This is a genomic window from Paraflavitalea sp., from assembly GCF_059502485.1.
The window spans coordinates 57,672-173,014 of the sequence record NZ_JCACET010000011.1 but is presented as its reverse complement, the minus strand read 5'-3'; the positions used below and the strand labels follow the sequence as shown (position 1 = coordinate 173,014).

Genomic DNA, 115,343 nt, shown 5'->3' with positions numbered 1-115,343 from the left:
AGTAGTAACGGCAGGCGCCATTACAATCGACCTGAAAACATTGTTGTCGTTTTGTTTAACAAGCACAGTAGGAGTGAGGGAAGAAAAAGAACTGTTATAACCTGTGCTGTCGGTGATCGTGACAATTTCTCCGCTGGCGCCAGTGGCATTGTCATTCTTCCGGATGGCATACAATAATACGTGACCGCCTGTTGTCAATCGTCCGGTAACAGCCCGGTATTTGTCAGTAGCAACACCAATAGTGCCATTGCTCACCCAGGTGCCGCTCACCAAAGAATATTTCCGTAGCAGGTTATCATCAGCTATATACAGTACATCCGATCCGCTGCCGGCATTAACGATAAAGAATTGATAGGGGCTACCCGCAGTCGGTGTTCCGGGAAGGTTCACCATCGTTTGCCCGGTAGTCGTTGGCAGTCCTGTTCCCACGGCAGTTAATCGTAAAGAACCCGAAGTAGAAGTGGCATACAACTGCCCGTTGGACACCATTAAAGAGCGGGCCGTAGTGGTTGTAATCTGCGTATGAGTAGTACTACCCAGGGTGGTATACATAATGCCTCCCGATCCGCCACTGACCCAAATGACCGAATCTTCGATAACGGCAGCGCGGACAGTAGCAGCGTTAAACGCACTGATAGCAGTAGCGGCATGTACATTGCCATTGATATCGATAATGGCAACCACTCTTTTTACGGAAGAAGCGGTGGTAGTAGCTACCGAAGCAGTTCCCGGGTCAGCATCATAACCCGCCAACGCCAACTGACTGCCATCCTGCGAGAGGCTGATGTAGCCTTCCGTGTAGTCTGTAGTTGAAATAGGCAACGTCAATCTTTTGTTGCTGCCCGATACGGCTACCGGCATCGGAATACTTCTTACCAGGTCCCCGCAGGGATTGTATTCATCGAGGAAGACAGGCTGAGCAACGCCGGCGGTCAGGGAAAAAGCCCCTGAGCCAATTCTGACGACGACGAAATTGCCGGAAGTAAATGCCTGGGAAAAACAACAAGGCGCAAGTAATACCAGTAAGACAAGGTGTGTAATGCTTTTCATCGTGGCAAGGCTTTAGGCAACAAGTATCCTGAAAAGCATCATGTGTACGACAAAAAGGAAGAGGTATTTTCCGGTGGGAATGTTCCCGGCCATAGGGAATGTTCCCATTAAAATAAAAGCGGGCTTACCGATAACGCTAACACACAGGAAACATCGCCAAAGTTGCGCTTGCCGGATTAATTTGGTAGATTGCAACACCCCAAACCCCTTACATGAAACGGATCTCTTTATTGCTCGCACTCACTTGCCTGTTCCTCGCTGCAACCGCGCAAAGGCAGGTAAAAGGCAGGCAGTTCTTAAATGACAAATGCCAGTCTTTTTACCTGACTCCCTTCTATAGAACAAAAGATATAAACATAGCCCCAGCCATCAAACACCTCGAAGTGGTAGACTTCAGGCCCGATACCAGCCGGATGGGCTTCCTCACAGAAAACAGAAAATGGAAGGACATTCGTTTTCGTGCAGGCCTGCGCCATGAGGTCCAGGCTTACCTGAAAGACCAATACGCCTTTACCGGAGGCATCAGGTCACTGCTGATCATTATTAAAAAATGCTGGTTGTCTGATACGGCTGTAGCCAGACCAACCATGGAGTTGATGAAATATCCGGGCAAAGGCAGAATTGCCTTTCGGGCAGAAGCCTTCCTGAAAACCCCGGAAGGGTATGCGCCTTATACTTATCTGGACACGGTTATCAGTTCTAATGCCAGCGCCGTGAACATCGCCCGCAAGCGGCTCGAAGACTTATTGGAAATCCTAATGGATAAAGTAGCCGCTACAGACGAAGCAGCCGTCATCAAAAGGAACCGTTTCTTTTCATTCGATGCCCTTGACTCACTAAACAAAAGAAGATTTGCATATGCTATGGATACTGCGCTCACACTACGTAAAGGAGTATATGCCAGCCTCGAAGAATTCAGGAACAACAATCCCTCTATCCACAATTATGAAGTGCAGCAAAACAAGGAAGGCCACCTCGACCTCTTCTTAAAAGATGAAGAAGGTAAATTGTATTATTCCCGGAAGATGTGGGGCTATTGCGATGGAGAAAATTGCTACGCCATGATGGATGGCAACCTGTTCCCGGTCGTGCAGGCCGATAACGCCTACTATGTCTGCGGCTCCCGGCAATATAAAGTGGAACAAACAAGAATGCCCTTATTCGTAGTATTCCCGACAGCTTTTTTATTGACTTCGGAATCCATATCAGAAACTGTGCTCAGGAAGCTGTCCTTATTCCAGCTCGACATGCACACGGGGCAAATTGATTGATAGTATACCTAATCACGTAGATATATGAGACTATTGCTAATAGTACTGCTTTTTATTTCCTGCAATAATTTCTCCGGCGAAAAATATCTTTCGGCTGACGGGACTACAACGGAAAAGCTGATCTCATTGCAAAAGCTGGACACTGTTAAAATCATACCGTTCTCCGTCACCTCCAAACCGGCCATCTTTGAAACGGCTTATTTTGCAGGAACGCAAGCTAAAATGGATACTTTCCCCATTAGCTTTTACGCAGTTAACATCGGCAAAATAAACATCGAAAGCGGAAAAGTGATTGCAGGTGACCCGATAGTAATACATGATGCAAAACCATATGCCCACGAATTCCCGGTCGGACAATTTCCTGTTCAACTGGCCATTGCTAAGATCGATAAAGATGAAAGAGTAGCATTCAGCAGGATTTTATTTTCAGATAGCGCTGTAGCGAAATGGGAGTTTGCGTTGCACGAAGGGCAAAAACCCATTCTTATCGATACCGGAACAAAGTATGGCTATGGAGTTGATGCAGGCATTGGTATGTTTATAGACAAAAAAGCCAATGACGCATTTATGGAACTTTACAAAAAGGATGATAGTCTTTGGACAAAAGTGTTCATCAATGAAATGGGCAAACACAGCCGCCCGAGCTGGGACTACGTATTATACAACTTTGATGCGCACAACTTCGCAGCATTCCACACAGGTTATGGCGATGGTTTTTATGCAACATATGTCGGCTACGATAGCAAGGGAAATATTTGCAGACTACTGACAGATTTCGAATTAGTAGAGTGGTGGCCTGAACGGCAAGAGTAGCTCTTACATATGCTTGTTAAGTTCGCCTGTCTTCAGGTACTTGGCAAGACCATCAAACCCAACTTCCGCCGGATCAAAAACTTCACCAGTCTGAGGATCACTAACAAAATACCCGGCGGTTTGCCTGATAATATTGATGTAAGCCCTCATGTATTCAAACAGCTGCGCGGCTTTTTCTCCCTGATACCAGTAGGGAACCGTCAGGAATACGTGGTTATCGTATACAGTCAATGTCAGTGAGGGTTCATCTTCCGGATGGTTGATTTCAATATGATTAAACCTCTTCTGTTCTTTCTCAATGATATCGGGCGTCAGTTGCGCAACATCGCCATAGTGAAAGTCGGAAGCATCGAGGCGTTGGTTATACGCCTTTAAAGCTTTCACGATAGCCAGTTTACGGACCGGGTCTCTGTCTTTTTTAGCCCATTTGTCACTATCAGCTCCAATGATCTCGTCAGCCTCATCGTTGTCTGGCTTGCCCGATTTTGATCTATAGCAGTATAAATCGTAACTCATAATATGGGTGTTTGGTTGATTGTCGAAAGATAGTACTTTTCCATTAAGCCAAACACCCCATCGGTTAAGCGCCCCTTTCTGCAGCCATTTTCGTTTCACATCTTCGTGTTATCAAAAAACAAAGACATGAAACGCTTACTCGCTGTAGCCATTATTATTTTCAGCCTCGTCGCCTGCAAAAAAGAAAAGGCCGAGCCAACACTCACCAAAGTCGACAATACTACTGTCTACCTGTATTACAAAGAAGACCAGGGATTCAATACAGAGAATTGGTTCTCTGCCGATGAAATGAACAACCTGAGCATGCCACAGATCAGCATCAATACCGTCTTACAGCAAGGTTTGTTGTTTGGCTATTACCGCAAGGATAAAGATTATGGTTTCTATAGCCCGGATGCGTTCCCCATCGAATATGGACAGGAAAACTGGCAACACAAGCCTGCCATCACCTTCAGGAAAGCGAAGATCACCTGGGAAGAACTGAGCCAGCTACAGGATGAAAATCCCAATGGCATACCGGCGCAGGTTATCCAGGACACCTGGAACAATGCTGTCAACCCACGCAATATGATCACCCATCCCCATGAAGGTGAAGTATATGTCTTCCGGACCGCCGATGGAAAGACCAAAGGCATGTTGCAGATCAAGGGCATCGCCTCCAACCTTACCCATATCATTACAGAGATCTGGGTAGCAAAGTAGCAGACAACTTCGAACGGCTCAGGGTGGGTCGCCCTCAGGCGCGGCTCACCCTGAGCTAAAACTATTTCTCTCTTTTTTGCTGGTACTTGCATAAATTCGCTACAAACAGCAGCAGCAAGTATATGAAAAGGAACGTCTTATTGCTTTTTTTACTCGTTTCAGTGGTGGCACAAGCCCAGAACAGCATCAACAACTATAAATACGTGGTGGTGCCGGAGAAGTTTGATTTCCTGAAAGATGCCAACCAGTATGGATTAAACTTCCTGACGAAGGCCCTGCTGGAAAACAAAGGCTTTACCGTTTATTTCGACAACCAGGAATTACCCAAAGAAATTGCCACCGACAGATGCAGTGCGCTGAAAGCCGAAGTAGGACAGCGAAAAGCGATCTTTTCCACCAACCTCACCTTCACATTAAAGGACTGCCAGGGCAATGTGATCTTCAAAAGCAAGGAAGGCAAAAGCCGCGAGAAAGACTGGGCCACCTCATATAATGAGGCGCTGACAGATGCATTCAAATCATTGGCCGATGTGCCCTATACTTATGCCGGACCTGCAGCTACCACCAGCCCCCGTCCGGTAGAAGCGCCCGCCACCACGCAGCCAGTTACCCAACCTGCCACACCGGTTACAACACCACCAGTGACACCGGCTACACCAGAATCAAAAGAAGCAGCCGGAACCCTGTATGCACAGGCCACTGCCAACGGCTTCCAATTGATAGATACCTCACCTAAAATAGTCATGTCACTGCTCAAAACCTCAGCGGCCGACTACTACATTGCCACCAAAGGCACTACCAATGGCATCGTATTCAAAAAGAACGGAGAATGGGTCTTTGAATATTATGCTGACAATAAACTCATTGCCGAAAAGCTGCTGATCAAGTTTTAGTGCGGCACTTAAATTGCATGATGGCAGGGAAGTAAACCTCCTTTGCCATGACACTTACTGAATTCCTGATCTTATTGATTATTGCCGCTATATGTGGCGCTGTCGGACAATCCCTCGCAGGGTTTAGCCTCGGCGGTTGTTTCGTTTCCATCGTTGTCGGATTTATCGGCGCCTATATCGGTCCCTGGATCGCAGGCAAATTAGGCCTGCCCGAGATATTTGCGATCACAGTAGGCGGAAAGACCTTCCCCGTGATCTGGGCGGTGATCGGTTCCGCCGTACTCACGCTCGTAATAGGCCTCATTCGCCGCGCCGTTTGGGGACCGGACAGACTGTAAGCACCATCTCCTGGTCGACAGTAATTCTTCCTATCTTTAGAATATGGCCTCAGTTGACGTAACATGGAGTGCCGCCATGAAGAAAGCCCCAACTTATCCATACAGGGCTTACAAAACAAATATTGTTATGTCTATAATAAAGGTAGCATCGAAGACAGCGATAGCACTTTTACTTGGCTTACCTTCTTTGCCGGCAAAAGGACAGGACAATTATTCTTTTCGCATAATTAAATATTTCGAAGCGCAAGGGAAGGTCAATGAGTTTAGCGGGGCTGTGCTGATAACGAAAAAGGGAAACGTTCTGGTTAAGAAAGCGTTTGGATTAGCCAACAGAGAGTGGAATGTTCGAAATACACCTCAGACAAAGTTCAGAATAGGCTCGGTGACAAAGCAATTTACAGCCGCCGCCATCCTTCAGTTGCACCAGGCAGGTAAGTTAAGCATCGAAGACAGACTAAGTAAATATTTCACGGACTTTCCGAAAGGGGACAGCGTCACGCTTCATATGTTGATGAACCATACGTCCGGAATTAAGAGTTATACGAACATCCCGAAAGTCGGAAAGCTCGGAACGCTCCCTTACGAAAAGGACTCGGTGATAACCTTGTTCAAAAACGAACCGTATGAATTTACTCCAGGGACAAATTACAATTACAACAACTCTGGATATTTCCTATTGGGGCGTATCATTGAGAAAGTCAGCGGCGAAACTTACGACAGGTATATCCTGAATAATGTCATTAAGAAAGCAGGACCTGAAAATACAATTGTTAATCGGCTGGACACTATATTGATCAACAGAGCAGCCGGATACTCACGAACACAGACCGGGTGGCAAAACACTGAGTACTATTCTATGGCGTTCCCGTACAGCGCCGGCGCCATCATTTCCACAGTTGAAGACTTGTATATATGGAATAAGGCATTGTTCAGCGGCAAAATAGTTTCACCCGAAATGTTTACGAAAATGACGACACCTGGTTTAAGGAAATATGGCTACGGCCTGATAATAGACTCGGCTTTAAACCAAAGAATAATTGGGCACAGTGGCACGATTCCGGGATTCACGGCTTACAATTTTATTTTTCCTGTAGACGACATACACGTTATTATCCTTTCTAATAACAACTCTAACCTCGAAGCCATTTCCTTCGCTCTAAACGCTATCCTCTTTGGCAAAGAAGTGATTGATCCATATCAACATCGGGAAATACAGATAGATAGTAAATATCTGGAGAAGTTTGTTGGGAAATACCAGACAGACATCGGACAGTTTGAATTGCATATCAAAGATGGTAAACTATACAGGAAGACAGGCGGTGGCGACATGGCACTAAAAGCAGAATCCATTCATAAGTTTTTCTTCGCGGACGGGAGCGACAGGCAATTGAATTTTGTGCTGAACGCCCATGGTATCGTTACCAAAGCACAGATTATCAGGAATGGAGTAGTGCAGGAAATTAAGAAAACCGACTAACCTCAAAATATGAAAAGCCCCACGTAGAAACGTGGGGCGTTGATTGCTTAAATGCTTATGAAAACTACTCTTTAATTATTTTCTTACTCGTTACCTGCTTTCTATTATTGATCACTACCTGGTACACACCAGCTGCTAAGTGCTGCAATGGCAACACCTGTGTTGAACGGTTCAAACTGGCTACCGCCACCAGGGCGCCTGCCGTATTGAACACTTTCACATGCGCGCCGGCATTTACCTCGCCCAGTTGGATAACAAGGTTGTTGACAACAGGATTCGGATACAACCGGATAGTAGAAGCCACTACATCCTGCTGGTGGTCGACAGGAGAGGTTGTGCTGGCGCCACCGGTTAGTAATGCTTCAACAGGCTCTATACCGTATACCAGTTGACCTTTGTAATACACGGTGATTTGTTGATTCTCTGCAAGCGGCGCAGGCAAAGTATAGGAGTGATCATTTTGCTGATCAAAAGCCGACCAGTCCGACTTAGCCATGCGGAACTGAACCACGCCACTGTTAGCCAATGGATACAACTGACCTAAAGAAGGCTTGAAACCAAACTCCAGGTAAGCATCGGCTCCTGCGCGAGGCGTAGCAAGTCTGGTCACTGAACCAATCACATTGGTGCCGCCTACCTGTGCATAATCCACCCAATGATTCACGGGCAAGCTACCTTCAGCGGTAAACCAGTAGCGCACCTTCACATCCTCATAATTCACCGGCACATTCCCTTGATTCAAGAGGTTGATAACCGCACTGATAGAGTTGGCATTGGATTGCTTGCTTTGGGAAACAACCATCAACTGAAGCTGCTCAGCAACAGCAACAGGCTCAGTACCCCAAACCAGTTTACCATTGCGATAGAGCGTAACATGTGCATTAGCTGCATACATAGCACTAACAGCATGCGAATGATCATCCGCTTCATTGAAGTTGGCCCAGTTGCCATTGGCAACACGCGATTGGATAACACCGGAATTACCGCCCGCGGCTAACACACCCGCTGTTGAATCAAACCGGTATTCGATATATCCAAAGGCGCCGGCTGCAGGGTGGGGCAGCGCCACATAATCCGCTTTCACTTTGTTACCCAGCACAGCATAGTCGATCCAGGTATTTACGCCTGCATAGTTCTCTGCTGTGAACCAATAACGGGCAGTCAACTCCTTATAAGCGATGCCAACACTATCACTGTTCACTATTTTCAGGTATGGTCGTATGCTGTTGCCAGTCACATTACTGCCATTGGCATTCAGGTGCTCGGCACGCAGCGCCAAAGGAATCACGGTGAAGGATTGAGAAGCATGAACTTCATTATACAATTCATTGCCCGGCTGCGTAGCTGTTAGCAACACAGTACCCGCACCATTCACCTGCACCTTTCCTTGCGCATCGATCCGCGCAATAGCAGTATCCGAACTGCTGTAAGTAACAGGTAGACCAGAACTGGCTGTTGCAGCAACTGTAAAGTCTGCATCACCGATCCGCTTGTTGGTCAAAGGCCCAAAGCTGATCAATTGGTATTTCTTAAGCTCACTGCCTTGCGCCAACCGGCTCACTTCTTCCGCAGAGAGTCCATAATTGTATATCCTGAAGTCGTCGTATTGATGATCGCTATAAGGATCATTGGGCCACTGCGATCTGCCAATGTAATTGTTGAGCGAAAAGCCCATATCGGAAGGTTTGATCGTAGCATTACTGTCAGTATACTGCAACGCACCATTCACATACAGGCTAAACACATTGCCTTTTTGACTGATCGTGACATGTACCCACTGGTTGAGCGGAATGGCATAATTGATATAACGATCATACGTGCCGGCCGGGCAGGTGATCTTGTAACGGATCTGACTGGTATTGATCCGGGGCGCCAGCATCATAAACACCGCTTCGTTGTTGCCAAAATCAAACAGGCGGGTATTGTTGCCTTGGTTGGCAGGCATCTTGAACCATGAGGCAATGGTAAAGTCATTGAGATTGCTCACCACGCCTTGCGGCAACTGCACATAAGAGCGGGCAGCCACACCAAGCGCAACGCCGCCGGTAGTGCTGTCTTTTCCAGCCACCCAGGTAGCGCCATTGCTCAGCGTACCATGATACGCACCCCACACATCTTCTGCCAACAGGCCGGTGCCTTCATTGAAGGCAATGTACAGGTGTTGGCCAAATACAGGCGTACCAGCCAGTGGTCCTGCTTCGGGTCCGCGACCTGCTGCATTATAAGGCACCACTTTATAATAGTAAGTACGGTCGTTAATGGCAGTGGTATCAACATAATTGATGGCATTCACATTGGCAGCAATCACTGTATAAGCGCCATTGGCGGCATCGGCACGCTGCACCTCATAACGCGCATCATAGATAAAGTCCCAGCTGAGTGTGATGCGGTTGTCGCCGGAAGCTATACGCGGACGCTTCACACTATCAGGCGCCACCAGCGCTTTGGTCGTTAAAGACAACACATTGCTGTTCACACTTTCACCTGCACCATTGAGTGTGGTCACCACATAGTAATATGTGGTAGCAGGCGTCAGCGTGGTATCCAGCGAAGTAAGTTGTGTTGTTTTAGCCAGTATGGTTTCAAAAGGACCTTCAGCAGAAAGCCCTCGCTTCAGGTTGTACGAACGCACGTTGGTGCCCGCATTCCACGTAAGCCTGATCTGGCTCGAAGCCAGCACTTCACCCGTAAGGCTCGAAGGAGGCAGGGGAGTAGCATCTCGCAACACCCGGAATTGTCCGGAGTAAGCAGAGCGACTACCATCGCGGCTGAAAGCTTTGATGCGGTAAGTAGTATGTGCATAAATGCTGTCGATAAAAGTAATGGTGCTACCATACGTATACCCGGCATCAGTATGAATAGCCACAAAGCCGGTATCCACGCCATCCACCTTTCTTTCAATAATGTATTGGGAGCCCAGCTCGCCATTCACATCGAGGTAACGAAGTGTCAACTTCGAATAATTACCGGTGTCGATAGCGCCGGATATCGTTGGCACTGCCAGTTTCCAGTTATGTACAAAAGCAAGCTTGGGATTGTAGGAGAGTGCCGACCGGTTGGCAGCATAATACTTGCCAGCCTTGGTGAGCGTATCGGCCAGCACCATCGCCCGTTTATTTTCCACCCAGTTGTAAATGGAATAGCGCTCTATAAATGAAGTAGTATCGAGCACTTCAAGGATACCTTTGAGGTCATTGTATTGCTTTTCAAATTGCGCAGCAGGATCAGCAGGCCAGGCCTCACCGGTCCAGTTGGCGCCATTGTTCCATTCCGTGATCCACAACGGACGTTTTACCTGGTCGTAAATAGCTTTAAGACCACTGTACCATTGCTGCGGCGTACGGCTGTTCCAGTAACAATGCACCGCTACAAAGTCTACCCGGTAATTGAGCGAATCACATTTACTGAGGAAAGTAGACAGCCAGGTATTGGAAGAGTTGGCAGGAGCGGGAGAGCCAATGCGCAGGCCCGACTTCATCATCTCCGGCCACTGCCGGATCGCTTCCTCTACAGGCATATTGGCCTGATCGGCCTGATCAGGTTCATTGAACCCAAGCAGTGTATTCGAATTTGTTTTGGCATTGATCTCTGTAAACGAAGGCCACCCTGCATTGTGACGGATCAACGCATAATTATAATCAAGCGTAGGTATGCCACCGATATTCCAGTCGTAAAACCAGGTGCTGTTAGTCAGCTGCACCGGCAAGCCGCCACCGGCCCATCCTTTCTTCGAAGGCCAGTCCCACTTGAACACCCGGATAAAAGAAACAGAAGTATCTAACCCTTCAGGCATAGCATTCACTACCAGGTCGCTGTCGTTGGCCACAAACACACGGCTATAGCCCGTGCCATCCGGATTGTTGGCCAGTGTGGCCATAAACCCACGGCGCAGCCTGAACGATCGCACTTTGTTGTCGAATACACCAAGGCTGTCATGGTAAGTAGCCGTTTCAAAAGTCCGGCTATCACCAGACAGCACAGGTGCAGTAAACACTTCGAGCGCTTGCATGGCAGTAACATTGCCATTCGGAATAATGGCAGTACCATTCTTATACATAGCGATACGCACGTTGGGGTTCCCGGCTGCAGGTGCGCCATTAACAGTTATCTTATCCAGCCAGTTGGCCACCACCTGCGTAGGCTTCACGTTGTCGATAAATAACCAGGCATCATTGCTATTGAGCTCAACCGTTGAATTGACCATCGGTGTGTTACCACTGAGGTGCAGGTCAACCTTACCATTAGCAATAAAGTGTGTATTGAAAGAAGTGAGATAAGAAGCTGTAGGCCCCGTCACTATCTCATTTTGTACAGGCCCGGTGATGACAGCAGCAGGCGCATAAGCACCCTCTTCATAAGTCACGGACGCAACTTCCATATTCACAGCCCCGGCAGGATAGTTCTTCCCGAATATGAACCGCGGCTCACTAAAGAATTTACGCACGGCCAGTTCGCCCACCGTAAAGAGCCCCCAGTCGCCGGTAACAGTTAAATAATAAGTACCAGCCTCCTGGGAAGTAAAACCAAAGTTCTCCCGCTTCAATACACGCGTACCGGTGGTCACAAACGTGCGTGAAGCGAGGCGGTCGGTAATGGCCGTTGTTTTGCCGATGCCTACCGTCATGGAACGACCGCCCGTACTATTGGAGAAATAAGCATGCAGCATCGAGAAGTCATAATTCGTATTCGCCTCCAGCGTCACCGGATAATAGAAAACAGTATTCTGCGTAGCAGCATTATCCCAGCGCAGGAACAGCAGGCGACCATTGTAGGTAGCACCGTCGAGCGTATGCGTATTCACGGTGGCGTTTACATCGGTGTAGCGGACACCGCTGGTACCATTGGCCACGTTAAACAGGTTGGTAACCGTAGTACTGTGATACCCCCAGCCATAAGCGCTGGGCATGCCCGTATTGTTGGGCGCTGTGCCGGCCCAGTTGCCAATCAATGACGGGCTGCCGCTATAAGGCGGATCATTCACCTCCACGCCATTCACAATGTCTTTAATAGCCGCCAGCGGCTGCGTTTCCACCCACACACCATTCTGGTAGATATAGGCAGAATCACCCTTTACCGCCACACGGACGGTATGTTGTTCGCCGCTTCGTGAAAGCGTAATGGCCTTCGCCGCGCTAAGCGTTGAGCTGGTTTTAAGGTTTAACCCGTCCAGCGATAAGCGCCATCCCTTCATGGCTGCATTCCGGGACTCGATGTCGAGGCCCCGCCCGCTGACAGCATCCACCCGGCCCACCACTTCCAGCGTGTAGCTGGCAGGGATAGCAATATTGCTGGTAACGGTATCTATACCGGTTGCATTATTGAATGTCCTGTTGCTCAGTAAGGTCTGATTAAGCGTGGTTTTTACGGGCAGGTTGGGAGATTGAGCGAGGGCGTTCGTGGTAAATAATGATAGCACCGCCGCCGATAGGATAGATAGAAATTTGTTCATACAGCAATGTTTGGTTTAATGTATTGGAGAGTCAATCGTACCCGCAAAATAGCCCTTCAGCATGCCGGAGATGGGGGGCTGAATAAGAGAAAAGGGGGTTGATTTTTGCAATTACCCCTGCCTGGCACAGCTTTATTAATATAACAGGCTGATTACTTGTAAAATGATCATAAACAATAAGTAGAAACCCTAATTGCCTTCAAATCAACAAATTCGGTAATTTAACCCGATATTGCATTATTGCAGCTATTTATGCCCAACAGGAATAAAAAAAGAAAGATCCAGGAAAGTGAAGGTTTTATGGAGTTGTTGATCAACTCTGTGCCCGCCATGATCTTCTACCTTGATGCAGAACAACGGTACACGATCTACAACGAAACATTCATGCAGTGGTATAATGTGGATGCCGATGAAGCCATTGGCGTTACGGCAGCTGAGTTTATCGGCGAGGCTGCCTATGCCAGGATAGCGCCGAACCTTGCCAAAGCCTACGCCGGAGAACAGGTACGGTTCGAAATGCTTGCCCCCACCAGGATCAATCCCAACAAATGGTTGAGCATTGTCTATACACCCGACAAACGCAGTGATGGCAACGTCACAGGCATTATAGTACATGCTACGGACATCACAGAAAGCAAGCGTACAGAAATAGCCCTGCGGGAAAGTGAGGCACGCTTCCGCTCTGTATTCGAGCAGGCGCCCCTCGGCATTGCCCTGATGGAAGGCAGGGAGATGATCATTACCCTCGGCAACGACAGGATATTCGAGATCTGGGGCAAACCCTCCACCATCACTGGACTACCAGTAATGCAGGCACTCCCCGAACTGGAAGGACAACCCTTCCTCGCATTGATGGAAGGCGTTTACGACACCGGCATTCCGCACTTTGGCACCGGCACCATGGCAAAGCTCGTGCGCAATGGCGTGTTGGAAGATGCCTATTTCGACTTTGTATACACCCCCGTGCGCAATGCAGCGGGCAAGGTCACCGGCATCATGACGCTCGCTACTGAGGTCACAGAGCGCGAACTGGCCAACCAGGCCATTGCCCGAAGCCAGGCAGAACAGGCGCTTACCTTGCGCACACTGGAAGAAAAAGAAGCCGTACTCAGAAACGCGATAGAATTGGCAGAACTGGGCACCTGGAGCGTAGACATCATCAACCGCAAGATCAGTTATTCGGAACGCATGCAGCAATGGCTGGGCATAGAAGAGGCCACCATGCCATCAGGGGCTTCACCGCGTATTCACCCCGACGACGGCGAACGTATCTACAAAGCCTTTAGCAAAGCCATGGAAAAAGGCGGCACAGGCCGCTTCGATGAAGTATACAAGATCAACAACGTAATAACAGGAGCTACACGCATTATCCACGCCAGCGGCATCACCCAGTTTGATGAGCAGGGCAATCCCGTAAAGTTATCCGGTACTGCACAGGATGTCACGATCCAGCAGGACCTGCAAACGAAGCTGGAACAGGAAGTGCAATTGCGTACCGAAGAACTGGGATCGGCAATAGAAGAACTACAGGCTACCAATGAAGAGTTGGCCGATGCCAATGAACAACTGCTGCGTTCCAATGAAGAGCTGGCACAATATGCGTATGTGGCCAGCCATGACCTGCAGGAACCCTTGCGCAAGATACAGGTATACGCCAGCATGCTCACTGCCAAAAAAGAGATGCCGCAACGCAGCCTCGACCTCGCATCGAAAATAGCCGAATCATCAGAGCGCATGAGACAGTTGATACTCGGTCTGCTCGACTTCTCACGGCTGCTGAAATCAGACACCATTTACCAACCGGTCGATCTTAACAAAGTAGTGAAAGAGGTATTGCACGACTTCGAACTCGTCGCCAATGAAAAGAATGCCACCTTCAACGTAGATAAGTTACCATCCATTGAAGCAGTCGGCCTTCAAATGAACCAACTCTTCTATAACCTCATCAGCAACAGCCTCAAATTTACCAAGCCCGATGTGCCACCGGTCATTACCATTACAGCCCATGCCGCAACAGCTGAACAGTTGCGCGAACACATCAGAACGCCACTTCCCTTTGCATCCTATTATAAGATCTGCATAAGAGACAACGGTATCGGGTTCGAAAAACAATACTTCGACCAGATATTCGAAATATTCAAACGCCTGCATGGCCGCGAAACCTATCCCGGCTCAGGCATCGGATTAGCCCTCTGCAGAAGGATTATTTCCAACCACGGCGGAGCACTCTATACCGAATCGACACCGGGCGAAGGAGCCACCTTCTGTCTCATTTTACCGGATAAACAGTCGGGTTGACCCGGTAAGAATAGATTGGCCGTCCGGAGAAAAGGCCACTGAATATACTATTGAAAAAGCGTTAACCTTGCTTATTGTCCGATAGTTTCTAAAAACGGATTATAAATTTTTAGTCCGGGGATCTTCTCCATAGTCGCGCCATTGGCAGGCAGATCTATGCTGATATTGATCTTACAGACCACTTGTAAGAGCCAATCCAGCGCCATGTTAGTGGCTTCCGGATTTCCGGTTCCATCATGAAACAACAGCACTTTATTCCTTATTCCATTGGCAGCCAACGTTGCAATGATCTGCCGTCCTTCATTTTGATACCAATCTTTGGCACTTAAGTCCCAGCCAAGTACTGCTAAGTTCAGCCGTTTGCAGGCTGCTAAATACGAAGGAGTTAATTTGCCGTATGGAGGCCTTGCCAGGGAAGGTTGTACGCCGGTTATATTGCGTATAGCATTCATCGTTCTGTTCAACATTTCATAGACCTCTGTACTGGTCTGGTCTTCCGTTGAACTATGCACCCAGTGGTGAATGCCAATATTATGCCCTTCATCGGCAATCCTTTTGACGATAGATTCATTATTGACCAGGGAGGTGCCAATTAAAAAAAATACAGCCTTTGCATGGTACTTTTTTAAAGTATCCAAAATAAGTGGTGTAGAAAGATAATGCGGGCCATCATCGAATGTGAGCACACAATAATCCGGACCACTCTTCTTATTTTGAAAATCCGCAACCAACATTTCCCGTGCTTCAAATCCGTTCACATAAGTATTATAGACTTTTTTCAAAAAAGCATGAGCGGGTGGCATCAATCCATCTTTTTCACTCAATATTTCTTCTATCATTTGCGGATGTTTGGAAAGAAGGTACCTGATAGCAAACTGATCATTTTCCCTCCTGTTTTCATCCAACAGGTGCACCTGGTGGTAGGGCTCTGCTTCTGGCGCACAAATGATAGACAAATTTTGTTGTTGCGCCCGCATCCCCAGTTCCCAGTCTTCCATCGACTTCAGATTTGTATCGAACCCACCCAGCGAGATCATCACACTTTTCTTTGCAGAAACACTTCCCGTGCCCAACCGTGACCATTTGTATTTATAATTTGCAAGGTTCTCGCCATAGGTAAGAATAATTTTCCCCCAATCTGCCAGCCAAGCATCCGTAAAGCTTCTTTGCTGAGCAGCCCTCCAGATATGCAAACGGTCATCTTCACGCATCAGATCAAACTCCTCTTCGCCGACAATGTCAGCGGCAAGCCTTAAAAAGTCCGCCTCGTTGGATTGGTAAACCTCCAGTATCCGTAACTTTCGTTCTACCGGAATATTGCCGCTGATATGTGAAAATGTTCTCCGCCCGAAAATTCCTCCCACAACAAATCCTTCTGTTTTGGCGGCAAAATGCCGGTGCGTGTGCATAGACAAAACAGCCGGCGGTACAATGTGGTCGGCGTCGGAAAAAAATACCATCTCATAGGCCGCGTGTACCATACCCATATTACGTGCGTACGCGGCCCCTTTTTTAGACGGTATGGATAGTATTTTAATCCTTTGTTTGTTAAGATCCGCAACGCCGGTAAGGTCCTCTTCAGATCCATCATCTACGATGATCAGCTCCCCGGTTGTTTCCATGAAATCGCTCTGCAGCCAGGAAAGGACTGAATACAGTAATTGAGTTTTATTCTTGTGAAACGGAATGATAATGCTCCATCGCAAAAAAGTCAGTGGGGGCTTGGGGGCCTGCAATGTAAGATCCAGGCGGCCGGCTTTATACGAATAGCCCAGCATCATACCCGTTTTATTGGCCTCGTGCCACCCGATGGACAACTTTGCGGAAGCCGTTGTAAGAGGATTGCTCCTCGATAGTGAACTGCTCCGGTCTGTTACATGATAAAGCCGCTTGTCTATCCATTTCACAGGAAACCTTGAAGCAATCGAATATAACATCAGCCTGTCTTCATAAAACCTGCCCTGATATGCGTCGGAAATATTCCAGCCCCCCATTTCCAATAAAAACTTTCTCCTGTATGTACGTGCTACCTGGTAAGGCTTGTAGCTTAAATACGCTATCGGGCTCTCTGCCTGATAGCCTTTTTGCATTGTTGTTTGAGTTCCTGTATGGATGTAAGCATCGCTGTATACGGCAGCAACCTCCCCATCCGTATTAAAAGCATTTACCACCGTTTCAAGCGCACACTGCTCCAGCCAGTCATCCGAATCGAGATGCAGGAATAAGGGAGCATTACAACTGTACAATCCACGGTTGAGCGCCTTGGACAAACCTGTATTTTGAGGCAGCGATATAATGCGAAGGCGGCTATCATGCATATACTCTTTTATACCTGCTAATGAATCATCATCAGAGGCATCATCGATTACTAGCACCTCAAAGTGTTGTATGGATTGCGTAAACACACTTTCCAGCGTTTTCCTGATCTTCTTTCCGGCATTGAACAGGGGGATACAAACAGCTATTACGGGCGAAGATGCGTCGGAAAACAAAGGAAGAATGATCTTATAATCCCAGCAGTTCCTGTCGAGACCAAGCACAAATTGAATATTGTCAGGATTGTTGACAACCTCGTATGGAACATACGTTAACGCCTCCATTATGGTTTCTTTGGTAGATCCCGGCGGAGCAATCAGACAATAGCCCAGCCGGTAACCCATAATGCCGGCTGTCACAGCAATAAACCTGCTTTCACACTGTTCCGCTACCCTTAGCTGAGATCGTTGTTTTCTGACAACCATATCAAAAACGTAAGCATCCAGCTCTGCGTACTTATGCGCAATCTGTAAGAGCCCCTGTATTTGCTCATAGTAACTTTTAATAGAGCGGGAGTGCTCTATATGTACTACTTTGGCTTTATGGCAATACATGAAAACGCCTTCCTGCTTGAATAATTTAAAGGATAAGTCCATATCGTGGCAACGGAATCCCTTTTCATCGAATCCACCCACACTTTCGAACCTCGATTTAGGCGCCATAGCATTACAGCTATACCAAAAGTCCCACCTGTTTTCATTTGCCCTGCTGCTTTCAATCTCTTCAATACGATGATCGATCCTGCAAACTGCCTCAAGATCATTAAACTGTACATCGGCCGGATCTGGAAGCTGATCACGGTTAATAGCAGGAAGCTCATGCGTAGCACCATATAAGATAGCATCCGGAAAATTCATCAACGATTGATGATATTCCTCAAGGCAGTGTGGATCGAGAATACAGTCGGAATCAATAAACAGGAAATAATCGCCCGATGCAAAACGTGCTCCCAGATTACGGCAGATTCCGGCCGTATGACCAGAGAATTGTTCCGGCTTGTGGAAAGGGATTATATGAAGAGGAAGACCGCTATGGTCTTCATTCAAAGACAGACCGGTCGATTGGGATCGATCATCAACCAGTATTAGCTCGAACAAATCCGGATCGAGCGTTTGCCGTTGTACTGATTTTATAAAATGCTTAATGATTGCAGATCCGGCAAATGGCGAAATGATGCTGATTAGAGGTCTTGACATAATAAGAAAGATATTTATGGCAATAAAGGCTCTTCTTGCATAAGTTGATCATTCACATCAAGTGATTCAATAGAATATACCAATCCGGGTTTATCGGAAACAATATTAAACCGGCCGGCCGTTTCCTGTAACTTCGTTTGAATGCGTTCAGCAGAACCAGCAACCTGTATAAAAAAACAATAGATATTTGCTACAATAGCTGTGGCATCATATTTCTCAGCATTTCCCTTCGCCTTCCCGCTTAATTCATCCAGCAGCCCCTGATCTGAATATAGTATTCGTAAAGAACGGGCCCAAAGCTGAGGCAACCCATAAGGCAGGATCAAACCTCCTTGCCCTACCGTAAAAGGCAAGTTGCCCCTGTTACTGGCCAACACAGGAATTCCGTTTAACTGAGCTTCCAAAACAATTCTGCCAAAAGCTTCCATCCATCTTGAAGGCACAACTAGTATCCTGGTTTTTGCATACACTTCTTTCATGTCGGAAACCGGCCCTATGATCTTTACATTCGGCAGAGATGTAAGGAAATCAATAGCCCTGACTTCCTCCTGGCTCAACTTTGATTGGCTCCAGCCTAAAACAACCAGAAAAGGAATGGCGGGTAGCAATCTGCAAAACTCACAGAACAGATGCAACCCTTTTTCTGCCCGTGGATTTATATAAGTAACATAATGCGGAGACCTTGCACTGGTCCAATAGAGATCCGGCCTTACTACACTCGGCAAATAATAAACTTCTCTTTTGTATTCGGTTCTACATGCAGCGGATGTAACAGGAGAATTGGCAAAAACAGTTGCAGATGCAGGAAGCACAGGAAGGTTGTCGGCGCCTATGCTAAACACCCAATGAATGGACCTTATACCCAGTAAAGCAGCCTCACGTTGTATCGTTTCACTTCCCTTTAGAAAGCTGATAACAAGTTCAGGCATGAGCGTTTTCAGAAGCATCGAGCAATAACTGTAAAAGTTATTCCTTTCTACTGAAAGGATAAGAATACCATTCTTTCTTAATCCGACAAATAGATCCGGAACAGGAATGCTGATCTCCTTCACAAGAATATGCTGCTGATCCGTAAAGATTTCCAAACCAGATTCGTCGATTATTCTTTTTTGATAAGTAGTTACGAATGCAGCTGGCAAAACCGATACTTGAATACTATGGATCCCTTTTAAAGCAAGGCCTTCTATAACCGTATATACAGTAGTTTCTGCTCCTCCATCAAAAGACAGCGGATAGCACGGCCTTTCGCTTGCATAAAAAAACAACATATAGACCTGCTGCTATTCTTTTTCGTGGTAGGGAGAGTAGAAAGAATAGGGTGAATGGTAAGGTGAGTAGGAGTTTGAATAAGGATCGAATCCAGCTGATTGATCACCTCCTGAAGAAAACGCGTTGCCGGCAAAAGATTTTATACCAAGCAAACCAAATAATAACGTGGCTGCTGTAGCCATGATCATTTTTCTCCTCGAAAAATCTGCAGCTCCATGTTGGCCGGAGTAGGCCGCCTTATCTATCCTCATCTCTGATGACTGTTGCGTATCTTCAATTGCTTCAAGGCTTGTAACACCCAAATGAAGAATGGGGAAATCGGATTTGCAAAATTGCCATGCTGAATCATTGGAAGCAGCCCCCTTTAATTCACCCGAGGAGAACCTGCCCTGCGAACCCATGGCAAAATATTGAAAGTTAAATAAGATAGGATGATCTGACAGGATTAAATACCAAAAGCCATTAGCTTCCAACTTCGTTTTAATTGTAAACATGGAATTAAAGTTTAACTATAGACTTCTTTATAGCTTCAGAGAGTAGGACAGTTGCAGGAGAACAAATATTTATTTGCGATGTTGCGATAACTGCGTCCAATTTAATCCATTATTTTTATGATATCAAGAAAACTGCGACTGTACTCCCTAAAAACCGTGTTTACACCCTTTTTATATGTCAATCTATCAAATCCCGGCATCAAAAGTAAATTGGACAATTCCTTCAAGGCTTTCTCCGGAGAAAGCATTTTTGTTTGAAGACAAGGGTTCATTGAATATCCTGGAAATAGGTCATACGGATGTTGCCATAAGAAATTACTTCCTTGAACGGGGTCATCAATTTACAGGCCTGGACTTAATTTCAAACAAGGCTGATTTTCACTGTGATATGAATTTCTTACCGTTTGGGAAAAACGAATTTGATGCTGTACTGATTAACTCCACCCTGCAATACTCCTTCTCCCCGCTACAGACATTTTGTGAGATCAACAGGGTGTTGAAAAATGAAGGATTTGTAACAGGAACAATTGCATTTCTTGAACCTGGTGTTTGGAAAAGCCTCTATCACCCAACAGCACGCGGGCTATACGAAATGATGCGGATTGCAGGCTTTGAAGTACCACATATCTGGCCATGTTGGAATGTGATCGACGCATTGATCATGGCAATAGAAAATGACAATTCGCTGATAGAAAAAGAGACCATGCTGCAAAACCTCAAAAACATTCAGCGATCAGATGAATATTCAGCGTTGTCCATGAATGTAAACTATGCCGGCGGCCTTAATTTCCAGGGCATAAAAATGGGTTAATGCGGCAAAAACGGATAGCCGCAGGCCATGCAGGCCCGCTTTTTGATTATACAAATGTGTTCCACAACCACCCACAAAAAGTATTAAATCAAAAACGATGAGAAACCTACTTATTCCGTTCCTTGCCAGTTCATTACTGACAGTAACCGCTTGCACAAAAGATGACGATGACAATTTACCCGAACAAGGCCCGCCAGTAGAAAACAATCCCGCCAATACACAATATAAACCCGCTTTTTCCGGACAAACGCGCATTGGTAGCGTGAAGACACTCACTGAATACCAGGTGAAAACACTCACTACCGCATTGGCAAGCCCCTGGGGCATCACATCATTACCCGATGGCCGATTGTTGATCACAGAAAAAGGAGGTCGCCTGCGTATCGTCACAACAGAAGGCGCGGTGAGCGCTGCCATCACAGGTCTGCCAGCCGTAAATGCCAATGGTCAGGGCGGCTTGCTAGGACTTCGCATCGATCCACAATTTGAAAGTAACCGCATGGTGTATTGGGTATTTTCAGAACCGGTTGCAGGCGGCACTAATACCGCTGTAGGCAAAGGCAGATTGGCCAATGATGAAAAGACAATAGAAGGAGCCACGGTCATCTATCGGGCCTTACCAGCCTACAATGGCACACTGCATTACGGAGGCCGCATTGTATTCGATGCCAGCGGCAATCTATTCGTAAGCACCGGAGAGCGTTCCGACCTCGCTACCCGTCCACTGGCGCAGGATGTAACTTCCGGTTTGGGTAAGATCGTCCATATTACCAAAGACGGACAGGCCGTTGCCGGCAATCCTTTCGGCTCACAAAACGGCGCACGTCCCGAACTATACTCGATAGGGCATCGCAATCCACAGGGCATCGCCATACATCCGCAAACAGGAGAGCTTTGGAATAGTGAACATGGCCCGCGAGGAGGCGACGAGATCAACCGCGTACTGTCAGGCCGCAACTACGGCTGGCCAACGATCACCTATGGCATTGAATACAGCGGACAACCCATTGGACAGGCTATTCAGCAAAAAGAAGGCATGGAACAACCCGTTTATTATTGGGACCCTGTAGTTTCGCCCAGCGGCATGACCTTCTACAACAGTGATCGCATTGCCGAATGGAAGAATGATCTCTTCATCGGTGCGCTCAGCGGCTCACATATCGTACGCTTGGTGATAAGAGACAACAAAGTAGTAGGAGAGGAGAGACTGCTGGCCAGCGAAGGACAACGATTCAGAGACGTCACCCAGGGCAAAGAAGGCGCTTTATACGCCATCACCGATCAGGGGCGTTTATACCAGATCGATAAGAAACAGACAAATTGATTAACTTATAGGCGAAAGGCTGCCTCGTAAAAAGAGGCAGCCTTTCATCGCTAAAGATTTTCCCTGTAAACTTCTACAGGTATTTTATCCCTGTCAGTAACTACAACACCGAAAGTATTTTCAATATTGGAGGATATGACCTCGAACTTTCCAAGAGCTACCATTTTTTTATTGATGCGTACGCCATCTGCATAATCCTCATAGATGCCAACAGGCAAAGGTTGATACGCAGGAGTAGACTTGATAAACCTGGTAAAGAAATAGGGATCCAGTTCACCAAATTCAAGTCCGAATACCAATGAAGTTTCTATCTGTTGCCCGGTTGTCAAATGGGTGAAGCCGCAATGATATCCATGTAGATAATAACGCCAGCCATCTACTTCTCCCACTTGTCTTTCACTATTTTTAAGAAGGTTGAACGTTAGCAAGGGAAACGCAGTATTGATGGTGATGCCTAATTGATCAATCAATTTATTGATTAGTTCTGTCGACAACCTTCGGTAATCCTTGGCGCATTTTTCAAAAAAATCCTGGTGCATTGCAATCTCCTCGTCCGCAATTAGTTTAGCGATATAAATCTCATTGCTAAACGTAGGAATGCCTACGTGGAAGCCCTCAAGATCGCTCTTTAATTGTTCGCCAATACTTTCACGTTTTTTTTCTACTGATGGAGCAAAAATGAGGCGTAGCTTTTTTCCGCGTGGAATGCACCGTATAGTATCAGGAGTTGGCAGCTGATCAATTGACTTTATGGTAAGGCTTTCTATCCCGTTGTCCAACGGTGCTTTTTTCTTGCGCCAGACAAATTGAAATAGCTTCATGGTGATTATAGTAAGAAAGCGGGAATAAATTCACGAAGTAGCGCCAATGATCCGGTTGATATAACTCACCAGTTCCTGTTTCTTGGCAATAAAGGCTTGGTATTCCATATGCATTTCGGGCTGGAGATAATAATGGGCAATTTCTTCTGAGCTCATGTTATCGGTAAAGTGCAGGCTTCTGACCTCTTCAATAAAGTTCTCCAGTGACCGCTCATAACTCACCGCCCGCATAATAGCTTCCGGGGCCCGGTTGATCAGTCGCAACCTTTCCCGGTCCGACAAGTCAGTAGTAAGATACACTTCATCAACCGCCACATTGGCGATCATTTCCGCACCAACCCTGCCCACACCATTACAGTAGGCACAGGTGCCGGGCTCCCATTTCAACTCCATCTGGAGCCTTTTAATATCATACCGGTCCACATTGCCCTTGCCAAGGCACCGGGGACAGGAAATAGTATTTCCCTTCTTTTTCTTAAATAACCAATTGAAAAGACGCATGTTATGGATTGTTGCACATCCCGGGCAGGGTATCGCCGCCCGGATCAATGACAGCACAATATCCTAATGAAAACCAGCCTATCCAAATCAGGAGGCCAATTGAACACCCATTCAAAAAACAAATACCCAGTAACCTTGGTCCGGGACCTTATTGTAGAGGCGCCTGCACCATGCCCGCCCCAATAGCCCCAGGATCCTGTCCGTTCAACCCGTCCATGCTACAAAGCGCCACCAGGCTGGCAGCCAGGCTCGTAACATTCAACCGGCCGCTAGCTAACATCTTCTCGGCCCACAAGGCTGCAACGCCGGCCACATGAGGCGCCGCCATACTCGTGCCATTCTTGGACTCCAGCCCGCCATCGAGCGAAGCAGAAAGGATATCTACACCAGGCGCCGATAGGATAGGGTCCCTGTTAGAAAAATCAGCCACCTCAAAGCCATTATCATGCTGCCCCAATGCACCCACCGATATAAAACCGTCGGATACAGCCGGCGGCGCCACAGAGATCTCGAATGCCGGCCGCCTGCTTTCGTTACCCGAAGCCGCGATCAGCAAAGCAGGTTGAGATATGCCACCCAAAGAAGCCGACCGCACCAGCGCAGCCACTTTTTCAAACAGCAGCACGTTTTTCCGGTATGCTTCAAGCCCTTGCGAAGTAGCTGCCTCGATAGGCATACCCTGGCTCGTCAGATTGGCTACATAACCCGGGAAATCGATGCCCAGCGACATGGAAATGATATGTGCACCTTCTTTAAGCGCCCATTGAATAGCCTCTACGATCTTGCCACTATCACCACCATTCTCCCCAATCACTTTCCCGATCAATGCCCGCTCCACACCCGGCGCCACGCCAATACGTGTTCCTTTAAAGTCCCGGCCGAAAATGGTACCGGCACAATGCGTACCATGTCCATCCGTATCACCCAATCCATCACCGGTAAAATCCTCTTCTATCAATTGAACACCTGTAAAACAAGCATGATCTGCTTTAATGCCCGTATCAAGTACAGCAACCGTTACCCCCTTGCCCGTAAACCTTGAAGTATTCGCTTTTACAGCCTTCACACCCCAGGTAGGTCCGGCGCTGGCGGTAGTAGCCACTACACCAGCCACACTCAAAGGCTTTACCAGCCTGATGGGTATGGTAGGGGCAATCGTCACCACCTCTTTATTATTACGTACGATCTTTTCAGCCTGCGATGCTTCCAGCTTTTCCACCTTCACATCAAACTTCCTGTCTTCTACAGCAGCCGAACGAAAGCCTAATTTTTTGGGCGCCTTATTGGCGGTGAGGATAATGTACGACTCAGGCATAAAACTATATTTCAGGGTTAATGAGCTTATTCTACCTTGGTTTGCTTCATCTCATCGTCAGAGAACCTGGCCAGCTTGCCTTGTTGCAGTAAGGAAACCGGTGTACCAAATGTCCATAACTTGGTACGCCTGTCGAGCGAACTGGTAAGGATATCATTGGTTCCCGGCAGAAAGTTCCAGGAATGAAACAGCGTATTGTTTCCCAAAGAACCTAACTGTTTACCATTTGTGTCATAGATAACAATTTTCCCGATCGTGTATTGAAGTATGCGGCTGCCATCAGCGGAAAACCGGGGATTATTGACCGGCTCTGTAGCAAAGGGTCGGACCGTTCCACTTGTCAGGTCAAGCATCACCGTAATAGCCCCATATGATTCCTGCTTTATCGAAGATGAATTGCTACTGAGAACGATCAACGCCTTCTTGCCGTCAGGAGAAAAGTAAGCAGACTGTCCCGTATAATAGTCCTTTGAAAAGCCTGCAACGGAATACCCATTACCGATTTTCTGCAAGCTATTATTGTACCGGTTGATCATATTGTTCTTCATTACCAGAAAGCCATCTCCCGAGGGAAGAAGGAATGCGGTCTCATCTTTATTGATCAACAGTTCTGCCGGACGCCCGCTTTTTTTCCGGTCAAGTACATAAACACCTTTCTCGGTAAGCACCGTAATGAACCCGGCATTAGATACTACATCCACCACAGCCCCCTGTTTCTCTAACAACTTTTGTTCACTCCTGGTGCCAACAGTCACCAAACGTAATACATCATTGGAAGCAACCAATACCTGGTTGGAAGCGCCGGCGGCAAAGCCCGCAAAACTAACAGGTTTTTCAACCCTTACCGGAAGCAACGACCCGTCGGGCCTGCGCAGCGATACGGTGGTTTCACCAATAACTAAGATATCCCGGTCCGGAGAAAATTTAAGTGCATTGATACCCTCGGAGATCCTGAACCCGGGGGTAGCAGCCCGTGTGCCATTGGGATTCCAGAATTCCACTTTTTGCTGATCGATCGTCAGCACATAGTTGCCATCGGGCGTTACCTGCGAGCGAATGCCCGATATGATCCATGATTCATAATATTTCTCAGTGGCAGCAAGCTGATTGAGGTAGGCCTTCACCTTGGCATCGTCTGCATCCAGTTCCAAAGCCCGTTGGGCAGATTGGTAAGCCAATGCCGGATGAATCGCTTCAGTCGTTTGCGCATAAGCCAGCCATTTACTCGATCTCCTGACAGAATCATATTGTGCATACAAGGCAGCGATACTATCCCCCTTTCTATCTGCAGCCTCCTTGGCTTTTGAAAGCTCACGATTATACAGCGTCAATCGTTGTGTGGCAAACTCTGCCTCTCTGAGCAGTCTGCCGATTTGCGTATTTTGTGCTGCCAGCGTCTTGTTGTTTGTTTCTGACTTTCTCCGCAATGAATCGGCTTTTTTATAGGAGTTGTCAAGCGAAACGTTGTTCATAGCAAGCGAATCTTTCAGCGCATTAGCCTCTCGTTCTCTGTCCTTAGCCAGTTTGGTCTGTTCATTGGCTTTCTGTTCCTCCTGGCGAGCCCTGTTTGCTTCTATGTTAGCCCTGTCCGATTCAATACTATTCTGCCAGGCCAAAAAACCACTGACGAGCACCAGCACGCCGGCCACTACTATACCCCAGATCAGCGATTTCTTCGCCCTGTTCGAATAAGTTAATTTCTCCTTATTCAGTGTAGCCTCCCGTTCCTGCTGCGCAATCCGGTCTTTTGCCGATTGCAGCAATTGTCGTTGCTCTACCTGCTCCTTTTCGATCAGCTCGTCCCTTTTAGCAATACTTTGCTGCACGAATTCTGTCTCAGGCTTATTGAGCCAGTTATCCTCGGAGTTGATCACTTCTTCCAAAACATTCAGCCACGAATTCTCATGCCACAACACCTGGTCCACCTGGAAATTGCGCACCGCTTCCGAGAGCCGTTGTTGCATCAACAGCTTTTCTTTGCCATGCGTATTGATCCAGATCCATAATTTTTCCCAGGAACGTACCAGCGCATCATGCGCCGGTTCATAATAAACATGCTCACTATCATCCTTACCACTCACCACCAATCGCTTCTCGATAAATTTGGAAAGATTGCTCTTTACCCGCTCGTTCTCCGCTTCCTTGGTATATACCAGCTCAGCTTCATAGACCCTTTTGCCAGCCAATTCACCGGCGCCCAAAGAAACCATACGCAGGATCACATTGCGGATCGTACGCTGGTTGGCAACATCCGATTTGTCATAGATCTCATTGGCCCGGGTCCGCAAACCACCGATAACACCGCCAAGAATATTATAGTCCTGCTCCGTAATAAAACCATCTTTTACCACAGTCCGCTTGTCGTACTCGATATACATTTGACTGAGCGTGTAGGAGAGCAGCGGCAGTGAACCTGATGACCTCGATACTTCTTCCACGATGATATTGACCAGCGACTCTGGCTTAAACTCCAGACCGGCCTGGTAAGCAGGCTCCACGATGATCTCCCGGATCTCTTCCGGCGTAAAGCCAGGCACCGTTACCCTTCCTTTGCCCCAGTGATTGGGGAAAAAGAAATCGAACTGCGGCTCGAAGTCCGACCGGATACTCAGAATGATCCGGATATCCTTAGCCCCCGGTTCGTTGGCGGCCTGTGTATCTATCAATGACTTCAGATAGGTAATGAAATAATCACGGGCTTTTTGACTTTCACAACGGGTAATGAGCTCTTCATACTGATCGATGTACAACACAAATTTCTGCTGCTCCGGGGCGTTCGCTATTGCTGCTTTGATCTCATCGGCCCGTTGGTCGGGATGCTCGCCCGGGCGTTTGGCAATGACCAGGTAACCATCTTTCCGCAACTTGGGAAGCAATCCGGCTTTGATGATCGACGATTTGCCGGCGCCGGAAGGCCCCACCACGGCCACTATGCGTTCACTCGCAATCTTGCGCACCAGCTGATCGGTGATCGCCTTACGGCCAAAAAAGGTAGTATGGTCCTGCTCTTCATAAGCGGCCAGCCCTTTATAAGGATTGCCCTTGATCGGTGGATTAGGATGACGGGGCCTTACCGCATAGCGCCGGTGCTCGAGAATGATCGGCACCAGGCTTTCATGCGCCAGTTCAAATTGGCCCGTCTCGATGCGGCGCAATACCCGCCTTTGTTCGAAATAGCTAAGCCAGTTCCTCACCTTATCCCTGGGCACCACTGCTATCTCTTGTTCACGGATAGGGCGCTTGCCACGTTCCTCGGCAAGTCCACCGTCTACGACAAACTGCTGCAGAAAAAGCCAGATATCATCTTCCTTTTCTGTTTTCGCCAGTTCACGCACCCGGTCGATCAGGAAGGTACGCAGCACCTCCTCGATCTTGCCCACCGCATTGATCAATGCCTCATCGAAAGTGATCTGTTCTTCTTTTTTGGCCTCCGCCTTGCGCCACAAAGCATCCAGGAATACCTGCAGCCAGGGCAAATACACCGTTTGCTCCTTTTGCATACACGCTTCGAGGATTGCATCCGTGATCACCTTTTCCGAAGGTTTGAAAGCGATCCGGTTACCGGCTGCCGCCTTGGTGATGACAGCCTTTGCACCATGCCGGGTCATACGCTTGACGGTCAACCGGCGCGAAAAAAGCTCAGGCACCACCGATTCAAAATCACTCAGCTTATTCAGGAATTCCTCCCGTATGATCAGTATGATCTTACAGGACAGTCTTGACTCCAGTATAGTTTCGATTTGCTTATAGAATGCTTCCTGCTCGTCGACCGAACCCAGCGTAAATATCTCTTCCAGCTGGTCGAAGATGAGGTATACCGGCCTGAATGAATCCAGGTATAATTGTTGAATTAATTGTATAATGATTTCATCGCCTGTCAGACTCTTATTGCCACGTGCTGCCAGGGATTTGATCAATTGATCACGCAGGCAAACTACAAAATCATCTCCGCGCCTCACCCACACGTCGAGCCAGTCGGTTTTCAGGAACCTGTTGGCCAGACCACATTGCACCAGCGAAGTTTTACCCACGCCCGATTCACCCACCACCAATATCAGGTCGCCATTGTTGGCCATCTCATACAGCTGTTCCGTCTCCTCATTCCGGCCCGCAAAAAACTTCTTATCCTCCTTGGTGTAGGCATCCAGAAATTTAAAAGGGTTCCGGAGAGCCACCATTGTCTCACTCATGATCGGTAAATTGTAATGTTTGCACCTTCTTTTTGAAGGCTTCAAATTGTTCTTTGATTCCCAGGAAGCGACGCTGAATTTTCTTCAGCTCATAGCGCGTTCGCTTAAGACCATCGAGGTATTCAAACTGCTCATTATCGATACGGATGATACTACGGGGATCGTCGAGACATTCAAACACATGAGCGTTCTTGGTAGAATGACTGAAAAAATAGAGCTTGGAACTACCGTCGCCGGTCAGGGCATTCTTATCGATCACGAAAGGAGAGAGGCTAATGTAATCATTGAGGTCGTCCCGGCCGCGGATAAACAGCACGGAATAACTGTCCGTATGCGAAGTCGAGCTGAACTCCTCTTCACTCAACGGAGAATCATTGACCCGGTGCAGGAAGATGCGGCGATGCTGGTAAGAAGCGCCTGGCGGATACCGGCCCTTGACGAACTCGATATCTTTCACCACCACGAGCTTATAACGCAGGATAAAGAATACCGTTTTGAACACATTGATCAGCTCTTCTTCCATGCGCGAACACAAACCCGGGTACAACAGTTCGTGCACCTTATCATGCCGCAACTTGAGTTTCAGGCCCTGGATAAACAGGTGCGAATGATAGAAGCCTTCCCGGTTCTCGAAACCTTGCTTCACATTTTCATATTCCTGGATGAAAGGAGAAGGCGTATTGTTTTCTAGTATCTCGCGTATCACACGCGTAAAAGAAGCATAGTCGAACTCCTCGCGTGTTTTAGCGTCGAGCTGGAGAAAATTATCGAGGTAATTACGTTGACCTTTATTGATCCGCACACCCTTTTTGCTGTTGCTATTGCTCGATTCCAATACCTTTTCCGTAAGATCGGGCAGCGCCTCGATAGGCGGTACATCCTGCGGCACGGCAGGGCTCACACCTTGCTTCTCGATCATATCCCACAGCGAGGAAAGCATCGTGTAACTATACAGGCGCAGCAGCGTTTGGTACAGGTTGATCTGCGTTTGCAGCATGGAGAGATAATCCTCCGCTTCTGTCACCTGCTGCATATCGGCACGGATGGTCATCATCCGCCGCAGCAACACACCAAGCGGGTAGGGCAGCAGCCGGATGATGATATCGGCCAGCGGCACAAGATTTTCGGCATCACCAGCCTTCTGATCTTTGTATAAGTTTCTAAGCCTGATAAGATCATTCACATCCGGATATTTGTCGGGATCTTGCTGTGCAGCTGCAACTGTCGAGGCATCCAGCTTATCAGCAATCTGCACGGCATTCCCGGCGATCAGCTCTATCAGGTTATAGTTGGGATCATAATTGGCCGGCGCTTCCAGCTTAGCGGTCGAATCAGGCAACGTCCAGTCGGCCAGGCTGCTGATCAGGTCTTCGTCTCCATCCTTTTTCGGATCGAAAGCAGGATTGTAGTAAATGCCCCAGGGCAATGCATCGGAATCATCCGCCAGTTGGTGCGGAACAGGCGTAAACGGAGCCGTTTCTTCCAGGAAAGCATAGGCCAGCCCGGGCCGGGTGCAAAGAAAAGACCGGGCAAATTCATACGAACGGCCGATGGTCCAGAAGTTGGAAAGCGGAGAATAAAAGTGAATGGCAAAATCGAAAGCGGCATCATCTTCGATCGCAACCGAAGTGGCAATCACCGAACGCACGCCGGCCCGGTGCAGGTATTCCACCAGGCCTTTGGTAGCACAGGCATTCAGGAATACAAAGCGCAATTTCGGCGCCTGCCGCAGCAAGCCCGATAGCCCTTCGATAGCAGCTTCCTGCCCACCAGCCAGAAAAATAGCCGTGCCATTGCCATGACCGGCAAAATGAAAAGCAATGATCCTATCGTGATGATTTTCAAAGAATTTCCAGATCTTTTGGAGACTGGCATCCGCCATCAGGTGCACTTCTACCTCATCTCCGTTTCCGGTTGTTAATATCCGGACGATCTCATTGGCTTCCTCTTCCACTTTGCCCAGCGACTGATCTGCATCATTGGCATAGGCTACCAGGATAATGTCTTTAGCCATAGCAGTTAAATTTTATAATATGAGGGGTACGGTAGCTTCGTTTACAAGTTACAGGATTTGGAGAAGACCCGAACGGTGTTTTCACCCTATCATTAAAGAACACCCTGGTTCAGCGTCTAAAGAATAGCGGATCAAATAAGTGATTTGTCCAACAAAATAGGTGATAAGTATGACATTCGGCTTGGATACCGGGGTAATTTTGTGTGGTGGATTTAATCAACAAGTGAGCAATGAAAGGCAAAATACCCATCTGGCAATTGAAAGAGAATATATCGGGCGTCCGTATCGACAAGATCAGCGACACCTTCATTACAGAATTCCCGGATGACATAAGTCAATTGCACCGCAATGATCATTATGTATGCATATTGCTGGCGGCAGGCAATGCCGAGCTGATGGTTGATTTTAAGAAGATCTATGTGCCACAACACACATTGCTCTTACTGCCTCCGGGAGGTATCCACCAGGCCGTTAAGTTCAACAACAACAGCAACGGCTGGATATTATTCCTTGACAACAAACTGATCGATGAGCATGCAGGGTTGATGATCGAGGCTTCTATGTTTAAAGGGCCGTTGTTACCATTATCAGCACCAGACCTCCAGTGGTTTGCCCGTTACTTTGAACTGATGTTCCAAACCTACCATGATTTTTCATTGGGCAGCCTCCACCGGTCGGCAGTAAATGCATTCGCGACACCCGGCATATACAAAATAGCCGCCGCCTTTCAGGCCATAACAGCATCGGCATTGGAACAACACTCGCAAAGAAGCATCGAGCTCACGAAGAAGTTCAAACAACTGGTCAAAAAACATTACCGGGACTTTAAAAAACCGGGCGACTATGCAGAAGTGATGAGCTTCTCCATAAGTTACCTGAACGATACCATAAAATCAGTAACAGGGTTCACCACATCGTGGTTCATACAGCAGGAAATGCTGCGCGAAGCACAACGATTACTCTGCTACACCAACTTAAGCATAAAAGAAATAGCCGTATGGTTAGGATATGATGACGCCCAATATTTCAACAGGCTTTTTACCAAACTGGCCAACATATCACCCGGCCGGTTCAGGAGCAATTTCAAATCGGGTATAGAACCCAATTAATCAACGTACTCAGGCAAAGCAGCAAACATAATTAACATGGATCGGGATGAATGCCGGGTCATGATGGGAAACCTATTGCCGTGATGGAGCAATAGCAGCTACCGTTTGCCAGGCATTAAACACAACAGACAATAATACAATGAAAAAGTTCAGCATTGGAAAACACGTAAAGCCTGGCATTTATCTCGCCTGTTTGGGGCTATCGGCAGGTAGCCTCTGCGCACAAACAACAGCTACCACCACCATGAACCTGTCTCTTGAAGAAGCGATCCGCTATGCAAAAGGATCGAACAAATTGATTGAGGTGCTGAAGACCGAGGAAAGCGCAACAGAGTTGGACCTCAGAGATGCCAAAATGGGCGTTTTGCCTCGGGTTCACACCAACGCCACTTATCAGCGATACACCAAAGTAACCCTCTATGATGGCGTTTGGGGCGATCCCCGCTCCATCACCAAACCGCCCAATGCCAATGGTGGCGCCCTCGCGCTGGAATCCTCCTTCAACCTGTATGCCGGCGGCAGACAAAAAGCGATCGTAGCAGACAGCAAATACAAAAATGAACTCGCCGCCATCAACACCAAAGAACAGGAAGGCAATATTGGCTTGCAGGTAGCGCTACAATACCTGGAGATGGTCAGGTTCTACTTCCAGGCACACCTGATAAGGGATCAGATAACAAGAGCACGTACGCGCTCCAAAAACATCAACACCTTTTACGCCAACGGCAAAGTAACCAAAAGCGATGTGCTGAGAGCTGAAGTACAACTGTCTAATGTACTGCTAAGCGAAACAGCCAATAAAAACGATTATCAGATCAGCAACCAAAAGCTGAATACCCTGCTGAACCTCGACGACTGGACAACCATCATCCCGGCAGACACGGCATCACTGTACCTCGAAGACAGCCTCGAACTGGAAAAACTGCTGAACGACTATTCGGGCACCTATGCACTCCTGAAAGCACAGAAACAGATCGAGCTGCAGACAAACCGCACAAAGCTGGCGAAATCATTCAACCAACCTTCCATCACCCTGTTCGGAGGTTATGGTTTCAACTATCCCAACACCTTTATCTTTCCCCCGGTGGCGCAAACCATATCGATAGGCACCATCGGCGTCAAAGCCACTTACGATATCTCCTCCCTGTACCACAACAAAGACAGGGTTAGGTCATCCCGCCTGCGCGAAACGGAACTGCAACAACAGAAACAGTGGATAGCAGACAATGTGCAACAGGAAGCCCGGGCGCTGGCCATCAAATACCATGAAGCCATCAACCGCATGCTGGTCATTAAAAAATCCATCGAGCAGGCAGAAACAAACTACAATATCCAAAACACCAAGTACGCCAACCAGCTAACCTTGCTCACCGACCTGCTGGAAGCTGACAACCTGTACCAGGAATCGAGGTTCAATTACATACAAGCCAATATAGCCGCCTTAACCATCTACTACCGCTTACGTTTCGTAACCGGCAAACTGTAAAAACACAAACACAATGGAAACAAAGACCAATACAGCAAAGCGATTCGTAAACATACTCATCAAGCTCACCGCCGTATCGGTAGTCATCGTGGGGCTCATTTACTTTGTTCGCTATCTCGTATACAGCGAAGAATATGAAGACACCAATGATGCACAAGTCGATGCCTATGTAAATCCCGTTTCAGCAAGAGCCGGCGGCTTCATCAAGGAAGTGTTGTTTGAGGAACACCAGTCGATAAAACAGGGTGATACATTGGTGATCCTCGACGACCGTGAATACGTACAGCGGGTAAAAGAAGCCGAGGCCCTGCTGGAAGATACCAAAGCACAACAGGAAATTTTAAACGCAGCCATCCTATCGGCCCAAACAGCCACACTGGTCAATAGAGACCAGATCAACTCCGCACAGGCCAGGCTGTGGCAGCAGGAGCAGGATGTAAAGCGCTACAAGAACCTGTTGAGCGAAGAAGCCGTCACCCTGTCCGACTACGAGCAGGTACAAACAAGATATGACGTCTCCAAAAGCGACCACAGTGCCGCCATCAATAGCTTGAAAACCGGCGACAGTAAAGTAAGGGAGTTGCAATCACGGTACAACTCCCTCTTTGCCGCCCGCAAAAGAGCAGAAGCCCTGCTCGATCTGGCCCGCCTCAACCTGAGCTATACGGTTATCACATCTCCCTACAATGGCTACACAGGAAGAAAGACCATCCTTGAAGGACAACAGGTACAGGCAGGACAGCCACTGGTATCGGTGGTCAACACCAACAACAAATGGGTGATCGCCAACTTTAAAGAAACACAGGTCCACGGCATGTACCTGGATCAACCAGTAGAAATTGAAGCCGATGCCATCCCCGGCAAAACATTCAGGGGCAAAATAGAAGCCATCGCCGCTTCCACCGGATCGAAGTTTTCCTTGCTGCCGGCAGATAACTCAACCGGCAACTTTGTGAAGATCGTGCAACGCGTACCGGTCAAGATCATCTTTGATGAGCCCAACGTGGAAGCCCTCAAAGCAGGTATGAACGTAAAAGTGAAAGTGAAGAAAGAAAACAACTAAAACAGGATGGAGCCCACAATCTACTTTCATAACCGTCTCGGTGGCCACCTGCGCTTCGTCAGGATAGGACTGTTGCTGGTATTGTTTGCCGCCATAGCCCAGTTTGCCTCCTTCGGCATCATCCAAGCCCATGTCATTTCCTTTTATGGCGCCCAGCCCGAAGACATCACGTTTGTGTTCCAGATCGCTTACGTGGGCATTATCGCCACCTTGCCCATCATGTTTAGGCTGGTCAAATACTTCCATACCCGCAGCTACCTGCTGATAGCATTCATGACAGGCATCTTGCTCAATATCGGCATCCTGTTCGTGCAAGACCTGGTCATCTTTGCGATCTTACGTTTCCTGACCGGTGTCATTACCGCCCTCATTGCCGGTTGCATGCTCATCGTAATCTTTTCTACACTCCCCGCGTCAAAGAGCACATTGATAGGCGTATCCCTCTTCTTTTCACTGATCCTGACCGGCGGATTGCTCATTGGCATAGGAGCCTCGCGGATAGTGGGCACTACAGACTGGACAGCCCTGTACTACATTTTGATCGGCTTCCAGGTAACGGCCATTTTATTGGTCCTGCTGCTGTTTAAGGCGACACCAGCCCGGAAGCCTTACCCCTTGTACCAGATCGATTGGTTTGGCTACGCACTCTTTGTATTTGGCGCTGCTGCCGCAGGATTTGTGATGATCTACGGTCCCAAACGCTATTGGTTTGCAGACCCTCTCATCAGGAATACAGCATTGTTCGCTGTTTTCATGATCACGCTTTTTCTCTACCGGCAGTCAACCCTCAAGCGTCCGTTGATTGATCTGGGCGTGTTCAAATCTGGTAAGTTCATCTTTGGCCTGGTGTTGATGCTGTTGTTCTTTGGCATCAAGGATACCATCAACTTTATCTATGGCTATGCATCTTCGGTATTAGGCTGGAGCTCAAGAGATGTAGTCAATGCGGGCTTGTTCAATGTAGCCGGAGTGATCATGGCTACCTTCATCGTGGTAAAGGTGATCCTCGCCAACAAGCAAAACCTGCCCAAGCTCTTGCTGGCCGGCTTTGCGATTCTGTTTGGTTACCACGTGTGGGGCTACCTGTACCTCACGCCTGATCTGTCTTTTGCGGAAGTATGTATCCCTGTTTTCTTTCAGGGCTTTGCTTCGGGATTGTTGTTTGTACCCATCAGTGTGCTGTGCCTGGCTTCCATTCCGCAAACGGCCACACCAACGGGCATCACCGTACTTACCTATACCCGTTTTATTGCCACGCTCAATTCCATTGCCGGCTTCTACACCCTGCAGCTCAACTACAACCAGCACTTCAAAATAAGTTTCCTGGGCAAACTGATCCCCGGCAGCGATGCCCTTGCCCAGCGGCAGGAGTTATACAAAGGGTTGTTGACATCAAAAGGATATGGGGCAGGAGAGGCGACAGGGATTTCGAATGCATTGATCGCAAAGTCTACGGGCATTCAAAGCCAGTTACTAACCATCCGGGCTATCTTCTACATTGGCGCGGTGGTGACGGCGGTGGCGTTTACGTTGTTGATCATTTTTGCGGTGGTGAATAAAGTAAAAGCGGCGAGGGAAGCTAAGAGCATTGATAAGAAACAAATAGTTGCAGCTTAGCAGTAGCTCTGCGAGACTTGTAGTCTCGCAGCCCTATTCCCGGGCCTTCGGCCTGTAAAAAACGAAGCATATTCTGTGCTTTTGTACTTGTACCCATACTGTTAACCGCCTTATTTACTAATTATACGTCGGTTCCCACAACTGCACTTTATTTCCTTCAACATCGAGAATATGAACAAACTTACCGAAGTCGAAAGTTTCGATCTTGTCGACAATGGTCACACTGTCTTTCTTAAGTTGCTCAACCAGCTCCATCAGGTTCTCTACCCGGTAATTGATCATAAAATCCTTTGTTGAAGGAGCAAAGTATTTCGTGGTTTCGGCAAAGGGTGTCCATTGCGTTTGCCCTTTCTTAGTACTGTCGAAACCTTCATACCATTCAAAACTTGCTCCGTAAGGAGTGGTATTCAAACCAAGATGCTGTTGATACCACGCTTTCACTTTTTTAGGGTCTTTACATTTGAAAAAGATACCGCCAATACCGGTTACTTTTCCCTTTGCGGTTGTATTATTTTGCGTTGACAGCAAGGCCTTAAAAGCAAAGCCAGAACAAAAGGAGGCCACAGTGACCATGGTTATTAAAGCAGCTTTTTTCATTGTTGGTATTATAAGTTGTACTTTAAGTATTGCAAGACCGTCATCAATAGTTAAATGTAAGCAATATTGAAAATAATTTCCACCTAAACACACACCAACTCCATGGGATATTACATCAGAGTGTTGGGCACCAAAGACCCTTACATCGACCACGGATTGACAGAGGAATCGTTAAAATTGTTTAACCCAATCCTGCCTGCCTCCACTTTAACATTGCTGTTAGTATTCGTTTAGTAGTTTCAGGTATGATTAAATTTTTACTCACCACAATACTTGCCACCACGGCATACCTGGTAAACGGCCAAACAGTCATCGTAAATCCTGACGGCACACACTCCATCGCTATAGGTGGACAAGGAGGAGCACCAACGGTCATCGTAAATCCCAATGGCACACATCCGGTAGTACATAAGTCAGCCGGTCATTCCATTGCAGTGGGTCCCGACGGCAAGCATACGGTGGTAGTAGGAGATAACAAGCCGGGACCGAAGATCATTGTACATCCCAACGGACAACACTCGGTGATGCATAAGATGGACGGGCATTCTATCGTAGTTGGTCCCGATGGCCGGAACACGGTGATCGTCACTTCAGATATACCGGGAGCAGCTCAGGTCATTGTTCATCCTGATGGCACGAACACGGTCATTCATTCAACAGAAACACATACCACGGTAACAGGTTCAGGTGGACTGCACACCTCACTTTCACAAGACCAGCGTTCTCTGATTTGGATATTGGCGCTTACCTTGTGCCTGGGAAATTGATTTATAACCCACGCTTCCCACGCCTTACCGTCACCTGTCCACCTTCTTCTTTTACCTCATACCAGTTCACAACGGTTCGTCCTTGCTCAGTAGTCAGGTAAGGACTGATCGCATCCCTGATCGTGAAATTATCTTTAAACGTCAGGTAGATCTCATAAAAATAAGCCCAACTGTCACCCGCTTCATTGGCAAACAACATGGTGCCGCCGCCAGACACATTTTTAGAATGCTGCCGGCCATCGATATAAAACATACCGGCCGGTGACGCCTCTATAAAATGCAGACCCGACGCATCGAAAAACAAACGGCTCTTCTTGTCTACCGTATACGTTTTCCCATCGCTCACCCAAACCTGCTTCCGGGCCGAGGCATTACCCATTTGCTCATACAGCGCCACCTGCTGCTCCCGTGGCAGCTTGTTGATCATGTCCGCAGACATAGTGCCTGCATCAAACATTACCACAGCCGCCTTCGTAAGCTGGCTGTTGGTATAAAAATGCTGCGGCCGGCCATTAAGCAGCTCCTTGCTGCCTCGGTCATCTATACAATAAAAAGACTCGTCGTTCCCTTTCTTATTACTCACGATAGCCATAAAATGCTGCTCCGTTTCGCGCATGAACACGATCTTGTCATACGTGCCATAATTCCTGTTGCCCGACCGGATGCTCCATTGACCATTGGGCTGCAGAGCGCCAAATTGTACATGCGATTCGCGCGGCACCTTATACGGATCAAGCCGCTCACAGGCAGCTCTGATCAATATATCTTCCTGCTTCAGGTCATTCCGCCGCTTGCCATGCTCGATGGCTGATAACTTCCCATCGGGCTGACGGATCACCAGCGAAGCAATAGCTCCCTGCTCATCCAGCCACCAGCACGACAGGAACTTCTCTACACGCTCACCCGGATTTAATACCAGTACAGGTTCATAAACAACTTGTGCAGTGACACTTCCTGTTATCAGCAATACAAATACAATAAGACTAATGATCAGTTTCATCCTGCAAAGGAAGGTACATGGCAGTCTGAGCAGTAGTTGAACCTGCCTGAAGTGATATAAGCGGCGTATTAATTGAAAAACGCCCTTGCCCTGTCATGTTGCTGGCGAGTATGCAGCCAGGTGTACTTACGCCACCTGGGCACTTGTGCCGATGGAAAAAAATGGCCCGGCAACCACGCCGGGCCGACCCCTAAATCAAATTGACTAAAAAAATGAAAATATATAAGAGTACGGATTGACACTGAAGTTTGGGTACAACCTATTACCCGGTGGCCGACAGCCAACCAATCTGACTGTTGCTCGTACGGCTGTTTCTTAAACACAGCTTCCTGGCCAGGCGCTGTTGCTTCAAAGTCTTCCAGTCGGAAGTAAAAATACTCTTAAGCGATTCGCTGAGCACGGTTACATTGGCGGAGTTTTGCAGCACCATATCGGCGCCAGCCCGGAAGCCTTCATGTATGAGCGTAACTTCACCCGAATCGGCATACATCACAATGGGAATATCGTTGTAAAGAGCCCGCTGTCGGATCTGCTCGGTGATATGCCAGCTATAAGCGGTCGATAACCGCAGGTCCAGGAAAATAATAGAAGGCAGGGAGGTGCTTAAAATGTGTAGTACCTGCGTTACCGTTTCTGCGTGGATCATTTCAATGGCGATAGCTGCCTTTTCGAATCCACTTTTTAATAACTCTACTTCTTTATGATCGTCTGCTACCATTAAAATTCTGTACATAACATGGGGGATTACGTTAAACTAAATTTTAATTGGAACCGCTAAATAAAAAGGGAAAAAATTGCTATACTGTTGGAATAACGGCACTATTTGCACCTTATTGCATGAAAAATATTCAACTCATTTACAGTCACACAGGTAGGAATGCAGGGTATAATATTTGCATAGCGAAAACTTTCAATAAAATTTGCAGAATTTGCATCGGAAATATGACAGGCAACATATTTCCGATAAAAAGTGTGGATATATTCCCCAAATAGGCAAGCTCGAACAGGCCTTTTTCCAGGGTGATTAACTTACAGAGCCCAACCTTATCCTCATTAAAAAGGCATTAAAAGTCGACGAGGTTATGTAGCAGGTATCAATTAGATCCGGGATACGAATGGTTATTTAAAAAGCAGCGGAGCAAACGAATAAAGATTGTTGCGCCACACAGGCCAGGTATGGCCACCCGGGTATTCACTGTAGGTATATTTCAAGGACACTTCGTCAAACTTAGAAAGCATCACCTTACAATTGTTGTAAGCAATATCCTCTTTGCCACCCATAGCAACCCACAGCAACTTCAGGTTTTGCTGAATGGCAGGCTGGTTATCCTTGATAAACTTATATTGCGCCTCGGATAAAGCTTGTTGCGCCGGCAACCAGCCCGAGCTGAATACGCCGAGATAACCAAACAAGTTGGTGTTCTTAATACCGGCATACAGCGTTTGCAATCCGCCCATAGAAAGACCCGCCAGCGCCCTGTTGACAGGTTCCTTTGCAGCGCGGTAATTGCTCTCCACAAAAGGAATGACCACCTGCTTCAACTCATTCTCAAAAGCACGCAGCGCCTGTTCAGAAAAACCACCGGTTCCTATATTCCCGTCCATCATCACCACCAGCATAGGCTTGGCTTGCTTCGCGGCAATGAGATTATCCATAATGAGGTCAGTCTTGCCTTGTGTAGCCCAGCCGCGCTCATCTTCGCCGCCACCATGCAAAAGATACAAGACCGGGTAAGATTGCGTAGAACCTTCATACCCGGCTGGCATATAAATATAGAACCTCCGCCAGGAGTTGCTGACGGAAGAATAATAACGTTTGATACGTATATCCCCATGCGGCACATCCTTAACAGCATAATAGTCTCCGCCGCGGAAAGGGATCTCGATACCACTGGCCATACGGCCCATACCATAAAAAGTTTCACTCGCAGGGTCAGCCAGCGGCACACCGTCAATCAATAAAGAATAATAATGAAACCCTTCGCTGATCGAATCGGTAGTCACCTTCCAATAGCCACCCGTATCCTTGATCATATCATACTTACGCCCCAGGTCCACCTGCACTTTTTGTGCATCCGGCGCCTTGATGCGAAAAGACACCTTGCTATCTGGCATCACTTGAGGATAGCTGGCCGACCGTACATTGGTAACAGCAGCAGTACCCAACACAGTATAAGAGGCAAACTTGGTAGTATCGACAGGCTTGAACAGGAACTGGGAGAACATATACAAGCCATTCTTCCAAACCTTAAAGTCATGAGCACCCGGTTCAAGATAGTAGATATGAGGAACGCCCTGCTCATAAAGATAATCGTGCGTGCGTTTGCTAAAGGAGAGCAGACCATCCTTGTCACCACAGGAAATCCACAATAATTTCAGCTGGCGCCTGGCAGCAGCAGGGTCGGGCACCAGCGCCGCCGGCGGCTTCGTATTGGGAGCGGAAGAGAAACCGCCAACCCAGGCAAAACGGTCAAGGTTGCCCAATCCGAAGTTGAGCGACTGACCACCGCCCATCGACAAACCTGCAATGGCACGCTGTTCACGATCCTTTAAAACCGGGTATTTCTTTTCTACAAAAGGGATCAGGTCGTTCAGCAGGTCCTGCTCAAAAGTGGCAAACGCCTGCACCTTGTCCGGCGCCATGATATTACCCCCCGCCCGGTCATCCTTCATGGCCCTGCCATTGGGCAGCACCACGATCATAGGGACCAGCTTTCCATCTGCATACAAATTATCCAGCACTACCTGAGGTTTGCCTCCGTTTAGCCATTCCTTTTCATCGCCACCAATACCGTGCAGCAGGTAAAGTACAGGATACTTTTTCCTGGTAGAAAAGCCAGGCGGCGTGTAGATCAATGCCCTCCGCGTGGTGCCCACTGTTTTTGAAGCATAGGAAATGGTATCGATCTTTCCATGCCCGATGCCGGTACGTTCAACATCGAAGCCCGCAGGAGCTTCTTTGACAGTTGGCTGAGCAATAAGAGAAAGAAAAAACAAGTTCATCAAAACGATGAGAAAGATGGATTTATTCATAATGGCAGTAAGTTGAAACAAATTTACCCCTATTAGAAATGCCGATAAGTCACATTGCAAAATGATACAAATCGACCAACCTATTCCTGTCCTGCATACAAGTATTTTTCGATTTTTACAGCACGATGAAAGCCATACGTTTATTAGTTACCCCACACCGAAGCCAGCTATGCGTTACAGTGATGTTTGCCACTTTTTTATTAGCAGCCTTCACCACAGTAGGCCAAAGTAAAAAACGGCAGCCTGCTGGTCCCAATAAACCCGCCATTCAATCAGGCGTTTACCGCAACCTTTTCCGGGAGTTAGGATATGACCCAAAAGTGATCGACCAGAAAATAGCAAAAGCCTGGTATGATATATTTGAAGGGCCCCAACGCGTTTACTTTGAAGTAGGCGATTCGATGGCCTATGTATCCGATGTTAAAAATCACGACGCCAGGACCGAAGGCCTCTCGTATGGCATGATGATCGCCGTCCAGCTCAACAAAAAAGAAGTCTTCGACCGGATATGGAGATGGTCCAAAAAATATTTACAACACCAAAGCGGACCAAGAGAAGCGTATTTCGCCTGGAGCATCAATCCACAAACCCTGAAAAAGAACTCAGAAGGCTCGGCTTCAGATGGGGAACTCTATTACATTACCAGTCTCCTGTTTGCCGCCAATCGTTGGGGCAACAATACCGGCATCGACTATTATCAGGAAGCTCGAAGAATACTCGATGCCATGTGGAAAAAAGATGGAACAGGCAATATCTACCACCTCATCAATACCGAACACAAACAGATCACGTTTGTACCAGAAGGCGACAATTACAAATGGACCGATCCTTCTTATCATCTGCCAGCCTTCTATGAAGTCTGGGCCTTGTATGCCAAAGATGGACACGAACAATTTTACAGAGATTGCGCCGATACTTCCCGCGCATTCCTGCACCGAGCCTGCCATCCGGTAACAGGCCTCAATTCCGACTATACAGAATTTAGTGGACAGCCACACCCAACCCGTTGGATGCCCCCGGGCTTTCGCTACGATTCCTGGCGCGTGCCCATGAACATTGCAATGGATTATACCTGGTTTGGAAAAGACAGGCAGTGGCAGGAAGATTATGCCAGGAGGTTCCAGGGATTCCTGCGCTCAAAAGGAATCGATACGTACGATGACCAGTTCAATGTAGATGGTTCCAGGCCCGATTTCATTTTGCAGGCCGGCAGTGTAAAAAAGCTGCGCCATTCTATAGGTCTTGTATCTACAGCCGCAACGCTCTCACTCATCAACACGGAGAAAAACAGCAAAGACTTCGTGGAGGCTATCTGGAACGATAAACTGCAGCCATACGAAGACGGCTATTTCGATCCATACTACGATGGATTATTGTACCTGTTCAGCCTTATGCACCTCAGCGGAAGATACCAGCTCATTAAACCCGCACGCTGATAGCAGCAACACTTTTACCACACGGCCAAATATGCGAACAAAAACAACACTGACGACAATCCTGGTCCTTATAGCACATGCATTTACGGTCAATGCACAGCAAACAACAATAGCATCGCCCAACAGGAAGATCAAAGTGGCCTTACAGCATGATGAAGCCGCCAAAGGCGCCTGGTACCTGAACATAAAATACGAAGCAGAGGGCAAAGTAACCGAGGCGGTTCCGCGAATCGATCTCGGGCTGGTGCGCAATGACCAGGACTTTTCCGGCAACCTTGTTTTACTGAAGACCAGCAAACCGGTTTTGATCAATGAGCAGTATACCGCCCTGCATGGCAAGCGGCTAAGCCGCACAAATACGGCCAATGAATTGACAGCCTTTTTTGAAACGCCGGGCAAAGCCAAAATGAATATCATCATAAGAGCCTGGAACGATGGAATGACATTCCGCTATGAGTTTCCGGAGAAGCAGGGCAGCTTTATCATAAAAGATGAACACACCGCATTTTCTGTTCCGCAACAAACCATGCGGTGGATGGAGAAGTGGAATCCGGCCAATGAAGGACTCTACACAGCGATGAGCGACGACAAGATACAGCAACAGGACTGGTGTTATCCGGCATTATTCAACACGCCCGATAAAACTTGCTGGTTCCTGTTGCATGAAGCCGATGTAAACCGCGATTACTGCGGCACCAAATTGAGGAATACAGCCGACAAAAATGCTTATAAACTTACCTTCCCCAACCCCAGAGACGGCAACGGTCAGGGAGATTCTTTGCCATCCATCAGGCTGCCCTGGAAATCACCTTGGCGCGTCATCATTGCCGGCAGCCTGTCCGATATCGTCGTTTCGACATTGGTAGAAGATGTATCCGCGCCATCAGTTATCAAAAACACAGATTGGATAAAACCAGGAGCCGTATCATGGAACTATTGGTCCAGCAACCACGGCACCAAAGACTATAAGATCGTAACCGCTTTTGCCGACCTGGCAGCAAGGATGAACTGGCCTTACACATTACTCGATTGGGAATGGGATGCCATGGGCAATGGCGGCACACTGGAAGATGCTGCTAAATACATCCAGTCGAAAGGCGTCCGGCCACTCATCTGGTACAACTCCGGAGGAAAGCACACCGGTGTAACGGCCACACCCCGCGACCGTATGCTGACCCATGAAAACAGGGTAGCAGAATTTACCAAACTGAAGAACCTCGGCTTTGTGGGCGTGAAAGTAGACTTTTTTGAAAGCGAGAAACAGGACATGGTTAAATACTACCTGGACATACTGGAAGATGCCGCCAGCTTTGAAATGATGGTCTACTTCCATGGCTGCATGGTGCCGAGAGGGTGGGCGAGGACTTACCCCAACATGATGACCAATGAAGCGGTACGCGGAGCAGAGTGGTATAACAATGTACCGGATTTTACGGCCACTGCGCCTGAGCACAATTGCATCCTGCCCTTTACACGCAATGTGGTAGGAGCTATGGATTATACACCCGTCACATTTACCAACTCCCAGTTTCCACACCTTACATCTTATGGCCATGAACTGGCATTAAGCGTTATTTTTGAATCCGCCTTGCAACACTTTGCCGACCGCCCGGAAGGATATGACGCGTTACCGGATGCCGCTAAGAGCTTTCTTAAAACGGTGCCGGTAATTTGGGAACAAACCCAATTGATTGAGGGTTTTCCCGGCAAAGAGGTCCTCATGGCCCGTCGCAAAGGCAATGACTGGTATGTAGGCGGCATTAACGCCGAAATAAGGCCGAAGAGAAAAAAGATCACCTTTGGGTTTTTAAAACCGGGCGTTAAATACAAAATGACATTGATCGCCGATGGAGAACACGACAAGGCATTCAACATACAACAACAGGTAGTGGATCAGTCAACCACGATAGAAGTACAACTACTCCGCCGCGGCGGTTTTGCAGCATCACTGGTTCCGCTGCAATAGAAGAACAAAACAACTAATAATGAAACAGGGTCCATTCGTTTTATTACTGTTAACAGCACTCACAGGTCTTGCACAGCAACAACCTGGCTTAAAACTCTGGTACAAACAACCCTCAGGAAAGACCTGGGAAAATGCCCTGCCGATTGGCAATGGAAAGCTCGGGGCCATGATATATGGAAACGTGGAAACAGAAACCATACAGTTGAATGAACACACCCTGTGGAGTGGGGGACCGAACCGCAACGATAACCCGGAAGCATTGGCGTCGTTGGCCGAAATAAGAAAGCTCATCTTCGAAGGCCGTCAAAAAGACGCAGAGAAACTGGCAGGCAAGACAATCATTGCTAAAACATCCCATGGGCAAATGTTTGAACCTTTGGGCAACCTGCACCTTTCATTTGATGGCCACGCAACATACGATAATTATTCCCGTGAACTGGACATCGAACGTGCTATAGCCACCACCACCTATACCGTTGATGGAGTTACTTATACCCGGCAGGCATTGGCATCCTTGCCCGATCGTGTCGTAGTGATCCGCCTAACGGCCAGCAAGCCCGGCAGCATCAGTTTCAAAGCATTTTTCTCCACGCCGCAACCGAAGGCAGTTGTCAAAACCACCGCCGCCAAAGAACTGACGATCGAAGGCACTACTGTCACACATGAAACCGTGCCCGGCAGCGTGAAATACAAAGGTCTTGTGCGTATCAAGAACGAGGGCGGCACCCTCGCGGCTGGTGATACGTCCCTCTCCGTGCATGCAGCCAATGCAGTGACCATCTATATTTCCGCAGCTACCAACTTCAACAGCTACAAAGGTGTAAGCGGCAACGAACAGGAAAGAGCACAGAGCATAATGCAAAAGGCAGCCGTGAAACCATTTGCTGCTATCCTCCAGTCACATGTGGCCGCCTATCAGCGATACTTCAACCGGGTAAAGCTCGATATTGGTCAAACAGCAGCAGCAACACAACCAACAGATGAACGGTTGAAAAACTTCAATACAGCCAACGATCCACAACTGGTGACACTTTATTTTCAGTATGGCCGCTACCTGCTGATCTCCGCTTCACAACCGGGAAGCCAGCCTGCAAACCTGCAGGGCATCTGGAACAACAGGCTCTATCCACCATGGGACAGCAAGTACACCATCAATATAAATGCTGAAATGAACTACTGGCCGGCAGAAAGAACCAACCTCGCCGAATTGTTTGAACCCTTTTCAACGATGGTTAAAGAACTGTCGGTGACCGGACAGCAAACAGCTAAAGACATGTATGGCGCACGCGGATGGATGGCACACCACAACACCGACATATGGCGCGCTACCGGCGCAGTAGATGGCGCCTTTTGGGGAGCATGGAACAACGGGGGCGGATGGCTGAGCCAGCAGGCATGGGAGCATTACCTGTACACGGGCGACAAAAACTACCTCGCTTCCATTTACCCGGCCATGAAAGGAGCAGCTACCTATTACATCGATTATCTGGTAGAGCACCCGAAGTACCACTGGCTGGTCCTTTGCCCGGATATGTCACCCGAAAATGCACCTGCTGCCCACCAGGGTTCTTCCCTCGATGCAGGTACCACCATGAGCAACCAGATCGTTTTCGATATCTTCAGCTCCACCATGAAAGCAGCCGCTATCCTGGGCAAGGATGCACCTTTTGCCGATACACTCCAACAATTGCGTAGCCGGCTGGCCCCCATGCACATTGGCAAACACGGTCAGCTACAGGAGTGGCTGGATGACATCGACGACCCGAAAGACAATCACCGCCATATCTCGCATTTATATGGACTATTCCCCTCCAACCAGTTATCACCCTATCGCACACCACAGTTGTACAGCGCGGCCAAAAACACCCTCCTCCAACGTGGAGATATATCCACCGGCTGGAGCATGGGATGGAAAGTAAACTGGTGGGCCCGTATGCTCGATGGAAACCATGCCTACAAACTCATACAAAATCAGCTATCGCCGGTAGGCGCCAACCCCGGTGGAGGTGGAACCTATAACAACCTCTTCGATGCACATCCACCTTTCCAGATCGATGGCAATTACGGTTGCACATCCGGTATCGCGGAAATGCTGCTGCAAAGCGCTGATGGCGCCGTATCCCTGCTGCCTGCCTTGCCCGATGCCTGGCCCAACGGAAAAGTAAGTGGACTCTTGACCTGGGGAGGCTTTGAAATAGTAAGCATGGAATGGAAAAAAGCAAAACTGGTAAAACTGGTCGTTAGATCAACCCTTGGTGGCAATCTCCGGTTACGTACCCCCAATCCATTGACAGCAGCAGATGGAAAACCATTAACTGCCGCCACAGGAGAAAATCCCAATCCCTTTTATAAAACCGAAACAACACCAACCCCAATAGTTTCGCAGGACGCAACCATTACCTTACCGGAATTGAAGAAAACCTGGCTCTACGATATCCCCACTCAAAAAGGAAAACTATATACAATACAAAGCAGGTAAGTGCTGCAGATGCTTGTGCCCTGCTAAGAATTTTCCTTTCTATGACCGGCAACGTATTCCGATGGCAGCATCCCGAATTTCTGCTTGAATGACCGCGCAAAATAATTAGGCGTTGTAAATCCAACATGGTAAGCGATCTCCGCAATAGTCATATTGCTTTTCGCCATCAATACCGTTGCCTTCTCCAGCCGGAAAGAACGGATATATTCTACCGGTGTCTGGCCGGTGATCTGAAGCAATTTGGTATACAAAGTACTCCTGCTCATACCAAACTCCTTGCTCAATCCTTCTACAGAAAGCTGCGGATTGGTGATGTTCTGCTCGAGATAGAGGACGATTTTCTGCAATAGAATTTCATCCGACGAATCGATCCGCACCTCCGGGGCAGCAAGCGATATTTGTTTCACGTAAGTGCTTTTCATAGCGCTGTTCAATTCAAGGAGGCTCTTCAGCTTGGCATTCAACACTTCGAAATCGAACGGTTTCGTAATATAGTCATTGGCCCCGGTAGCAAGCCCTTTGATCTGCTGTTGCTGATCGTTAAGCGCCGTGAGTAAGATCACCGGGATATGACTCGTCCTTTTATCCGACTTTAATTTATTCACCATGTCGATACCGTTCACTTCAGGCATACTGATATCACTGATGATCAGCTGAGGATGATGCGCCAAAGCTTTTTGCCAGCCCTCTTTTCCATTGACTGCTTCCACCACCATATAATGATGCCGCAGGTTATCTTTTAAATAGAACCTGAAATCTTCATTATCCTCTACCAGCAGGATGATCGGCAATACTTTCTTATTAGCCGACCCGTTCACACTTTTAGAGAGTTCCGCTTTCTCCGCCACGGGCGCCACTGGTTGTAAGTCAACAACAGTTGCTGTGGCAACAACAAGAGGAAGATGAATAATAAAAGTGCTTCCATTATCCGGTTCACTCTCAACATCGATGGTTCCGCCGTGCATTTTCACGAACTCCTTGGTGATCGACAAGCCAATACCAGTACCATAATTAAGAATAGCCGCAGAACCATCATTCTGAAAAAAACGGTCATAGATCCTGTCGAGCGTTTCCTTCGGGATGCCGATGCCGGAATCCATCACCTTCAGCGTTACCCATTGATGCTTACCATCATTCCGCTCAGGTGCATTTTCCAGCACCACGCTGATATGGCCGCCTTCCAGGGTAAACTTAAAAGCATTCGACAATAAATTGAATAATATCCGCTCTATTTTATCAGCATCGAAAAGCGCTTCGAGGTGTTGTATAGTACTGCTGAAAGAAAAATTGATATGCTTTCTCTCAGAGAGGTCCCTGAATGAGTCCGATACATCCTTGACAAAAGAAACGAACTCACCCCTTGAAAGCTGCAATTTCAGTTCCTGCTCTTCAAGCTTGCGAAAGTCAAGCAGCTGATTCACCAGGTTGAGCAGCCTTTTAGCATTGCGCCGCACAATATAAAGCTTGTCGAGTTTGGCATTCGTTCTTTCTCCATCGATCAATTGATCGATAGGGCCCGAGATGAGGGAAATAGGCGTTCTGAAATCATGACTCAGGTTGGTGAGGAACTTCAGCTTCAGGCGGTCCAGCTCCTGCAGGCGTTTCACCTGTTGCTGCTCCTGTTCCCGCGCAAGCTTCTTGCGCAGCCTTGATAACACGCGGTAGCGGCTATACAATACCAGGCCAACGATGGCCAGGATATAAAATACATAAGCAGCAGTAGTACGCCACCAGGGAGGCCGCACGTATATTTTTATCTGCGATTCAGCAGCACTCCATACACCGTCATTATTACTGGCTTTTACATGAAATGTATAACTACCAGGATCGAGATTCGTATACGAAGCAGTATTATTAGTCCCTGTGTAATTCCAGTCCCTTTCCAATCCTTCCAGGCGATAAGCATACAGGTTTTGTTTTGCCAGCGTATAGTTCAGCGCCACAAAGCTCAGCGCAAAATTTTGCTTATAATCCAGCCTGATCTCTTTGGCGATCGAAATATCCGCTTGAATAGGCGCATCGTTTCCGGCAATCACCGACTTGTTCGATATTTTCAGGTCAGTCAGCAGCACCTTCGGAACATTGTGGTTGATCGTAAGACCGGCAGGATTGAAATAGTTGATACCCTCCAGCCCGCCAAACAGGATCTCTCCTCCCGACAACCGTATGCCCGATCCATGAAAGAAATTGCTGTTCTGAACACCATTATAACTGGTGAAATTCCTGAACTTATGAGCAGCAGGGTCCATGCTGCTGATGCCGGTATTCGTGCTGAGCCATAGTTGCCCACGCAGGTCTTCCACGATCTGGTAGATCGTCGTGTTCTGCAACCCATCCTTCTCCGTGAAGCGTGTAAACCGCTTTTGCTGCTTGTTGAACAGCGATAACCCGCCGCCATCCGTACCCACCCACATCATGCCACGGCTGTCGCACAGCAGCGACTGTATTTTATTACTGGGCAGCTGACTATTACTTTGAGTATAGATATCCCAGGTATCACCAACAGGATGGTACACCGCCAGCCCACCGCCATGCGTACCGATCCAGATATTTTTATCGGTATCTTCCACGATAGCCCTGATATAACCGTTGATCGGCAAAAGACGTTCATGAGGCCCCGAAGGATTGGGGCTATACGTAACAACCACTTTGTCATCATGGATAATATGAATGCCGGCGCCATTGGTGCCTGCCCAGATATTCCCTTTACTGTCTTCCCCGATACAATGAATGTCATTGCTGTATATGTTACCGGAGGTGTTCTCAGCCGTTATGGGCATTGTTTTGCCGGTGAGCGTATTCAACGCGATCACGCCCTTTCCATAAGTGCCGATATATAACCTGTTTGCGAGCGACATATGCAGCGCCATAATGGTGATAGGCTGTACGGATTGTCCATTCAACCCGATAGCCGTTGGCCATACCTCGCTGGTCCGGTGGTCGAATTCATACAACCCGCCATCAAAAGTGGACACATACACATTACCCCGCGGGTTTTCAGCAAAATTGGTGACGATAAGAGACGCCCGCCCGTTTTTATTGAAGGAGCTGGAAAGCTTCAGGCCAAACAAGTTGATATTCTTATCATACTTATTGATACCCCGCAGGAAAGTGCCAAACCAGTAGATCCCCGCCGCGTCAAACCAGGCACAACTGATCGATTTGCCCGTCAAACTAAAAATATTGCCGTCCTCGGTTTTATAAGTAGACACTTTTCCGGTGGCTATATGAATAGCAGTCACCCCGTTCCGGGTGCCCACCCATAAAAGCCCGTCATTATCAGCCGTTATACAATTCACCCCATTGTCACTAAGCGACTCCTCGTTGCCAGGTATATGCCGGTAAGTAATGAAATGCTGCTCATCCGGTTGCAGTTTACTCAGGCCGTTGATCGTACCTGCCCAGATACCCCCTGACTTATCTTCCGTGATGGTGCGTACATGATTATCGCCTATGCTGGAGGGATCACCTGCCTGATATAAAAAACGCCTGAACGAATTAGTTTCAGCAGAATACCGGAACAGTCCATGATAAGTGCCGATCCATATCCGGTGTTTGCTGTCTTCAAAAACACTTTCCACGACGGTTTTCACAGGATTGCCGTTCCCATCCGGAAGAGATACCGCTGAAATGCTCCGGGAGGCGATGTCCATTACATACAAACGCGCGTAAGACGCTATCCACAGCTTGCCGCGGTTATCACTGCAGATGCTCTTGATGACAGCGTCAGCCGTCAGCCCTATATTATTAAAAGTAAAGTGCTCGAAAGTATTCTTTTGACGGTTATAAAGGCTCAAACCACCGCCGCCCGTGCCTATCCACAAATTGCCCGCCTTGTCCTCATGCAAAGCCAGCACTTCATTCGCCCGCAGGCTGCTGCTGTCGTCCGGGATGTTTCGGTAAACAGTAAAATTGGTACCGTCATACTTATTCAATCCATCAGTAGTGGCAAACCACATCAGGCCATGCCGGTCCTTCAAGATGGCAAAAATGGAATTCGATAACAACCCGTCTTTGACAGTGATGGAGGTAAAATTGATATGCTTAGGCTGTGTATAGCCAGCTACGGCAAGCAAGCAAAGAATGAGTATGGATAGATACTTCATGACAGGCAATATATAGAATAGCACTTATGTGCAATTTGCGATTAATTGTCAGTTTGACCAGAAATCCGAACATTATTGACATTATATCCAACAATCGTCCCACACATCGATGGCCAATTTATCGAATTTTATACACGTGTCAGGCCGCCATATTCCTGGCCATTCATTTACTAACTGATTGCATTACACTGTTTCACGAAATTGAACTACTGTAATTACCAAACTGCTGCCAGTATGAACAAATTTATCAGCCCGGGAACATACCCCGCATCCCCTCCACATTTGTACTCCACTATTCATTCCAGTGCTCCTTAAAGCACATCTGCACAATCAGTTACAGGCACCGTACCTGATGAGAACGCCTCATTATTAACCAAAAATTGCTAATTGTATGAAACGAATTGATTGCCATGCCAAACTATGGTTTTTTCTTGCATTAATAACCTGCCAGATAACCTCGTTTGCAAATGATTTCGGTATTAAGAACCACCCGCCTTCACCGTTTGCTTTTACCGTAAGCGGAAAAGTGTTGGACGATAAAGGCAATGCGCTCGCAGGAGCCTCTGTTGCCCAAAAAGGCTCCTCCAATGCAACAACCACTGGCGCAGACGGAAGCTTTTCCCTTACCATCCAGGAAAGATCAGCCGTGCTGGTCATAACCTATGTCGGTTTCCAGTCAAAAGAAGTGTCCGTCAAGAACGCAACAGCTGATATGCAGATAGCCTTAAGCCCCGGGCTCAATTCACTGGAAGACGTGATCGTAATAGGATACGGTACGCAAAAAAAGCAACTCTCCACAGCATCCGTAGCCAGGGTAAAAGGTGAACAGCTCGCTGCAGTGCCTGCCGCCAACATTTCCAATTCACTCGCAGGCAGGGCTACAGGCGTTATCACGCGCGCCAACGGTGGCCGCCCCGGTGCCGACAATGCTACCATATACGTCAGGGGCATTGCCACCACCGGTACCACGGTCAACGGCGTTACCTATAATACAACCCCATTGATTGTGGTCGACGGTGTGATCCGCAACAACATCAATGAAGTAGACCCCAACAACATCGAAAGCGTATCCGTGTTGAAAGATGCCGCTGCCGTAGCCTCCTATGGATTAGGTGGAGCAAACGGTGTGGTGCTCATCACCACAAAAAGAGGCATTACCGGTGCGCCGGTGTTAACCCTGGGCGGGTATTTTGGCGATCAGCAGCCTACCTATTTACCCAAAATGCTCAGCGCCACAGATTATATGAAGCTGAAACTGGAGGCCTATTTAACAGAAAACCCATCGGGCACAAACCCCACCTATAGCCAGGCCTACATCGACGCCTATCTTGCCAACCATGCCAAAGATCCGGACCTGTACCCCGTATCAGATGCCCTGAACGATGTAGTAAAAAAACATTCACCCATTTACCAGGGCAATTTCTCCGTCCGTGGCGGCTCCTCCACCATAAAGTATTATGCCGGCCTCGGCTACTTCAAACAAAACGGTATGTTCGACAGGTCAGGATATGAGCGATACAACTATAGTGTCAACCTCGATATCAACATAACACCCACTACCGCAGCATCTGTTACATTAAATGGCGCTATACAGAAGACCACCGATGTGGATGGAGGCACCGGCCAGTTGTTCAGAGGCGTTTACAAGTTCATCCCGGTAGCGCCGCTCAGGTTTAGCAATGGCCTCTGGGGCGAAAGCTCAGGCAATGCCCCGCTCGGCGTAATCAACTCGGAAGGCTATTTCCGTCAAAACACCAACAACTTACTCAGTACCGTTACCCTCGAGCAAAAGCTGCCATTTATAAAAGGACTCAGCATAAAAGGAGCATTTAGTTACGATCCTTACTATTATACCCAAAAGCAATGGCACAGGCCATTCATTTACTGGACCCAGGCCGGTTCAGCGCCTCCTTATACCTATACCCCTGCATTCTCTACACAGGAAACCAGTGCCACCACCTTTGCATGGCTCAACCAGCAGTATTGGACAAACAATACCATCACCTGGCAGGGCTACCTGAACTACCACAACACATTTGGCAAACATGACATCACTGGCCTGGTAGTAGCAGAAAAGAGAAACAACAAACAGAATGATTTCAGGGCGAGAATAAACAACTACGCAGTCAATATCGATGAACTGTCCTTGGGTAGCTCCAACAAGAACGACTTCGATATTGCCGGTGGATCAGGTACTGGTAGCCAGGTTGGTTATGTTTACCGCGCAAGCTATGCTTACGACAGGCGCTACCTGCTCGAAGCTTCCGGTAGATATGACGGCCACTACTATTTTGCCCCCGGCAAAAGATGGGTATATCTGCCTGCATTCTCTGTAGGCTGGATATTGTCCAATGAGAGCTTTCTGCAATCAGCCACCTTTATCGACTTCCTCAAAATCAGGGGATCATGGGGCAAATCCGGAAACCTTACCAGTACCGGCTTCCAGTTCCTGAGCAGCTACCCGCTGAGAGGAAATGCATACGCCTTTGGCGATGGCGCCCTCGTACAAGGTTCATTCGTGTCCATAGAAAACAACCCCAACATTACCTGGGAAATAAGCAAAAAAACAGACCTCGCTGTGGAGGCAACACTGTGGAAAGGCCTCTTAAGATTGGAAGCCGACTATTTCTATGAAAGAAGAACAGGTATGCTGTTAGCGCCCAACATAGTGGTGCCACAGGAATACGGTCTCCAGCTGGCACAGGAAAATGCAGGTATCATGGACAACCGTGGCATTGAATTGTCCATCGGGACCTCCAAAAAATTCAACAATGGCCTGCAGGTAGCAATCGACGGTAACTTTACCTACGCACAAAACAAGGTAATACAGCTATACGAGTCGCCTGTAACCAAAAACGATCCAAGACGCAGCAGAACAGGCCGCCAGTTCAATACAGTGTTCGGCTATAAATCAATGGGCTTGTTCAGTACCGCCGACGACAAGAACGGTGATGGAATCATTAATGCCACAGATGGATATACGATCGCTCAATTCGGCACCCTGCGTCCCGGCGATATCAGGTACGCAGACCTCGGAGGCCCCAACGGAACACCCGACGGAAAGATCGACTCCTATGATGAAACAGTCATCGCACGGCCACAAACACCCGCTATCATTTACGGGATCAATGTAAGCGCCAGCTGGAAAGGATTTGATCTCTCTGCGCTATTCCAGGGTTCAGGCTTGTCAAGCTTTAATGTCTATGGCTTTATGACAGTAGCCCACTTCAACAACAACAGCAACTCCTCTTACGAGTACTACAACAACAGGTGGACGCCAGACAACCAGAACTCGAAATACCCAAGAGCCTATTCAGCGCCTACCAACAACAATGGACAAACCTCTGATTTCTGGTTTATTAACAGCTCGTATTTGAGATTGAAAACAGCGTCATTAGGTTATACGGTCCCCGCAAACATCAGTTCAAAAGTTAGAATGAAAAACTTGCGGATATACGTCACTGGTCAGAACGTAGTCACATTCGGGAAGCTGAAATTCACCGACCCCGAAACAACCGGCGAACAGGGATATCCTATCCAGAAAACATTCCTGGTTGGCTTTAGCACTACTTTCTAACCATTAAAAATTAAAAAGATGAGACCAGTAAAAACATATATACTATACAGTTGCATAATTACAGGATTGCTTAGTTTGTCGGCCTGTGACAAAGACCTTGACAACCAGCAGAAAGTAAGCCTCGATGACAACACACAATGGGCAACGGAAGCCAACGCCGATATATTCTTGAACGACGTATACGACCAGCTGCCCGACATGTATGGACAGCCCGAAAATCTCGACAATTTTACCGACGATAACGATGCCGGCTTTTACTACAACTCCTGGAAGTTTAAAGATGGTAACCTCGATCCCGCTTCTACCAATTATACACTCTTTGGTGGTGGAGCTACGGGCATTCAAACCGTCAGCAGGTACAACTGGCCTGCACTGTATACATCCATCCGCAAATGCAACACCTTCATTCAGCAGGTAAATGCCCATAAGGCCAATTACTCGTCCGCCTGGTACAATAAACGCATAGATGAAGCCCGCTTCCACAGGGCCTTTCACTACAGCATCCTGTTCCTCAACTGGGGAGGTGTACCCATTATCTTAGACCCGCAGGTCCGGGCAGACACAGCCAAATTGTTTGTAAAAAGAAGCACCTATGCAGAAACACTCGACTTCTTAACGAAAACCCTGGATACGGTAATTAACAACAAATACCTCGCTGTTAAATACAACAAAGGAAACGTAGATGCAGGAAGAGCTACGCTGGGAGCCGCTCAAATGTTGAAAGCCTATTTGCAGTTAGTAGCCGCCAGCCCCACCTACAATTCCGCCACCTATATTGGAGGATCCGATCCCAATAAGATAGCCGGATTTGGCAATGCAGACCTGTCCCGTTGGGCAACTGCAGCAGCTTCGTTCAAAAAGTTCATGGACGATTGGGGTGCGGGAAAACCATACGGACTTTTTGCCGAAGATTCTACACTTTGGTATGAAGACAATGAGTATGGCACAGAAGTGATCTGGGATAGACAGTACGTTGCCAATGTCAAAGGGTCCAACTATGAACAATATGGCGGCCCTGTGTATGTGCTCAGCTCATACTACACCTGGGGCAACTATAACCCCACACAGGAACTGGTAGATCAATTCTTCATGGCAAATGGTAAGCCGATAACCGACCCCACCTCCGGCTATAATCCTCAACAACCTTACGTGGGTCGTGAACGCAGGTTCTACAAATGGATCGTGTACGATGGAGCCCCATACAAAATGGACTGGATGTCTGCACAGGATACCATCTACACCCGCATCGATAAAGTAAGACCATCATTGAACCAGATAGACTTTGCGAGCACCGATGTGAGCAATACGGGATACTATTTCAAGAAGAAATTGAATCCAAAGAATCGTCCTGCACAAGGGTTGAGTGGGGCCAACTACATCTATTTCCGCTATGCAGAAGTACTGCTGGGATATGCCGAAGCCCAAAATGAGGCAGTAGGTCCCGATGTTTCGGTATACAATGCCATGAATGCGATCAGGACCCGTGTAAACCTGCCCGATTTGCCCGCAGGATTAAGCCAAAGCCAGATGCGCGATGCCATCCGTCAGGAAAGAAGAGTAGAGCTCTGCTTCGAGAACAAACGCTTCCAGGACATCATCCGTTGGAAAATTGCAGACCAGGTATTGACAGTTGATCTGCATGGAATGAAGATCGAAAACACAAACCCCAATAATAGCGGCACATGGGTATACACACCGGTAGGATTGAACCATCCACATGCGTTCAAACTGAGGCAGTACATGCATCCCATTCCGCAGTCGGCCCTCGCACAAAATCCGAAACTGGTGCAGACACCCGGGTATTAATGCTTTGATTGTTGATAATGTCTAACACGAAAGCCCATCACGCCGATAGCACGGTGGGCTTTCTTTCTAAAATCAAAAAAATCATGAAAAAGATCGCGCTAATGCTGATGGCTTTGATGACACATGGTATGCTGTCGGCCCAGTTTGCAGGAGTCCAGAACAACCAGGAACAACCGCTTCCCGCAGGCTTCAAGCCAGCATCCACCAACACATTTTTATCCCAGTATCCCGCCGTCAATTCGGAAACCCGCCAGGCTACATTCAGGGTGGTAGCGCCCTATGCACAAAACGTCACACTCCAGTTAGGTGGCAAACACGCCATGACAAAAGATGAAAAAGGAGTGTGGTGGTATACCACAACCCCACTGGTAGTAGGCTTCCATTACTATGCAGTCATGATCGACAGCGTTCCCGTAATGGATAGGGGAAGCGAAGCCTATTTTGGCAGCAACTGGGAATCTGCAGGCATCGAGATACCCGAAGGCCCGGAAGGAGACTATTACCGGTTCAACAAGAACATTCCACATGGAGAAGTCCGTTCACTGTTTCATTGGTCTGATGTAAATGGCCTCGAACGGCATGTCAATGTATATGTACCCGCTGAATACGAAAAAAATCCAAAGAAGAAATACCCGGTTCTGTACCTCGTCCATGGCTGGGGTGAAGATGAGAATGGATGGTCCGTCCAGGGACATATGGCCAATATCATGGATGGCTTGATCGCAGCAGGCAAGGCCGTGCCAATGATCATCGTAATGCCCAGCGGCGACATCAAAACGAATTCAGACGTGCGCAAAGCATCAGGAGATATCACCGACGTCCTGATCAAAGACCTGGTGCCATACATTGATAAAACCTTCCGTACCTACACCGATCGCGACCACAGAGCCATGGCAGGTCTGTCCAGAGGAGGTGCGCAAACGTGGAATGCCGTCCTCAACAACATGGACAAGTTTGCATGGATGGGTGGCTTTAGTGGATCAGGCCGCTTTGGTCCCAATCCTTTCAACCGCAACGCTCCACCCATCACCATCGAGACAGGCTACAATGGCGTATTCAAAGACGCAGAAGCATTCAATAAAAAGATGAAACTATTATTCATCAGCATTGGCACCGAAGAAGGACAGAACGCAAAACAAACCTACGAGACATTGAAAAACCACGGCATCAAAAACCTGGTCTATCACGAATCACAAGGCACAGCCCACGAATGGCTCACATGGCGCAGGGCACTCAATGATTTTGCGCCAAGGTTATTCAAATAACACTTCAACCCGTATGAAAAATATCCTTTATAAAAAAGTAGCGGTAATAAGCCTGATGTTAACATTAGTGCATGGCGCGATCGCACAAAACCCGCTCATCAGGAACATGTATTCGGCAGACCCTTCGGCCCGCGTATTCGGCGACAGCGTCTATATATTCCCATCACATGATATACTCGCCACGCCCGGCCATGGACGCGTCGGGTGGTTCTGCATGGAAGACTACCATGTTTACGCTTCAAAAGACCTCATCGAATGGAAAGACAATGGCGTCATCGTCACCCAAACGGCAGTGCCCTGGGCAAAGCCCGATGGATATGCCATGTGGGCGCCTGATTGCATTTACAGAAATGGAAAATATTATTTCTATTTTCCTGCCTCACCCGATTCTGCACGCTATGGAAGAGGATTTGCCATTGGCGTGGCCGTAGCCGATAAACCCGCAGGGCCCTACATACCACAGCCAACGCCGATCAAAAAAGTGCACGGCATCGACCCCAACGTATTCATCGACAAAGATGGGCAGGCCTACCTCTATTGGTCACAGGGAAATATTTATGGCGCAAAGCTCCAGGACAACATGCTCGAGCTGGCATCCGAACCCGTCATATTTCAGGGCCTTCCCGAAAAAGGGCTGAAAGAAGGGCCTTACCTCTTCGAACGTAATGGCCTCTATTACCTCACGTTCCCGCATGTAGAGAATAAAACAGAAAGACTGGAATATGCCATCGGCGATAATCCATTAGGCCCATTTAAAATGACGGGCGTTATCATGGATGAATCAGCTTCCGGCTGCTGGACAAACCACCACTCAGTCATTCAGCTCAAAAACCAGTGGTACCTCTTTTATCACGACAAAGACTATTCACCCCGCTTCGACAAAGCAAGGTCGATAAGAGCCGATAGCCTCACATTCAATCCTGATGGCACCATCCAAAAGGTGATCCCTACCTTAAGAGGTATCGGCGTCACCCGCGCAAACAGTGAAATACAGGTAGACAGGTATTCGGCCATTAGCGGCCACGGAGCTTCCATTGCTTTTCTTGACACAGCTGACAGGTTCAAAGGCTGGAAAACAGACTTCAGCGCAGTTGGCGCATGGGTGCAATACAACAGCGTTGATTTTGGAAAGAAGCCACTCAGATCAGCGCAGATAAAAGTCATGGCCGAAGGCGACAACACGCTCGAAATTCACAGCGGAAGCATCACGGGCGCTGTTATCGCCAACGTGAAAGTGACACGAAGCGGCGAATGGAAAACGATAAAGGCGCCAGTATCGAAGCCTGCGTCCGGCATACAGAACATTTTTGTGGTGTCGAAAACCAATACACCAGTATCTGTGGACTGGATAAAGTTTGAATAAGAACAACAACAAAGCAATTCAATAAGATTGTATGAGAAAAATACTCACCGGTTTATTGTACCTGCTTCCCTGCATGATACAGGCGCAAACAGCGAAAATTAAAATTGACATCGAAAGGCCCATTGGTGAAATTGACCCTAAGATATATGGCGTGTTCATGGAGCCCATCCATTTCAACGGAAGGAGATTGGGCTTGCCTGATTCCGTTGAGTTCAATACACTCTACGGAACACTCTACGATCCCGCATCACCATTGGCCGATGAGAACGGGTTTAGGAAAGACTACATCGACGCCATGAAAGAATTGAAAGTAACCAACATACGCTGGCCCGGTGGCAACTTTTTAATGGGGTACGATTGGCAGGATGGCATCGGTCCGAAAAACCAACGTCCTAAGCGCATCAACCTCGCATGGGGAGGATTGGAAAGTAACCAGGTGGGTACCGATGAATGGATGCAATTGAACAAATCCATCGGCAGTGAAAACATCGTATGCGTAAACCTCGGCCTGGCCAATATCATGGATGCCGTATACTGGTTGGAATATTGCAATTACAAAGGCGGCACCTACTATTCCGACCTGCGTGCAAAAAATGGTCACCCTGCTCCCTACAACGTAAAGATTTGGGACCTCGGCAATGAAGTAGATGGAGCCCCCTGGGAGCTGGGCCATAAAAATGCAGAAGAATACGGGAATATCGCAAGAGAAGCAGCCAAGGCAATGAAAGCAGTCGACAGCAGTATACAACTCGTGGCTTGCGGCTCATCGTGGTACAGCAACAAAGGAAGTTGGGTCGACTGGAACCGCAAGGTACTGGCAAAGTTAGGGGATATGGTTACCTACCTCTCCATCCACCGGTATTGGGAAAACGCTGCCAGCTATTACGACTTTATGGGACAAAGCGCAATCGACTTCGAAGAAAAGATCAGGGTGGCGGCAAATGACATAGAAGCCGAAAGAATAAAGAACGGATTTAAAAACCCTATTTATCTATCCGTAGACGAGTGGGGATCTTTTGGAAACAACTTCCGTTCCGTGTTGCCCATTGCACAATCATTGAATTCCTTTATCCGTCTGGCAAACGTAGTGAAGATGACCAACTTTACGTTGATGACGAGCCTGCTGGCATCAGACCCTAAAAAAGGTACCTATAAATCACCCCTGTTTTATACGTTCAAGCTATTCTCCAACAACTGCCTCGGCAAGGCCATCGACACCTGGGTAGCCTGCGACACGTTTGGCACGGAGAAATACAAAGGCATTCCCTACCTCGATGTGTCAACCGTTTATGCCAAAGGATCCAATACCGTATACATCAATGTGGTCAACAGGCACCAGGATAAAGCCATCATCACCGACATATTGAGCACCGCAGGCGACTTCAGCGGCAAAGCAGAAGCCACCGTAGTCAACAGCGCTTCTCTGACGGAGCCCTTTGCATTCGACAAAAAAGACCAGTACATACCGGCAACAAAAGAAGTGCCGGTCAGCAATAACAAGATCACCTATAGTTTTCCGGCACATTCCTTTACGCAGATCAAGGTCAGCGTAAAGCAGAAGTAGGGTAGTAGTTTTTCGTTTTGCATACAGTAGCGTTTATTCATGTTGCCGGGTGTAAAAACCCGGCAATGTTTTAAACTGACGCAGACAGGGTAAGTAGGTATATTGTGATTACGATGCCGCCCTACGAATGCCCTACCAGCAGACAATCATCCTCCCATGTATTGATAACAGGCCGCCTTAATAGGTGTTTTTTATCACTTTGTTCATCCCTTACAATATCTCCTTAATCTACTCTTCTTCCCAAACAACACCTTACCCGTCACCCCATTCGACGCTCTAACAGCAACCGCTCCTTGTAAAAGTGTCCCCTTTGCATCCGTAATACCTACCGTAAAGTAATCTGCTTCAGCCGACATATCAACTGTTGTCTCCTCAACAAGACGACCCACATCATGCATAACTACGGCATGTACAACTCCTTCTTTCACCATTCCAAGGTCAATACCTCTTGCCATCTCAGACAACACACAAGAATCACAAATCCTCTTTTTAGCCACCACCAACTGCACAATAGGCGTGTCTTCCTCAACACAAACAGGAGTACACACTTGCCGCTCTACCAGGGGCACAGATACCCGTATGCTATTCTTATCAATAACAGGTGTATCCTTTTTGTCAACAACACTTGCACAGACACCCGGCTGAGCCAAAAGCGCAGTTGTTCGAACCTTCAAAGCCTCCTGTACTGGCTTACGCATCTGCACCGCAACCCTCGCCACCTCCATAACCCTCAACACCCCGCCACGCAGCATCCGTTCCTTCCCATCAACTACTACTTCGTAAAATACCATTCCTGCAGTGTGCAGCATCACTTCTCCCGGCTTGCCAGCCAATTGATGTTCCAGTTGCAAAGCCGCCATCTTCTTGCCCAGTGGCAGCAATTCACTCTCAGCTATGTGAAACGAACAACGCTTCCTATCGAAGTTCACCGTCCCGGCACACGACACGATCCGGAAATGCGTCGCTTCCTTCGGAAACACCCGCTTGTGCCGCACCAGACAACCGGGCACAGACAATTGTACCTGCCCCGTGGCAGTATCCACCTTATGGGAAAGTCTTACCGGCAACGCAACATCCAAACCCACTTCTTGATTGTAATTGAACCCTTCCAGCAACTGCAGATCGCCTTTGTTCACACAACGGTCACCCCAGTCACTCCCGGTATCCGACATCACCACTTCGTGCAGCTTTTTGTTCATATAGCTTACCAGCTTCGAATGCTTCACAGCTTTGACCGTGTGGCCCAGCACCCGCCGCAGCAGGGTAGAGGCCGCCACTGCACCGCCAAATTCACGCGCATTACGTCGTGTATTGATAAATTTCTTGTGCTTAAGCACCTGCTTCCGGGTGGGACCGGTTTTGCGTTGCAGGATAGGGCCATCTTCAGTCAGGCGTCCGCAAACGTCATCCAGACCGCCGCGGAATTTGATAGGACCAAGTTGTTTTGCCATAGTATATGGATTTTACATAAACTTACGCCATTGCACAACCCAAAACAACAGCGCAGGCAGGGCAGGGTACGATCCGCTGTATAATGTCCCATATCAGCTCACATTTTCTTTAATTTCTTGATTTCAGTCATGCACGCAATGGTGCAAAATGGATCATCATAGCAACCACAGCAAGGACACAAGACGCCAGCGTCGATATGCCGGACATTCATATCCTGTGCACAACAATACCATCATGTTCTCATAGAACGCCTATGATATATCCATAGCTCAGGCATAGTACTCTCCCGGCACAAGCAGGGCAGAAGTATGGTAATCGTAGGCTGATAGTAGGGCAATAGTAGGCTAATAGTACGCTAAGAAGGCTCAAACGCAGGCTGGACGTGGAAAAATGCCCGAAAGGCCGGAGATGGCCGGTAGAGAAAGCAGGTATAACAAATTGAAAGACATACGTTGATAAGACTACACAGCAAAGTAAAATGCTGCATGGTGCCGCAACAATTTAGGCACAAGCCATCCATCTTAAGTAAATTGCCGGTAATTAGAAACGTCGTTACATGTCCAATTATGAAGTGTTTTTCGACTACATTCAGAAACTATCCGGGAAAGTACTTTCAGAGGATGAGAAGCTCGTTTTTAAAGAACAGTTGAAACCCAGAAAACTCCGGAAAAGACAATACTTTTTGCAGGAAGGAGATGTATGCAAATACACCGGATTTATTGTAAAAGGATCTGCCAGGACATTTGTGGTAGATGAAAAGGGCCATGAACATATCCTGAAATTGAGCGTCGAAAATTGGTGGCTGGCAGATTTCGAAAGCTATTATCAATTAACGCCAAGTCGCTTTAATATAGAAGCCCTTGAAGACCTTGAAGTGCTTCAGGTAACCAATGCGCAGGTAGAGAAGTTTTTTAAACCCATCCCTGCCTTTTTAGCGATGGAGGAGGTGATGAAACAAAATAACGCGATTGCCAACCAAAAAAGAGTACAGGCCGCTATCAGTTATACAGCCGAAGAACGTTATAACGACCTCATTAATGACTATCCGCACTTTCTTAACCGGTTTCCGCTAAACATGATTGCTTCTTATTTGGGATTATCTCCCGAAACCCTCAGCAGGCTGAGAAAAAATGCCATGAACAAACCCCGTTAAGCGCAGATTTACTAAGAACACCTTCCCAACTTGACCTATGTCAAGGGTGTTTAATGATGCAGGTCAACCCCTCATTCGTTGTGGGCAATGACCTTTGTGTAGTAAATCAATCAAAAAAAGAGAGATCATGAGTAAATTAAAGAACAAGGTTGCCGTTATTACCGGAGGTAACAGCGGTATAGGTTTGGGCATTGCTGAAGCATTTAAGAACGAAGGAGCTGTCGGAGCTATTGTCGGTAGAAATCAGCATACCCTGGATAGTGCTGTGGCCCGGCTTGGAAATGATTTTATAGCAATCAATGCCGATGTAACCAATCTGGCCAGCCTGGAAGAGGCATTTAAAAAGACAGCAGAAAAATTTGGTAAAGTAGACATCATCGTAGCAAATGCGGGAGGTGGAACGATAGGAACTGTGGCAGATATCAGCGAAGCCGACTATGATAAGACAATGGACTTGAACCTTAAAAGCGTTTACTTCACTGTTCAAAAGGCACTCCCTTACATGAATGATGGCGGCTCAATTATTCTGATCGGGTCAAATGCCGCACATCGTGCACATGCGTCATTTACGCTGTATGGTGCCGCAAAAGCAGCTGTAATCTATTTAGCGAAAGGATTCTCGAGCGACCTCTTAAATAGAAAGATCAGAGCAAACGTAATAACACCAGGCACAACAGATACACCCGCTTTTGACAAGTTTATTCCTGCAGAACAAATTGAGGCGGTAAAAAAACACTATGCAGGAGTAATGCCGATAGGCAGGATCGGACAACCCTCCGACATCGGTAAAACAGCAGTTTTCCTGGCATCTGACGACTCTTCATTTATGCTTGGTGCCGAACTACTTGTTGATGGAGGTATGACTTATTTGGCTAAATAATTCCAGTCTGATATTCAGGTGTAAAAGGGCCTCGCTATCGCGGGGCCCTTTTAAATTTACTGCTTGATGATCTTCCCATCCTTCATCACAAACACCGTCTTCAGCAGTTCATGAATATCCTTGTCGAGGTTGCCGCCAAAGGCAACAATGGTCGCAGGCTGCCCACGCTTGATAGATCCCGAGAAATTCCGGATACCGATATGCCGCGCAGCCTTCACAGTAGCCGTTTGCAGCGAGGCAGCGATCGTCATGCCCTTTTCTACAAAACCGATGAGCGTATGCTTAGGCCCTTCACCCAGCGGCTTGTCACCAACCACATAGTCATCGCTGCCGAAAATGACGTTGACACCGTTCTTGATACCCTTTTGCAATAAGGTCGAGTCCCGCACAAAAAGCCGGTAGAGCCGGCGCTTGCGCTCTTCAGGGTCCAGCCCCTTAAACATGCCCTGATAGCCAGAAGTATCCCCCAGCGTAGCCACCCAGTTTACTCCTTTGGTTGCCATCAGCTGCATGGTCGTATCATCCATACTATAACCATGCTCGATACTGTTCACGCCGCCGGCCACGGCATTCCACACCGACGCATTATCGGAGGCATGCGCCGTCACCTTGCGTCCGTAACGGCGTGCCTCTGTGGTAATAGCCGTGATCTCTTCCACACGCATCCGCGTCACATTGGGCGTATTGTTCGAATAGATCTTGATCACATCGATGCCCATGTTCACATGCTCCCGCACAGCCTGTACAGCATCTTCAGACCCTTTGATAATGCGGTATTCATCGTCCACCACATGTTGATACTTCAATAGCAGGCCCGGCAATTGTCCTCCTTCCACCGCAATGCCTGGCCCGGAGCAGCTCATATCAGGCCCGGGCAGCAGGCCATTCCGGATGGCCTTGCGCAACGCTATATCGGCAAAGCGGCCACTGTTGCCAAGGTCCTGCACCCAAATGATCCCACTCTCCAGATAAGCCTTCGCTTTGGCAGCGCCATACAGCGCACGGTACACATCACCATCCATCTCCAGTTCTCGCAGCAGGTCCAGACTGCGGGGAGTAGGCGTGCCATAACTATACTCTTTATACAGCAAGTGCGTATGACAATCGATCAGGCCGGGCATCACGGTAGCGCCACTCAGGTCGATCACCTGTGCATACTCCTTGCGGTCTTCGGAGGTGAGGCTGCTGATCGCCTTCACCGTATCCACCAAACGGCCATTCACAAGTATGGCCATTTGCGTCATGAACACGCCCTTTTCACTATCAAAGAATTTGCCCGCCTTGATCAGGTATTTGGTAGTCTGGGCAGATCCGTTATGGGCAGAACAGGCAATAAATAACAATACAATATATATCCGGTAAACGGCATGGCTATACGACTTCATAATGTGCAATGATTAAATAGAAGATTGTTGGATAATAGGCATTGTCCGGACAGGAACCACCCTGATAAGAACAGCAGCTACCCAAAAGGTTGGAAAGACAATAAAAATAAACTACAACAGCTCCACATATCCATCCGTGCCGTTTACCCGGATGCGCTGACCATCTTGGATGAGTGTGGTAGCATGCTCTACACCTACCACGGCCGGCAGGCCGTACTCCCGCGCAATAACAGCGCCATGCGTCATGAGCCCGCCCACTTCGGTGATCAGCCCCTTGATAGCAACAAACAACGGTGTCCAGCTGGGATCGGTAAAAGAAGTCACCAATATATCACCCGCCTCCAGGTTCGCATCTTCTATGTTCAGGATCACACGTGCCCGTCCCTCGATAACACCGGAGGAAACAGCCAGACCAGGAATAGCATCTGCCGGCAGGTTTTCACGCTTGTACGCGCCGGTCACGATCTCACCATCGGAAGTGATAACACGGGGAGGCGTTAGCTTTTCGTAAGTGGAGTAAGCTTCCTTGCGTTCATCAATGAGCGAATAGTTGATTGCCTGAGTGCGTACAGCCTCTTCAAATTCTTCAAACGTGAGATAGTACACATCTTCCTTTTCATGAATTACATGAGCTTGTACAAGCTGCTCAGCTTCCTGCAGCAAGGCCTGCTTATACACAAAGTAGCGGCTCACGAGCGAATACTTGGGATATTCACGATAACCAATTAAGCTCCGTATCAGGTCGATCATACGTTTCGTAGCAACCACCTTTTGCTCACCATCTGGAAGGAGCGCCAACCGGCTCAGCAAGTCCTGCTCTTTTTTCAATGCTTCCTGCCGCCCTTGCTCAAACTTCCGGACGCTGGCGCCGGGCTCCATGTTGTTGATATTACTGAGCAGCAGCGGGACAAGCGTAGTTGGCTTTTCGCTCCAGCGCGTCCGCGTAATATCGATCTCTCCGGCACACCGCATGCCGTATTTATCGAGGAAAGCATCGATAGCATCCCGCACCTGCTGCCCGCCCTCCAATTGAACCAGTTCGTCTAAAAAATGATTCTCCTTTACATGTTCCAGATACTTGATGATAGCCGGATAAGGCCGTATTACATCGGCCACATCCAGCAGCGCCAGCCCCATCTCCGAAGTAACATTGTTGGGCACCGATTGCGAAAGCGTATCGGAAACATTTCCTTCACCCAGCCACTCGTTCATCTTTTCATTGAGCCAGCCCGCAGCGTTAAAAGCAGTCATGATCACGCCAAGACTTTGTGGAGTATGAACACGCTGCAACTTCCATTGCTGCAAGTCTTCCAGGATAAAATCAAATAAGGCGGGTCCCGATTTAGTCTGTATAGCACGTTTTAATTCATCCAACGACGCTTCACTGCGCCGGATGAGATCGGTCACAATAGAAGGATCGTAGTCATGAAGCGCTTTATAATCGACAGGCGGTAAGCCCTTGCCGCCACCGTCAGCAGTAGCTGTTTCATCGGCAGGTAACAACGGAATAAAACCTTCCCGCTCTGTGATGTTGATCAACGCATCTTTGATCAGCGGATCAGATTTACCAAGTGTAGTCTCGATCACCGTTTTCCGGCCGGCAGGGGAGGAGAGCAGCTGTGTAATATCGACAAACAACCGGCCGGCCGCCACACGCATGGTAGCAGGCGTCATCAACAGCCAGCACGACAATCCCAATGGCTTCATAGGATCTGTCATCATTTGCTGGTGGCCAACAGACACATATACGCGATTGCCGGTCTCATTCGCTGCCGGGATCGGAAATAAAGTAGTGATCGGCCTGCTCTGCACAATATAGAATTGACCATCGGCCAGGCACCATTCAATATCCTGCGGACTGCCGTAATGCGCTTCAATCCTTCTGCCGATACGTGCAAGCTCCAACACCTGCTCATCCGTTAGCGCTGGCGTTTGCTGTTGTGCCGGTTCGATGGGCTGATGTTTGGTGCCGCCTCCAGGCAAAGCATAAATAGCAAGTTGCTTGTTGGCAATCTTTTTATCGATCAGCTGTCCATCACGCACTTTATATAGATCGGTATTCACCAGTCCGGCCACCAGCGCCTCACCAAGCCCAAAGCTGGCATCGACAGACACCACCTTCCTGTTACCATTCACCGGATCGGCCGTAAACAAAATGCCCGACACCTGTGGAAACACCATCTGTTGAACAACAACAGACAAATACACCTTACGATGATCAAAACCATGTTGCATACGATAGATCACTGCACGCTCGGTAAACAACGATGCCCAGCATTTACGTACATGCTGCAGAATAGCAGCTTCGTCAATCACGTTCAGGTACGTATCCTGCTGCCCGGCAAAAGAAGCCGTCGGCAGGTCTTCGGCCGTAGCACTGGAGCGAACAGCAAAAGCTTCGTTGGAAGCAAACAATGATAGGAGAGAAGCGATGGCTGCACGAATGTCGGAAGGGATCACCACTGCTTCAATAGTCTGGCGAAGCTCACCACAAAGCGTGCTGATCCTGTCCCGTTGATCGATCGTCAACAATGATAATTCATCGAGCAATGGACGCAGAGAAGGCGTTTCATCGATGATCCTTTTAAAAGCATCCGTCGTAACACAAAAACCATCAGGCACAGCAATGCCATGAATGCTTGACAATTCGCCCAGGTTGGCGCCTTTGCCACCAACCACCAATAGTTTTGATCGGTCGATCTCCCGGAAAGAAAGTACATAAGTGTTCATAGTTTTTTCTCCTTTGTCGCGCGAAGAAAACACAAATACTATTCCGCTAACAGGCTATCAAAATTTAATAATAATAAAGAAGGAACCGGTAAACCAAACAAACATTTACAATGTTATAAAGCAAAGGACCCGCCTACAACTCCACGATTTATTGGTAAAACACACCACTACAGGGCCAATCATGACTTCCCATCTTCACACTTGAATACCGCCACTAAGTTGTCACCCGGAGCTTGTCGAAGGGTTGCAATGAACGAAATGACTCCCTTCTAAAAGGCTTCGACTTAAGCTGTTTCAGAAAAAAATACACGGCATCATTACTGAAATACAAAAGGATTTACTTACTTTGTACTTCAAAGTACTTTTGTTTACTGATAATCAATCAATAAGAAAATGACACCCGCCACAAAAGCCATGAACAGCATATTGCTGACCGTTTCCTTGATAGGAACAACGTTTGTTGCAACCCTTGCACAAATGCCGGACAAACAAAAACTCGATCAGTTCTTTGACAAGCTCGCCGAAAAGAACAAAGCCATGGGGAGCTTAGTCATCACCAAAGACAATAAGGTGCAGTATGCCCGCACCATTGGCTACAGCCAGATCAGCGACATCGAAAAGAAACCATTGACGTCCGCCAGCAGGTTTCGCATCGGTTCCATTACCAAAACATTCACGGCCACGTTGATCATGAAACTGACCGAAGAAGGGAAACTAAAACTCACCGACACACTCAGCAAGTTCCTGCCACAAGTACCCAACGCCAATAAGATTACGATACGACAAATTCTTACGCACCGTAGCGGCATCCCCAACATAGGTCGCAAACAGAATAGTGAGGGCAACATCAATACGTTGCCGATGACGAAAGAAGAACACCTCGACCTGATCGTGAAGGCAACACCCGATTTCGAGCCGGATACAAAGACATTGTACAGTAACTCCGGTTATTTCATCCTGGGCCTTATCATTGAAAAAGTAACCGGCAAACCTTACGAGACTGTCCTCCGGGAAAAGATCACCAAAAAGATCGGACTGAAAGATACCTATACGGCAACTGGCAACATTGACGTGAACAACCATGAAAGCCTTACGTATTTTATACCACCGGGTGGCAACTGGAAGCAGGTGCCAGAAACCCATCCAAGCATTCTCTTCGGTGCAGGCGCCATCGTTTCCACACCAAATGATCTCGCTACATTCATCCAGGCCCTGTTCGATGGAAAAATCGTGTCGAAGCAAAGCCTCGAACAGATGAAAGCAATGAAAGAAGGAGAGGGCTTTGGCATGGTTACATTCGAGTTTGGCGGCAAGACTTTCTATGGACACACAGGCGGGGCCGATAACTACGGAGCTTGGGTAGCTTACCAGCCCGAAGAAAAACTGGCGATGGCCTACGCTACCAACGCCAAGGTTTACCCGGTAAAAGATATAGTTGGTGGCGCTATGGACATTTACTACAACAAGCCGTTTCAGATACCTACTTTCGAATCATTCGCCATCAGCGAGGAAGTACTGGACAAATATGTAGGCACTTATTCGGTACCCGATGCACCCGCAAAATTTACGATCACCCGCGAAGGCGCCACCCTGTATGCCCGGCCACCCGGAGCCCCCAATGCTTTCCCCCTGGAAGCAACAGCGCTGGATAAATTCAAGATCGATAACGGTACTGCAACAGGTATCGTGTTTGAGTTCGACACCACGAAAAACCAGTTGACCGTGAAAAGGGGAGAAGGTCAACGTGTTTTCACAAAAGATAAATAACCAAACGGTCGGTCTGGCCGCTCAAAGCGGCCAGACTGAACCGTGGAATCCGCATATTTGCCCTACTGCTTTATAGGGAATCAGGAACAGCAACATTCGATTTCCAAAAAAAATATTATTTTTCGGCAACACAACGGTACCCAGGAGGCTGTCCGGATAACCTAAAACATTGTTGCCCTTGGAAATAGATGAAATTTCTTTTGATGAGGAAGACCAGAATATCTTCCTCGTAGATGATATCCAGATCAAAGCGGAAGCACTGCGCCATGCTATTCTACCTAAGTTGGAAGCAGCCTGCAATCACCTCACAGAGCTGATCCGTGATTGTTATGGAACAGAAATACTGGAAGACTCGTCGTATACACTATCGCCACATTTCAGGACGCACAACCGGGTCGTAGACCTCAAAAAGAACTACGTCGAAGCCGCCATCGAGATCAGTGGTCGCCGCCAGGAAGGAAACTGGCCAGGGCTCCAAAAACCGGATGGCACAGTAGTTACCATCGTGCCATTCGGCATGAGCCTCATCCTCGACCGGTTTGGCATCAGCACCAGCCTCTACCTGTCGCGTCCTACCTACACAAAGGCAACCTTTAAAAAGTTCTTCGACTTTGCTATCAAATACAACCAGGAAATAATGGCGATCCTCCACCGCGCCGAATACGCGTACTGGAATCCCCATTATATGAATGAATTTCCGCCGATGACACCATTGGCCACGATCCTGCAATGGTCGTTCGATTCCGGTTACAATAAGATCGTATTTGAAGGCAAACCGGTTACCTTTCCACTCGATAACCGCAAGGTCATGCGCAAAGTATTCGACCTGATGTTCATGTTTCCCATCTACGACAGCTTTATCCGCATCGCGAAAGGACAACCGGAACGCTTTCAGGCATTACTTAAGAACATGAACGACCTGATATGGAATGCCGACGTAGACCAGCTGGTAGATAGCTACCAGGAGAAGTTGAAAGCAAAAGAAAACAACCTTGCCTTGCTCGACCAGGCCAAAGAATTGGCAGCAAAACGCATCAAAGTAATGCCCTCCATGCGCTGGCAGGTATTCCAGCGCGATGGCTGGCGCTGCGTAGCCTGCGGCAAAAATGCAGATGACCACATCTGGCTCGAAGTAGACCACATCATTCCCCGGTCGAAAGGTGGCAAAAATGAGATCACCAACTACCAAACCCTGTGCAACGTTTGCAACATCGGCAAAAGCAATAAAGACAATACTGATATACGGGGAAACAGGATAAACAACGATGCCAATTAAAAAGCCAATGAAGAAGCTAAAACAACTCCTGAAAGAAGTAGAAACATTGAAAGATGACGATGACTATAAGGCGGTGATAGAATTGTTGACACCCGAAATACTGGCATTCCACAACAATGCGGAGCTCTACAACCATGCAGCCTATGCACGCTTTCAGGAAGATCGAATCGACGATGTGCTGAACTACTATGATAAAGCCATACAACTCGACCCAACCAATAGTCATTTCATTTTTAATAGAGGCGAATGGGTACTCAGACAACAAGAACATGACAAGGCCCTCGAAGACTTCAACCGCTGTATCGAGCTGGATCCAACCAATTATAGGTTCTTTGGTGCACGCGGAGATGCCTGGCGTAAAAAAAATGAGTGGGACAAAGCAATGGCCGATTATAACAAGGCTGTTGAACTGGCGCCTACCAGCCCAATGGTATACCTGCACCGTGCGTGGGGATGGGCGCATCGGCAGGAAAATGCAAAGGCGGAAGAAGATTTTAATGAAATGATCAGGCTGTCTTCGGCTAAAGAATATGGATATGCGCAGCGCGGCAAATTCTGGTACGACCTCGATGAATACGATAAAGCCATCAAGGATTACAGTAAAAGTATAAAACTCGGCAACGAGGATGCTGATGTATATGAAGAACGGGGAAGATGTTGGGCTGGTAAACAAAACTACAAAAAAGCCCTCGCCGACTTCGACAGGGCAATAGAGTTGGACCCTAACCATGCATTTGCACATTGCAATAGGGGGTATAACCTGTTTTTAAACAGCAAATACAATGATTCGATCAAAAGCTTCAATAAAGCCATCGAGCTGCAACCTGACAATGCCAAGTTCTATTCACGGCGGGCACTGACTTACAATGCACTGGATCAGATGAAACAGGCATTGGCAGATTGCGACAAGTCTATAGCGCTCGACCCCAATGAAGAAATGGCCTATTATGCCAGAGGAATTGCCTGGAAATCCCTGAACGAATACCAGCGGGCAGTCAATAATTTTGATAAAGCCATCGAGCTCGACCCCGAAGATGGAGCGTCCTATATACATAGAGCATTTTCTTTCTTCAACTTGAAACAATATAAAAAGACCCTGGCCGATTGTGAAAAAGTATTACAGCTGTACCCAGGTAACAAAGTTGCGCTGGAATTGAAAGCAGAAGCAAAAAAGAAAAACATGTTAACAGGATTGTATTAAATGGAACCAGCAATAGACATATTCTTACGATCAGTCAGCACCATTTGCCCCGGCCTCACGCAGGTGGAGCTATCCCTGTTTTCTGATAACCTCACCACGAAAGAATTAAAGAAGAAAGACCTGTTTCTCCAGGCAGGTAAAGTACAAAAGTCGATAGGCTTCATAGCCACAGGACTGGTACGCTCCTTCTTCATCGACCAGGAAGGAATAGAAACAACCGTTGGTTTCTACCCCGAAGGCGACTACGCCACCCATTACCCGGCATTCATTGTCCAAAAGCCCAGCCGGTATTCCATTCAATGTTTGGAGCCAACCACCATGGTCTACCTGTCATTCGATGACATGCAGCGGCTATACCAGCAGGTGCCGGCCATTCAACAATATGGACGGCTGGTAGCAGAAGAAATATTGAAGCGACAGCAAGCCCGCATAGAAAGCTTCATCTTCCAGACAGCAGAAGAACGCTACCTCGATTTTGTAGAACAACACCCAACCCTGTTCAACAGAGTCTCCTTATCCCACCTTTGCAGCTACCTCGGCATCGAACGGCAAACACTCACCCGCATTCGGCAGAAATTGGCCCACCAATAGTTTTTGACACATTTGTGTCAGGTCCCCCCTTCCTTTATTTATCAGCTTTGCAGTATCAACTTAAAACGATCTGCAATGGCAAAGAAAATATTACTCATACTCGGGCATCCTTCCGAAAACTCATTTTGTAACGCATTGTTGGATGCATACCGGAAAGCGGCGGAAAGCGCAGGCGCTATCTGCCAAACCATTTACATCTCAAGATTGAAGTTTGATGTAAACCTCGCCGACGGTTACAAGACTGGCGAAGCGATGCAACTCGAAGACGACCTCGTGGCATCACAGGAATTGATCCAATGGGCCGACCACGTCGTAATGGCCTATCCCAACTGGTGGGGCTTCATGCCCGCCCTGGCCAAAGGCTTTATCGACAGGATATTGCTCCCTGGCTTTGCATTCAAACACCACTCAGGAAAAATATTCCCCGATAAATTGCTGAAAGGAAAAAGCCTGCGGCTATTGGTGACCATGGATACCCCAAAATGGTGGTTCTACCTCATCTACCGAGCCTCCCAATACCAGATCATGAAAGACATCGTATTCGGCTACGTTGGCTTCGATCCCATCCGGTTTTCCACTTTCGGGTTCATCCGGAAATCAACGGAGAAACTACGCGCTGCCTGGCTCAAAAAAGTAGAACAGTTAGGTAAGCAGTTTAAATAAAACAGTTAACGCTTTTCATGGTCTATCAGTGAATATCCATGGCCCCTCGTGTTGATGATCTCGATCGAGGGGTCATCTTTGAAAAGCTTGCGAAGGCGGGTGATATAAACGTCCATGCTACGCGCGGTAAAAGGATTGTCTTCTCCCCACAACCTGATCAACGCCAGCTTTCTGTCCAGCAGTTGATTCTTCTGCTGAACGAGCAACAACAGCAGGTCGGCTTCCCGTTGCGAGAGCGTAGACACTTCCGGTCCGTTGGCCAGTTCAAGATATTGATGGCGGAAGATAAACTTACCGACCTGCATGTTTTTTGGTGTAGCATCCACCGACTGGCTCACTTTCCGCCGTACCAGTGCTTTCAACCGGAGTATGAGCTCTTCCATACTGAAAGGCTTTTTCATGTAGTCGTCGGCTCCCAACTCAAACCCCTTCAATACATCTTCGGTTTGCGTTCTGGCCGTCAGCAGGATCAGTGGAATGTCTTCATCCACAACTCGGATCTCGGAAGTAAGCGAAAAGCCATCCTTGCGCGGCATCATGATATCGATCACGCACACATCCGGCCTGAACGTTTTGAATTGTACCCAGCCGTCAACCCCGTTTTTAGCAATATCTACTATGAAACCCCTCTTTTCAAGAGACTCTTTGATGATGGCAGCCAAGATGGCTTCATCCTCTACCAATAGAACCCTGATATTTTCCATTATGCATAAAATGTTAGCGTGAAGACAGTTCCCTTGCCCGGCTCGCTGGCCACTTCGATCTTTCCGTTCAGGTCGGTCACCAGTTGTTTAACGTAGGCCAGCCCAATACCATATCCTTTTATCTCATGTACATCACCGGTGGGAACACGGTAAAACTTATCGAAGATATAAGGAAGCGACAACGCCGGAATGCCCATACCCTGATCACGCACCTGCAATTGCCAGCTTCGTTCGCCACGGCTCACCTGAATGTCGATCCTGGCATCCTGCGGAGAATACTTGATCCCATTATCCAGCAGGTTCGATAAAATGATGCCCAGCAGAAACCGGTCCGTTACCACCTCGAAAGGTGTTGAATCAGTGAAGATAGTGATAGACGCATTATCCACCTGGCTGAACCGCAACTGCGCCTGCTGCAGCACAGGTACAAGGTCAATGGTTTCAAGTACCGGCAAGCGCTTGCCTTGCTCCGCCCGGCTGAAGTCCAGTATCCGTTCTATGTTCTTGTCGAGGTCATCGATCACCAGCGTATTGATACCCAGGTAGCGCATCAGCGAAGCCTCATCACCCGCTGCCCCAAAACTGGCCATCGCCTCATTGGACGATCGGAGTATGGTTAACGGCGTACGAAGTTCGTGAATGATATTATTCATAAAATCGGTTTTCATGGTATCCAGCTGCATCTGCCGTTTGATGATGCGGCCCATATAAAAAAGACTGCCGGCAGATAAAAGAATGAGCAGGGAAGATACCAGCGCGGGAACAAAGTTGGTCCTGAATAAAAAGGCAGTAGGGTGCTGAAGCTCCGCTTTTACGATGGCAGGCTCCTTATTGAAATGGATCGCAACGGCGATCTGCCCGGGCTGTACAACCCTTTTATTTTGCTCGATAGCAAGCGTAAACGACTCGCTGATCCCGTTGCGTAATAGCTCCTGCTGAAAAAAACGCATCAGCGTATCGAGGTTAAGTGGCTTATTGGCCTGCAGTGAAAATAGCCTGGCCACAAGCGCCTTTACGCCTGGTAGCTGATCTTCATCTACGCCCACCGTAAACAGTTGCATAGAAAAGGTTGGACTTGCCGGCCGGCGGGCACTGTCGCGGCTCCCGGACGTAGGATTAACCATTTGTTTCATCATAATCGTCAGCGATGGCTTTTCACCGGCCAAAGAAGGAGGCAGGGTATTTTGACCAAGCAGACAACTATCCACACTTTGCCGCAGCGACAACGTGGCCGTTTGTATAAAGTTGGCCCGCGCTGTTTTATAATTATAGTAAACCCAATAAAGCTGACAGAGAATGATACCACTGGCAGTAAACGCAGCAACGAAAAAGATATAACGCAGCCGCTTATTCATTCCCTTAAAACCTTTACTCATACTGTATCGTATTCTTTCAAATATACAAAAGTCGTTATCCGGATGCAGATTGATAATGTTAACTGCTGTTAACAGAAGCGTTCATGATTGAACCTCAGCCCGGTAGATCAAGTGTTAACAGGAGTTAGTACACGCAGGCGTTCCCTTAACACTCGGCGGAAAATAGCGGAATAGCTTTGTGGTATCAAAACATTGCTCAACTACTAAAAACCAAAAATCATGAAACAGACACTCAGCCTTAACGCTACAACACCCAAACAAGTCCTACTCTCGGTCCTGTTGTTGATCGCAAGCATCGGCAACAGCTTTGCCAACGAGCCTTACAATGTAAACGAACAAGTGATCAGCTCCTTCAAAAAAGATTTCTCCTCCGCACAGGAAGTGAGCTGGGAAAAAGCACAGGAAATCTCCAAAGCAACCTTCACACTAAATGGCCAGGTGATGTTTGCCTGGTATACTGAAAATGGTAAACAATTGGCAGTGATCCGCAACATACTTTCCAGCCAGCTGCCCATCAACCTGCTCACCAGCCTCAAAAACAATTATGCCGACTATTGGATCAGCGACCTCTTTGAAATGGTAGCCGATAACACCACCACCTATTACATAACGATAGAAAATAGTACACATAAGATCGTACTCAAGTCAGAGGACTATACTACCTGGGAAACGTTCAGAAAAGAAACTAAAGAATAAGTATCACCTCATAATACTACATTTATCAACCATTAAGAATAAAGATCATGAAAACATTCAACCAGATCATCATCGCCAATGTACTGAGCCTGTTAATGACATTTACTGCAGGAGCACAAGCCACCGGAAAAACAACCTATAAGCTGCCGCAAGCCACATTGATACTGCCTGATGGAAAAGTATTGGACCCCAGCAAACTGGACAGCCTCTACAAAGCCTGGGGAGACGGCAGGGTAACACTCATGCACAGCAGGGAAGATGACGAAAAAGGAATTGTTCGGGTCGTAAGGGTCACAGACGAAATGATTAAACAACAACAGGAGCGGGAGAACAAACAAAAACTGGCTTTTGCAGCCATGCTCGACAAACCGGCGCCAGACTTCGAATTGAAAGACCTGCAAGGCAATCGCTGGTCTTTACAGAAGCTGCGCGGTAAAGTGGTAGTATTGAATTTCTGGTTCACCAGTTGCGCCCCCTGTATCCAGGAAATGCCGGCACTGAATAAGTTAGTGGAGTCCTATAATAGCAAAGAGGTAGTCTTCCTCGCCCTGGCTTTCAACGATACAAAACAGGTAAATACATTCCTGCAAACACACACCTTTAGCTACACGATCCTGCCGGGTTCCGGTGAGGTGGATAAGAAATTCAACATCAGCTCATGGCCCACCAGCATCGTGATTGACAAAGAAGGTAACATCAAAAAGATCATGAATGCAAGTCCGAAGATCCGGGAAGACCTGGCAACAGCCATCGATGCGTTGAAGTAACTTTGAACCCAGGTTTCACAAAGGAATGCTATATTTATTTAGCTGGTAATATAAAAAGTAAAATATGAAAGCACTGATCATCGGCGCCACAGGAGCCACCGGAAAAGACCTTATCAAAGTATTGCTGCAGGATCCCTATTATACAGAAGTAGTAATATTTGTGCGCCGGCAAACAGGAATTATACATCCCAAACTGTCCGAAGTACTGACCGACTTCGACAACCTGGAACAGGTAGCCGCATCGATCAAAGGCGATGTCTGGTTCTCCTGTCTCGGAACTACCTTGAAGACGGCTGGCACCAAAGAAAAACAGTGGCATATCGACTACGAGATCCCGGTCCAATTCGCTGAGATTGCCAAAAGGAATGGCGTTCCCCACGCAGTACTTTTATCGGCCTATGGCGCCACTGCCACCAGCAGGGTATTTTACTCCAAAATGAAAGGCCAGTTGGAAGACAAGATCGACAGCCTTGCATTCAGTAGCTACATCATATTCAGACCCGGCCTGCTGCTGCGCAAGGATACAGACCGTGCGACTGAACGAATCATGGCGGGCCTGTTGAAGTTCCTGAACTTGATAGGCATCATCAGGAAGTTCAAACCAATGCCCACTTCCACATTGGCTGAAAAACTGGCCAAAGCACCCAAAACCTTCACAGCCGGTAAGCATGTCATCGAGTTGCAGAATATCTTCACATTTTAACCATTACACCCAATAACTTCCTACCAATAACGGTAAAAACTACGTCAATAACCATTTCTATATTTCTCTCACTACCCGGTATTTTTGATTGAGCCTTCGAAACGTTCCTGACATACTATGTCGGGAACGGGTGTTTTTGCTTTGTACAATGCTACCCCTGACGCCTTCCTGCTAATAGAGACATACATATACGTTATAGGAACAAAACCAAGCTCAATCATCAATTTATGAGAAACATTAAAGCTGCTCTCGTCCTCGTTGTTTTACTACTCCATCAGCAATTCAACATGGCCCAGTCAAAAGAAGCCGAATACCTGCTGCAAACCAGTGAAATGAACGACCTGATGATACGTTACCAGGCCGACCTGGCAAGTATCCAGCGTGTTTATTCTACCAACGCCAACCGTGGAGTATACGGTAGCCAGTTTCCGGAAGGAGGAGGGCGCAGAGGATTCGGAGATCCCAATTCCCCCGAAGGAAGACAACGCCAGTTGAAACTCATGGCCGATTATCAGCAAAAGATGGCCCAGATGGATTTTGACAAAATGGGCGTCAACGGTAAAGTAGACTACCTCTTGTTCAGCAGAAAGCTGGAAGATGCAAAGTATAAACTGGAAGGAGAAGAAAAAAGATACCAGGAGATCGCTAAGCTCCTGCCATTCTCCGACCGCCTATATACACTCATCAAGCCAAGAAGAAGAGGCGCAGTGGTAAACGGTCACCTGGTAGCCAAAGAATTGAACGAAACCAGCAAACAGATCAGCCAAACGATAACCGCCTTTAAGAAAGCCGACAGCCTTTGGTCAAAACAGGCAAGAGCTGCTACCGACGCGTTGACTGCGTTGCGCGGGTCTTTAACAGATTACTTTTCTTTTTACAACGGCTACGATCCCCTGTTCACCTGGTGGGTGCCCAAAACCTATTCAGAGGTCGACAGCCTGTTGGGATTATATGCCAATGCCATCAACAGAAAAAGCAAGACAGAATCAACACAAAAAGATGATGGAAGCGGCATTCCCGCCAATCCCGTGGGCGAAGAAGAAGTGACACGCCAGCTTAGGCTTGAATTCATTCCTTATTCCGTACAGGACCTGATAGACATTGCCACGAAAGAGTTTGCCTGGTGCGATGCTGAACTCCTGAAAGCCTCCCGCGAAATGGGCTTTGGCGACAATTGGAAAGCAGCACAGGAAAAAGTAAAGAACGCCTATGTGGAGCCAGGCAAGCAACCAGATGCCATGAATGACCTCTACAAACAATCCGTTGACTTTTTGAAGAAGCACGACCTCGTTACCATCGATCCCCTGGCTGAAGAAGATTGGACAATGGTCATGATGTCGCCCGAACGCCAGCGTACCAGCCCGTTCTTCCTCGGAGGTCAAAACCTCATCATCTCTTATCCTACTAATACCATGAGCTATGACGACAGGATGATGACCATGCGCGGCAACAACCCCCATTTCTCACGGTCCACCGTTCACCACGAGCTGAACGCAGGCCACCACCTGCAAGGTTATATGACAGACCGCTATAAAGCATACCGCAATTTCAGTACCCCCTTCTGGGGAGAAGGCCATGCCTTCTATTGGGAGCTGGTACTGTGGGATATGAACTTCCCCCGTTCACCCGAAGACAGAGTAGGCATGCTCTTCTGGCGCATGCACCGTTGCGCCCGTATCATTTTGTCGCTGAATTATCACCTCGGCAAATGGACACCACAACAATGCATCGACTTCCTGGTAGATAGAGTAGGGCATGAGCGTGCCAATGCGGAATCAGAAGTACGTGGTTACTTCCGCCGCGTGGATTACGCCCTGTACCAGATAGCTTACATGATTGGCGGATTGCAACTCTATTCATTGAAGAAAGAGTTGGTCGATTCGAAGAAGATGGGCGTAAAGGCATTCAACGATGCCATCCTCCAGGAAAACAGCATGCCCATTGAAATGCTGCGTGCCATCATCACCAAACAACCTTTGAAAAGAGACTTCAAAACCACTTGGCGTTTTTACGGAAAGTAAATCCCCTTTTGTCATTTTGAACGGGCCCATCCTTATCATTTTGAAGGAAACCCATCTTGTCATTTGAAGGAAGCTCACCCTTTTTTGTCATTTCGAACGAAGCGATAGCGGAGTGAGAAATCTGCTGTCGAAAAAATAGCTGATTATGAAAAAGCATACAAATCCCCGCAGCACAGCCATCGGATGGCTCTGCATCAGCATACTGCTGGCCACCTGCACCAGCACCGGCGACAACAAGCCACAGTCAGGAGGCAAGAAAAAGTACGATGACCTCGTCGCTTTATACAAAGACTTCAGGCGCCTGATAGAGCCGAAGCTCGTAGATAGCATCCCGGATTACACGGCACCCACCATGGCGAAAGCCTACGACACCCTGAAGACGCTGCTGGCAGATTGGAAGGGAATGGATACCACCGGCTGGACCATCGATCAACGCGTCGATTACAAACTGGTAGGCGCGCAGCTCAACGGAGAAGACTTCAACCACCGTATCATGAAGCGCTGGTCAAGTGATCCCGCTTTCTACAATACGCTTGGCTGGTTCAACCCCACGATGGAAGGCGCCATATCCCTGCCAAGGCAGTTGCCCATGGATTCGACACGGCTACAGCGGTTTAAGAAAAGCCTCGAGAAACTACCAAAGCAGCTGGCACAGGCAAAAACGAACCTCACCAACATGAAGCCCGACCTGGCCATACTCGGCATCAAGCTCAAAGAATATGAGCTGAAACGTTGGGAAAGATGGAAGCCCGATGCCATAGCCAGTCATCCGGAGCTACAACCGCAGATCGATCAGTTGATCGCCTCCCTGAAAGACTTCAAAGCCTTTCTCGAAGAGAAGAAGCCTTCACTCACCGGCTCATCAGGCATCGGCAAAGAGAACTACGACTGGATGTTGAAAAACGTGTACCTGCTTCCCCTTACTACGGATCAGTGTATCATGCTCACTCAACGTGAACTGGAACGCACGGTGGCCACGCTCAAACTGGAAGAGCACCGCAACCGCAACCTCCCTGAGCTGAAACTGATCGACAACGAACAGGAGTTCAAAGCCCTCCAGGTAGCCGGACAGGAAAAGCTGATCAAATTTGTACGCGATAATAAGATATTGCCCGAACCAGATCTGCTCACCACCAAACCCGTTGGCCGTTATGTGCGCACCAACGGAGAGCGTAACTTCTTCGAGCAGGTATTGGACCGTGATCCTACCGCCCTGCATCCCCACGATATGACGGGCCACGCGCCCGATGGCCTGCGTGTACCTGAATGGAACAAACGCCCCATCCCACGCGGTTACGATCCGGAATACGTTACCGGCATGCGCGCAGAAGGCATGGCTACAGGCATGGAAGACCTGCTGATGCAATTAGGCATGCACGATGAAAGCCCTCGCTCCCGTGAGCTGGCCTACATGCTGCGTGCCTTCAGAGCAGTACGCGCATTGGCAGATATGAAAATGCACGCCAACATGCTCGACCTGACAGGCGCCATGGATTATGCGAAAAAAACAGTGCCCTATGGCTGGTATGGCGAAGAAGGCAACTACCTCATCTGGGAAGAAATGGACCTCTACATGCGCCAGCCCGGCTACGGTATCGGCTACTTCTTTGGCGCTTACCAGATAGAACAACTCATTGCAGAAAAAGGAATGGAACAAGGCAAGAACTTCAACATACAGTCATTCATGAAAGACTTTATCAATGAAGGATTGGTGCCCATTTCGCTCATCCGTTTCAAGATGACTGGTAAAGAAGAATAGAAAGTCAACAAGATATCCCACAAAAGATAAAAGTAAGAGGCTGTCTCAAAAGTTGTTTGAGACAGCCTCTTACTTTTTTATCTGAGCAACTTATTATTAACAGCTTCTCTATAATCTTATTTCAACTTGATCACTTCAGACCCCGCCAGCAGAAAAGCACCCGCTCCATACACCTCGTAACTCTCCGCATTGAAGTTCCTCCGCGGGTCCGCACCGATAGGTTGCACCCAACCCACGCGACCTTCCGGCGACACCAGCGTATTGAGTCCCAGCCACGCCTTTCGCGCCGCTGGTTCGTATGTCGCTTTATCCAAAAGACCACGATTCACGCCCCAGGCCAACGCATAACAATAAAACCCGCTACCACTGCCTTCTCCACCCGGGTAAGAAGCCGGATCGAGCAAAGACGCCCGCCACAATCCATCCGACTGTTGCAGGGAAACGATCTTCTCCGCCATCTCTTTATACAATCCTTCATAGAATGCACGCTTGGGATAATCGGCCGGCAATTCTTCCAGGATGCGCACCAGACCACCCATTACCCAGCCATTGCCCCTTGACCAAAATACGGTGGTACCATTCGCTTCCCTTTTTCCTTCACCGGCAGCATTGATCAGGTAGCTGGCATCACGGGCAAACAGGTGTTGCTCTTTATTATACAGCAGGTCATAAGTTTGCTTGAACAGCGAATCATTCAACGCAAAATAAGAAGGGTCTTTCAACGAAATACCCAGCTTCACAAGGGTAGGAGGCCCCATGAACAATGCATCACACCACCACCACATTAACCCCTTTCTCGACTCAGGGCCGGGCACGGTACGTAGCTTTTGCACGGTATCGATCGTTGCGCGGATAAATTGTTGATCACCTTTAAGGCGATATACATCGATATAAGTTTGTGAGATTGCGATATCATCAGCATGATCATAACGGCGGCCCGGTTGCCAGGACGTACGCTGTCCCAGCGCCATTAGTGAATCAAGGATCTTGCGGGAGCCGGTAGTCTTATAGGCGGCCACCACGCCTGCATAAAACGCCCCATTGGTCCAATCGGTCGGCGCATGCTTCGGATGGTTCAACTGCCAGTCGGTCACCAGCTGCATGGTCTTTTTAATGTAGCGCGCTTTAAAGACCTCTCCGCCTATCACTGCGGTAGTATCCCTTTGTGCAGCGGAGGAGCTGATGGGTTTATGAGAACAATGAAGTGACGCTACTAAAACAGGAATGACCAATACAATACTAATACTGTTCTTTTTCATATGCTTTCGTTGTTTGCAGGAAACGGTTCGCGTTGTCAACATCAAATATAATCGTTTCCTGTTCACGATGTCGCTACTCCTTCACGATAGTACGGTTGATGACCTCGCCGGTGGCCACATTCAACACCCTGATGATGTACAAGCCTGCGTTGAGCGTACGCAGGTCGAATACACAACTGGTGCGGAAGGATTGCTGACTTTTAACTTGTCGTCCATGCAAGTCCATCACGGTAGCGGTAAAGCGGGCAGCGTTGCCGGTAAACCGGATGGAGAGGTCGTTTTGCACGGGGTTGGGCGCAACAATCAGGCTATTACCCCAGGCGGGTTCATTAATAACGGTAACGCCATGATAAAACGGTTTGGAAACGCCTTCTTTACAATCGTTAAAGGACACTTTTACTGTATATACGCCTGGCGATTGTGGCAAAAAGATATTGTTCACGGCCCCTGGTATGGCTACACCGTCGAGGTACCATTGGTTTCCCGAGAGGGCCGATGAGTAGAGTAAGCCTCCGTAGAGCGTAATTTGCGGAGTTGGTATGATCCATACTTGCACGGAAAGAGGGATCGACCTCGATTCGCAAAACCCGTTTACCTGGCGGGCAACATAGAAACCGCTTTCTTTTACCTTGAGGGATGCCGCAGTGGCGCCCGGTATGAGGACATCGTTAACGTACCAGGTGTTTCCGGTTGGTACAGAGGAGGTGAGTATCACCGAATCGCCACCACAAAAACCTGTGGGGCCTGAAGCCGTGACCACGGGTTTGGTTGGCGCCATGTTGACCTGTGTCTTTACCGTGTCATAAGCTTTACAACCACCGGGCGCTGTTACCACCAGGTAATAGCTGGTGTTGACGGTTGGGTATACATATGGCCTGGCCTGGTTGGAAGTAAAGCCGGCAGGATTGGAGGTCCAGCTATAAGTATTGCTGCCGGTAGCTTCGGTACCCAGCAAGGCAGAAGCAGGTGCACAAACATTTCTGTCGGCGCCGGCATTGGCCGGGGGCAGCGGCGTCATATAAACCTTCACCGTATCGCGGGCCACGCATTGCCCGTTATGCGCAGTGAGAATATAGCTGGTTTCATACCGGTTGGGAGATACGACAGGGTTGGCAATAGTTGACGTGAATCCTTCGGGCAGGGAAGTCCAGCTGTAGGTATGGCCTGCAACAGGATTCATACCGATCTGTCGGGTACTGTCTTTACAGATCCATCCGTCGGTGCCTGCATTGATAGGGAGCGCAGGTCCGGCAACAGTGATACGCACAGTGTCTTTGGTGGTACAGCCGAAAAGATCGGTAACGCCCACATAATAATCAGTGCTCACGGAGGTACTCACAATGGGCATGGCCTCGCTGGAGAGATAATTACCCGCAGAAGAAGTCCAGGCATAGGTATGATCGATGGCATCGATATATCCTAATTGAACATTTTGTGTTGCACAGATGCTGGTATCCTTACCGGCCAGTATACTTTGTCCCAGGATATTCCGGTAAATATATATCTGATTAAATTCGCCGAGGAGGTCGGGTTTGCCATCATTATCAAAATCTGCCACCGCTACACTGCTGTGCCCCCCAATGATCAGGTTGTATTCCGATACGTTTTGCAGAGAGATATTGCCGGGTGTACTGTAATTCTTCATGATGCGACCGCCTGAAGAAAAGAGGTCGATCTTGCCATCGCCATCGAGGTCGGCCAACTTGACCTGAGAGGTGCCGAAAGGAGAGATATAGTTGACGACGTCAAAGGATATATTGCCCGGAGCACTGGTATTTCTATATACGGCTATGTTAGGGATGCCGTCCTCAAAAAATTGCAGGTCATAGATCCACACGATGTCGAGCTTCCCGTCTCCATCCACATCACCCAGGTCCGCGTCAGTGTGCCTGCCGCCTTTGTGTGGCACAAAGGTGCGCTCAAAAGATATCTTCCCCAGGCTACTGGTATTGCGTAAGACGGAGAAATCCATTCCGGACATATTGGTATTTCCTCCATCGGTTACCAGCAGGTCGGGCTTGCCATCGCCATCCAGGTCGCCGGCATTCACGCGCGTATCGTTCCAGCCTACGGGCTGCATGATGGCCGGTTCAAAAGCAATCTGGCCCGGCAGGCTGATATTACGGTAGATGGAAATAAAACTTACGTTGGCCTGTATATTTATCACCACCATGTCAAGTTTGCCATCGCCATCGAGATCATGCAGCATAGTATTGTAGGGCGAATTGGGGGAAGGCAGGATGATAGCAGGGTCGAACAGGAAAGTACCCACGCTGCTTTTGTTCCTATACAGGAAAATCTCATTTTTCTGATGATTCACGGCAACGATATCCTGCTTACCATCGCCATCGAGGTCGGCAAAGTTGACACTGGTTCTGTTTCTATCGTCTGCATTGTGCGCAAAAACCTCTTCAAACGCTATGACGCCTTGTTGGCTCTTGTTGCGTAAAACGCTTATACCAAAAGATTTGGGTACACCTATGTCAAGCTTGCCATCACCATCGAGGTCACCAATACCGAAAGCAACCCCTGTGCCGTCCACTGGCAGTCGAACTCCTGCGGCGAAAGAGTAGTCGGTAACACCACATTGAGAGGCGAAGGTGACGCTGAAGAACTGCCCGGAATGGGCTATATGATTGTTGACGGTGACGGTGAGAGGCCCGAAAGTTGCGCCGGCCGGAACCTTTACAGTGAGTTGATTGGTGGAGGCAGTTAATACGACGGCCTTCACCCCGCCAAAAAATACGGTATTCTCTGCTACTGTGGCGCCGAAATAAGTACCGTTAATGGTAACAGTCGCGCCTATGGGAGCCTTGATCGGAGAGAGGCTGGTGATCACGGGGGGAGGAGAGGTGATAAAACCTATGAGCGATCCAATACCAGTGGCAGAAGTGACCTTTACTTCGCCATTTCCACCCGGGCCTACCACGGCCACTATTTTCGTGAGCGATTGTACAGTATAGGAGCTGGCAGGTATGCCACCAAAATAAACACCCGATACACCGGCAAAGAAATTACCGGTAATGGTGACGGAGGTTCCCGGCGCCGCCACAGTGGGGGTGAAAGCATGGACCTCAGGTGCAGGGTAGGGTACTACCTTGAAAGAGTGAACCCTTTCGGCAGTATCATTGCCAGCGCTGTTGCGAACGATCAGCTGCACGGTATCGGAAGCGCGGTAAATATCATGCACATAGGAGGCATGGTACGTGGTGCCCGCCGGTGTACCATTGACGATCCATTGGTATTGGTAATTGGGTTTGGAGTAATTGATCAGTTGCACGCTATTGGTATTGTACGAGCCGGTGGTATCGATCCGGAAAAACGCCTGTGGCAAAGTCGTGCCGCCGGGATTGGTATTCAGCTCCAGTAAACCATGTCCGCCGCCAGCCCAGAGGCGGTTATCATCCCATACCTGCAGGTCGTTGTAAGTATATCCCAAATACGTTACGTTGTTGTCGCGCGGCATGGGTTCCCATATCCTGCCCGAATCGGTTGTTTTGTAGATGGTAAATTGCTCTCCCAAGGCATAACCGGTATGGTCGTTCACAAACTTCATTACATGCGCGTTGAAGACGCCTGTTTGTGAAAGATTGGTCTTCTGTATCCAGCTGGCGCCGCCATTGGAGGTATAAAATATTTTGCCGTCTACATTTATCCATGCTTTGGCAGCGGTTAAGAAACTGGCAGCAGACAATTTGCCTGCGGGGGCATACTGCAATTGCCAGGAAGCACCTCCATCGGCGGTTTTATAAAAATAGCCGCTGGGTGTAGGTTTTTTACAAACGGCTATAATGTTATTGTTGTCGATCGCTTCGAGCTGCTCGTACGGTAAGTTGATATTGGCGCTGCTGACTGTCCAGGTGAGGCCTTTATCGGTAGTCTTCAGTATCCTGTCGCCATCTACGGCAAAACCGGTATTGCCATTGGTCGGAAAAACCATATCGGAGATCCAACGATTGGGCCAGAGGGGATTGAACTGATGGTGAAAGACGAGTAAAAAGGTTTGACCGCCATCGGTGGAGCGCAGGATGGCAGGCACAAGGCCATAATCGCCATAGGCGATGAGGTTGTTTTGATCGAATGCTTTTACACCGCTGATGGCAAATCCAAAGGTGAGGTTGACGCCATACCCGTTGTAATTGACATTTGACTCCGTGATGTACCTTTTTGTAAATGTGCGTCCGCTATCGGCGGTAAAACCGATCCAGTCCCTGAAGGCAACATAGCCCTGGGCAGGGGTATAAAAACTGATCTTACGAAGAGCATTGTCCGGCTCCTGTTCTTCAATAAATACCTTACGCATTTGGGCAGTTGCCGGGGAAGGGGCAAACAGACTTACGAAAAATAGTACGGCAGAAAATAAGGGGCACAGGGCTCTACAAAACATGACGGGTCAGGGATTTCGGTTAACCAAAACACCATAACGCCGAATTAACGTAAATATTTAGCCGCTTATCGAAAAAAGGAGGGACAACCTCTCTTTTGTTTTACCGGTTGGCAGAAGTTCCGGAAGGCATGGGTTGTGGCTTGGTTGTAGGCCCTTCCACCACCAACTGCCCGTTTTTCAGGATCTTCATACGATCGATAAACACCACCCGCTTATCGCCCGTAGCCGACGTGCGGCCATGATATACGGCAAACATTTCTTTTCCGTCTGGTGAATGCGCAATACTATTATGCCCCGTTCCGGTTACCACGCCACCTTTCTCCACATTCTTTTCCAACACAGGATTGTTAGCACCCTTGATATAAGGCCCCAGTGGACTTTTGGAAGTCGCATACCCTACAGCATAATTCTTCCCACCAAAGTAATTGGCAGAATACATCATAAAGTAAGTATTCCCTTTCTTGAAAGTAACAGAGCCTTCCGTCCAGCGGCGATTTACCTCCTGCGAAGTAACCGACCGGCTTTCCCACGCAGATTGTTGATCACTCATACTTACCGGCGGACGCAACAACAACACCGGCTCTCCGATCACACCGCTGAAATCAGGCTTCAGTTCAACACCATATACCCAGCTTTCCTCGATCTCTTTATACCACCCCTTATTGATAGCCCAGGTAGCTACCTCACTTTCTACAGGATGTTTGTAACAGCAACGCGAATAATAGAGATATACCCTGCCATCCTGATCGAAAAATACATTGCCGTCGATGATAGGATAACCCGGATCAAAAACAGGCTTATTAGCCACGTCGATGAACGGACCTGTAGGCTTATCGGCCACAGCCACACCGATACGAAAATTCTCCAGTTCCTTAGTGGGGTTCTCTTTCCACTGTGCACTATAAAACATATAGAACTTTCCTTTCACTTCATACACTTCAGGCGCCCAGTAAGCACCATCCCAGGCAGCCTTGGGATCGCTCCATCCATTCTTGTTATCGTGAAAATATACCTGCCCTTCATTTTTCCAGTTCACCAGGTCTGTGGAAGAGTATGCAGCAAAACCTTTATTGGCGCCCGCCCCGGTGCCATACATATAGTATTTATCCCCCTTGACATGCAATACATAAGGATCACCGAAGTCAACGGCCAGCGGATTGGTAAAAGTGAGTTGAGCATCAGTAACTGCCGGCTTCAATAGGGCTACTAACAAACAAAAAGCAATCAGTCTTTTCATACAGGTATCAAGTTTATTACGCGTCCTAAAATAATGAAATATAATTAGATCTGTCCCAAATGCAATTTTGTATCTTTCCACCTCACCCAATAACATCAATTAAAGAATATGGCCAAAGTAATGCTTCCTTTATTATTCCTGTTAGCTTTCCTCCATTCAAACGGGCAAATAAAAGACGCTCAATTATCCCAAATCAAAACGATAGACCAAGCTAAGGCTTTTGTAAAAAAGTCATCGAATGCCGATACCAAAGTTTTTACTATTCATGCCAAAGAAGACACTTCGGATATTTTTATGGTTGATACCCCCGAACAAAAATGGTATCATGTAGTCCTTAAAACCCACGACAATACCTGGTTGAAAGATGTAACTTTACTACAGGTCCGAAGCGGCAACTAAAGCAATTCCGAAACCCTACGCAACTTCTTACTAACTGATTACTTGCATGAATACGCTTACGAAGCTGCCTTTATCGTATGAGCAAAAAAATATTGATTGTAGAAGATGAGTTTATCGTAGCCGATAATCTCCAAATGACATTGGAGGAAGCTGGCTATACCATAACCGGCATTGCCCCCTCAGCCCGGGAAGCACAGGAACTCCTTCAGCAACAAAAACCAGACCTTGTCCTGCTTGACATCAGGCTCAAAGGCAAAATATCTGGTATTGAGATTGCCCGTAAATTAAGAGCCGACAACATTCCCTTTATCTATTTATCGGCCAATGCCGACCAGGCAACACTCGAAGAAGCAAAGACCACGGAGCCCTATGGATTCCTGGTAAAGCCGGTCAGAGAAAAAGACCTGCTGGTGGCACTGGAAATTGCCTGGTACCTCCACCAGCACAGCCTCGAATCGAAGCTAAGACGCGAAGAGCAGCTGCAAAAAAGCATCACGGAAATAAGCAATGAAGCATTGAGCGCCCGGGATTCGCTACTAAAGATGGCCGGGGTAATACAACCATACATTCCATTTGATTTTATTGCATGCGGCATCAGGCCGCTGGATGCAAAACAATTCATGGACACAGGCTACTTACGCACCGGGTTCGATGAATACCAGTTCATCGGAGAAAAAGAATTGATGACCATTGGCGGCCTGACTAAAAATACACTTTCACACATCATTGAAAACAGCAATAGCGACAACAATGCAGCCATTTATAACCACGCAGATAAAAACACAACCAACAATCTGCTGCAACAAAAACTGATGGACTGCTTACGCCTGGGTTCCTACCTCGTATTCCCGGTGCCACTCGGTTATGGATTAGCTGTACATTATTTCTTTTATAGCCGGCACGTTGATATCTACAACAAAGACCATATTGGCCTGTTGAACCGGTTGAAGACATACCTCGAAGACGTGGCCAATAAAACAGTGTATACGGAGACGGCAGCCATTACAGCAGCCCGTCAGCAGGCCACTGCTAAAAAGAAGCAGGACGAGACAGCAGACAATAAAGCCTTCAAAGAAATTATCGGCAGCCATCATTCATTGCTATCGGCATTGGACCTGGCAGCCCAGGTGGCACCCTACAACACATCCGTACTGATATTAGGTGAAAGTGGCACGGGCAAAGAAAGAGTAGCACAGTCCATTCACCTGCTTTCACCCCGCAAGAACGGCCCATTTGTAAAAGTGAATTGCGCAGCCATCCCCGCCACATTGATAGAATCGGAATTGTTTGGACATGAAAAAGGAGCCTTCACAGGCGCCGTTGAGAAAAGAAAAGGAAAATTCGAGCAGGCCGATGGAGGAACGATCTTCTTAGACGAGATCGGAGAATTACCCCTTAGCATGCAGGTAAAACTATTGCGCGTTTTGCAGGAACGGGAGATCGAATACGTAGGCGGCAACTCACCGGTAAAAGTAAATGTGCGCATAGTCGCCGCCACCAACCGGAACCTCGAAAAAGAAGTGGCAGACCGGAACTTCCGGCTCGACCTCTATTACCGCCTCAATGTATTTCCGCTCACACTGCCACCATTGCGCGAACGGAAAACCGATATAGAACCCCTCGCAGTATACTTTGCCAGCAAGTTTTGTAATTCATTGAATAAGCCATTCAATGGTATTGCAGATGCTATGATGGAGAAAATGTATACCTACCACTGGCCGGGCAATATCCGCGAACTTGAAAATATTATAGAGCAGTCCGTCGTCCTCAACGATGGCAGATCGAAATTACAGTCGATACGAAACTTCAGCATGTCCACACCGGAATCGATTACACCAACAGCCATCAACACCTTTGAAGAAGTAAAGCATATTCAGCAGCAAACAGAACGGGAATACATCACCTCCTTCCTGAAAAAAACAAAAGGACGTATACGCGGAGCCGGGGGAGCAGCAGAGCTACTGAATATCAAACCAAGCACCCTCGAATCAAAAATGGCAAAGCTGAATATCAAACGGCAGGATTTTATCGACTCGTCCGAAAACCAATAACAGGCAGCTATGCCCCGGAATCTTCGGGGCTTCCAACAACAGCCCCCGACATTATCGGGGCACACAGCATCAACGCCCTTCACACCTCCTTTGATCTATCCAACGCAAACAGATTGGCTTTCAGTCAATTGACCAACCTTCATTTCGCTCTTACTTACCGCTACAACTGAATGGCATACTAATAGACACAATGGTACAAAACCATTCGTATGACACATTCAACAAGATGGGACAATCCTAACCCCATCAACGCAGCAAAAGGATTCCGGATTCATTTAATTGTATTCCTGTTGGTCACACCAGCCATCTGGTTGGTATGGTACTTAACCGACACCACTTACCCCTGGCCATTATGGTCCACTCCAGCATGGGCAATCGGCGTACTGTTTCACTACCTCGGTGTATTTGTATTTAGTAAATCAAAGAAAAACTAAACCAATCCCCATGAAACAGTCGCAAAAAACATTCAGACGTGTTGTAACAGGCCATGATGCAGATGGCAAAGCCATCATTATTTCCGATGCACCACCTGTACACACACAGTTGGTCGGCGGCCCGGGCGGCCCCACCTTTTTCGAAATATGGCACACAGCAGAGACACCTGTCTTAATCCCCACACAGCCAGCCTTGCCCGACGAAACGGGCCTGGTGCTGCCCCCACCCAAAACAGGAACGAGGATGCGTGTAATCGAATTCCCGCCCGAAGGAGAAGAGATAAGAAAACTAACCGGAGCAGATGCAGCAGATAAGTTCAAATCCATGGGCGATGAAAAAGCATCCACCTCCGCAGCAGGAGCGCCCCATCCATTGATGCACCGCACACAGACAGTCGATTACGGCATCGTGCTCGAAGGCGAGATAACATTGGTGCTGGATCGGGCCGAGACCACTATCCAGACAGGTGATATAGTGATCCAATGCGGCACCAACCACGCATGGGCAAACCGCTCCGGTAAGATCTGCCGCATGGCATTCATCCTGATCGACGGACGGTTTACAGATGAACTCACTAACGCCTAAATACCAGTTATGCGCATCAAACCATTACCACCAGACACCCTAAGCCCGGAAGTACGTTACGTACACGACGAAATTGCCGGCCTTGTTGGCCGGAGCCAAAGCCAGGTAACCATGCTGAATGCCGAAGGCGCATTGCTTGGTCCCTTTGCCCCCATGCTGCAATACCCACAATTCGGCGTACCTGCATTAAGCTTTCTGCGAACGCTCGACACGCAAGCCACATTGGCAAAAACAGTGCGTGAAGTAGCCATCCTTACCGTAGGAGGCGCCTACGGTGCCCGCTTCGAATTATACGCACATGAGATCATGGCAGCAGCATTCGGGCTTTCCTCAGCTGCGATCGCCACACTGGCAGCCGGCGGGCATCCACATGGTTTAAATGCAGAAGAAGACATCGCCCATGTCATTGCCGCTACATTGGTCAGCGGCCATATACTTCCTGATTCTACATACAATTATGCAGTCCAGTTACTTGGACAAGATGGAGTAGCAGAACTCTTCTTCCTGATAAGCGGCTACAGCCTCATCGCAGTGATCTTAAATGGATTTGATATGCCCGCTCCATCGAACGATAAAGCAATTTGAATATTCCTAAACCATTAAACCTTGTTTATGAAAGCATGTCTTGAAAATCAAAAAACACCCGGCACAAGATATGGGGTTAGATATACCGAAAGTTTCCCCATCAACCTTCCGGCAAAACAGGTACATATGTACAAATGGATCACAGAAATGACAGAGCCGGACTATGTATCCTACTCACCGGCCCATCGTGCCATGAACAGCTATTTTAAAGAAGGCATACTCTTCATGAGCAACGTGGAGAACATTGGCACCGACATGATCGTACAACACTACCAGCTGGATTATTCTTCTGCAGAACACATTCAGCTTTATTCAGCAGCGTCTGAAGCATACATCATGAGATGGGTCCGGGTTTATGTTGGAGTACCCTGGGAAATGCAGATCAGGCCGGTATCCGGAAACACGTGCGAATTGGTATGCATGGTTGGCACCGATTATCCAAACCTGTTCATAAAGCTGGCCGCATGGTTAAACGGATTGGGAGGCCTGTTTATCAGAAAACATTTACGAAAGGAAGGAAAAGCCTTTGCAAAGGATATTGAATCAAAATTCAAATAACAAAACAGCCCACACAAAGCTTTTGACACATTTGCGTCAGGTGCCTCCTTCCTTTTCTTTTCAACTTTGTCATATCAAATCAGGCAAAACGTAAGAAGCTTTCCGGTGTGACATTCGTCACACATTTTTAGTGATTCACCTCCTTCTGCCTGGGGTATAGGTCATATTAATTTTGATGAACAAACAAAACCAACAGCAATGACAACAAAAACATTCTTCACCCGGCTACCCGCCCTCGTAACGATCAGCCTCCTGCTGAGTAGCACCGGTGCCATGACACAAAACACCACCACCACACCCAATACAGAAGAAGTGGCTGTACTGACACGATATGAGGTAAAAGAAGGGCAACAGCAAACATTCCTGAGCGTGCTCGGAAAATATATAAAGCAGGCCAATACCCAGGCAAGCAATATCATGGCCGAAGGATATTACGAGCAGGACAATCCCTCCATTTTGTGGACCATCGAAAGATGGAGTAACAAAGCAGCATTCGATAAAAACCGGAAACTGCTATCAGACAATAAACTGGTGCAACCAGCTAAAACGATCTATGTAAAAGACCTCGAACCACTCACAAAAGAACAATGGCAGAGAAAGCCGGGAAAAGACGACAAGCCCATCACGATCATGCTGTTCGTAGATAGCAAACCGGGCACAGAAACAACCTTCAAAACAGTCTACCACACGGCCATGCCACAGTTTCGCAGTGAACCCGGCGTCATCAATTACCAGCTTTCCCAGTTGGAAGAAGACAATACCCAATTCGTCACCTACGAAAAATTCAGGAACGATGAAGCATTTCAATACCACCTGAAGTTTCCACCAATACAACCGGTGATTGACTATCTGAATAGCAGCATCAAAAAGCAACCCTTTCAAACCGGATTACACAGGCTCATTGAATTTGCGCCTGTTAAACGGAAATAACGACCATACCAATCATAAACACTAACAATAAAAACAGACGAAATGAGAACAATTAATCAGATCATGCTGGCAGGCGTAACAAGCGTACTTGCCGCAGCAAGCGCAGAAGCCCAGACGAAATCCCACGAACTGGAAGTAGTAAATCAATTGACAACCTCCGCAGCCGTTGTCAACATGCCGGTAACACAACTGCTCAATGCTCCCGGCAATGAAGCTTTGAAAGCATTCTTCTTTACACCTGTGAAGGAAAAAACATTGCAGGGAAAAAGAATTGCAGTAATAGCAGCAGATGGTTTTGAAGAGATCGAGTTAACAGGACCCGTTTGGTACTTCAAACAACTGGGAGCTAAGGTCGACATCGTGGCCCCTAAATTCAATCCCGCCCCGGCAAGATATGGCCTGAGCTACCCGGAGATGTCAAAGACACATATCATGGCCATTCAATACCTGCAACCCGTTGGATGGATCAAATTCGACCGCACAGCCGACCAGGTAAAAGTAAGCGACTATGATGCTGTATTCATTCCCGGTGGTGCCTGGAATCCGGATAACCTGCGCTACGACAAAGACGTGATCAAATTCATCCAGGACTTCAACAAATCTGGAAAGCTGATCGCAGCCATCTGTCATGCCCCGGTTGTATTAGCCTCCGCAGATATCCTGAAAGGAAAGAAATTGACAGGCTATTGGAACATACAGGTCGACCTGAAAAATGCAGGAGGAACAGTGACCGATGAACCAGTAGTTGTTGATGGCAACATCATCACCAGCAGGCACCCGATCGATGTAGCAGATTTCTCAAGAGCAGTAGAAAGTTGGTTGAGCAAAAAATAAATGGAGAATTGGCCCTCGTACACTAATGTTTTCTGGTGTCTTTATAGGTTCTGGTGTTAACAAGAAGCCGGCAAATCACGTATTTGTCGGCTCTCTTTTATTATTACCTGATAGTGTCGCCAATGTAGAACTACGCTCGTGCCAATAGTTCGGTAGGAGCATAGCCAAAATGCTTTTTAAACGCAAAGGAAAAGTGAGAAAGATTTTCAAAGCCCACTTCGTAACAAACGTCGATGGGCTTTTTCTTTTTCTCTACAAACTGGTAATGAGCCAGCTCCAGCCGCTTTTGGGTCAGCCATCGCTGCGGTGTAGTATCATAGAGCTTCCTGAAATCCCGCTTGAAAGTCGTCAGGCTTCTGCCCGTCAGGTAACCAAACTTTTCCAAAGGCATATTGAACATGAAGTTCTTCTCCATATAGTCCGCCAGATCGATCTTACCAGGCTCCTCAAAATTGGCCAGCATATGATCGATATCAGGATCGATGGATCGTAAAATACTGACAGCCTCCATCATTTTAAGATGAGCAATATGCTCAGGCAACTCAGGCATGTCGAAATACGGTACCAGTGACGACAGGCAACTTTGCAACAGCGGATGGTTATTGTAATGCCGGATCTTTTGCACGCTCCCCGCGGTAGGCTTCACAGTAAGCTTTTCGTAGAAATTACGAAGCCAGTCAGTCTTCAGGTGCATCACCACTGTTTTATGCGGTAACCCATCCTTGGGATAATTGATGATGGTGGCCAGTTGGTTCCGCGGTATCAGAAAGATATCACCAGTTTTAAATATATAAGTCCCTTCAGCTTGAACAACCTTTGTCTCACCGGAAATGAACCAGATAAGCATGTGATCCTCAAACACAATATCCGATTTGAAAAACTTATCCTGGTAACAGGATAGCTTAATATCCTCAGTAATGTACTTAGCCTGATACTCCATACACTAAAATTTAAGGTCAGCGATTTAAAGAAAACCCGTAACAAAGGTAAGCCGGCATACCCTCATCGGCTTTGTTTATCGGACCAAATTTACTTTGTTTACAAGCTCAGCCAGTCATTTAATGCATCCACAGGCTAACGCCTTTCCTGGCAAGATTCAAAATAAAATACGTTAAAACACCTGCTTTCAGTCAACAAAATCTTTGTAACCTACAGTATTAAAAAAGGAGTTTTAACATGAAAAATTTTATCCTGTTTGTCGTTATTACTTCCGTTTATATAACTACAGGCTGTAACAGTAATACTGAGGAGAAACAAACTGCCGATCTTCAGGAGAAATCAGCTGAGGTTGATCAAAAACCAGCGCAAGCCCCCACTAAAAAGCCCGAGAAGATTGTCCAAAAATGTACAAACTGCAATGGCACAGGAAAAGTTGATTGTTCAGGCTGCTATGGAGCCGGCAAAAAAGATTGCAGTGACTGCAACAGTACAGGTAAGATAAATGCATACTTTGTGGAAACAAAGGAAAACGGGTACCAATATGCAACCTACCGGGGCCAGACTGAGTATGTCTGGGTATGGGCCAATCATTATGCAGATTTCCCTTGCAAAAGATGCGATAAGACCGGGAAGATCGATTGCATTAATTGTTACGGAGCAAGGAAAAAAACATGTGCTGTTTGCCACGGCACAACAACCATTGAAAGCACAGCATTCTCCGCTGAAAATGCCCCACCTGTTGCTCCACAGAATACCTCCTCATCAATACCGGGTAAGTATCCCCAAACTGCTGAACGATTGCTTACCCACGCCGATATCTCAGGATTAAGCAAATGGGATTTGAGAATTATGCGCAATGAAATTTTCGCCAGACATGGCTATATTTTTAAAACCACGGATATGAAGTCATATTTCGATCAACAATTGTGGTACACAGGCAAATACGATAACGTAAATGCCTCCCTTTCGCAAATAGAAAAAAGCAATATTGAGTTTATTAAAAGCTATGAATAATTAACTTAAGTGAAAATATCTCCTGATTTTTCACACAAAATTTGCTGATAAATCAGAAACCATGCATTTGTCAGCATTAGGCATCTTTCATACCATCATCGGCATTATCGCCATCGTAGCAGCAGTTATTTCATTCGTTAAAAAAGGGAAAATAGACCTCAGTATAAACGCCGGGCGCATTTATTTCTGGACTACCATTGTCGCGTCTTTAACCGCCCTTGGCATTTCAAAACGTGGCGGCTTCAACGGAGGGCATGCATTTGCCCTGTTCATTGTGGTACTGGTAGTGGCAGCTTATTTCCTGCACACCAAAAAGCAGACAAGCAGCCGTGCCCGCTACTTCGAAAACTTCAGCCTGTCATTCAGCTTTTTCCTGTCGCTGATTCCGACCGTAAATGAAACATTTAGTCGTATACCACTGGGGCACCCGCTAATCAAAAGCCCGGCTGATCCTTTCCTGCTCAGATCGTTGCTGGTGCTTTTCGTTTTGTTCCTGATCGGGTCGGCATTTCAATTCTTAAGGCAATGGAAAATAAATAAACAGCTATAACTTAGCGCAAAACATAAGCAACATTGGACAAACTGCCACTATTACATAAAGTGTTGGGCAACTTTGCCGGACTCACCGAAGATGACATCTCGGTGAGTTTGCCATTGTGGAAGGAACGAACCATTGCGAAGAACGATTATTACAACAGGCAGAGCATTGTCTGTAAAGACCTGGGCATTGTAGTAAAAGGCATTTTCAGGGTGTTCTATTACGACGATAAAACCAACGAAGAAAAGAACATGTTCTTCTTTTCAGAAGATCAGTTCATTGTTTCGTTTCGCAGCTTTATACTGCAATATCCTTGCGCTTACTACATCGAAGCCCTCGAAGAATCACAGATCCTATACATCACGTACGATGATCTCCACCAGCTATACAATACCCATAAATGCTGGGAAAAGTTTGGCCGGCTGCTGGCCGAATACTTCTTCAACCATTCGCAGGGCAGGGTAGAGGAGCTGTTATTGCTTACCCATGAACACAGGTACCAGAATCTTTTGCAACAACATCCCACCATTTTTCAACGCGTGCAGTCCTACCACATCGCCTCCTACCTGGGCATAAAAAATCAATCCCTCAGCAGGATCAGAAAGCGGATAGCAGAAAGGCCATCAAAGCCATGATCACAGTGCTGTAGGGGCCTTGCCATATTTATTCTTAAAGGAGCGGGAAAAGTGAGAGAGACTTTCAAACCCCAGGTCAAGATAGATGTCTGATGGCTTTTTATGCTTGCTCTCTATCAGGTGCCGCGCTTCTGTCAATCGCTTTTCCTGAAGCCATTGCCTGGGCGCCATGCCAAATGTTTTCTGAAAATCACGCTTAAAGCCAGCAAGGCTTCGGCCGGTAAGCTGTGCAAACTTCTCGACGGGCACATTAAAGTGATAGTTGCCCACCATAAACTTTTCAAGGTCTATTTTATGAGGCTCTGAAAAATCAAACAAAAACTCCTTTAGTTTCGGATTGATATGCAATAACAGCTGTACGGCCTCCTTTATTTTTAACTCACCAACAGTATTGGCAATCGGTTCTTCCGAATGCTTCACATACGGAATGATCGACTGGAAAAAACCGCGCAGAAAGTCATTCTCAGGAATAACCACATTGGCAGGACCTGTATATTTTTGTACCCCTTCTACCTGCTGCTCCAGGGCAATCTGCCTGAGCACATCCTCCTTCAGAATGATAACGATAGTCTGGTAATCCTCTCCGTTTACAGGCTGTTTGATGATTTCTACCAGCTGATTCTTCCTGATGAGAATCATATTACCCGCCGACATCGAAACCGTTTCTTCAGAAGTAACCAGCGTAAAAAGCCCTGAAACCTGTAACACCAGGGTATTGTACTCAAAAAAACCAACCTTCTCTTTCCGCATGGTAGAGAGATAAGAATAAAAGAGTACCCCTGGTATTATTTCGGTAGGATTGATCATACAGTAAAGATACTAACGCTGCAGGTAAGTGTCACCCAGTATCGTTCCTACAGCAAACTCCTTGTTCAGTTTTTCCATTTCAGCAGGTGTAAACACAATATCCATAGCCTGTATATTTTCCGGCAGCCTCGACCGGCGGCTCATGCTCACCAATGGCATGATGTGGTCCCCCTGTGCATTTACCCAGGCGATGGCAAGCTGTGTGGGTGTATACCCCTTTTCTTTTGCCATTGCTTTCAGCACCTCCACCTTTTCAAGGTTCTTTACCAGGTTCTCGCCTTGAAACCGGCTAAAGTGATGGTGATAACTACCAGCAGGCAGCGGCGCGGTCATATCGCCGGTAAGCAGGCCTTCGGCCGTATTGGCAAAAGCCACGACACCAATTCCCAGCTCTTTGGCTGTTGGCAACAACTCACGTTCGATCTGACGATCGGCCAGCGAGTAACCTATCTCCAATGCTGTCACCGGATGTATACTGTTTGCCTGGCGCAGCTGTGCTGCCGTGATCTCACTCACACCGAGGTATCGCACCTTACCTTCTTTGATCAGGTCGGCCACGGTACCGATCACATCTTCTACAGGAACACTGTTATCGAGCCTGCACGGTTGGTAAAGATCGATCGTATCGATGCCGAGCCGCACCAGCGAATAGTTGATGAAGTTCTTGATAGAATTGGGACGAAGGTCCAGCCCCAGCCACTGGCCATTGTAAAAGATAGCGCCAAATTTTACGCTGATGAAGGCGTCATCGCGGTGGCCCTTGATGGCTTTGCCTACCAACAGCTCGTTGTGGCCGGCGCCATAAAAATCACCCGTATTCAGGAAATTGATACCACTGTCTAACGCCTGCTGAATAGTAGCGATACTTTCCGTTTCATCACTTGCCTTGCCGCCCCAAACAGGCGACATACGCATACAACCTAATCCGAGCTTCGAAACCAACGGTCCGTTCTTACCCAAAGGGATCTTTGTAATTGTTGACATCACGTTACTTTTTAAATGATTTACAACACAAAGTTCATCCCTTGAAGCCCCTGGCAGTTTCTCCCAATAGCTCAATTTACTTGTCTGTACGGCTCAGTATACACCAGCTACGACAGATTACTGTTACCTTAATTACTGTTGAATGACTGCCTGAACTCCAATGGCGACAGACTGGTTTTTGTTTTAAACAACTTGCTGAAAGACTGTGGGTGTTCAAAGCCCAGTTCGTAAGCAATTTCACTCACCGACAAATTGGTGGTAGATAGCTTTTCCTTCGCCCTTTCAATCAGCTTTTCGTGAATATGCTGTTGAGCAGTTTGCCCGGTCAATTGCTTCAACAAACTACTTAAGTATTTGGAGGAAACATGCAGCTCATCGGCCAGGTATTGAACACCTGGCAATCCCTTATTGATCAGGTCGTCGCTTTTGAAATAATCCGTCAGCAACCCTTCCAGGCGGGTCAGGAGATGATGATTGGTGATCTTCCGGGTGATAAACTGGCGATGATAGAACCTTTCAGAATAATTGAGCAATGCCTCCACGTGCGAAATGATGATGTTCTGGCTAAACTTGTCGATATTGGAGTGATACTCCTGTTTAACAGTTTGAATAATGCCATTCATTGTTTTCTCCTCCTTGTCGGAAAGAAACAAAGCCTCATTCACAGCATAGTCGAAATATTCGTATTGCTTAATTTTCTTCGCCAAAGTCGTATTCCATAAAAAGTCGGGATGAATAAGCAACATCCAGCCCGAACGTTTGGCCGTAGAGGCAGGCTCTTCTTCGATCCGGAAAACCTGGTTGGGAGAAATGAAGAACATCACCCCTTCATCGAAATCATATTCCTGCTGGCCATACTTCAGTTTGGCATTTAATCCACGCTTGAGAGATATATTGTAAAAGTCGAGCACCCAATTGACCTCACTGATGTCAGATGAACGCTTGATGGCGTTGTAATCCACCACACTGATCAAAGGGTGCTCCGCCTTCGGCAATCCTCTCAGTTGGTGGAATTCACTGATGGATTTAATACGTTGTGTCTTGATACCTGTCATCCGGATGAAGATTAAACATCCATAAAAGTAAGCTTATTAGATCGCCCGCAACCCGCGAGCCATTACCAACAGCTATTCCTGGTGATAGGCAGCAGCAAATGCCGCAGCAAAATCCTTCAGCTTCACTTTTCCTAAAACCGGCCGGTGACGGAAGTAATCTTCGTAGAGCAAACCAGTACCTTGGCTCGCCTGTAATTCTACGAAACCTCGGGCCACTTGCGTATTGAAACCAATCGCCAGCCAACCGCCCAGCAGTTGTTCATCAGAAATAACGGACCATGTCAAATCTGGCTTTCCAATGGCTTCACCGATCGCCCGGGCAATTTCATTGGGCGACACTTCATCGCTTGCCACGTAGCGGATCTTTCTGCCTTCAAAAGGCTGATCCACTTCCTCAGCAATGACCGCTGCAATATCGGAAGGGGAGACCCAGGGCTCCTTTTGGTCACCACCATAGTTGGAGATGATAGTACCTTTGCTCTTAATAGTCCTGATGAAGGAGAATAGATTGTCGAAGAATCCAACCGGCCGGATGAATTTGATGGCTACATCGCCAGGCAGTTGTTGCAGGATGTTTTCTACGTTGTGGTGAAACAGCAGGATACCATTCCCTTTGTCCATATGGGCGCCAATACTGCTCAGGTGAATTACTTTCTTAACGCCCGACCCGGCTACAGTCTGCTTGTAGTTCCGGCCAATCTGCGTAATACTTTCAATGAAATCGACACCCTTATCAAACATATCGCCAACCGCCTCCATGGTTTCCATGAGATAAACGATGTCGGCACCTTTAAAAGTTGCCGATAGAAAAGCGGGGTCCTGCATGATGCCAATGGCGGCTTTGGCGCCAAGCCCCTCGATATCCTTTTGCCTGTTGGGGTTGCTGCTGATGACGGTAACAGCATGTCCTTTCTGTACCAGTTCCCGGGTCAAAGGTCTCCCTATATTGCCGAGAGAGCCTGTCAGTACGATGTTCATGATTATTCGTTTTTGTTGATACAAAAGTCCGCATCAACAAAAAGAACGGCGTAACCGAAAGGCAGGTTGTTGTAGCCAAAAGTCAGGTGCAGCCAAAAACTATTCAGCTTTCTTTTCCGCAAAAGCTTTCGCCAGCACACCAAGCTGCTGCACAGAAGGCGTTTTCTTTCCATCACTCACCACGATCCGGTAACGGAAAGTAACCGATTCACCCTTTTGCAACTGCAGGTTTTTAGCGCTCGCGCCATTGGTAAAGATCGCTTCACCTAAAGGGTTAGCGGCAAACAAGCCGTAACCACGCGCATGCCAGAAAGTAGGATAGTTGATATTGGACGGATGGTCGATAATGGAAATGCTGATCGAATCCTTACCCATCTTGCCATATAGCTTACACCAGTCGGCCCGCGTGCTCCACGCAGCATCACCTTCCTTGCCTGCACTGGTAACATAATTACCGTTGGAAACCGCTTCCGCTTTTACTACAGTCACATTACCCTTATCGTCGGTGAATTTCTTTTCTTCTTTAGTAGGTATCTGCAGATCCTTCGCTACACGCACGCCCAGCATACCATCCTTGGCATCTTTGAACAATACGGTAGTATTCGCTTTCAAAGTCGTTACGCGGTCAATGATACGCTCATGCTCAGTGCCGCTGAACTCGAACCTTGTCGTTTCTTCCAGCAGAATATCATTAGCCTGGTTGGTCCAATTGGCATGGTAAGCTAATACGCCGGTATTGCCGCTCTTGGTTTCCAGTATGCGGTCCGTCTTGATCCAGCCATACTTGTTTTTTTTATCAGCTGCAATAGCAAAAGAATTATTCCAGAAATCCAGCCCATTCACATTTTCAAAGTTGAACCAGATACCAATATGATGCGGATGGTCCGTAGGCTCACCGGGTAAGGGATTGAAAGGAAATCCCCTGGTGACGATCGTTCCATTGGAGGCGTGGATCGGGTAAAGAACAGGTTTCTCCAGCGTATCGGGAAACAAAAAGCTGGTAAAAGGCTTTGAGCCGATCAGGATGTTGACCTTATTTTCTTTGTCGACCTTTACAACCTGTACAGATTGCTTTTTCTGAGCAAATGAAACAGAAAAGAAGGCTGTGCTCAATGCGCACAGCCCGATATTTTTTAAAGAGACCATAATTAATATTTAAACGGTTTACCACCTACCATTACTTCTTGCGTCTTTTCATTGAAAGTAGCTTTCTGACCAGTACGTACAGCAGCATTAGTCATGATAGTAGCCACGGAATGACTATAACCGGCTTCCACAGGAGCATTGGGCTGCTTGCGGCTGCGGATACACTCCATCCAGTTGCGTACGTGGTTGCTGGTAAGTTTATCACCACCGGTATTGGCGGATGCGATAACAGGTTCTGCTGCGGTCAGACTCGTCTCTGGCAACAGATTGGGTTGCACCTTCATTTCATCGGCAAACCTTTTGGTCAGGCCGCCTGTGGGAGACACCTTATTGGTATTGAGGTTCAGTTCACCACCATTGGAGTAGTAGATCTCAGTGGGCCTTTCATCCCCATTGTGCATGCGGCTGCCAAAAGTAACCTGGAAGCCGTTGGCCAGGTCGTCGGCAGGACCGTAATCAAACACCGCCGTAATGGTATCCCAGTTCCTTCTGCCGTCTTTCCACATATAAATACCACCATTGGCCACTACGCTGCGTGGATGTTGCAGTCCGCTGAACCAATGCACCGTATCGATCTGGTGGCTCATCCATTGACCGGCCAATCCGGAGGAATAAGGCCAGAACAAACGATACTCGAGGTATTTACGTGGATCCCAGGCCTCAAAAGGTCTGTTCATCAGGTAGCGTTTCCAATCAGTATCAGCCTCCTTACATTGCTCCACCAGGGCAGGCCGGCGCCAGCGGCCGGGCTGGTTCACGTTCCAGGTCAGCTCCACCATCGTGATCGGGCCAAACTTGCCGGAACGGATAAATTCATTGGCAGCATGATAATTGGCGCCACTTCTTCTTTGCGAACCTACCTGCACAATGCGGTCGGTAGCTTTCACTGCCTTCAGGGCAGCGCGATTATCTTCCATAGTCTCGGCAAAAGGTTTTTCGACATATACGTCGCAACCGGCTTTTACGGCCTCGATGGTATGCAGCGCATGTTGAAAATCGGCCGTGCTGATAAATACGGCGTCCACTAATTTTTGACTATATAACTCTTCGTTATTCCTGCAGGCTACTATATCATGACCCATTTTATCTTTCCAGGTAGCGGCGCCTTCCTCCCTTCTTCTTTTCCAGATATCCGATACAGCCACCACATCGAAGTTCAATTCCTTGTAATGATTCATGAAGCAGGGAATATGAGAACTTCTGTGCCGGTCTGAGAAGCCCACCACGCCCACACGAACCCTGTCGTTGGAACCGATGATACGCCTGTAACTCTGTGCTGAAAAACCTGCATTGGCAGCCAGTACGCCTGCACCGGCAAATGCGGTCTGTTTAATGAAATGACGACGGGAATTTTTCATATTGACAATAATGTTTATTTACGAAGAAACTATTGAGTACTATCTGATGAAAGTACTTACAAATTACGATATACTAAAGGATTCTGGCCTGAAGCTCTACAATATGCCAATTGAGCTTACTATTTATGAGCATCCTGCACTGTCCTGTTTAACTAACTGGCGCCTGAAAATAAAAAGTTCGCTAACTTGATTTATCAACAATTAACCGGTTAATAACAAAATATGCTGAAATCGAACTTTAGTCGTCGCAAGTTTTTGAAGAATGCTGCCACCTTAACAGGAGCCGGCCTGGCTTCTACGATTCCACAGCCAATGCTCGCAGCAGGAGCATACAGTGAAGAGATCGAACAAACACCCGAAAGGCAATTTGATAATCCACGAATAAAGTTTTCCGTCATCGGCATCAACCATGGCCACATTTACAGCCAGGTGGCTGCCGTGATCCGTGGCGGTGGAGAATTAGTATCACTCCATGCCAAAGAACCCGATCTGATTGCGGCGTTTGTGAAACGATACCCGCAGGTGAAATTGGCCAACAGTGAAAAAGAGATACTGGAAGATAAGTCCATCCAACTCATATTAAGCGCAGCAATACCGGTAGAACGCGCAGGAATTGGTATAAGAGCCATGCAGCATGGTAAAGATTATATGTCCGATAAACCGGGCATCACTACATTGAAACAACTGGAAGAAGTGCGGAAAGTACAAAAACAAACAGGCCGCATCTATTCCATCATGTACAGCGAACGGATCGAAAACAAAGCAACCATCAAGGCGGGAGAGTTGATCAAAGCAGGGGCCATCGGCAATGTAATACAAACGATCATTCTTGCTCCCCACCGCATGAGCACCGACACCCGCCCGGAATGGTTTTTCGATAAGAAGTATTTTGGCGGTATTATTACAGACATAGGCTCACACCAGTTCGATCAATTCCTTTACTTCACCAATTCCAGTCAGGCCGAAATAGTGGCATCACAGGTAGGCAATGTTGCTCACGCAAAATATCCCCAATTCGAAGACTTCGGCGATATCATGCTGCGTGGCAACGGCGGCACCGGCTATATTCGGGTAGATTGGTTCACGCCAAACGGATTGAATACCTGGGGAGATGGAAGATTGACAGTGCTCGGCACAGAAGGCTATATCGAGGTCCGCAAAAATGTAGACATCGCAGGAAGGACCGGAGGAAACCATCTTTTTGTAGTGAACGGTAAAGACACACAATACATCGACTGCAGCAATGTAGACCTTCCTTACGGCAGGCAATTGGTAGATGATGTGATCAACCGCACCGAAACCGCCATGACACAACACCACTGCTTCCTCGCCACCGAACTGGCATTGAAAGCACAACAAGCCGCAAAGAAAATTAGTTACACAAAATAGGGGAGTGCTCTCTCCATAAAACGCTTGCCATGGAAAAACATAGAAAACCATCCTTAAGCCGCCGCAGGTTTTTAACCAACACCGTTAAAGCATCGATAGGCACTTCCATCGCTTTGCATTTCCCGACCATTGTCCCGGCATCAGTATTTGGCAAAAACGCACCGAGCAATCGCATCAATGTAGCATCCATTGGCTGCGGGAGAATATCGGTCGGCCATGACATGACAGAGATTGCCCGCTATGCCGGCGCGAGGATCATCGCAGTTTGCGACGTGGATAAGAACCGCGCCGACGCAGGCGTACAGGCGGTAAAAAACAACTACATAAAAGCGTCGAAAGAAAACGGCGGATTGACCGGCGACTGGGATATCAAAACCTATTACGATTACAAAGAGCTCCTGCTGAATAAAGACATCGATGCCGTACACATCAGCCTGCCCGATCACCAACACGCCATCGTAGGCGTTCACGCAGTGCATGCAGGCAAAGATGTTTATCTGCAAAAACCGGCCTCACTGACCATCGAAGAAGGCAGGATACTATCCAATGAAGTAAAAAAAGCAGGACGCATCCTGCAAATGGGCAGCCAGCAGAAGTCGATCAACCCCTGGCCACAATTCAAGAAAGTATGTGAACTCGTTCGGAATGGAAGAATTGGTCAGTTAAAAACCATTGAAGTGGGATTGCCAGGCGATCCTGGCGGCGGAAACCCAATCCACATGCCTGTTCCTGCCAACCTGAACTATGATGCCTGGTTGGGAGCAACACCCGAAGTATATTACACCGAAGACCGGGTACATGCACAAGGCGCCACAGCAGCAAGCATCACAAGCCGGCCCGGCTGGTTGCGTTGCGAACAATTTGGCGCCGGCATGATCACCGGTTGGGGCGCACACCATATAGACACGGCACATTGGGCCATGAACATGGAATACAGCGGGCCAATAGAAGTATGGGGACATGCCCGCTTTCCAGGTGATGAAACCAACTATAAAGGACTTTGGGATGTGCATGGCATCTTTCGCACAGAAGCCATGTATGCCAACGGCGTCCACATGATCGTTTCCAACGAATTGCCCAACGGGGTAAAATTCATTGGAACAGAAGGCTGGCTCTGGGCCACGCGGGGCAGTTACCGGGTCACAGATAGCGATCCGGTCGCCGATAAAGACGGCATTAAGCCCATTGACGCCAGCAACCCCAAAATGCTACAATCAGTCATTGGTCCGAATGAAATACATCTCTACGAAAGCAGTGAGCAACATGCCAACTGGTTGGATTGCATTAAAACAAGAAAACAACCAGTAGCGCCCATTGAGGTCGGCCACCACTCTTGCAGCACTTGCTTATTGCACCAGATTGCCATGAAACTAAAGAGAAAGATTTACTGGGATCCCGAAAAAGAAAAGTTTAAGAACAACGATAAAGAAGCAACCGCATTATTATCCAGGCCACGCCGAAAAAAATATGATTTTTAATGATCTTAAACCTGGCGCAAGTATGCAGCCTGGCCCCTTAAAACTGGCGCAAGTATGCAGCTTAGCGCTGTAGCCCGGCGTACTTGTGCCTTTAACTGGGCAAGTATGCAGCCCGGCCTTGTAGCTTGGCGTACTTGTGCCACACACCTTAGTCCGTATCCCACGAATCAAAGCAAGATCATTTCACAACGATCCTGAAGTTTTTATCAAGGTACAACATCATCGGGGTGGTTACAGTAACATACAACGCGTTAAAATAATGACTGTATTCATGATGAGCCATATGAGCAGTAAAAGCACCAACGGCAAACGGGAATAACAACAACATACCTATATTTCTGAATGCCGGTTTATACAACCCAAAGAGTACGATCAGCCAGCCGCCCAATTCACCATAACCGATGAGAAGGGTCCAGGCCTTGTTAAAACCCAGAAAATTCATGCCGTCCATCATCTGTTTACTTTGAAACACCTTTTCAAGAGACGCATAACCAAACACATAAATGTAGTAACTGATCAAAATCCAATAAGCTACCTTTTTAAAAGTTTCCATGATATTCATATTGTCCCGCAAAGTTAGATAGCAGTCTCTACCTTTGCAGGTACATACTAAATTGTTAAGTACTAACAAAAAGGTAAGAAATGAGAAAAAGCACCTCTACGAACGCTTTAAATGAGAAGCGCATTAGCGACAGCTGTGGTATGGTTAGGACCTTACAAATTGTAGGAGGTCGCTGGAAGCCTGCCATCCTATACAAACTGAATCAAGGTACCAGGCGCTATAGCGAATTGAAAAATTCGATCGAAGGGATCTCAGAACGTATGCTGGTCGCTCAGCTCAGAGAACTGGAAGAAGACAGGATAGTCGAAAGGATCGTTTACCCGGAAGTGCCGCCGCGTGTTGAATATCGCTTGACTGAATTAGGCAAAACCATGGGCCCAATGCTCGACGCCATGTCAGACTGGGGAGACATGCACCGGGAGAAAACAGGCAACACCTCCGAATAGTACCCCGATCTAACCTACGCTTTATTGTTAGTTAAATTATACCCCCTAATTGATCGATTAGCCCCCCTTGTATCCATCAATAATAATTGAGATTTGACTTGCCTGTTCAATATTAATGAAATAGGGAGCTGCCAATTTTCTAACATCAAAAAGCCATTATGAAAAGATCAAACCTAATCCTGATCGCATCAGTTGCCATACTGATGGGATCCTCCTGCCAAAAACAAACTGCCGACAAAAATGTCCCCCAGGAAACACCCGAAAAAGAAACCAACGCTGTTAGCTGGGTAACGGTACTACCTACTAACTCTTTAAATTCCTTTAGTACTTATTGGAGCAATTTCTATCCATGGGGCGCAATAGACCACAACGGATCTGCCCGCATGAGAACGCAGAATATGAGTACCTCGGGTGGCGTGCTAACCATTACAGCTTATCCAGGTACCGTATCCGACAAACCCAGCATCCACTACTTCTCCTATACCTGCTATGCCAAGCAACAGGTGACCGTGAGTGCGTCATGGCCCAAGTGGCGTGTTTCAGGTGAGTTTCAATGCCCTTCTGTAAGGGGTACCTGGCCTGCCTTCTGGCTAAACGGAGCTAATCAGTGGCCACCGGAAAGCGACATCATGGAGTTTAAAGGAAGTACAACCAACTGGACAAACACATACAAAAATCAAAATGGGCAATGGTCAAGCGTTGGCACAACGATATCCAATCCCGGTAACTGGCACACGTACACGGCCTATCTAACAAGAATTGGTACCACCAATAATGTAAATATCGAATACTGGACAGATGGGGTCAATGTGTCTAACCAAACCGGTCAAAACTTCGTCAATGAGCCACTCAACCTGATCATCGACCTTCAAATGGAAGGTTCATCAGGTTCTCCTGGCCCGTCAGGAAACACCGTTATGCGCGCCAGAAATGTAACCATCCAAAGAAGCGCTACATTATAAAAAAACATCAGTAACCACCAGCTTCACTAACTTTAAGTTGATTCAGGTTAAGCCAGACCTTATACAAGCTAGGTCTGGCTTATTTTATATTGTATCGGAATGACCCATAAACTGTATCAAAAAAGAACACATCTCTAAATAGTACAATAATTCAACCCGAAGATAATCAGGCATTTAAAAGGATGGCATATTTTTTACCATACAAGTATTGCCATGCTAATAAACACTATCAAACTAATTGCAAGAAGCGCAAAACGGCGCACAGCCCACACAACCATCAATATTGCAGGGTTTTCCATCAGCATAGCCGCAAGCCTGCTGCTATTTGCGGTAATAACCTATGAGTTAAGTTATGATACATCTCAGAAAGAGTATAATAACATTTACCGCATTGCACGCCAGGAAAAAAATACAGACGGCATTGATTACAAATCCGGCATCCCCTTTCCGGCCCGGGACGCCCTTCGAGCCGATTTTCCACAAGTAACAACAGGCAGTTTATTCGCAGGCTTCGGCAGCCAGGTAACAGTGCCTGAAACAAATACATCAGACGCTTCCCAGGGAAGAAAATTTATAGAAGAAACAGGCTTCTTTTTCTGTGATCCGCAATTCTTCCAGGTGTTTAGCCATAGCTGGCTTTCAGGTTCTCCCGCTGTGCTGGAGGAGCCAAACGTTACAGTACTCACCAAAGAAACAGCCACCCGTTATTTTGGTGATTGGAGAAACGCAGTCGGCAAACTGTTAAAAGTGAATTATGTACTACTACGGGAAAACTATACTGCTACGGTAAAGGTAGCAGGCATCCTGGAAGATGTCCCAAACAATACCGACTTCCCGTTGAAGATGGCGACATCCTTCCAGACCTTGAAACTAAATGCCCGCAGATTTCCGGACAGGTGGGGAGCAGTAACAAGCAATTATCAGATATTTATGCTGTTGCCTGAAAATACCTCACCGGCTAAGATGAATGCACAACTGGCTGAATTCAGCAGGAAACATTACCCCAACAACCAGGATCTTTCAAACCTGAATTTCCTCCAATCCCTTCGCGAATTACATTTCGATACCCGCTACGACAACTTTGGCGATCACATCACCAGCAAATCAACAATATGGACCCTGTCACTGATAGCGCTATTCATTATCGTAATGGCCTGCATCAACTTTATTAACCTTTCAACAGCACTGGCCGCAAAGAGAAGCAAGGAAATAGGCATACGGAAAGTACTGGGCAGCAATCGCCTACAGTTGTTCGGTCATATAATGGGAGAAACAGCATTGATCGTAGCGGTAGCAATAGCGCTGGCAACATTCATAGCCTGGCTTTGCCTGCCCCTGATAAAATACATCTCACCGGTACAGGAGATGGTAAGCCTGTTCAACCAGCAAACCATGCTATTCTTAGGGATCATTATGCTACTGGTAACAGTGTTTTCAGGCATATACCCAGCCTTGATCCTTTCCGGCTTCCGGCCTGCAGCAGCACTCAAAAACAAGATCACAGCTGCAACAGTCGGTGGAATATCCCTGCGCAGAGGACTGGTGGTAACACAATTCGCCATTTCACAGATACTGATGGTCGGTACTATAGTCGCTATCAGCCAGATGAATTATGTGCGCAATGCAGACCTCGGATTTAATAAAGAAGCTATATTTCTCATAACTGCAAATGCAGACACCACCGTTCAAGTGCAATTAGAAGCCTTTAAACAAAAACTGCAGCAAACAACCGGCATACAGTCGGTCAGCTTCAGTTCCGAAGCGCCTTCATCAGACAATGCATCGAGCACTAACTTTTCGTTTGACCATAAACCCGAAGCCAACTTTGATATATACCGGAAATTTGCCGATGAGGATTATTTTGCTACCTATGGCCTGCAATTAGCAGCCGGAAGAATCTATAACAAAAGCGATACGGTAAAAGAAGTAATAGTCAATGAAACACTGGTCAAAAAGTTAGGCATCGCAAACCCTGCAGACATTATAGGAAAAGAAATCCGCATGGGCAGCGCCCCATGGAAAACGATTGTCGGAGTCGTAAAAGATTTTAATGCCAATTCATTGAGAGAAGCAATAAGGCCGATGATCATTGCTCAGCGCAAAGACCGGTATGCTGTGTTCGGTATCAAGTTAAAGACACCAGACATCGCTAAAACACAGGCGGCCATTGAATCTACATGGAGCTCCCTTTTCCCGGCGTATGCTTTTACAGGATCCTACATGGAAGAGAACATCGCCAGGTTTTACAGGCAGGAAGAACAACTCTCTTTACTATATAAGATATTTGCAGGCATAGCCATCTTCATTTCCTGCCTTGGATTGTATGGCCTCGTTTCCTTTATGGCCATTCAAAGAATGAAAGAGACAGGCATCAGAAAGGTATTGGGCGCTTCAGTAAAAGACATCATCGTTCTTTTTTCAAAAGAGTTCACGATACTTGTCATAGTAGGCTTACTGATAGCAATACCAGTCTCGTATTATATGATGAGCAACTGGTTACAGAACTTCGCCTTTCGCATCAATATAAATGCAGGCATATTTTTAATCGTTGCTGTATTGTCAGTACTGATAGCATGGATAGCTGTAGGCTATATCTCGATAAAAGCTGCGCTGGCAAACCCTGTAAAGTCACTCCGTTCGGAGTGAGTAACCTTATTTCACCTCAGCCATTGCCTCTTTTTGTTACTTTTGTTTAGTAAATTACGTAGAGATACAGCAAAAACAGCGCATGGCGACAAAACAAATAAACAATCCTTTCATTCTTGCCCTTAAAGCCTACAATCTTACGGTAGAAATTCACCACCATTCGGCATACCAGATTGTATTGTCAAACGATACACCTTTCACGTCAACTATCAACGGGCACTTATGTGAGCGCATTCACGGCTTTTTGATCAAGCCGCAGATTCCCCATTTTTGCGTTGCCGAAAAAGGAACACTAAACGTTCTAAACATAGAACCCTACTCCAATATTGGCCTGGAACTTTCAGGCAGGTTTAATACAAACCAGGACTACATCGTTTTTAATTCCCCAACTGAAACAAGCACTTTCTTTCAAACAGGCAAAGACACACTTGACATTTATACCATCATTAATGCTTTGCTTTCAACATTGCCGACAGCTCAGTATGATGAAAGAGTAACGAAAATAGTAGATTACATTACGGCCAATTACTTTAATCAAAACATAACACCCCAAACATTTGCAGATATAGTTTTCCTTTCCCCTTCGAGGCTTGCATCCCTTTTCAAAGAACAAACAGGTAGTAGCATATCGAAATACCTGCTGTGGACAAGGCTGCGTCAGGTTGTTTACCTGGCGCTTTCAGATAAAGACAGAAGCCTTACAGACATTGCTTATGACACTGGCTTCTATGACCTTCCCCAACTAAATAAATACATGTATGAAATGTTTGGCATGCCTCCCAAAGCCCTAAAACAGAACAGTGATCTGATACAAGTTTATTAGTCTGCCTATTTTCAATTTTGTGCTACCAATTTAAACAACTTAAATAGTAGCACAATGAAAGCAATTGCATATCGAACGTTTGGAAACATAGACGTTTTGCAAACCGTAGAAGAGCCAATCCCCACCTTTAACCCAACCCAGGTTTTAGTAAAAGTTAAAGCAGTCTCCATCAATCCGATGGACTGGAAAATCAGGAAAGGGGAAATGAAATTAATGTCTGGATCGAAATTCCCCAGACACATAGGAGTTGATTTTTCTGGCACAATTGAAGACGTAGGTTCATCAGTAACCGGCTTCAAAAAAGGAGACGAAGTTTTTGGAGTAGTAAAAAATACCATGAAGGAGGGGGCATTAGCTGAATACGTTGCTGTTCCTTCTACATCCGTTTGGAAAAAACCTTCATCCATCAGTTTTCCACAGGCAGCATCCATCCCCATCGTTGGCGCCGCAGCCGCAACAGCTGTAGAAAAAATGGGCAACATCAACGCAGGAACAAAAATCCTGGTAAATGGCGCAACAGGCGGCTTCGGCATGTTTTTACTGCAACTACTAAAACAGAAAGGGGCAATTATTACCGCAGTAACAAGCACAAAAGCCATTGATTACGCAAGAAAATGGGGAGCAGACGAAATCATAGATTACACAAAAGCCAATGTGCTTACCCAAAACAATACCTATGACATTATAATAGACTTATCGGGCAAAATGGGGTACGCAAAAGCCAGAAAAATAATGAAACCCAAAGCGCTGTTTTTAAATCCTACACCAAAGCCCATTGAGATCCCCACATCCTTCTTTAAAAACCTATTCACCGGCAAAAAACACATTACAATACTGTCCGGTCCAACTCCAACCAATATAGGGCTATTGTTAAAAGCCATCAATGCTGGGCTGCAAATTCAGGTAAGCAAGACATTCCCGTTTGTACAATCAAAAGAGGCCTACCACTATGCTGAACAGGGTAGCTACATTGGGAAAGTAGCCATTGAGATCAATTAAGCAAATAATCAAACCCAATGTTGACAAAAATCGATACTGCCATAAAGTATGGCAAGCAGCATAGTGGATTCGGAATAGAGATCCTGTATCCCGGACTTATCCGCCCGCAGTTAGAAGATACCGGCTTTTCCACATTGGGACGAATAGACCATGCCAGGATAACACCCGGCACACTCATTCCAATGCACCCCCACAGAGACGATGAAATACTGACTTACCTGCGTAGTGGCAAAGTGAAACACCTGGATTCGGAAGGCTTAAGTGACATCATTACCAATCAGAAAATAATGGTCATGAATGCGGGTGCAAACTTCTACCATGAGGAAATGGTACTGGAAGAAGGAGGCATCTTAGAAGGCTTGCAAATATTCGTCAGGCCGGAAATAGGCGGATTAAAACCACAAGTTCAGTTTCATCAACTGCAAGACGCATACAGCATTAATCAATGGCGAAAACTGGCAGGCAGGGGACAAGATTATCCTTTGCAAATAAGAAGTAACACCTGGATTATGGATATGCGCTTGGAAAAGGGTAGGGAAGCCTTGCTTCCAGTATCGCCCGCTAAAAATTCCGCCTTCCTGTTCTATGTCTTTAATGGAGAAATACAGGCACCCGGAAAGATACACCTCACCTCAGGGGAAAGCTTGTTAGTAGAAAACGAACACCCACTATTCACAGCCCTCGCCACAAGCGACATAATCCTATTCATTACCCAAACAGACGCCGTTCATTATGACGAAGGAATGTACAGCGGCAATCTGCAACGATGAATAATCAGGCAAAACGACAAGAACAGTGATCTGATACAAGTCCCTCTTCCTTCATCGAATCATCTTTGCATTGAGAATAATCAAAAACTATAAAAAATATAAAATGCAACTATTACAACAGATACAAATAGGTAAACT

The 115,343-nt window shown here is 47.5% G+C and carries 86 protein-coding genes (2 of these 86 cut by a window edge); 54 read left to right on the top strand and 32 right to left on the bottom strand.

Features of this window, described 5'->3' with window-relative positions:
- On the bottom strand, window positions 1–1,050 hold the 5' portion of the coding sequence (locus AC5JBY_RS28525) for a hypothetical protein (protein WP_495908093.1). Its footprint begins 72 nt before the window's first position; the window shows 1,050 of its 1,122 coding nt (coding positions 1–1,050); it begins with the start codon at window positions 1,048–1,050; its stop codon lies off the left edge, out of view.
- A 212-nt stretch (window positions 1,051–1,262) separates the two neighbouring features.
- On the opposite strand from AC5JBY_RS28525, the gene AC5JBY_RS28520 reads away from it, so the two are divergent.
- Together AC5JBY_RS28520 and AC5JBY_RS28515 are read left to right on the top strand one after the other, a co-directional pair.
- A complete protein-coding gene (locus AC5JBY_RS28520) occupies window positions 1,263–2,321 on the top strand; it encodes a hypothetical protein (protein WP_495908092.1) in 1,059 nt (352 codons plus the stop codon).
- Window positions 2,322–2,345: 24 nt separating this feature from the next.
- Window positions 2,346–3,134 carry a DUF4241 domain-containing protein gene (locus AC5JBY_RS28515; RefSeq protein ID WP_495908091.1) on the top strand — a complete coding sequence of 263 codons (789 nt, stop codon included), beginning with the start codon at window positions 2,346–2,348 and terminating at the stop codon, window positions 3,132–3,134.
- A 3-nt stretch (window positions 3,135–3,137) separates the two neighbouring features.
- Here AC5JBY_RS28515 and AC5JBY_RS28510 read toward each other — a convergent pair whose 3' ends face one another.
- Window positions 3,138–3,650, bottom strand: a complete 513-nt coding sequence (locus tag AC5JBY_RS28510) for a hypothetical protein (RefSeq protein WP_495908090.1) — start codon at window positions 3,648–3,650, stop codon at window positions 3,138–3,140.
- 126 nt (window positions 3,651–3,776) lie between these two features.
- On the opposite strand from AC5JBY_RS28510, the gene AC5JBY_RS28505 reads away from it, so the two are divergent.
- The 4 genes from AC5JBY_RS28505 to AC5JBY_RS28490 all read left to right on the top strand — a co-directional run bounded on the left by AC5JBY_RS28505 (window position 3,777) and on the right by AC5JBY_RS28490 (window position 7,060).
- On the top strand, window positions 3,777–4,352 hold the full coding sequence (locus AC5JBY_RS28505) for a hypothetical protein (RefSeq protein WP_495908089.1): 576 nt from the start codon (window positions 3,777–3,779) through the stop codon (window positions 4,350–4,352).
- A 122-nt stretch (window positions 4,353–4,474) separates the two neighbouring features.
- A complete protein-coding gene (locus AC5JBY_RS28500; protein WP_495908088.1) occupies window positions 4,475–5,245 on the top strand; it encodes a hypothetical protein in 771 nt (256 codons plus the stop codon).
- Window positions 5,246–5,292: 47 nt separating this feature from the next.
- Window positions 5,293–5,583: a GlsB/YeaQ/YmgE family stress response membrane protein gene (locus tag AC5JBY_RS28495; protein WP_495908087.1), complete on the top strand. Its 291-nt coding sequence runs from the start codon at window positions 5,293–5,295 to the stop codon at window positions 5,581–5,583.
- A gap of 43 nt (window positions 5,584–5,626) precedes the next feature.
- Window positions 5,627–7,060, top strand: coding sequence for a serine hydrolase (locus AC5JBY_RS28490; protein WP_495908086.1), 1,434 nt, complete (start codon window positions 5,627–5,629; stop codon window positions 7,058–7,060).
- Window positions 7,061–7,124: 64 nt separating this feature from the next.
- Here AC5JBY_RS28490 and AC5JBY_RS28485 read toward each other — a convergent pair whose 3' ends face one another.
- Entirely contained in the window at window positions 7,125–12,509 is a 5,385-nt protein-coding gene (locus AC5JBY_RS28485) for a cellulose binding domain-containing protein (RefSeq protein ID WP_495908085.1), read from the bottom strand.
- 252 nt (window positions 12,510–12,761) lie between these two features.
- Between AC5JBY_RS28485 and AC5JBY_RS28480 the strand changes: the two genes are divergently transcribed.
- Window positions 12,762–14,807, top strand: coding sequence for a PAS domain-containing sensor histidine kinase (locus AC5JBY_RS28480; RefSeq protein ID WP_495908084.1), 2,046 nt, complete (start codon window positions 12,762–12,764; stop codon window positions 14,805–14,807).
- A gap of 71 nt (window positions 14,808–14,878) precedes the next feature.
- On the opposite strand, the gene AC5JBY_RS28475 is transcribed toward AC5JBY_RS28480, so the two are convergent.
- The 3 genes from AC5JBY_RS28475 to AC5JBY_RS28465 are packed head-to-tail and all read right to left on the bottom strand — an operon-like array spanning window position 14,879 to window position 20,082.
- Window positions 14,879–18,319 (bottom strand): glycosyltransferase, encoded by a 3,441-nt coding sequence (locus AC5JBY_RS28475; RefSeq protein ID WP_495908083.1) that lies wholly within the window; start codon window positions 18,317–18,319, stop codon window positions 14,879–14,881.
- Window positions 18,320–18,333: 14 nt separating this feature from the next.
- Window positions 18,334–19,587 carry a glycosyltransferase gene (locus tag AC5JBY_RS28470; RefSeq protein WP_495908082.1) on the bottom strand — a complete coding sequence of 418 codons (1,254 nt, stop codon included), beginning with the start codon at window positions 19,585–19,587 and terminating at the stop codon, window positions 18,334–18,336.
- Window positions 19,588–19,599: 12 nt separating this feature from the next.
- A complete protein-coding gene (locus AC5JBY_RS28465) occupies window positions 19,600–20,082 on the bottom strand; it encodes a hypothetical protein (protein WP_495908081.1) in 483 nt (160 codons plus the stop codon).
- A 175-nt stretch (window positions 20,083–20,257) separates the two neighbouring features.
- On the opposite strand from AC5JBY_RS28465, the gene AC5JBY_RS28460 reads away from it, so the two are divergent.
- Both AC5JBY_RS28460 and AC5JBY_RS28455 read left to right on the top strand, forming a co-directional pair.
- Window positions 20,258–20,893, top strand: coding sequence for a class I SAM-dependent methyltransferase (locus tag AC5JBY_RS28460; protein WP_495908080.1), 636 nt, complete (start codon window positions 20,258–20,260; stop codon window positions 20,891–20,893).
- A gap of 97 nt (window positions 20,894–20,990) precedes the next feature.
- Window positions 20,991–22,217: a PQQ-dependent sugar dehydrogenase gene (locus tag AC5JBY_RS28455; protein WP_495908079.1), complete on the top strand. Its 1,227-nt coding sequence runs from the start codon at window positions 20,991–20,993 to the stop codon at window positions 22,215–22,217.
- A 50-nt stretch (window positions 22,218–22,267) separates the two neighbouring features.
- Here the strand turns inward: AC5JBY_RS28455 and AC5JBY_RS28450 are convergent, their stop codons facing one another.
- The 5 genes from AC5JBY_RS28450 to AC5JBY_RS28430 all read right to left on the bottom strand — a co-directional run bounded on the left by AC5JBY_RS28450 (window position 22,268) and on the right by AC5JBY_RS28430 (window position 31,058).
- Window positions 22,268–23,038 (bottom strand): DUF6896 domain-containing protein, encoded by a 771-nt coding sequence (locus tag AC5JBY_RS28450; RefSeq protein ID WP_495908078.1) that lies wholly within the window; start codon window positions 23,036–23,038, stop codon window positions 22,268–22,270.
- Between the two features lie 30 nt (window positions 23,039–23,068).
- A complete protein-coding gene (locus AC5JBY_RS28445; protein ID WP_495908077.1) occupies window positions 23,069–23,539 on the bottom strand; it encodes a hypothetical protein in 471 nt (156 codons plus the stop codon).
- 148 nt (window positions 23,540–23,687) lie between these two features.
- Window positions 23,688–24,854: a S8 family peptidase gene (locus AC5JBY_RS28440; RefSeq protein ID WP_495908076.1), complete on the bottom strand. Its 1,167-nt coding sequence runs from the start codon at window positions 24,852–24,854 to the stop codon at window positions 23,688–23,690.
- Window positions 24,855–24,880: 26 nt separating this feature from the next.
- Window positions 24,881–29,044 carry an nSTAND1 domain-containing NTPase gene (locus AC5JBY_RS28435; protein WP_495908075.1) on the bottom strand — a complete coding sequence of 1,388 codons (4,164 nt, stop codon included), beginning with the start codon at window positions 29,042–29,044 and terminating at the stop codon, window positions 24,881–24,883.
- On the bottom strand, window positions 29,037–31,058 hold the full coding sequence (locus tag AC5JBY_RS28430; protein ID WP_495908074.1) for a CHAT domain-containing protein: 2,022 nt from the start codon (window positions 31,056–31,058) through the stop codon (window positions 29,037–29,039). Before AC5JBY_RS28430 ends, AC5JBY_RS28435 begins: the two co-directional genes overlap by 8 nt.
- A 230-nt stretch (window positions 31,059–31,288) precedes the next feature.
- Between AC5JBY_RS28430 and AC5JBY_RS28425 the strand changes: the two genes are divergently transcribed.
- The 4 genes from AC5JBY_RS28425 to AC5JBY_RS28410 all read left to right on the top strand — a co-directional run bounded on the left by AC5JBY_RS28425 (window position 31,289) and on the right by AC5JBY_RS28410 (window position 36,333).
- A complete protein-coding gene (locus AC5JBY_RS28425; protein WP_495908073.1) occupies window positions 31,289–32,167 on the top strand; it encodes an AraC family transcriptional regulator in 879 nt (292 codons plus the stop codon).
- Window positions 32,168–32,306: 139 nt separating this feature from the next.
- The gene (locus AC5JBY_RS28420; protein WP_495908072.1) at window positions 32,307–33,653 is read left to right on the top strand and encodes a TolC family protein; all 1,347 of its coding nucleotides are present in this window, start codon (window positions 32,307–32,309) and stop codon (window positions 33,651–33,653) included.
- Window positions 33,654–33,666: 13 nt separating this feature from the next.
- Entirely contained in the window at window positions 33,667–34,716 is a 1,050-nt protein-coding gene (locus tag AC5JBY_RS28415; protein WP_495908071.1) for an HlyD family secretion protein, read from the top strand.
- A 6-nt stretch (window positions 34,717–34,722) separates the two neighbouring features.
- Complete coding sequence (locus tag AC5JBY_RS28410) at window positions 34,723–36,333, top strand: MFS transporter (RefSeq protein ID WP_495908070.1); 1,611 nt, start codon at window positions 34,723–34,725, stop codon at window positions 36,331–36,333.
- A 117-nt stretch (window positions 36,334–36,450) separates the two neighbouring features.
- Here the strand turns inward: AC5JBY_RS28410 and AC5JBY_RS28405 are convergent, their stop codons facing one another.
- Window positions 36,451–36,930, bottom strand: a complete 480-nt coding sequence (locus tag AC5JBY_RS28405) for a VOC family protein (RefSeq protein ID WP_495908069.1) — start codon at window positions 36,928–36,930, stop codon at window positions 36,451–36,453.
- 245 nt (window positions 36,931–37,175) lie between these two features.
- Between AC5JBY_RS28405 and AC5JBY_RS28400 the strand changes: the two genes are divergently transcribed.
- The gene (locus AC5JBY_RS28400) at window positions 37,176–37,697 is read left to right on the top strand and encodes a hypothetical protein (protein ID WP_495908068.1); all 522 of its coding nucleotides are present in this window, start codon (window positions 37,176–37,178) and stop codon (window positions 37,695–37,697) included.
- A gap of 1 nt (window position 37,698) precedes the next feature.
- Here the strand turns inward: AC5JBY_RS28400 and AC5JBY_RS28395 are convergent, their stop codons facing one another.
- The 3 genes from AC5JBY_RS28395 to AC5JBY_RS28385 form a co-directional block, all read right to left on the bottom strand.
- On the bottom strand, window positions 37,699–38,697 hold the full coding sequence (locus tag AC5JBY_RS28395; protein ID WP_495908067.1) for a hypothetical protein: 999 nt from the start codon (window positions 38,695–38,697) through the stop codon (window positions 37,699–37,701).
- Window positions 38,698–38,959: 262 nt separating this feature from the next.
- Window positions 38,960–39,430: a response regulator gene (locus AC5JBY_RS28390; protein ID WP_495908066.1), complete on the bottom strand. Its 471-nt coding sequence runs from the start codon at window positions 39,428–39,430 to the stop codon at window positions 38,960–38,962.
- Between the two features lie 386 nt (window positions 39,431–39,816).
- Window positions 39,817–41,730, bottom strand: a complete 1,914-nt coding sequence (locus AC5JBY_RS28385; protein WP_495908065.1) for an alpha/beta hydrolase-fold protein — start codon at window positions 41,728–41,730, stop codon at window positions 39,817–39,819.
- Between the two features lie 125 nt (window positions 41,731–41,855).
- Between AC5JBY_RS28385 and AC5JBY_RS28380 the strand changes: the two genes are divergently transcribed.
- Genes AC5JBY_RS28380 through AC5JBY_RS28370 form a run of 3 tightly spaced genes read left to right on the top strand, consistent with a single transcriptional unit; the run spans window position 41,856 to window position 47,611 of the window.
- Window positions 41,856–43,166, top strand: coding sequence for a family 8 glycosyl hydrolase (locus tag AC5JBY_RS28380; protein WP_495908064.1), 1,311 nt, complete (start codon window positions 41,856–41,858; stop codon window positions 43,164–43,166).
- 31 nt (window positions 43,167–43,197) lie between these two features.
- Complete coding sequence (locus AC5JBY_RS28375; protein ID WP_495908063.1) at window positions 43,198–45,132, top strand: glycoside hydrolase family 97 protein; 1,935 nt, start codon at window positions 43,198–43,200, stop codon at window positions 45,130–45,132.
- 19 nt (window positions 45,133–45,151) lie between these two features.
- Complete coding sequence (locus AC5JBY_RS28370; RefSeq protein WP_495908062.1) at window positions 45,152–47,611, top strand: glycoside hydrolase family 95 protein; 2,460 nt, start codon at window positions 45,152–45,154, stop codon at window positions 47,609–47,611.
- Between the two features lie 23 nt (window positions 47,612–47,634).
- Here the strand turns inward: AC5JBY_RS28370 and AC5JBY_RS28365 are convergent, their stop codons facing one another.
- Window positions 47,635–51,717: a hybrid sensor histidine kinase/response regulator transcription factor gene (locus AC5JBY_RS28365; RefSeq protein WP_495908061.1), complete on the bottom strand. Its 4,083-nt coding sequence runs from the start codon at window positions 51,715–51,717 to the stop codon at window positions 47,635–47,637.
- A 391-nt stretch (window positions 51,718–52,108) separates the two neighbouring features.
- Here AC5JBY_RS28365 and AC5JBY_RS28360 point away from each other — a divergent pair, with 391 nt between their 5' ends.
- The 5 genes from AC5JBY_RS28360 (at window position 52,109) to AC5JBY_RS28340 (ending at window position 61,292) form a co-directional block, all read left to right on the top strand.
- Window positions 52,109–55,294 carry a SusC/RagA family TonB-linked outer membrane protein gene (locus tag AC5JBY_RS28360; protein WP_495908060.1) on the top strand — a complete coding sequence of 1,062 codons (3,186 nt, stop codon included), beginning with the start codon at window positions 52,109–52,111 and terminating at the stop codon, window positions 55,292–55,294.
- Between the two features lie 18 nt (window positions 55,295–55,312).
- The gene (locus tag AC5JBY_RS28355; RefSeq protein ID WP_495908059.1) at window positions 55,313–57,100 is read left to right on the top strand and encodes a RagB/SusD family nutrient uptake outer membrane protein; all 1,788 of its coding nucleotides are present in this window, start codon (window positions 55,313–55,315) and stop codon (window positions 57,098–57,100) included.
- A gap of 83 nt (window positions 57,101–57,183) precedes the next feature.
- Entirely contained in the window at window positions 57,184–58,365 is a 1,182-nt protein-coding gene (locus AC5JBY_RS28350) for an alpha/beta hydrolase-fold protein (RefSeq protein WP_495908058.1), read from the top strand.
- A gap of 13 nt (window positions 58,366–58,378) precedes the next feature.
- A complete protein-coding gene (locus AC5JBY_RS28345) occupies window positions 58,379–59,728 on the top strand; it encodes a family 43 glycosylhydrolase (RefSeq protein ID WP_495908057.1) in 1,350 nt (449 codons plus the stop codon).
- Between the two features lie 31 nt (window positions 59,729–59,759).
- Window positions 59,760–61,292: an alpha-L-arabinofuranosidase family protein gene (locus AC5JBY_RS28340; RefSeq protein ID WP_495908056.1), complete on the top strand. Its 1,533-nt coding sequence runs from the start codon at window positions 59,760–59,762 to the stop codon at window positions 61,290–61,292.
- Between the two features lie 203 nt (window positions 61,293–61,495).
- Here AC5JBY_RS28340 and AC5JBY_RS28335 read toward each other — a convergent pair whose 3' ends face one another.
- Window positions 61,496–62,743 (bottom strand): hypothetical protein, encoded by a 1,248-nt coding sequence (locus tag AC5JBY_RS28335; RefSeq protein WP_495908055.1) that lies wholly within the window; start codon window positions 62,741–62,743, stop codon window positions 61,496–61,498.
- Window positions 62,744–63,300: 557 nt separating this feature from the next.
- Between AC5JBY_RS28335 and AC5JBY_RS28330 the strand changes: the two genes are divergently transcribed.
- Window positions 63,301–63,897 (top strand): Crp/Fnr family transcriptional regulator, encoded by a 597-nt coding sequence (locus AC5JBY_RS28330; RefSeq protein WP_495908054.1) that lies wholly within the window; start codon window positions 63,301–63,303, stop codon window positions 63,895–63,897.
- Between the two features lie 127 nt (window positions 63,898–64,024).
- Window positions 64,025–64,777, top strand: coding sequence for an SDR family NAD(P)-dependent oxidoreductase (locus AC5JBY_RS28325; RefSeq protein ID WP_495908053.1), 753 nt, complete (start codon window positions 64,025–64,027; stop codon window positions 64,775–64,777).
- A gap of 56 nt (window positions 64,778–64,833) precedes the next feature.
- Here AC5JBY_RS28325 and AC5JBY_RS28320 read toward each other — a convergent pair whose 3' ends face one another.
- On the bottom strand, window positions 64,834–66,162 hold the full coding sequence (locus AC5JBY_RS28320) for an amidohydrolase family protein (protein ID WP_495908052.1): 1,329 nt from the start codon (window positions 66,160–66,162) through the stop codon (window positions 64,834–64,836).
- 111 nt (window positions 66,163–66,273) lie between these two features.
- Window positions 66,274–68,892, bottom strand: a complete 2,619-nt coding sequence (gene ppsA / locus AC5JBY_RS28315; RefSeq protein WP_495908051.1) for a phosphoenolpyruvate synthase — start codon at window positions 68,890–68,892, stop codon at window positions 66,274–66,276.
- 393 nt (window positions 68,893–69,285) lie between these two features.
- On the opposite strand from ppsA, the gene AC5JBY_RS28310 reads away from it, so the two are divergent.
- The 5 genes from AC5JBY_RS28310 to AC5JBY_RS28290 all read left to right on the top strand — a co-directional run bounded on the left by AC5JBY_RS28310 (window position 69,286) and on the right by AC5JBY_RS28290 (window position 74,390).
- Window positions 69,286–70,659 carry a serine hydrolase domain-containing protein gene (locus tag AC5JBY_RS28310; RefSeq protein WP_495908050.1) on the top strand — a complete coding sequence of 458 codons (1,374 nt, stop codon included), beginning with the start codon at window positions 69,286–69,288 and terminating at the stop codon, window positions 70,657–70,659.
- A gap of 178 nt (window positions 70,660–70,837) precedes the next feature.
- Entirely contained in the window at window positions 70,838–71,935 is a 1,098-nt protein-coding gene (locus AC5JBY_RS28305) for an HNH endonuclease (RefSeq protein ID WP_495908049.1), read from the top strand.
- A 7-nt stretch (window positions 71,936–71,942) separates the two neighbouring features.
- Window positions 71,943–73,136: a tetratricopeptide repeat protein gene (locus tag AC5JBY_RS28300; RefSeq protein WP_495908048.1), complete on the top strand. Its 1,194-nt coding sequence runs from the start codon at window positions 71,943–71,945 to the stop codon at window positions 73,134–73,136.
- Entirely contained in the window at window positions 73,137–73,727 is a 591-nt protein-coding gene (locus AC5JBY_RS28295) for a Crp/Fnr family transcriptional regulator (RefSeq protein WP_495908047.1), read from the top strand. It abuts the gene before it with no gap.
- A 75-nt stretch (window positions 73,728–73,802) separates the two neighbouring features.
- Window positions 73,803–74,390, top strand: a complete 588-nt coding sequence (locus tag AC5JBY_RS28290) for an NAD(P)H-dependent oxidoreductase (RefSeq protein WP_495908046.1) — start codon at window positions 73,803–73,805, stop codon at window positions 74,388–74,390.
- A gap of 5 nt (window positions 74,391–74,395) precedes the next feature.
- On the opposite strand, the gene AC5JBY_RS28285 is transcribed toward AC5JBY_RS28290, so the two are convergent.
- Together AC5JBY_RS28285 and AC5JBY_RS28280 are read right to left on the bottom strand one after the other, a co-directional pair.
- Complete coding sequence (locus tag AC5JBY_RS28285; RefSeq protein ID WP_495908045.1) at window positions 74,396–75,094, bottom strand: response regulator transcription factor; 699 nt, start codon at window positions 75,092–75,094, stop codon at window positions 74,396–74,398.
- Entirely contained in the window at window positions 75,094–76,470 is a 1,377-nt protein-coding gene (locus AC5JBY_RS28280; RefSeq protein ID WP_495908044.1) for a sensor histidine kinase, read from the bottom strand. Before AC5JBY_RS28280 ends, AC5JBY_RS28285 begins: the two co-directional genes overlap by 1 nt.
- Before the next feature lie 219 nt (window positions 76,471–76,689).
- On the opposite strand from AC5JBY_RS28280, the gene AC5JBY_RS28275 reads away from it, so the two are divergent.
- The 5 genes from AC5JBY_RS28275 to AC5JBY_RS28255 all read left to right on the top strand — a co-directional run bounded on the left by AC5JBY_RS28275 (window position 76,690) and on the right by AC5JBY_RS28255 (window position 82,416).
- Entirely contained in the window at window positions 76,690–77,166 is a 477-nt protein-coding gene (locus AC5JBY_RS28275) for a hypothetical protein (protein WP_495908043.1), read from the top strand.
- 47 nt (window positions 77,167–77,213) lie between these two features.
- Window positions 77,214–77,933, top strand: coding sequence for a peroxiredoxin family protein (locus AC5JBY_RS28270; protein ID WP_495908042.1), 720 nt, complete (start codon window positions 77,214–77,216; stop codon window positions 77,931–77,933).
- Window positions 77,934–77,997: 64 nt separating this feature from the next.
- Window positions 77,998–78,636, top strand: a complete 639-nt coding sequence (locus AC5JBY_RS28265; protein ID WP_495908041.1) for an NAD(P)H-binding protein — start codon at window positions 77,998–78,000, stop codon at window positions 78,634–78,636.
- Window positions 78,637–78,863: 227 nt separating this feature from the next.
- Window positions 78,864–80,657, top strand: coding sequence for a DUF885 family protein (locus tag AC5JBY_RS28260; RefSeq protein ID WP_495908040.1), 1,794 nt, complete (start codon window positions 78,864–78,866; stop codon window positions 80,655–80,657).
- Window positions 80,658–80,802: 145 nt separating this feature from the next.
- Entirely contained in the window at window positions 80,803–82,416 is a 1,614-nt protein-coding gene (locus AC5JBY_RS28255) for a DUF885 family protein (protein ID WP_495908039.1), read from the top strand.
- A 116-nt stretch (window positions 82,417–82,532) separates the two neighbouring features.
- Here the strand turns inward: AC5JBY_RS28255 and AC5JBY_RS28250 are convergent, their stop codons facing one another.
- The 3 genes from AC5JBY_RS28250 to AC5JBY_RS28240 all read right to left on the bottom strand — a co-directional run bounded on the left by AC5JBY_RS28250 (window position 82,533) and on the right by AC5JBY_RS28240 (window position 89,299).
- Complete coding sequence (locus AC5JBY_RS28250) at window positions 82,533–83,675, bottom strand: glycoside hydrolase family 88/105 protein (protein ID WP_495908038.1); 1,143 nt, start codon at window positions 83,673–83,675, stop codon at window positions 82,533–82,535.
- 73 nt (window positions 83,676–83,748) lie between these two features.
- Window positions 83,749–87,978, bottom strand: coding sequence for an FG-GAP-like repeat-containing protein (locus tag AC5JBY_RS28245; protein ID WP_495908037.1), 4,230 nt, complete (start codon window positions 87,976–87,978; stop codon window positions 83,749–83,751).
- A 184-nt stretch (window positions 87,979–88,162) separates the two neighbouring features.
- Window positions 88,163–89,299 carry a glycoside hydrolase family 43 protein gene (locus AC5JBY_RS28240; protein WP_495908036.1) on the bottom strand — a complete coding sequence of 379 codons (1,137 nt, stop codon included), beginning with the start codon at window positions 89,297–89,299 and terminating at the stop codon, window positions 88,163–88,165.
- Between the two features lie 108 nt (window positions 89,300–89,407).
- Between AC5JBY_RS28240 and AC5JBY_RS28235 the strand changes: the two genes are divergently transcribed.
- From AC5JBY_RS28235 to AC5JBY_RS28200, 8 genes are all read left to right on the top strand, one after another.
- Window positions 89,408–89,698, top strand: coding sequence for a hypothetical protein (locus AC5JBY_RS28235; RefSeq protein WP_495908035.1), 291 nt, complete (start codon window positions 89,408–89,410; stop codon window positions 89,696–89,698).
- Between the two features lie 77 nt (window positions 89,699–89,775).
- Complete coding sequence (locus AC5JBY_RS28230) at window positions 89,776–91,749, top strand: sigma 54-interacting transcriptional regulator (RefSeq protein WP_495908034.1); 1,974 nt, start codon at window positions 89,776–89,778, stop codon at window positions 91,747–91,749.
- Between the two features lie 209 nt (window positions 91,750–91,958).
- A complete protein-coding gene (locus AC5JBY_RS28225; RefSeq protein ID WP_495908033.1) occupies window positions 91,959–92,183 on the top strand; it encodes a 2TM domain-containing protein in 225 nt (74 codons plus the stop codon).
- Window positions 92,184–92,193: 10 nt separating this feature from the next.
- Window positions 92,194–92,769: a cupin domain-containing protein gene (locus tag AC5JBY_RS28220; RefSeq protein ID WP_495908032.1), complete on the top strand. Its 576-nt coding sequence runs from the start codon at window positions 92,194–92,196 to the stop codon at window positions 92,767–92,769.
- Window positions 92,770–92,778: 9 nt separating this feature from the next.
- Complete coding sequence (locus AC5JBY_RS28215) at window positions 92,779–93,354, top strand: carboxymuconolactone decarboxylase family protein (RefSeq protein ID WP_495908031.1); 576 nt, start codon at window positions 92,779–92,781, stop codon at window positions 93,352–93,354.
- 27 nt (window positions 93,355–93,381) lie between these two features.
- A complete protein-coding gene (locus AC5JBY_RS28210; protein WP_495908030.1) occupies window positions 93,382–93,912 on the top strand; it encodes a hypothetical protein in 531 nt (176 codons plus the stop codon).
- A gap of 198 nt (window positions 93,913–94,110) precedes the next feature.
- On the top strand, window positions 94,111–94,842 hold the full coding sequence (locus tag AC5JBY_RS28205) for a putative quinol monooxygenase (RefSeq protein ID WP_495908029.1): 732 nt from the start codon (window positions 94,111–94,113) through the stop codon (window positions 94,840–94,842).
- A gap of 42 nt (window positions 94,843–94,884) precedes the next feature.
- A complete protein-coding gene (locus tag AC5JBY_RS28200) occupies window positions 94,885–95,676 on the top strand; it encodes a DJ-1/PfpI/YhbO family deglycase/protease (RefSeq protein WP_495908028.1) in 792 nt (263 codons plus the stop codon).
- A gap of 130 nt (window positions 95,677–95,806) precedes the next feature.
- On the opposite strand, the gene AC5JBY_RS28195 is transcribed toward AC5JBY_RS28200, so the two are convergent.
- On the bottom strand, window positions 95,807–96,616 hold the full coding sequence (locus tag AC5JBY_RS28195) for an AraC family transcriptional regulator (protein ID WP_495908027.1): 810 nt from the start codon (window positions 96,614–96,616) through the stop codon (window positions 95,807–95,809).
- Between the two features lie 236 nt (window positions 96,617–96,852).
- Between AC5JBY_RS28195 and AC5JBY_RS28190 the strand changes: the two genes are divergently transcribed.
- From AC5JBY_RS28190 to AC5JBY_RS28180, 3 genes are all read left to right on the top strand, one after another.
- On the top strand, window positions 96,853–97,629 hold the full coding sequence (locus AC5JBY_RS28190; RefSeq protein ID WP_495908026.1) for a YARHG domain-containing protein: 777 nt from the start codon (window positions 96,853–96,855) through the stop codon (window positions 97,627–97,629).
- A gap of 61 nt (window positions 97,630–97,690) precedes the next feature.
- Window positions 97,691–98,179: a hypothetical protein gene (locus tag AC5JBY_RS28185; RefSeq protein WP_495908025.1), complete on the top strand. Its 489-nt coding sequence runs from the start codon at window positions 97,691–97,693 to the stop codon at window positions 98,177–98,179.
- A gap of 23 nt (window positions 98,180–98,202) precedes the next feature.
- Window positions 98,203–98,802: a Crp/Fnr family transcriptional regulator gene (locus tag AC5JBY_RS28180; RefSeq protein WP_495908024.1), complete on the top strand. Its 600-nt coding sequence runs from the start codon at window positions 98,203–98,205 to the stop codon at window positions 98,800–98,802.
- Here the strand turns inward: AC5JBY_RS28180 and AC5JBY_RS28175 are convergent, their stop codons facing one another.
- The 6 genes from AC5JBY_RS28175 to AC5JBY_RS28150 form a co-directional block, all read right to left on the bottom strand.
- On the bottom strand, window positions 98,803–99,609 hold the full coding sequence (locus tag AC5JBY_RS28175; protein WP_495908023.1) for an AraC family transcriptional regulator: 807 nt from the start codon (window positions 99,607–99,609) through the stop codon (window positions 98,803–98,805).
- A gap of 12 nt (window positions 99,610–99,621) precedes the next feature.
- Complete coding sequence (locus tag AC5JBY_RS28170; RefSeq protein ID WP_495908022.1) at window positions 99,622–100,593, bottom strand: aldo/keto reductase; 972 nt, start codon at window positions 100,591–100,593, stop codon at window positions 99,622–99,624.
- Between the two features lie 128 nt (window positions 100,594–100,721).
- A complete protein-coding gene (locus AC5JBY_RS28165; RefSeq protein WP_495908021.1) occupies window positions 100,722–101,648 on the bottom strand; it encodes a helix-turn-helix domain-containing protein in 927 nt (308 codons plus the stop codon).
- A 72-nt stretch (window positions 101,649–101,720) separates the two neighbouring features.
- Window positions 101,721–102,626: an NmrA family NAD(P)-binding protein gene (locus AC5JBY_RS28160; RefSeq protein WP_495908020.1), complete on the bottom strand. Its 906-nt coding sequence runs from the start codon at window positions 102,624–102,626 to the stop codon at window positions 101,721–101,723.
- A 99-nt stretch (window positions 102,627–102,725) separates the two neighbouring features.
- Complete coding sequence (locus AC5JBY_RS28155; protein WP_495908019.1) at window positions 102,726–103,772, bottom strand: DUF6807 domain-containing protein; 1,047 nt, start codon at window positions 103,770–103,772, stop codon at window positions 102,726–102,728.
- 2 nt (window positions 103,773–103,774) lie between these two features.
- Complete coding sequence (locus AC5JBY_RS28150; RefSeq protein ID WP_495908018.1) at window positions 103,775–105,130, bottom strand: Gfo/Idh/MocA family protein; 1,356 nt, start codon at window positions 105,128–105,130, stop codon at window positions 103,775–103,777.
- Between the two features lie 222 nt (window positions 105,131–105,352).
- On the opposite strand from AC5JBY_RS28150, the gene AC5JBY_RS28145 reads away from it, so the two are divergent.
- Together AC5JBY_RS28145 and AC5JBY_RS28140 are read left to right on the top strand one after the other, a co-directional pair.
- Window positions 105,353–106,519, top strand: a complete 1,167-nt coding sequence (locus AC5JBY_RS28145) for a Gfo/Idh/MocA family protein (RefSeq protein WP_495908017.1) — start codon at window positions 105,353–105,355, stop codon at window positions 106,517–106,519.
- 29 nt (window positions 106,520–106,548) lie between these two features.
- Complete coding sequence (locus tag AC5JBY_RS28140; protein ID WP_495908016.1) at window positions 106,549–107,997, top strand: Gfo/Idh/MocA family protein; 1,449 nt, start codon at window positions 106,549–106,551, stop codon at window positions 107,995–107,997.
- 178 nt (window positions 107,998–108,175) lie between these two features.
- On the opposite strand, the gene AC5JBY_RS28135 is transcribed toward AC5JBY_RS28140, so the two are convergent.
- A complete protein-coding gene (locus tag AC5JBY_RS28135) occupies window positions 108,176–108,550 on the bottom strand; it encodes a DoxX family protein (protein ID WP_495908015.1) in 375 nt (124 codons plus the stop codon).
- Between the two features lie 149 nt (window positions 108,551–108,699).
- On the opposite strand from AC5JBY_RS28135, the gene AC5JBY_RS28130 reads away from it, so the two are divergent.
- From AC5JBY_RS28130 to AC5JBY_RS28100, 7 genes are all read left to right on the top strand, one after another.
- Window positions 108,700–109,005: a winged helix-turn-helix transcriptional regulator gene (locus tag AC5JBY_RS28130; protein ID WP_495908014.1), complete on the top strand. Its 306-nt coding sequence runs from the start codon at window positions 108,700–108,702 to the stop codon at window positions 109,003–109,005.
- A 158-nt stretch (window positions 109,006–109,163) separates the two neighbouring features.
- Window positions 109,164–109,967 (top strand): LamG domain-containing protein, encoded by an 804-nt coding sequence (locus tag AC5JBY_RS28125; protein WP_495908013.1) that lies wholly within the window; start codon window positions 109,164–109,166, stop codon window positions 109,965–109,967.
- 213 nt (window positions 109,968–110,180) lie between these two features.
- A complete protein-coding gene (locus AC5JBY_RS28120; protein ID WP_495908012.1) occupies window positions 110,181–112,613 on the top strand; it encodes an ABC transporter permease in 2,433 nt (810 codons plus the stop codon).
- An 82-nt stretch (window positions 112,614–112,695) separates the two neighbouring features.
- Window positions 112,696–113,436 (top strand): helix-turn-helix domain-containing protein, encoded by a 741-nt coding sequence (locus AC5JBY_RS28115; protein ID WP_495908011.1) that lies wholly within the window; start codon window positions 112,696–112,698, stop codon window positions 113,434–113,436.
- A gap of 54 nt (window positions 113,437–113,490) precedes the next feature.
- A complete protein-coding gene (locus tag AC5JBY_RS28110) occupies window positions 113,491–114,435 on the top strand; it encodes an NAD(P)-dependent alcohol dehydrogenase (RefSeq protein ID WP_495908010.1) in 945 nt (314 codons plus the stop codon).
- Window positions 114,436–114,452: 17 nt separating this feature from the next.
- The gene (locus tag AC5JBY_RS28105; protein WP_495908009.1) at window positions 114,453–115,205 is read left to right on the top strand and encodes a pirin family protein; all 753 of its coding nucleotides are present in this window, start codon (window positions 114,453–114,455) and stop codon (window positions 115,203–115,205) included.
- Window positions 115,206–115,308: 103 nt separating this feature from the next.
- Window positions 115,309–115,343 carry the start of an alkene reductase gene (locus tag AC5JBY_RS28100; RefSeq protein WP_495908008.1) on the top strand. Its footprint extends 1,054 nt past the window's final position, so 35 of the gene's 1,089 nt are visible here — the first part of the coding sequence; it begins with the start codon at window positions 115,309–115,311; its stop codon lies off the right edge, out of view.

Excerpts from the sequence above, each read along its gene's own strand:
- AC5JBY_RS28415 (WP_495908071.1), top strand. The coding sequence starts at position 33,667 with ATGGAAACAAAGACCAATACAGCAAAGCGATTCGTAAACATACTCATC.
- AC5JBY_RS28230 (WP_495908034.1), top strand. The coding sequence starts at position 89,776 with ATGAGCAAAAAAATATTGATTGTAGAAGATGAGTTTATCGTAGCCGAT.
- AC5JBY_RS28355 (WP_495908059.1), top strand. The coding sequence starts at position 55,313 with ATGAGACCAGTAAAAACATATATACTATACAGTTGCATAATTACAGGA.
- AC5JBY_RS28335 (WP_495908055.1), bottom strand. The coding sequence starts at position 62,743 with ATGGCAAAACAACTTGGTCCTATCAAATTCCGCGGCGGTCTGGATGAC.
- AC5JBY_RS28240 (WP_495908036.1), bottom strand. The coding sequence starts at position 89,299 with ATGAAAAGACTGATTGCTTTTTGTTTGTTAGTAGCCCTATTGAAGCCG.
- AC5JBY_RS28480 (WP_495908084.1), top strand. The coding sequence starts at position 12,762 with ATGCCCAACAGGAATAAAAAAAGAAAGATCCAGGAAAGTGAAGGTTTT.
- AC5JBY_RS28105 (WP_495908009.1), top strand. The coding sequence starts at position 114,453 with ATGTTGACAAAAATCGATACTGCCATAAAGTATGGCAAGCAGCATAGT.
- AC5JBY_RS28435 (WP_495908075.1), bottom strand. The coding sequence starts at position 29,044 with ATGAGTGAGACAATGGTGGCTCTCCGGAACCCTTTTAAATTTCTGGAT.
- AC5JBY_RS28505 (WP_495908089.1), top strand. The coding sequence starts at position 3,777 with ATGAAACGCTTACTCGCTGTAGCCATTATTATTTTCAGCCTCGTCGCC.
- AC5JBY_RS28275 (WP_495908043.1), top strand. The coding sequence starts at position 76,690 with ATGAAACAGACACTCAGCCTTAACGCTACAACACCCAAACAAGTCCTA.
- AC5JBY_RS28350 (WP_495908058.1), top strand. The coding sequence starts at position 57,184 with ATGAAAAAGATCGCGCTAATGCTGATGGCTTTGATGACACATGGTATG.
- AC5JBY_RS28485 (WP_495908085.1), bottom strand. The coding sequence starts at position 12,509 with ATGAACAAATTTCTATCTATCCTATCGGCGGCGGTGCTATCATTATTT.
- AC5JBY_RS28270 (WP_495908042.1), top strand. The coding sequence starts at position 77,214 with ATGAAAACATTCAACCAGATCATCATCGCCAATGTACTGAGCCTGTTA.
- AC5JBY_RS28290 (WP_495908046.1), top strand. The coding sequence starts at position 73,803 with ATGGCAAAGAAAATATTACTCATACTCGGGCATCCTTCCGAAAACTCA.
- AC5JBY_RS28390 (WP_495908066.1), bottom strand. The coding sequence starts at position 39,430 with ATGTACAGAATTTTAATGGTAGCAGACGATCATAAAGAAGTAGAGTTA.
- AC5JBY_RS28205 (WP_495908029.1), top strand. The coding sequence starts at position 94,111 with ATGACAACAAAAACATTCTTCACCCGGCTACCCGCCCTCGTAACGATC.
- AC5JBY_RS28445 (WP_495908077.1), bottom strand. The coding sequence starts at position 23,539 with ATGCGTCTTTTCAATTGGTTATTTAAGAAAAAGAAGGGAAATACTATT.
- AC5JBY_RS28140 (WP_495908016.1), top strand. The coding sequence starts at position 106,549 with ATGGAAAAACATAGAAAACCATCCTTAAGCCGCCGCAGGTTTTTAACC.
- AC5JBY_RS28250 (WP_495908038.1), bottom strand. The coding sequence starts at position 83,675 with ATGAAAAAGAACAGTATTAGTATTGTATTGGTCATTCCTGTTTTAGTA.
- AC5JBY_RS28185 (WP_495908025.1), top strand. The coding sequence starts at position 97,691 with ATGCATTTGTCAGCATTAGGCATCTTTCATACCATCATCGGCATTATC.
- AC5JBY_RS28420 (WP_495908072.1), top strand. The coding sequence starts at position 32,307 with ATGAAAAAGTTCAGCATTGGAAAACACGTAAAGCCTGGCATTTATCTC.
- AC5JBY_RS28365 (WP_495908061.1), bottom strand. The coding sequence starts at position 51,717 with ATGAAGTATCTATCCATACTCATTCTTTGCTTGCTTGCCGTAGCTGGC.
- AC5JBY_RS28465 (WP_495908081.1), bottom strand. The coding sequence starts at position 20,082 with ATGTTTACAATTAAAACGAAGTTGGAAGCTAATGGCTTTTGGTATTTA.
- AC5JBY_RS28210 (WP_495908030.1), top strand. The coding sequence starts at position 93,382 with ATGAAAGCATGTCTTGAAAATCAAAAAACACCCGGCACAAGATATGGG.
- AC5JBY_RS28190 (WP_495908026.1), top strand. The coding sequence starts at position 96,853 with ATGAAAAATTTTATCCTGTTTGTCGTTATTACTTCCGTTTATATAACT.
- AC5JBY_RS28495 (WP_495908087.1), top strand. The coding sequence starts at position 5,293 with ATGACACTTACTGAATTCCTGATCTTATTGATTATTGCCGCTATATGT.
- AC5JBY_RS28200 (WP_495908028.1), top strand. The coding sequence starts at position 94,885 with ATGAGAACAATTAATCAGATCATGCTGGCAGGCGTAACAAGCGTACTT.
- AC5JBY_RS28285 (WP_495908045.1), bottom strand. The coding sequence starts at position 75,094 with ATGGAAAATATCAGGGTTCTATTGGTAGAGGATGAAGCCATCTTGGCT.
- AC5JBY_RS28470 (WP_495908082.1), bottom strand. The coding sequence starts at position 19,587 with ATGTTGTTTTTTTATGCAAGCGAAAGGCCGTGCTATCCGCTGTCTTTT.
- AC5JBY_RS28510 (WP_495908090.1), bottom strand. The coding sequence starts at position 3,650 with ATGAGTTACGATTTATACTGCTATAGATCAAAATCGGGCAAGCCAGAC.
- AC5JBY_RS28265 (WP_495908041.1), top strand. The coding sequence starts at position 77,998 with ATGAAAGCACTGATCATCGGCGCCACAGGAGCCACCGGAAAAGACCTT.
- AC5JBY_RS28405 (WP_495908069.1), bottom strand. The coding sequence starts at position 36,930 with ATGAAAAAAGCTGCTTTAATAACCATGGTCACTGTGGCCTCCTTTTGT.
- AC5JBY_RS28295 (WP_495908047.1), top strand. The coding sequence starts at position 73,137 with ATGGAACCAGCAATAGACATATTCTTACGATCAGTCAGCACCATTTGC.
- AC5JBY_RS28385 (WP_495908065.1), bottom strand. The coding sequence starts at position 41,730 with ATGAATAAATCCATCTTTCTCATCGTTTTGATGAACTTGTTTTTTCTT.
- AC5JBY_RS28500 (WP_495908088.1), top strand. The coding sequence starts at position 4,475 with ATGAAAAGGAACGTCTTATTGCTTTTTTTACTCGTTTCAGTGGTGGCA.
- AC5JBY_RS28400 (WP_495908068.1), top strand. The coding sequence starts at position 37,176 with ATGATTAAATTTTTACTCACCACAATACTTGCCACCACGGCATACCTG.
- AC5JBY_RS28165 (WP_495908021.1), bottom strand. The coding sequence starts at position 101,648 with ATGACAGGTATCAAGACACAACGTATTAAATCCATCAGTGAATTCCAC.
- AC5JBY_RS28115 (WP_495908011.1), top strand. The coding sequence starts at position 112,696 with ATGGCGACAAAACAAATAAACAATCCTTTCATTCTTGCCCTTAAAGCC.
- AC5JBY_RS28110 (WP_495908010.1), top strand. The coding sequence starts at position 113,491 with ATGAAAGCAATTGCATATCGAACGTTTGGAAACATAGACGTTTTGCAA.
- AC5JBY_RS28360 (WP_495908060.1), top strand. The coding sequence starts at position 52,109 with ATGAAACGAATTGATTGCCATGCCAAACTATGGTTTTTTCTTGCATTA.
- AC5JBY_RS28235 (WP_495908035.1), top strand. The coding sequence starts at position 89,408 with ATGGCCAAAGTAATGCTTCCTTTATTATTCCTGTTAGCTTTCCTCCAT.
- AC5JBY_RS28145 (WP_495908017.1), top strand. The coding sequence starts at position 105,353 with ATGCTGAAATCGAACTTTAGTCGTCGCAAGTTTTTGAAGAATGCTGCC.
- AC5JBY_RS28450 (WP_495908078.1), bottom strand. The coding sequence starts at position 23,038 with ATGAAGCTATTTCAATTTGTCTGGCGCAAGAAAAAAGCACCGTTGGAC.
- AC5JBY_RS28520 (WP_495908092.1), top strand. The coding sequence starts at position 1,263 with ATGAAACGGATCTCTTTATTGCTCGCACTCACTTGCCTGTTCCTCGCT.
- AC5JBY_RS28300 (WP_495908048.1), top strand. The coding sequence starts at position 71,943 with ATGAAGAAGCTAAAACAACTCCTGAAAGAAGTAGAAACATTGAAAGAT.
- AC5JBY_RS28345 (WP_495908057.1), top strand. The coding sequence starts at position 58,379 with ATGAAAAATATCCTTTATAAAAAAGTAGCGGTAATAAGCCTGATGTTA.
- AC5JBY_RS28135 (WP_495908015.1), bottom strand. The coding sequence starts at position 108,550 with ATGGAAACTTTTAAAAAGGTAGCTTATTGGATTTTGATCAGTTACTAC.
- AC5JBY_RS28150 (WP_495908018.1), bottom strand. The coding sequence starts at position 105,130 with ATGAAAAATTCCCGTCGTCATTTCATTAAACAGACCGCATTTGCCGGT.
- AC5JBY_RS28120 (WP_495908012.1), top strand. The coding sequence starts at position 110,181 with ATGCTAATAAACACTATCAAACTAATTGCAAGAAGCGCAAAACGGCGC.
- AC5JBY_RS28255 (WP_495908039.1), top strand. The coding sequence starts at position 80,803 with ATGAAAAAGCATACAAATCCCCGCAGCACAGCCATCGGATGGCTCTGC.
- AC5JBY_RS28170 (WP_495908022.1), bottom strand. The coding sequence starts at position 100,593 with ATGTCAACAATTACAAAGATCCCTTTGGGTAAGAACGGACCGTTGGTT.
- AC5JBY_RS28280 (WP_495908044.1), bottom strand. The coding sequence starts at position 76,470 with ATGAGTAAAGGTTTTAAGGGAATGAATAAGCGGCTGCGTTATATCTTT.
- AC5JBY_RS28260 (WP_495908040.1), top strand. The coding sequence starts at position 78,864 with ATGAGAAACATTAAAGCTGCTCTCGTCCTCGTTGTTTTACTACTCCAT.
- AC5JBY_RS28160 (WP_495908020.1), bottom strand. The coding sequence starts at position 102,626 with ATGAACATCGTACTGACAGGCTCTCTCGGCAATATAGGGAGACCTTTG.
- AC5JBY_RS28430 (WP_495908074.1), bottom strand. The coding sequence starts at position 31,058 with ATGGCTAAAGACATTATCCTGGTAGCCTATGCCAATGATGCAGATCAG.
- AC5JBY_RS28155 (WP_495908019.1), bottom strand. The coding sequence starts at position 103,772 with ATGGTCTCTTTAAAAAATATCGGGCTGTGCGCATTGAGCACAGCCTTC.
- AC5JBY_RS28320 (WP_495908052.1), bottom strand. The coding sequence starts at position 66,162 with ATGAAGTCGTATAGCCATGCCGTTTACCGGATATATATTGTATTGTTA.
- AC5JBY_RS28310 (WP_495908050.1), top strand. The coding sequence starts at position 69,286 with ATGACACCCGCCACAAAAGCCATGAACAGCATATTGCTGACCGTTTCC.
- AC5JBY_RS28425 (WP_495908073.1), top strand. The coding sequence starts at position 31,289 with ATGAAAGGCAAAATACCCATCTGGCAATTGAAAGAGAATATATCGGGC.
- AC5JBY_RS28370 (WP_495908062.1), top strand. The coding sequence starts at position 45,152 with ATGAAACAGGGTCCATTCGTTTTATTACTGTTAACAGCACTCACAGGT.
- AC5JBY_RS28460 (WP_495908080.1), top strand. The coding sequence starts at position 20,258 with ATGTCAATCTATCAAATCCCGGCATCAAAAGTAAATTGGACAATTCCT.
- AC5JBY_RS28330 (WP_495908054.1), top strand. The coding sequence starts at position 63,301 with ATGTCCAATTATGAAGTGTTTTTCGACTACATTCAGAAACTATCCGGG.
- AC5JBY_RS28375 (WP_495908063.1), top strand. The coding sequence starts at position 43,198 with ATGCGAACAAAAACAACACTGACGACAATCCTGGTCCTTATAGCACAT.
- AC5JBY_RS28515 (WP_495908091.1), top strand. The coding sequence starts at position 2,346 with ATGAGACTATTGCTAATAGTACTGCTTTTTATTTCCTGCAATAATTTC.
- AC5JBY_RS28380 (WP_495908064.1), top strand. The coding sequence starts at position 41,856 with ATGAAAGCCATACGTTTATTAGTTACCCCACACCGAAGCCAGCTATGC.
- AC5JBY_RS28220 (WP_495908032.1), top strand. The coding sequence starts at position 92,194 with ATGAAACAGTCGCAAAAAACATTCAGACGTGTTGTAACAGGCCATGAT.
- AC5JBY_RS28325 (WP_495908053.1), top strand. The coding sequence starts at position 64,025 with ATGAGTAAATTAAAGAACAAGGTTGCCGTTATTACCGGAGGTAACAGC.
- AC5JBY_RS28410 (WP_495908070.1), top strand. The coding sequence starts at position 34,723 with ATGGAGCCCACAATCTACTTTCATAACCGTCTCGGTGGCCACCTGCGC.
- AC5JBY_RS28195 (WP_495908027.1), bottom strand. The coding sequence starts at position 96,616 with ATGGAGTATCAGGCTAAGTACATTACTGAGGATATTAAGCTATCCTGT.
- AC5JBY_RS28395 (WP_495908067.1), bottom strand. The coding sequence starts at position 38,697 with ATGAAACTGATCATTAGTCTTATTGTATTTGTATTGCTGATAACAGGA.
- AC5JBY_RS28340 (WP_495908056.1), top strand. The coding sequence starts at position 59,760 with ATGAGAAAAATACTCACCGGTTTATTGTACCTGCTTCCCTGCATGATA.
- AC5JBY_RS28215 (WP_495908031.1), top strand. The coding sequence starts at position 92,779 with ATGCGCATCAAACCATTACCACCAGACACCCTAAGCCCGGAAGTACGT.
- AC5JBY_RS28475 (WP_495908083.1), bottom strand. The coding sequence starts at position 18,319 with ATGTCAAGACCTCTAATCAGCATCATTTCGCCATTTGCCGGATCTGCA.
- AC5JBY_RS28130 (WP_495908014.1), top strand. The coding sequence starts at position 108,700 with ATGGTTAGGACCTTACAAATTGTAGGAGGTCGCTGGAAGCCTGCCATC.
- AC5JBY_RS28245 (WP_495908037.1), bottom strand. The coding sequence starts at position 87,978 with ATGCGTAAGGTATTTATTGAAGAACAGGAGCCGGACAATGCTCTTCGT.
- AC5JBY_RS28440 (WP_495908076.1), bottom strand. The coding sequence starts at position 24,854 with ATGCCTGAGTCGTACATTATCCTCACCGCCAATAAGGCGCCCAAAAAA.
- AC5JBY_RS28225 (WP_495908033.1), top strand. The coding sequence starts at position 91,959 with ATGACACATTCAACAAGATGGGACAATCCTAACCCCATCAACGCAGCA.
- AC5JBY_RS28490 (WP_495908086.1), top strand. The coding sequence starts at position 5,627 with ATGGCCTCAGTTGACGTAACATGGAGTGCCGCCATGAAGAAAGCCCCA.
- AC5JBY_RS28455 (WP_495908079.1), top strand. The coding sequence starts at position 20,991 with ATGAGAAACCTACTTATTCCGTTCCTTGCCAGTTCATTACTGACAGTA.
- ppsA (WP_495908051.1), bottom strand. The coding sequence starts at position 68,892 with ATGAACACTTATGTACTTTCTTTCCGGGAGATCGACCGATCAAAACTA.
- AC5JBY_RS28125 (WP_495908013.1), top strand. The coding sequence starts at position 109,164 with ATGAAAAGATCAAACCTAATCCTGATCGCATCAGTTGCCATACTGATG.
- AC5JBY_RS28175 (WP_495908023.1), bottom strand. The coding sequence starts at position 99,609 with ATGATCAATCCTACCGAAATAATACCAGGGGTACTCTTTTATTCTTAT.